Annotated in this window: 103 protein-coding genes and 1 pseudogene (2 of these 104 running past the window's edge); 56 read left to right on the top strand and 48 right to left on the bottom strand. The window is 59.8% G+C overall.

The features are described from left to right. The 3 genes in view from ACSQ8V_RS30330 to ACSQ8V_RS30320 are tightly spaced (at most 20 nt apart) and all read left to right on the top strand, a layout consistent with a single transcriptional unit that may run on beyond the window. On the top strand, positions 1-761 hold the 3' portion of the coding sequence (locus ACSQ8V_RS30330) for an ABC transporter permease (RefSeq protein ID WP_213765146.1). It extends 460 nt beyond the left edge of the window; 761 of the gene's 1,221 nt are visible here — the last part of the coding sequence; its start codon lies off the left edge, out of view; its stop codon occupies positions 759-761. A 20-nt stretch (positions 762-781) separates the two neighbouring features. Further along, positions 782-1,720 (top strand): ABC transporter ATP-binding protein, encoded by a 939-nt coding sequence (locus ACSQ8V_RS30325; RefSeq protein ID WP_436208247.1) that lies wholly within the window; start codon positions 782-784, stop codon positions 1,718-1,720. Further along, positions 1,717-2,466 (top strand): ABC transporter permease, encoded by a 750-nt coding sequence (locus ACSQ8V_RS30320; RefSeq protein ID WP_436208246.1) that lies wholly within the window; start codon positions 1,717-1,719, stop codon positions 2,464-2,466. Before ACSQ8V_RS30325 ends, ACSQ8V_RS30320 begins: the two co-directional genes overlap by 4 nt. Before the next feature lie 1,009 nt (positions 2,467-3,475). Here the strand turns inward: ACSQ8V_RS30320 and ACSQ8V_RS30315 are convergent. Together ACSQ8V_RS30315 and ACSQ8V_RS30310 are read right to left on the bottom strand one after the other, a co-directional pair. Continuing rightward, complete coding sequence (locus ACSQ8V_RS30315) at positions 3,476-4,309, bottom strand: hypothetical protein (RefSeq protein WP_436208245.1); 834 nt, start codon at positions 4,307-4,309, stop codon at positions 3,476-3,478. 172 nt (positions 4,310-4,481) lie between these two features. After that, positions 4,482-5,078: a nitroreductase family protein gene (locus ACSQ8V_RS30310; protein WP_436185431.1), complete on the bottom strand. Its 597-nt coding sequence runs from the start codon at positions 5,076-5,078 to the stop codon at positions 4,482-4,484. 420 nt (positions 5,079-5,498) lie between these two features. Between ACSQ8V_RS30310 and ACSQ8V_RS30305 the strand changes: the two genes are divergently transcribed. The 8 genes from ACSQ8V_RS30305 (at position 5,499) to ACSQ8V_RS30270 (ending at position 16,920) form a co-directional block, all read left to right on the top strand. Then, positions 5,499-7,763 (top strand): TonB-dependent siderophore receptor, encoded by a 2,265-nt coding sequence (locus tag ACSQ8V_RS30305; RefSeq protein WP_436185430.1) that lies wholly within the window; start codon positions 5,499-5,501, stop codon positions 7,761-7,763. Positions 7,764-7,824: 61 nt separating this feature from the next. After that, the gene (locus ACSQ8V_RS30300) at positions 7,825-8,082 is read left to right on the top strand and encodes a condensation domain-containing protein (RefSeq protein WP_436208244.1); all 258 of its coding nucleotides are present in this window, start codon (positions 7,825-7,827) and stop codon (positions 8,080-8,082) included. A 37-nt stretch (positions 8,083-8,119) separates the two neighbouring features. Then, positions 8,120-9,061 (top strand): iron-siderophore ABC transporter substrate-binding protein, encoded by a 942-nt coding sequence (locus tag ACSQ8V_RS30295; protein WP_436208243.1) that lies wholly within the window; start codon positions 8,120-8,122, stop codon positions 9,059-9,061. Then, the gene (fhuB, locus tag ACSQ8V_RS30290) at positions 9,058-11,088 is read left to right on the top strand and encodes a Fe(3+)-hydroxamate ABC transporter permease FhuB (RefSeq protein ID WP_436208242.1); all 2,031 of its coding nucleotides are present in this window, start codon (positions 9,058-9,060) and stop codon (positions 11,086-11,088) included. The genes ACSQ8V_RS30295 and fhuB overlap by 4 nt, the downstream gene beginning before the upstream one ends. Before the next feature lie 204 nt (positions 11,089-11,292). Next, entirely contained in the window at positions 11,293-12,981 is a 1,689-nt protein-coding gene (locus tag ACSQ8V_RS30285) for a cyclic peptide export ABC transporter (RefSeq protein ID WP_436185426.1), read from the top strand. A gap of 5 nt (positions 12,982-12,986) precedes the next feature. Next, a complete protein-coding gene (locus ACSQ8V_RS30280; protein ID WP_436208241.1) occupies positions 12,987-13,826 on the top strand; it encodes an ATP-binding cassette domain-containing protein in 840 nt (279 codons plus the stop codon). A gap of 17 nt (positions 13,827-13,843) precedes the next feature. Further along, the gene (locus tag ACSQ8V_RS30275) at positions 13,844-16,306 is read left to right on the top strand and encodes a penicillin acylase family protein (protein WP_436208240.1); all 2,463 of its coding nucleotides are present in this window, start codon (positions 13,844-13,846) and stop codon (positions 16,304-16,306) included. Between the two features lie 86 nt (positions 16,307-16,392). Continuing rightward, complete coding sequence (locus tag ACSQ8V_RS30270; protein ID WP_436208239.1) at positions 16,393-16,920, top strand: GAF domain-containing protein; 528 nt, start codon at positions 16,393-16,395, stop codon at positions 16,918-16,920. Positions 16,921-16,925: 5 nt separating this feature from the next. On the opposite strand, the gene ACSQ8V_RS30265 is transcribed toward ACSQ8V_RS30270, so the two are convergent. From ACSQ8V_RS30265 to ACSQ8V_RS30255, 3 genes are all read right to left on the bottom strand, one after another. Beyond that, positions 16,926-17,876, bottom strand: coding sequence for an alpha/beta hydrolase family protein (locus ACSQ8V_RS30265; protein ID WP_436208238.1), 951 nt, complete (start codon positions 17,874-17,876; stop codon positions 16,926-16,928). A gap of 73 nt (positions 17,877-17,949) precedes the next feature. After that, on the bottom strand, positions 17,950-18,174 hold the full coding sequence (locus tag ACSQ8V_RS30260; RefSeq protein WP_436208237.1) for a hypothetical protein: 225 nt from the start codon (positions 18,172-18,174) through the stop codon (positions 17,950-17,952). A 21-nt stretch (positions 18,175-18,195) separates the two neighbouring features. Further along, the gene (locus tag ACSQ8V_RS30255) at positions 18,196-19,182 is read right to left on the bottom strand and encodes an NAD(P)-dependent oxidoreductase (protein ID WP_436208236.1); all 987 of its coding nucleotides are present in this window, start codon (positions 19,180-19,182) and stop codon (positions 18,196-18,198) included. Positions 19,183-19,201: 19 nt separating this feature from the next. On the opposite strand from ACSQ8V_RS30255, the gene ACSQ8V_RS30250 reads away from it, so the two are divergent. Next, positions 19,202-20,059, top strand: coding sequence for a LysR family transcriptional regulator (locus ACSQ8V_RS30250; RefSeq protein ID WP_213764836.1), 858 nt, complete (start codon positions 19,202-19,204; stop codon positions 20,057-20,059). A gap of 180 nt (positions 20,060-20,239) precedes the next feature. Here ACSQ8V_RS30250 and ACSQ8V_RS30245 read toward each other — a convergent pair whose 3' ends face one another. The 13 genes from ACSQ8V_RS30245 to ACSQ8V_RS30185 all read right to left on the bottom strand — a co-directional run bounded on the left by ACSQ8V_RS30245 (position 20,240) and on the right by ACSQ8V_RS30185 (position 34,909). Then, positions 20,240-20,854, bottom strand: a complete 615-nt coding sequence (locus tag ACSQ8V_RS30245; protein WP_436208235.1) for an HAD family hydrolase — start codon at positions 20,852-20,854, stop codon at positions 20,240-20,242. 149 nt (positions 20,855-21,003) lie between these two features. Beyond that, entirely contained in the window at positions 21,004-21,915 is a 912-nt protein-coding gene (locus ACSQ8V_RS30240; protein ID WP_436208234.1) for a flagellar brake protein, read from the bottom strand. A 165-nt stretch (positions 21,916-22,080) separates the two neighbouring features. Beyond that, entirely contained in the window at positions 22,081-22,785 is a 705-nt protein-coding gene (tssI, locus tag ACSQ8V_RS30235) for a type VI secretion system tip protein TssI/VgrG (protein WP_436208233.1), read from the bottom strand. A 138-nt stretch (positions 22,786-22,923) separates the two neighbouring features. Beyond that, positions 22,924-23,994: an Imm71 family immunity protein gene (locus tag ACSQ8V_RS30230; protein ID WP_436208232.1), complete on the bottom strand. Its 1,071-nt coding sequence runs from the start codon at positions 23,992-23,994 to the stop codon at positions 22,924-22,926. After that, positions 23,991-24,707 (bottom strand): hypothetical protein, encoded by a 717-nt coding sequence (locus ACSQ8V_RS30225; protein ID WP_436208231.1) that lies wholly within the window; start codon positions 24,705-24,707, stop codon positions 23,991-23,993. The genes ACSQ8V_RS30230 and ACSQ8V_RS30225 overlap by 4 nt, the downstream gene beginning before the upstream one ends. A 53-nt stretch (positions 24,708-24,760) precedes the next feature. Further along, a complete protein-coding gene (locus ACSQ8V_RS30220; protein ID WP_436208230.1) occupies positions 24,761-25,741 on the bottom strand; it encodes a hypothetical protein in 981 nt (326 codons plus the stop codon). Beyond that, entirely contained in the window at positions 25,738-26,154 is a 417-nt protein-coding gene (locus ACSQ8V_RS30215; RefSeq protein WP_436208229.1) for a hypothetical protein, read from the bottom strand. The genes ACSQ8V_RS30220 and ACSQ8V_RS30215 overlap by 4 nt, the downstream gene beginning before the upstream one ends. Continuing rightward, positions 26,147-27,127 (bottom strand): hypothetical protein, encoded by a 981-nt coding sequence (locus ACSQ8V_RS30210; protein WP_436208228.1) that lies wholly within the window; start codon positions 27,125-27,127, stop codon positions 26,147-26,149. Before ACSQ8V_RS30210 ends, ACSQ8V_RS30215 begins: the two co-directional genes overlap by 8 nt. Continuing rightward, positions 27,124-29,973 carry a toxin VasX gene (locus ACSQ8V_RS30205; RefSeq protein ID WP_436208227.1) on the bottom strand — a complete coding sequence of 950 codons (2,850 nt, stop codon included), beginning with the start codon at positions 29,971-29,973 and terminating at the stop codon, positions 27,124-27,126. Before ACSQ8V_RS30205 ends, ACSQ8V_RS30210 begins: the two co-directional genes overlap by 4 nt. A 9-nt stretch (positions 29,974-29,982) precedes the next feature. Further along, positions 29,983-30,915, bottom strand: coding sequence for a hypothetical protein (locus ACSQ8V_RS30200; RefSeq protein ID WP_436208226.1), 933 nt, complete (start codon positions 30,913-30,915; stop codon positions 29,983-29,985). Further along, positions 30,915-33,035 carry a type VI secretion system Vgr family protein gene (locus ACSQ8V_RS30195; RefSeq protein WP_436208225.1) on the bottom strand — a complete coding sequence of 707 codons (2,121 nt, stop codon included), beginning with the start codon at positions 33,033-33,035 and terminating at the stop codon, positions 30,915-30,917. The genes ACSQ8V_RS30200 and ACSQ8V_RS30195 overlap by 1 nt, the downstream gene beginning before the upstream one ends. 74 nt (positions 33,036-33,109) lie before the next feature. Next, positions 33,110-33,628 (bottom strand): Hcp family type VI secretion system effector, encoded by a 519-nt coding sequence (locus tag ACSQ8V_RS30190; RefSeq protein WP_436208224.1) that lies wholly within the window; start codon positions 33,626-33,628, stop codon positions 33,110-33,112. A 327-nt stretch (positions 33,629-33,955) separates the two neighbouring features. Further along, a complete protein-coding gene (locus tag ACSQ8V_RS30185) occupies positions 33,956-34,909 on the bottom strand; it encodes an ISAs1 family transposase (RefSeq protein WP_436208223.1) in 954 nt (317 codons plus the stop codon). A 44-nt stretch (positions 34,910-34,953) separates the two neighbouring features. Between ACSQ8V_RS30185 and ACSQ8V_RS30180 the strand changes: the two genes are divergently transcribed. Continuing rightward, a complete protein-coding gene (locus tag ACSQ8V_RS30180) occupies positions 34,954-35,532 on the top strand; it encodes a phospholipase D-like domain-containing protein (protein WP_436208222.1) in 579 nt (192 codons plus the stop codon). Between the two features lie 46 nt (positions 35,533-35,578). Here ACSQ8V_RS30180 and ACSQ8V_RS30175 read toward each other — a convergent pair whose 3' ends face one another. Next, on the bottom strand, positions 35,579-36,475 hold the full coding sequence (locus tag ACSQ8V_RS30175; protein ID WP_436208221.1) for a LysR family transcriptional regulator: 897 nt from the start codon (positions 36,473-36,475) through the stop codon (positions 35,579-35,581). A gap of 162 nt (positions 36,476-36,637) precedes the next feature. Between ACSQ8V_RS30175 and ACSQ8V_RS30170 the strand changes: the two genes are divergently transcribed. Further along, a complete protein-coding gene (locus tag ACSQ8V_RS30170; RefSeq protein WP_436185415.1) occupies positions 36,638-38,017 on the top strand; it encodes an NAD(P)H-dependent oxidoreductase in 1,380 nt (459 codons plus the stop codon). Between the two features lie 73 nt (positions 38,018-38,090). Beyond that, positions 38,091-39,395, top strand: coding sequence for an MFS transporter (locus tag ACSQ8V_RS30165; RefSeq protein WP_436208220.1), 1,305 nt, complete (start codon positions 38,091-38,093; stop codon positions 39,393-39,395). 238 nt (positions 39,396-39,633) lie between these two features. Here ACSQ8V_RS30165 and ACSQ8V_RS30160 read toward each other — a convergent pair whose 3' ends face one another. Beyond that, positions 39,634-40,209: an NnrU family protein gene (locus ACSQ8V_RS30160; RefSeq protein ID WP_436208219.1), complete on the bottom strand. Its 576-nt coding sequence runs from the start codon at positions 40,207-40,209 to the stop codon at positions 39,634-39,636. A gap of 97 nt (positions 40,210-40,306) precedes the next feature. Between ACSQ8V_RS30160 and ACSQ8V_RS30155 the strand changes: the two genes are divergently transcribed. The 5 genes from ACSQ8V_RS30155 (at position 40,307) to ACSQ8V_RS30135 (ending at position 42,989) form a co-directional block, all read left to right on the top strand. After that, entirely contained in the window at positions 40,307-41,011 is a 705-nt protein-coding gene (locus ACSQ8V_RS30155) for a TetR/AcrR family transcriptional regulator (protein ID WP_436208218.1), read from the top strand. A gap of 212 nt (positions 41,012-41,223) precedes the next feature. After that, positions 41,224-41,463 (top strand): hypothetical protein, encoded by a 240-nt coding sequence (locus ACSQ8V_RS30150; protein ID WP_436208217.1) that lies wholly within the window; start codon positions 41,224-41,226, stop codon positions 41,461-41,463. Then, positions 41,373-41,672, top strand: a complete 300-nt coding sequence (locus tag ACSQ8V_RS30145; RefSeq protein ID WP_436209216.1) for a serine hydrolase — start codon at positions 41,373-41,375, stop codon at positions 41,670-41,672. The genes ACSQ8V_RS30150 and ACSQ8V_RS30145 overlap by 91 nt, the downstream gene beginning before the upstream one ends. A gap of 364 nt (positions 41,673-42,036) precedes the next feature. Then, positions 42,037-42,327: a hypothetical protein gene (locus tag ACSQ8V_RS30140; protein ID WP_436208216.1), complete on the top strand. Its 291-nt coding sequence runs from the start codon at positions 42,037-42,039 to the stop codon at positions 42,325-42,327. Positions 42,328-42,443: 116 nt separating this feature from the next. Beyond that, the gene (locus ACSQ8V_RS30135; protein ID WP_213764846.1) at positions 42,444-42,989 is read left to right on the top strand and encodes a glutathione peroxidase; all 546 of its coding nucleotides are present in this window, start codon (positions 42,444-42,446) and stop codon (positions 42,987-42,989) included. 274 nt (positions 42,990-43,263) lie between these two features. Here the strand turns inward: ACSQ8V_RS30135 and ACSQ8V_RS30130 are convergent, their stop codons facing one another. Both ACSQ8V_RS30130 and ACSQ8V_RS30125 read right to left on the bottom strand, forming a co-directional pair. Then, a complete protein-coding gene (locus tag ACSQ8V_RS30130) occupies positions 43,264-44,478 on the bottom strand; it encodes an MFS transporter (protein WP_436185410.1) in 1,215 nt (404 codons plus the stop codon). 45 nt (positions 44,479-44,523) lie between these two features. After that, positions 44,524-45,177: a DsbA family oxidoreductase gene (locus tag ACSQ8V_RS30125; RefSeq protein WP_436208215.1), complete on the bottom strand. Its 654-nt coding sequence runs from the start codon at positions 45,175-45,177 to the stop codon at positions 44,524-44,526. Between the two features lie 118 nt (positions 45,178-45,295). Between ACSQ8V_RS30125 and ACSQ8V_RS30120 the strand changes: the two genes are divergently transcribed. Beyond that, a complete protein-coding gene (locus ACSQ8V_RS30120) occupies positions 45,296-46,219 on the top strand; it encodes a LysR family transcriptional regulator (RefSeq protein ID WP_213764849.1) in 924 nt (307 codons plus the stop codon). Positions 46,220-46,284: 65 nt separating this feature from the next. On the opposite strand, the gene ACSQ8V_RS30115 is transcribed toward ACSQ8V_RS30120, so the two are convergent. Beyond that, positions 46,285-48,039 (bottom strand): diguanylate cyclase, encoded by a 1,755-nt coding sequence (locus ACSQ8V_RS30115; protein ID WP_436208214.1) that lies wholly within the window; start codon positions 48,037-48,039, stop codon positions 46,285-46,287. 486 nt (positions 48,040-48,525) lie between these two features. Here ACSQ8V_RS30115 and ACSQ8V_RS30110 point away from each other — a divergent pair, with 486 nt between their 5' ends. Next, positions 48,526-49,221 carry a mobilization protein gene (locus tag ACSQ8V_RS30110; RefSeq protein WP_213764851.1) on the top strand — a complete coding sequence of 232 codons (696 nt, stop codon included), beginning with the start codon at positions 48,526-48,528 and terminating at the stop codon, positions 49,219-49,221. Between the two features lie 189 nt (positions 49,222-49,410). On the opposite strand, the gene ACSQ8V_RS30105 is transcribed toward ACSQ8V_RS30110, so the two are convergent. From ACSQ8V_RS30105 to ACSQ8V_RS30080, 6 genes are all read right to left on the bottom strand, one after another. Next, entirely contained in the window at positions 49,411-51,663 is a 2,253-nt protein-coding gene (locus tag ACSQ8V_RS30105; RefSeq protein ID WP_436208213.1) for an NADP-dependent isocitrate dehydrogenase, read from the bottom strand. Between the two features lie 409 nt (positions 51,664-52,072). Further along, positions 52,073-52,369: a 4Fe-4S dicluster domain-containing protein gene (locus ACSQ8V_RS30100; protein WP_436208212.1), complete on the bottom strand. Its 297-nt coding sequence runs from the start codon at positions 52,367-52,369 to the stop codon at positions 52,073-52,075. Continuing rightward, positions 52,366-52,698: a hypothetical protein gene (locus ACSQ8V_RS30095; protein WP_436208211.1), complete on the bottom strand. Its 333-nt coding sequence runs from the start codon at positions 52,696-52,698 to the stop codon at positions 52,366-52,368. Before ACSQ8V_RS30095 ends, ACSQ8V_RS30100 begins: the two co-directional genes overlap by 4 nt. 12 nt (positions 52,699-52,710) lie before the next feature. Further along, positions 52,711-53,319, bottom strand: coding sequence for an RNA polymerase sigma factor (locus ACSQ8V_RS30090; protein ID WP_436208210.1), 609 nt, complete (start codon positions 53,317-53,319; stop codon positions 52,711-52,713). 354 nt (positions 53,320-53,673) lie between these two features. Beyond that, positions 53,674-54,519 carry an oxidoreductase gene (locus ACSQ8V_RS30085; protein WP_436208209.1) on the bottom strand — a complete coding sequence of 282 codons (846 nt, stop codon included), beginning with the start codon at positions 54,517-54,519 and terminating at the stop codon, positions 53,674-53,676. Positions 54,520-54,693: 174 nt separating this feature from the next. After that, a complete protein-coding gene (locus ACSQ8V_RS30080; RefSeq protein ID WP_213764856.1) occupies positions 54,694-54,978 on the bottom strand; it encodes a hypothetical protein in 285 nt (94 codons plus the stop codon). 321 nt (positions 54,979-55,299) lie between these two features. Between ACSQ8V_RS30080 and ACSQ8V_RS30075 the strand changes: the two genes are divergently transcribed. After that, entirely contained in the window at positions 55,300-55,746 is a 447-nt protein-coding gene (locus tag ACSQ8V_RS30075) for a cupin domain-containing protein (RefSeq protein WP_436208208.1), read from the top strand. A gap of 34 nt (positions 55,747-55,780) precedes the next feature. Here the strand turns inward: ACSQ8V_RS30075 and ACSQ8V_RS30070 are convergent, their stop codons facing one another. Continuing rightward, entirely contained in the window at positions 55,781-57,112 is a 1,332-nt protein-coding gene (locus ACSQ8V_RS30070; protein WP_436208207.1) for a polyhydroxyalkanoate depolymerase, read from the bottom strand. Between the two features lie 219 nt (positions 57,113-57,331). Here ACSQ8V_RS30070 and ACSQ8V_RS30065 point away from each other — a divergent pair, with 219 nt between their 5' ends. Then, the gene (locus tag ACSQ8V_RS30065; protein WP_213764859.1) at positions 57,332-57,985 is read left to right on the top strand and encodes a glutathione S-transferase family protein; all 654 of its coding nucleotides are present in this window, start codon (positions 57,332-57,334) and stop codon (positions 57,983-57,985) included. Between the two features lie 20 nt (positions 57,986-58,005). On the opposite strand, the gene ACSQ8V_RS30060 is transcribed toward ACSQ8V_RS30065, so the two are convergent. The 6 genes from ACSQ8V_RS30060 to ACSQ8V_RS30035 form a co-directional block, all read right to left on the bottom strand. Beyond that, a complete protein-coding gene (locus ACSQ8V_RS30060; RefSeq protein ID WP_213764860.1) occupies positions 58,006-58,371 on the bottom strand; it encodes a response regulator in 366 nt (121 codons plus the stop codon). A 16-nt stretch (positions 58,372-58,387) separates the two neighbouring features. Then, positions 58,388-59,347 (bottom strand): chemotaxis protein CheX, encoded by a 960-nt coding sequence (locus tag ACSQ8V_RS30055; protein ID WP_436209215.1) that lies wholly within the window; start codon positions 59,345-59,347, stop codon positions 58,388-58,390. 30 nt (positions 59,348-59,377) lie between these two features. Next, complete coding sequence (locus ACSQ8V_RS30050; RefSeq protein ID WP_436208206.1) at positions 59,378-59,917, bottom strand: hypothetical protein; 540 nt, start codon at positions 59,915-59,917, stop codon at positions 59,378-59,380. Positions 59,918-59,925: 8 nt separating this feature from the next. Further along, complete coding sequence (locus ACSQ8V_RS30045; RefSeq protein WP_436208205.1) at positions 59,926-60,648, bottom strand: methyl-accepting chemotaxis protein; 723 nt, start codon at positions 60,646-60,648, stop codon at positions 59,926-59,928. Between the two features lie 55 nt (positions 60,649-60,703). Next, positions 60,704-63,070: an ATP-binding protein gene (locus ACSQ8V_RS30040; RefSeq protein WP_436208204.1), complete on the bottom strand. Its 2,367-nt coding sequence runs from the start codon at positions 63,068-63,070 to the stop codon at positions 60,704-60,706. A gap of 1,588 nt (positions 63,071-64,658) precedes the next feature. Continuing rightward, positions 64,659-65,618, bottom strand: coding sequence for an SDR family oxidoreductase (locus ACSQ8V_RS30035; protein WP_436208203.1), 960 nt, complete (start codon positions 65,616-65,618; stop codon positions 64,659-64,661). Between the two features lie 90 nt (positions 65,619-65,708). Between ACSQ8V_RS30035 and ACSQ8V_RS30030 the strand changes: the two genes are divergently transcribed. Continuing rightward, positions 65,709-66,605, top strand: coding sequence for a LysR family transcriptional regulator (locus tag ACSQ8V_RS30030; protein ID WP_436208202.1), 897 nt, complete (start codon positions 65,709-65,711; stop codon positions 66,603-66,605). Positions 66,606-66,648: 43 nt separating this feature from the next. Here the strand turns inward: ACSQ8V_RS30030 and ACSQ8V_RS30025 are convergent, their stop codons facing one another. Beyond that, positions 66,649-67,863 carry an O-antigen ligase family protein gene (locus ACSQ8V_RS30025; protein WP_436208201.1) on the bottom strand — a complete coding sequence of 405 codons (1,215 nt, stop codon included), beginning with the start codon at positions 67,861-67,863 and terminating at the stop codon, positions 66,649-66,651. Between the two features lie 571 nt (positions 67,864-68,434). Here ACSQ8V_RS30025 and ACSQ8V_RS30020 point away from each other — a divergent pair. The 3 genes from ACSQ8V_RS30020 to ACSQ8V_RS30010 all read left to right on the top strand — a co-directional run bounded on the left by ACSQ8V_RS30020 (position 68,435) and on the right by ACSQ8V_RS30010 (position 72,221). Next, the gene (locus ACSQ8V_RS30020) at positions 68,435-69,571 is read left to right on the top strand and encodes a flavin-containing monooxygenase (protein ID WP_436208200.1); all 1,137 of its coding nucleotides are present in this window, start codon (positions 68,435-68,437) and stop codon (positions 69,569-69,571) included. 191 nt (positions 69,572-69,762) lie between these two features. Continuing rightward, entirely contained in the window at positions 69,763-71,406 is a 1,644-nt protein-coding gene (locus tag ACSQ8V_RS30015) for an acyl-CoA synthetase (RefSeq protein ID WP_436208199.1), read from the top strand. 11 nt (positions 71,407-71,417) lie between these two features. Beyond that, on the top strand, positions 71,418-72,221 hold the full coding sequence (locus tag ACSQ8V_RS30010; protein ID WP_436208198.1) for an enoyl-CoA hydratase: 804 nt from the start codon (positions 71,418-71,420) through the stop codon (positions 72,219-72,221). A gap of 30 nt (positions 72,222-72,251) precedes the next feature. Here ACSQ8V_RS30010 and ACSQ8V_RS30005 read toward each other — a convergent pair. From ACSQ8V_RS30005 to ACSQ8V_RS29995, 3 genes and pseudogenes are all read right to left on the bottom strand, one after another. Next, positions 72,252-72,362 (bottom strand): annotated as a pseudogene (locus ACSQ8V_RS30005) (IS6 family transposase); the annotation flags it as partial. 332 nt (positions 72,363-72,694) lie between these two features. Beyond that, the gene (locus ACSQ8V_RS30000; RefSeq protein ID WP_436208197.1) at positions 72,695-73,336 is read right to left on the bottom strand and encodes an H-NS family nucleoid-associated regulatory protein; all 642 of its coding nucleotides are present in this window, start codon (positions 73,334-73,336) and stop codon (positions 72,695-72,697) included. Between the two features lie 77 nt (positions 73,337-73,413). After that, complete coding sequence (locus ACSQ8V_RS29995) at positions 73,414-73,644, bottom strand: hypothetical protein (RefSeq protein ID WP_436208196.1); 231 nt, start codon at positions 73,642-73,644, stop codon at positions 73,414-73,416. Between the two features lie 1,201 nt (positions 73,645-74,845). Between ACSQ8V_RS29995 and ACSQ8V_RS29990 the strand changes: the two genes are divergently transcribed. The 18 genes from ACSQ8V_RS29990 to ACSQ8V_RS29905 all read left to right on the top strand — a co-directional run bounded on the left by ACSQ8V_RS29990 (position 74,846) and on the right by ACSQ8V_RS29905 (position 94,649). Beyond that, the gene (locus ACSQ8V_RS29990; protein WP_436208195.1) at positions 74,846-76,228 is read left to right on the top strand and encodes an NAD-dependent succinate-semialdehyde dehydrogenase; all 1,383 of its coding nucleotides are present in this window, start codon (positions 74,846-74,848) and stop codon (positions 76,226-76,228) included. A gap of 29 nt (positions 76,229-76,257) precedes the next feature. Beyond that, on the top strand, positions 76,258-77,439 hold the full coding sequence (locus tag ACSQ8V_RS29985) for an NAD(P) transhydrogenase subunit alpha (RefSeq protein WP_436208194.1): 1,182 nt from the start codon (positions 76,258-76,260) through the stop codon (positions 77,437-77,439). A gap of 28 nt (positions 77,440-77,467) precedes the next feature. Next, the gene (locus ACSQ8V_RS29980; protein ID WP_436208193.1) at positions 77,468-77,830 is read left to right on the top strand and encodes an NAD(P) transhydrogenase subunit alpha; all 363 of its coding nucleotides are present in this window, start codon (positions 77,468-77,470) and stop codon (positions 77,828-77,830) included. Between the two features lie 10 nt (positions 77,831-77,840). Beyond that, positions 77,841-79,292: an NAD(P)(+) transhydrogenase (Re/Si-specific) subunit beta gene (locus tag ACSQ8V_RS29975; RefSeq protein WP_436208192.1), complete on the top strand. Its 1,452-nt coding sequence runs from the start codon at positions 77,841-77,843 to the stop codon at positions 79,290-79,292. 33 nt (positions 79,293-79,325) lie between these two features. Beyond that, complete coding sequence (locus tag ACSQ8V_RS29970; protein WP_436208191.1) at positions 79,326-80,360, top strand: zinc-dependent alcohol dehydrogenase; 1,035 nt, start codon at positions 79,326-79,328, stop codon at positions 80,358-80,360. Between the two features lie 169 nt (positions 80,361-80,529). Next, positions 80,530-82,353 carry an NAD(P)H-dependent oxidoreductase subunit E gene (locus ACSQ8V_RS29965; protein ID WP_436185385.1) on the top strand — a complete coding sequence of 608 codons (1,824 nt, stop codon included), beginning with the start codon at positions 80,530-80,532 and terminating at the stop codon, positions 82,351-82,353. Next, the gene (locus tag ACSQ8V_RS29960) at positions 82,350-83,081 is read left to right on the top strand and encodes a 2Fe-2S iron-sulfur cluster-binding protein (protein WP_436185384.1); all 732 of its coding nucleotides are present in this window, start codon (positions 82,350-82,352) and stop codon (positions 83,079-83,081) included. Before ACSQ8V_RS29965 ends, ACSQ8V_RS29960 begins: the two co-directional genes overlap by 4 nt. Next, positions 83,078-83,665 carry an NADP oxidoreductase gene (locus ACSQ8V_RS29955; protein WP_255631400.1) on the top strand — a complete coding sequence of 196 codons (588 nt, stop codon included), beginning with the start codon at positions 83,078-83,080 and terminating at the stop codon, positions 83,663-83,665. The genes ACSQ8V_RS29960 and ACSQ8V_RS29955 overlap by 4 nt, the downstream gene beginning before the upstream one ends. Before the next feature lie 19 nt (positions 83,666-83,684). Continuing rightward, on the top strand, positions 83,685-85,199 hold the full coding sequence (locus ACSQ8V_RS29950; RefSeq protein ID WP_436208190.1) for a Ni/Fe hydrogenase subunit alpha: 1,515 nt from the start codon (positions 83,685-83,687) through the stop codon (positions 85,197-85,199). Further along, positions 85,196-85,690, top strand: coding sequence for a hydrogenase maturation protease (locus ACSQ8V_RS29945; RefSeq protein WP_213764880.1), 495 nt, complete (start codon positions 85,196-85,198; stop codon positions 85,688-85,690). Before ACSQ8V_RS29950 ends, ACSQ8V_RS29945 begins: the two co-directional genes overlap by 4 nt. Next, positions 85,683-86,030, top strand: a complete 348-nt coding sequence (locus tag ACSQ8V_RS29940) for a hydrogenase maturation nickel metallochaperone HypA (RefSeq protein ID WP_436208189.1) — start codon at positions 85,683-85,685, stop codon at positions 86,028-86,030. Before ACSQ8V_RS29945 ends, ACSQ8V_RS29940 begins: the two co-directional genes overlap by 8 nt. Before the next feature lie 18 nt (positions 86,031-86,048). Next, a complete protein-coding gene (hypB, locus tag ACSQ8V_RS29935; protein ID WP_436208188.1) occupies positions 86,049-86,993 on the top strand; it encodes a hydrogenase nickel incorporation protein HypB in 945 nt (314 codons plus the stop codon). Further along, entirely contained in the window at positions 86,990-88,150 is a 1,161-nt protein-coding gene (locus tag ACSQ8V_RS29930) for a Kae1-like domain-containing protein (protein ID WP_436208187.1), read from the top strand. Before hypB ends, ACSQ8V_RS29930 begins: the two co-directional genes overlap by 4 nt. Continuing rightward, positions 88,141-88,356, top strand: coding sequence for a HypC/HybG/HupF family hydrogenase formation chaperone (locus ACSQ8V_RS29925; protein ID WP_436208186.1), 216 nt, complete (start codon positions 88,141-88,143; stop codon positions 88,354-88,356). Before ACSQ8V_RS29930 ends, ACSQ8V_RS29925 begins: the two co-directional genes overlap by 10 nt. Beyond that, positions 88,353-89,492, top strand: coding sequence for a hydrogenase formation protein HypD (gene hypD, locus ACSQ8V_RS29920; protein ID WP_436208185.1), 1,140 nt, complete (start codon positions 88,353-88,355; stop codon positions 89,490-89,492). The genes ACSQ8V_RS29925 and hypD overlap by 4 nt, the downstream gene beginning before the upstream one ends. A 47-nt stretch (positions 89,493-89,539) precedes the next feature. Further along, entirely contained in the window at positions 89,540-90,598 is a 1,059-nt protein-coding gene (gene hypE, locus ACSQ8V_RS29915; RefSeq protein ID WP_436208184.1) for a hydrogenase expression/formation protein HypE, read from the top strand. 339 nt (positions 90,599-90,937) lie between these two features. Beyond that, positions 90,938-92,338 (top strand): glucose-6-phosphate dehydrogenase, encoded by a 1,401-nt coding sequence (gene zwf / locus ACSQ8V_RS29910; protein ID WP_436208183.1) that lies wholly within the window; start codon positions 90,938-90,940, stop codon positions 92,336-92,338. Between the two features lie 88 nt (positions 92,339-92,426). Further along, positions 92,427-94,649 (top strand): copper-transporting P-type ATPase, encoded by a 2,223-nt coding sequence (locus tag ACSQ8V_RS29905; protein ID WP_436208182.1) that lies wholly within the window; start codon positions 92,427-92,429, stop codon positions 94,647-94,649. 21 nt (positions 94,650-94,670) lie between these two features. On the opposite strand, the gene ACSQ8V_RS29900 is transcribed toward ACSQ8V_RS29905, so the two are convergent. Then, the gene (locus ACSQ8V_RS29900) at positions 94,671-96,053 is read right to left on the bottom strand and encodes an NAD-dependent succinate-semialdehyde dehydrogenase (RefSeq protein ID WP_436208181.1); all 1,383 of its coding nucleotides are present in this window, start codon (positions 96,051-96,053) and stop codon (positions 94,671-94,673) included. 70 nt (positions 96,054-96,123) lie between these two features. Further along, positions 96,124-96,339: a hypothetical protein gene (locus ACSQ8V_RS29895; RefSeq protein WP_213764889.1), complete on the bottom strand. Its 216-nt coding sequence runs from the start codon at positions 96,337-96,339 to the stop codon at positions 96,124-96,126. Positions 96,340-97,231: 892 nt separating this feature from the next. Between ACSQ8V_RS29895 and ACSQ8V_RS29890 the strand changes: the two genes are divergently transcribed. Then, positions 97,232-97,357 (top strand): PEP-utilizing enzyme, encoded by a 126-nt coding sequence (locus tag ACSQ8V_RS29890; protein WP_436208180.1) that lies wholly within the window; start codon positions 97,232-97,234, stop codon positions 97,355-97,357. A gap of 39 nt (positions 97,358-97,396) precedes the next feature. Here ACSQ8V_RS29890 and ACSQ8V_RS29885 read toward each other — a convergent pair whose 3' ends face one another. Continuing rightward, positions 97,397-97,594: a DUF3562 domain-containing protein gene (locus ACSQ8V_RS29885; RefSeq protein WP_436208179.1), complete on the bottom strand. Its 198-nt coding sequence runs from the start codon at positions 97,592-97,594 to the stop codon at positions 97,397-97,399. Positions 97,595-97,919: 325 nt separating this feature from the next. Further along, a complete protein-coding gene (locus ACSQ8V_RS29880; protein ID WP_436208178.1) occupies positions 97,920-98,213 on the bottom strand; it encodes a hypothetical protein in 294 nt (97 codons plus the stop codon). Positions 98,214-98,656: 443 nt separating this feature from the next. Here ACSQ8V_RS29880 and atpG point away from each other — a divergent pair, with 443 nt between their 5' ends. After that, positions 98,657-99,526, top strand: coding sequence for an ATP synthase F1 subunit gamma (atpG, locus tag ACSQ8V_RS29875; RefSeq protein WP_436209214.1), 870 nt, complete (start codon positions 98,657-98,659; stop codon positions 99,524-99,526). 12 nt (positions 99,527-99,538) lie between these two features. Continuing rightward, a complete protein-coding gene (gene atpC, locus ACSQ8V_RS29870; protein WP_436185371.1) occupies positions 99,539-99,973 on the top strand; it encodes an ATP synthase F1 subunit epsilon in 435 nt (144 codons plus the stop codon). A gap of 75 nt (positions 99,974-100,048) precedes the next feature. Here atpC and nifJ read toward each other — a convergent pair whose 3' ends face one another. The 3 genes from nifJ to ACSQ8V_RS29855 are packed head-to-tail and all read right to left on the bottom strand — an operon-like array spanning position 100,049 to position 106,642. Then, positions 100,049-103,639, bottom strand: coding sequence for a pyruvate:ferredoxin (flavodoxin) oxidoreductase (nifJ, locus tag ACSQ8V_RS29865; RefSeq protein WP_436208177.1), 3,591 nt, complete (start codon positions 103,637-103,639; stop codon positions 100,049-100,051). An 11-nt stretch (positions 103,640-103,650) separates the two neighbouring features. Next, positions 103,651-105,321, bottom strand: coding sequence for an NAD(P)-binding protein (locus ACSQ8V_RS29860; RefSeq protein WP_436208176.1), 1,671 nt, complete (start codon positions 105,319-105,321; stop codon positions 103,651-103,653). Position 105,322: 1 nt separating this feature from the next. Continuing rightward, entirely contained in the window at positions 105,323-106,642 is a 1,320-nt protein-coding gene (locus tag ACSQ8V_RS29855) for an MFS transporter (protein WP_436208175.1), read from the bottom strand. A gap of 475 nt (positions 106,643-107,117) precedes the next feature. Between ACSQ8V_RS29855 and ACSQ8V_RS29850 the strand changes: the two genes are divergently transcribed. From ACSQ8V_RS29850 to ACSQ8V_RS29830, 5 genes are all read left to right on the top strand, one after another. Then, entirely contained in the window at positions 107,118-108,911 is a 1,794-nt protein-coding gene (locus ACSQ8V_RS29850) for a PHA/PHB synthase family protein (protein WP_436208174.1), read from the top strand. 9 nt (positions 108,912-108,920) lie between these two features. Then, positions 108,921-110,327 (top strand): bifunctional enoyl-CoA hydratase/phosphate acetyltransferase, encoded by a 1,407-nt coding sequence (locus tag ACSQ8V_RS29845; RefSeq protein ID WP_213764898.1) that lies wholly within the window; start codon positions 108,921-108,923, stop codon positions 110,325-110,327. Then, the gene (locus ACSQ8V_RS29840; protein WP_436208173.1) at positions 110,324-111,517 is read left to right on the top strand and encodes an acetate/propionate family kinase; all 1,194 of its coding nucleotides are present in this window, start codon (positions 110,324-110,326) and stop codon (positions 111,515-111,517) included. Before ACSQ8V_RS29845 ends, ACSQ8V_RS29840 begins: the two co-directional genes overlap by 4 nt. 8 nt (positions 111,518-111,525) lie before the next feature. Next, entirely contained in the window at positions 111,526-112,287 is a 762-nt protein-coding gene (fabI, locus tag ACSQ8V_RS29835) for an enoyl-ACP reductase FabI (protein ID WP_213764987.1), read from the top strand. 86 nt (positions 112,288-112,373) lie between these two features. After that, positions 112,374-113,285: an IclR family transcriptional regulator gene (locus tag ACSQ8V_RS29830; protein ID WP_436208172.1), complete on the top strand. Its 912-nt coding sequence runs from the start codon at positions 112,374-112,376 to the stop codon at positions 113,283-113,285. 57 nt (positions 113,286-113,342) lie between these two features. Here ACSQ8V_RS29830 and ACSQ8V_RS29825 read toward each other — a convergent pair whose 3' ends face one another. Beyond that, complete coding sequence (locus ACSQ8V_RS29825) at positions 113,343-114,476, bottom strand: porin (protein ID WP_436208171.1); 1,134 nt, start codon at positions 114,474-114,476, stop codon at positions 113,343-113,345. A 358-nt stretch (positions 114,477-114,834) separates the two neighbouring features. Here ACSQ8V_RS29825 and ACSQ8V_RS29820 point away from each other — a divergent pair, with 358 nt between their 5' ends. Continuing rightward, positions 114,835-115,152: a non-heme iron oxygenase ferredoxin subunit gene (locus tag ACSQ8V_RS29820; RefSeq protein ID WP_122179916.1), complete on the top strand. Its 318-nt coding sequence runs from the start codon at positions 114,835-114,837 to the stop codon at positions 115,150-115,152. 1 nt (position 115,153) lies between these two features. Beyond that, a protein-coding gene (locus ACSQ8V_RS29815; protein ID WP_436208170.1) for a recombinase-like helix-turn-helix domain-containing protein crosses the window boundary here: on the top strand, positions 115,154-115,343 show its 5' portion. The gene runs 137 nt beyond the window's last position; the window shows 190 of its 327 coding nt (coding positions 1-190); it begins with the start codon at positions 115,154-115,156; the stop codon falls past the right edge of the window.

The following is a 115,343-nucleotide window of genomic DNA, read 5'->3' as shown; positions in this document are numbered from 1 at the left end:
CGTTCGGACCGGTGCAACATCTTCTTGCGCTTGCACTGGCCGCGGCCGTTATTGCAGCCATTCTTGGCAGTGGCTTATGGAGCGGGTTGTCGGTGATGCAGGAGTATGCGAATCACGCCGATACCTTCTGGCTCGAAGCGGCCCGCCATGTTGAACTCGTCACGGGGTCGGTTGCGGCGGCGGTCCTGATCGGTGTGCCACTGGGCGTTGCGTGCGCAAAGTGGTCGGCGCTGCGTGCCGTCGCGTTACCTGTACTCAACATTATTCAAACCATCCCGAGTATCGCGATGTACGGTTTGATGATGGTTCCGCTAGGGCTTCTTGCCACCCGGTTCCCGCTGCTCGATGCGCTTGGCATTCGCGGTATCGGCGTCGCGCCTGCGGGAATTGCGTTGTTTCTCTATTCGCTGCTGCCGGTCGCGGCAAGCGTTGTGGTGGGATTTGCGCAGCTTCCGCACGAGAGCGTTGAAGCGGCAGTGGCGATGGGCATGACCCCGCGCCAGCGGCTCTTTGCGATTGAACTGCCGCTTGCGTTGCCGGTCATCCTGACGGGCGTGCGGATCGTGCTGGTCCAAAACATTGGTCTGGCGACCGTGGCTGCGCTGATCGGCGGAGGTGGCTTCGGTACTTTCGTATTCCAGGGTCTTGGGCAAGCGGCGACTGATCTCGTGCTGCTCGGCGCCGTGCCGACCATCGCGCTCGGTCTCGCTGCGGCAATCGTGTTCAACGCCGTGACCGAACTCGCTAAAGGACGTCACTAAATGACGCAAGGACGCCACGTATGATCGAAATCGAAAAACTCAGCCGGCGTTTCGGCGATATTGTCGCTGTCGATGACGTCTCGCTCACCATCGAACGAGGCACCATCACCGCGTTTGTCGGCACATCCGGCAGCGGCAAGTCCACGCTCCTGCGCATGATCAACCGTCTGATCGCGCCCACGAGCGGCACGATCCGCATTGACGGAAGCGACACCGCAACCGTGCCGGCTGAGGCATTGCGGCGCGGGATTGGTTATGTGATCCAGGGCAACGGCTTGTTTCCGCATTGGACGGTGGCTCGCAATATCGCGACGGTTCCGCGCTTGATGGGGTGGAGCGCGGCGAGGATCGACCTGCGTGTGCGCGAGTTGCTGGCACTCTTCAATCTGGACGCCGATGCCTACCTGGACAAGTATCCCCATCAGCTTTCGGGTGGTCAGCAGCAGCGTGTGGGGGTGGCGCGGGCGCTGGCGGCGGAGCCTGCAATCTTGCTGATGGACGAGCCGTTCGGTGCACTCGATCCCATCATTCGCGCTAAGGCGCAGGAAGACTTGCTTGCGCTTCAGCGGCGTCTGGGGATCACGGTCGTGATTGTTACGCATGATATGGAAGAGGCGTTGCATCTGGGTGACCGCATTGTGGTGATGGACGGTGGCCGCGTGCTTCAGGCGGCTACGCCTGCCGAGATCTTGAGGCGGCCTGCGCCGGGTTTTGTCGAGCGATTGGTAGCGGGCGTCGACCGGCCGTTCCGGCTGCTGTCGCTGATTCCTGTTAGTGAAATCGCCGAAGCGGGCGCCGCCGAGGGCAGTGCGATTGCTGGCACGCAGAGCCTTCGCGATGCCCTGTCCGAGTTGCTTTGGCGTGGCGCGCAGAGCTTGCCGGTTGCATCGGCGGACGGTGCAGTGCAGAGCCGTATTTCGCTTGCATCGATCCTGGCGCGTGCCGAGAGGTCCGCATGAAATCAGCTGCCTGGATAGCGCGTACGTTGGCGCTTGCCGTACTGCTCACGTTGCTGTTCAAGCCGCATGTGTTCCAGCCGCTCCTTGCCCCGCTGGCTGAAAACGGCGCACCGGCGCTTTATGACCGGGCGAGCCTGCTGGACCTCACGCTTGCACATCTCGCGATCGTGGCGGCCGCGAGTCTGGTGGGTGCGGTGATTGCGTTGCTTGCCGGGATTTTCGTCACGCGCGAGGCGGGTGCGGAATTCCTGCCGCTCGCGCGCAGCGTAGTGAATATCGGGCAGACGTTTCCGCCGGTGGTTGTGCTCGCGCTTGCGGTGCCCGTGGTCGGGTTTGGTGTCAAGCCGACCCTGGTCGCGTTGATTCTTTATGGTCTCCTGCCGATCTTCGAGAGTACTATCACGGGGCTGAAGGAGATTCCGTCTGTGACTATCGACGCGGCGCGAGGCATGGGCATGAGCGCGGCGCGGCAGTTGTTCGCGGTTGAACTGCCGCTCGCGCTGCCGGTTATTCTCGCGGGACTGCGCCTTTCCGTTGTGATCAATCTGGGGACTGCGACTATCGGGTCGACCGTGGCGGCGAAGGGGTTGGGCGATGTCATTATTGCGGGTCTGCAGACCTCGAATACTGCTTTTATCCTGCAGGGTGGGGTTATTGTTGGGTTACTTGCCGTGCTGATCTATGACGCGATGGGTGTTGCCGGGAGGTTGGCCTCAAGGCATGTGAGGGCCGTCGGCGGGGTTTAGGGCCTTTGGGTTTGAGGTGGTCGGTTCTGGGGTTAGTGGTTGGGGTCTATGCCGGGGTGGTGGTTTCGGCGTTAGTGGTCGGGGTCTATGCCGGGTTGGTGCTTTCGGAGTTAGCGGTCTGCGGGAGTCGGATTTTCTCTTTATCACTATTAGCCACTGTGCGTGGCGGCACGTCATTTCTTTGTCCAAAGCGACAAAGAAACGAAGCAAAGAAAGCGCTTTTAAACCACGCTACCCTAAGTGTCCACAGCGTGCAGTTTCTATTCATGGGTGCCCCAAAAGCACGGTGCTCGCCAGAGCGGAGGATGTTTGAACCCCTCCTTCTCGCGAACCCTGACACGAACACGCTTCGCCCCGTACGCTCTCGGGCAAGCACAATTGCTAAGGAACCCGCACGGCCTTACAGGTATTTACGGCTGCGATTTTTTGACAGGTTAGCTACCTGGTCTGTGCGACCGTATTCATTCGCCACAGCTTCATGCGTGTTTGTGTTTGCTGCTTCAGTTTTTTGTGAATTGGCTGCGCGTGCTGTACAGCCATTTTCGTCGGTTACGGCCGTCCGCATCTTTGCGGCCGCGTTTCTTGGCGGGTTGGCGGCGTGGTTCGACATGCGTGAAATTCGGTGGTTGGTTGTCCGCGGATAGCGCGGGGTGCTCCTTGGGCAGGTTCAATCACTGGTGGCGAAGCGTGTGGGTATCGGTGTTCGGAGAAGGAGGGTTTCACACATCCTCCGCTCTGGCGAGCACCGTGCTTTTGGGGCACCTATGAATAGAAACTGCACGCTGTGGACACTTAGGGTAGCGTGGTTGAAAGCGCTTTCTTTGCTTCGTTTCTTTGTCGCTTTGGACAAAGAAATGACGTGCCGCCACGCACAGTGGCTAATAGTGATAAAGAGAAAATCCGACTCCCGCAGACCACCACGGCCGAAAGCACCAACCCGGCATAGACCCCGACCACTAACCCCGGAACCGACCAACCCAACCCTTACCCCGCCCCCCGCGAGCAAAAATCAAGCCTCATTACGCTTACTCCACCCAAAAGCGAAAACGGTGCTTAGCGGCGTTGAACTACACACCGACGCGCAAAGCTGCCCAGGCATAGGCAAGTCAAAGACAAACCAAGACCCACCCCCTGACATGCTAGCCAAAGCCGGGGCAGATTCGCTTAACGCAAGGTTCGAATAATCGATAGCCGATCGATGTCCGGCAGCACTAAGCAAACTGTTATCGCGCGCTCGCTGCCTGCTAAAGAGCAAACCATCCGATGGCGGCGAAATCTGGCCCGATACCCGGCCCGGCAGCGATGATTCGTCGTCGGATGCCATCTTGTACGAAGGCAGCGACGTTCCTAAACCCAGATAACTGGCGCTGATGCCAAGCATGATCCAGACACCGGCATAAGCGATATCAGCGCATAAAACGGCATCCCCCGTGGCGTCTTGTGCGAACATTCGACCCTTGGCGTCATCACGCAGATCAACCGCATCGGGCTGGCATCCGAGTATCCGGGCCGCAGCCAGTCGCAACACCGCACGGCTCGATATATACCGGTACCGGAGCGCAGGACTGGGCAATAACGCTGCACGCCGGGTCTCGTCCTGCGTCAGCCACTGCGCCGAATCGTGCGCGCTCACACGTTGCCATTGACTGCGAAACCGGAACATGAAGATCTCGCCCGGTGCCGGCGTGCATTGACTCAGCGAAAGCGTTTCGTTCATGCGAAGCGGTAAGAACTGCGGTTGCGTTTCGCTATCGGCGAGCTGGATCGACGCATCGAGGTTATCGATAAAATCCCGCGTCGATGTCTGCATCAATGAGCGCTCAGTCAATAAACCCGTAGGCATGGTAAGTACCGTTTCAGATCAAGGGGGCATGTACCGAGAGACCGGACACGACCACGCCGGATCGATCCGGCGAACCGCCGGGCGTTCCTCTCAAGCCGATGAGGGATAGGAGCACGAACGAAAATGGCGTTGATGTCGCCGTTCCTTTCGCACCAGTTCTGTCTGCCACCGCTTAAGCGTGGGCTTCGAGCCATTCGGTCACGTAGCGGTCGCTGGAGGGGCGCTTCACCGCGCGCACGCCGTCAGGCGGCGTGCCGACAAACAAAAATCCAAGCAAACGATCACGCTCGGCCAGCCCAAGCGCGCGATGCATTTGCGGCTCGTAACTATCCGGTCCGGTCGCCCAGAAACCACCAAAACCGAGTGCATGAATAGCGTTCAACATGTTCATGGCCGCTGCCCCAACGGACAGTAACTGCTCGACTTCAGGGACCTTCGTCTCGCGTGTCAGGGACGCGACAAGCGCTATCACAACGGGCGCCGCCAGCGCGCGGCGCCCGCGATGTTCATGCGCCGAACGCGGCTCTTCGGGAGCCCGGGTGCAGGCAAGATCGACCAGCAACTCGCCGAGTTTCAGCCGCGCGTTCCCGCGAATCAGCACAAAGCGCCACGGCCGCAACGCGCCGTGATCGGGCGCGCGCAGGGCGGCATCGAAAATCTGTTGAAGCTGGGAATCGTCGGGCGCGGGTTCGGCTAGCGGCCAGTGCGACTGACGCGTCATCAACACGCTCAGGGCGTCGGCACTGACGCCGGGGTTCATCGTTTCCATGGATAGCTCCAAGCTTTCTCAAGGCATCCATGATCGCGAAAAATGCATCGTATTGCAAATGATTCTCAATAACTTGATTTTGTCATGGTAGATGCCTATGCTTCGGTCCTGTTCGCAATTTCTGAGATTGTCCGTCGATGCCCCCCCGCGCCGATCCCGATTCCGACAGCCGGGCGCTGGCCCGCCGATGATGTGACCAACGCGCAGGCCCCGATGGCGTTGCGTTCACGTCTCTTTCACGTCTCTGGACGACTTGGACGGTTACTCGGGCGCGCCGGCATTCGGACTCTGAGCCTGCTGCCGCAACGCTGACGAGCGAGCTTTGAAGCAGTCTTTGCATCAGACAATTTAATATGAAATAATAATCATTCGCATTTGCATTATCGTTCACAAATCCAACCACACCAACCGCAAGAGACCATGGCACGACAACAATCAGAACGACGCGGCGCAGACCGTATCGGCGCGCGCGGGCGCGCAAAGAATCCCTGGCGGCTCGCGCCGATCGCAGCGGGCGTGTTCCTGGCGACGTCTGCGTTTGCGCAAAGTGACGCTGTTGTGCCTACGGACGGATCTGGCCAGCCGGCCGCATCCGCCAGCCCGGGGCAACAGTTGCCGGCTGTGGTGGTGAAGGGTCAACGCGATGCTGAAACGGGCACGGGACCGGTGAAGGGTTACGTGGCGAAGCAGAGCACAGCGGGCACCAAGACCGACACGCCGATCATCAAGACACCGCAGGCGATCTCGGTGGTGACGCGCGACCAGATGGACATCCAGGACGTGCAGAGCGTGGCGCAGGCGCTGCGCTACACGTCCGGCGTCAACCCGGAGCAGCGCGGCACCAATACGGATTCGCTCGAGTACCTGTACGCGCGCGGTTTTCTCGTCGACGAGTTCTGGAACGGTTTGCGCACACCCGGTCCGGCCGGCGGTTTCGGCTTCAACGTGACGAGCTTCGATCCGTATATGTTCGAGCGTATCGAGTTGCTGCACGGACCGGCGTCGGTGTTGTACGGACAAGGTTCGCCGGGTGGCACGGTGAACCTTGTGAGCAAGATGCCGACAGCCGAGCCGCTGCACGAAGTCGGAATCCAGACCGGCAGCTATGGGCGCTTGCAAGGGTTCTTCGACTTCAGTGGTCCTATTGATCAGGATGGCAAAGTGCTTTACCGTTTGACGGCGGACGGTTTCAATACCGGCACGCAAACGGACTACGTGAACCAGCAGCGCTTCGCGATTTCGCCGACCATCACGTGGAAACCGACGAAAGACACCACGTTCACGGTCTTTGCGAACTACCAGGCCGATCCCGAAGCGGGTATCTATAACAGCGTGCCGGTGGTGGGCACGATTCAGACCGGTGTGTCGCAGTTGCCGCGCAGTTTCTATCCGGGCGAGCCGGACTTCGACAGTTTCCGCAAGACGCAGGAGTCAATCGGATACCAGTTGGATCATCGCCTGAACGACATCTGGTCCTTCAAGCAGAGCTATCGTTTCCTGCATAACAGCCAGACCGTTCAATATGTGGCCGACGATCTGGGCTATATAAACAACGGTACGGAGCTGGCGCGCGAGGCGTACCTGAACAGCGGCCGGCTGAACTCGCACACGCTCGACAACCAGGCAACCGCGCGGTTCAACACGGGACCGGTGTCGCATACGGCGACCGTGGGTGTCGACTACCAGAATACCCAGTTCGACCATGTTTTCTTCGCATCGGCGGACAACAATGTGCCGTCGCTCAGCATTACGAATCCGCAATATGGCCAGTACATTCCATATCCGACCTTCGAGTTGGGCACGTCGAACAAGCAGTCGGTCAAGCAGCTTGGCACGTATGCTCAGGACCAGTTCGACATCGACCGGTGGTCGTTCCTGCTGGGTGTGCGCGAAGACTGGACGAACGAAGATAGCCAGTCGTATGTGAACGGTGCGCAGACGAAACAGTTCAACCGCGCGTTCACGTGGCGTGCGGGTGGCGTATACAAGTTTGACAATGGTTTTGCGCCCTACGCCAGCTACACGACGTCGTTCCAGCCGCAAGTCGGCTCGACCTTCTCGGGTACATCGTTCTCACCGACTACCGCCCAGCAGTACGAGGTCGGCGTGAAATACCAGCCGAAGGGTTACAACAGTTTTGTCACTGTGTCGGCGTTTCATTTGACGCAGCAAAACGTGCTGACGACGGACCCGAACAACATCAACTTCCAGGTGCAGACCGGCGAAGTGCGGTCCCAGGGTTTCGAAGTCGAAGCGCATGCGAGCCTGACCAACAACCTCGCGCTGATTTTCAGCTACACGTACACGAACCTGCTCAACACGAAGAGCAATTCGTCGAACCTCGACAAGGCGCCGCTCGGTATTCCGCGTAATACCGCCTCGCTGTGGGCGGACTATACGGTAACCAGCGGGCTGCTCAACGGTGTGCAAGCGGGCGCGGGCCTGCGGTTTATCGGCGGTTCATACGGTGATACGGCGAACACGCTCCTGACCTCGTCGGCAACACTCGTCGACCTCGCGCTGCGTTATGACCTAGGCCGCGCGTTCCCCTCCATGCACGGCTGGACCGGTTCGCTCAATGCAAGCAACCTGCTCAACCGCACTTACATGGCGTCGTGCAGCAACGGTTCCTGCTACTGGGGACAAGGTCGACTCGTACTCGCGGGATTGAAGTATCAGTGGTAATTCATCAGGAGGCAGGGCGCCAATGCGGTCTTTTGCGGCAAGAGCCTTAACGGCGACCTTAATGACGCCCTTAACGACGCCCGGCGAGCAAGCCGGACCACTGCCACTGTCTCCTGCGCAGGAAGGGCTCTGGTTCATGCAGCGGCTCGCGCCGCTGTCCACTGCCTACCATCTGGCGCGCGTTTTTCACTTGCGCGGGCAGGCCGATATCAGCGCGCTTGAGCAGGCGCTGAATGTCGTGCGCGCACGGCAGGCTGTATTGCGTACCCGACTGCGCGAGAGACCGCGGCGGCAGCGGGACAAGGACAAGACCGCTTGACCGACGACATGCAATCCATCCTTTTTGAACTCATGCGATGAACCGACGCGCCATGCTTTCCGCGCTGCTGGGCGCCGGCGCACTTGCTGCAACCGCACTCTCCGATGTTGCACTGGCCGGCGACGTTCCCGCAGCTCCACCGCGCCGTATTGTCGTGCTCGACTGGGGACTGACCGAGATGGTGTTGTCGATCGGCGTGGTGCCGGTCGGGATAGCGAATACCCGGGACTTCCTCAGGAATTTCACGGCCTGCGATGTGCCCGCGTCGGTGGTGAATCTCGGACTGATGTTCCAGCCGAACATGGAATTGCTGTTCGCGCTGAAGCCTGACCTGATCATCATCTCGCCGGCCCATGCGACGTTGCGGGCCGCGCTCGAACGGGTTGCGCCGACCCTCACGCTCGGGCGTTACCGGTCGAGTAAAACGCCTTATTCCGCGGCGTGTGCCGAAACGCTGCAGCTCGCGCGTTTGCTGGGCTGCGAAGCGCGCGCCGAAGCCGTTCTCGCGCAAGCGGACACGGTACTCGGCCACGCGCGCACGGCGCTTGCCGCGCTTCCAGGTGTGAGCGGTGCAGGTGGTGCGAAAGGCAGGCCGCTTTACATGGTGAATTTTATCGATGAAGCGCACGTGCGCGTGTTCGGCCCCAACAGCTTCTATGGCGAACTGATGACAACGCTAGGACTGCAAAACGCGGTCCACTCGGGCGCCTTCTCCACAACTGGTTTCGACGTGCTGGGGGGTGTGCCTGATGCGACCCTGCTCTACATGAAGCCGCTTGCGTCATCCGTTGCGAACATGATGAAAACCAGTCCCGTGTGGCAGGCCATGCCATTCACGAACGAGGGCCGCATGATCGGCCTGCCGCGCGTTCCTCCCGACGGCGGCTGCGTCCTCTCCGCGATGCTCTTCGCCCGCGTGCTCGTCGATGCCTTCCGGCAGGTCAGTAAGCAGGCCAATGCCGCGAAGGAGCATGCATGAAAAGCGTCGCGACCGTGCCCGTGATTTCCTCACGACGCTGGCCACTCCTGCCGGTTTGTCTTGTGATCGTGCTGGCCACGGTGTTGTCGCTGCACAGGCTGGAGGAGCGGTTGCCGGCGTCGTTGTGGTGGCAAGCGCTTGTGGCGCCATCGCCGACGGATCTGCGCCAGCTGCTTGTCCACTACGGCGACCTGCCGCGCATCGCGGTCGCGTGGCTGTGCGGCGCGGTGCTCGGGCTTGCCGGTGCGGCGACCCAGCAAGTGCTGCGCAATCCGCTCGCCGAGCCGATGACGCTCGGCATCTTCTCCGGCTCCTACCTGGGGCTCTCGATTGCAACGGTCTACGCACCCGGCTTGCTCGTATCCGGTCGCGATGGTGTCGCGCTGGCCGGTGGCGCAGCGGCATTGGCGATTGTTTTTGCGCTGGCCGCGCGACGCGGCATCTCGCCGCTCGCGCTGATCCTCGGCGGCATGATCGTCAACCTGTGCTGCGGCGCGCTGAGTTTCGCGCTCGCGATCTCCCACTACGACCTGTTGAGCGCGCTGATGATCTGGGGCGGCGGTTCGCTCGGCCAGCACGACTGGAGCGTGGCGCTGGCACTGCTCGTGCGGCTCGTGCCGTGCGTGGCGTTGCTGCTGCTGTGCATGCGTCCCATGGCCGTATTCGATCTGGGAGACACCGTCGCCAGCAGCCTGGGCGTCTCGTTGCGAATGACGCGCGGCGCCGCGCTCTTCCTGACCCTGCTCGTGACCGCGTTCGTGGTGAGCGCCGTGGGCGTGATCGGCTTCATTGGACTTGCCGCTCCCACGCTTGCGCGTCTCGCCGGCGCGCGTCGCTTACGTGACCGGATGTTGTGGTCGCCGTTGTTCGGCGCGGCGTTGCTGTGGCTGGCCGACCAGATCGCGCAAGAATTCGCGGGACGTTACGGAACCACGATTCCGACGGGCGCGATCACCACGTTGCTGGGCGCACCGCTGCTGCTGGTCATGTTGCGGCGCCTGCGTGGACGGCCCGACCTGACCCACGCGCCCGCGATCCAGTCAGCTCCGCTTTCATCGCGTGCACTGGCTTTGACGACGGGCGTCTGCATACTGTTTTTGCTGGTGGTCATCGGCTTGTCGCTTGGCGTGGGGAGAGGTCTTGCAGGCTGGCATGTCAGCCGCCCGGACGAGATCGCTGCGTTGCTGTTCCTGCGCTTGCCCCATGTAATCGCGGCGATGGGCGTAGGCGTGTTGCTCGCGCTCGCGGGCGGTATCGTCCAGCGCATGACGGGCAATCCGATGGCGAGCCCCGACCTGCTCGGCATCACCGCCGGCGGCGCGATGGGGCTTACCGGCGCACTTTTCCTGACAGCCAGTCCGGGGCTGCCGACGTTTCTTGTCTGGTGTGCATCGGGGTCGGTGATTACGCTGGGCGCGCTGCTGCTCTTTGCACGCAAATCGTCCTATGCCCCCGACACGCTGATACTCGCCGGCGTGACAATCAGCGCCGTGTTCCAGGCAGTGTCGACTATTGCCGTTGCCAGCGACGATCCCCGCGTGATCGTCCTCTACAACCTGCTCGCAGGATCGACTTATCACGTCAGCGCGGGCGCAGCGGGTGTCGTGGCCGTGGTCGCGCTGGCGGCACTGTGCGCGGTGCCGTTTTGCCGGCGCTGGCTTGAGATCCTGCCGTTGGGCGCGGCCGTCTCTCGCGGCCTGGGAGTGAACATTACCGTCGCGCGTTTTGCGCTGCTGCTGCTGAGCGCGCTGCTGACGGCGGCGGCGACACTCGTGATCGGCCCGCTGTCATTTATCGGTCTCATGGCGCCGCACATGACACGCATGCTCGGTATCCGGCGGGCTGTGCCGCTCCTGTTCATTTCGGCGGCTCTGGGCGCGGCGCTGATGGTCGCGTCCGACTGGCTCGGCCGCTGGGTCCTGTTCCCGCAGGAAATGCCGGCGGGCGTGATGGCGACGCTGCTGGGCGGCGTGTACCTGATTGTCACGATGTTCAAGCGCAGCCCACGGGATGCGTCCGGTTCGTGATGCCTGTTCGATCACCCTCTCGAAGCACTCGAACGGCCGCTTTATCAGTGAAACCGCATAATGCAAATGATTCGCATTTAATTGACTTCACTTGTCAAATTAATTATTCTGTGACGCGGCCGGACCGTCCGGGGTCGTCCTTTTTACGTCCTTTCACTGGCGGGATTGAGCCCGGTTTACGGTCGTCGCCCCACAAGGAGTTTCATGTCGCTGTTCCTGTATCTTGTCCGCAACTCACGCTGGGTGCTGGCTGTCGCGGTGGTGGCGAGCCTCGTCAGCGGGTTCGGCAACGCGGCGCTCATCGCGCTGATTAACCAGGCGCTTGGGGCGTCGAATACGAAGCTCGTCGAACTCGGCTGGCAATTCCTGATCGTGGGCGTGGTCGTGCTCGGCACGCGAACCCTTTCACAAACCTTGTTCATGCAGCTCGGCCAGCGCGCCAAGGCGACGCTGCGCATGCGCACCATCCGGCGCATTGCCGAAGCGTCGTATCAGCATCTGGAAAAGCAGGGCGCGTCCAAGGCGCTCACCGTGCTCACGCAAGACCTGGATACGATCGTCATCCTGTTCGTCAGCCTGCCCGCGCTCGCGATGCACGGCGCGGTGATCGCAGGTTGCCTCGCGTATCTCGGTTATCTGTCATGGCAGATCCTGCTCTTCGCTGTCGTGACCATCTTCATCGGCTCGCTCGGGTTTCATATTGCCAACACGAAAGCGCTGTTTCATCTGCGCGGGTCGCGGCGCAAGGAGGACGATCTCGTCAAGCATTTCCGCGCGCTCTTCGACGGCGCCAAGGAGCTCAAGCTGCATCGTGAGCGCAAGAATGCGTTCGTGACGGACACGCTGGAAACCAACGTGGAAGCAGTACGCGTTCAGCGCACGCGTGGTTACATCCTGTACGCTGCGGCCGCGAGCTGGGGCAGCTTCATTCTGTTTGCGTTCATCGGCATTACGCTGTTCGTGCTGGCGCGTACGTTTCCGGTGAGCACGCACGTGATGTCCGGCTACGCGATGATCTTTCTGTACATGATCATGCCAATTGAAGGCCTGCTGTCGGCCATCCCGAACATCAGTTCGGCGAAGGTTGCGATGGAGCGCATTGAACAGGTCAATGCCGAACTGCCGCTCGAAGATACCTTGCGCGAAACCCCGGCCAAGTCCTTCGACAGCATCGTGTTCGACAAGGTCACGCATCGATACTTCCGCGAGAAAGAGAACGAAGTCTTCACGCTGGGCCCCATCGACCTGACGTTCAAGCCGGGTGAACTGATTTATCTGATCGGCGGTAACGGCAGCGGCAAGACGACGCTCGCAAAAATGCTCGTGGGACTTTACGCGCCCGAAGGCGGCCAGATCCTGCTTAACGGCAAACCGGTCGATGAAGCGCACCGCGATATTTATCGCCAGCATTTCTCGGTGGTCTTCAACGACTTCTACCTGTTCGACACGCTGTTCGGCATGAAGGTGGAAGGACTCGACCGTCAGGCGAAGTTGCTGCTTGAACACCTGCAACTCGATCACAAGGTCACGATCAAGGACGGTGCGTTTTCCACGACGGACCTGTCGCAAGGTCAGCGCAAGCGTCTCGCTTTGCTGGTCACGTATCTGGAAGACCGGCCGTTCTACGTCTTCGACGAATGGGCCGCTGACCAGGACCCGACCTTCAAGGAAGTGTTCTACAAGCAGTTGCTGCCGGAGCTTCAGGCCAAGGGCAAGACCATCGTGGTCATCACGCATGACGATCGTTATTACCATCTCGCCGATCGCTATATCAAGCTCGACTACGGTCAGGTCGTTGAACTCGGCCGTGGCGCAGACTTGCGCGTCGATCATCCGAACGCCATTCATCCACAGACGCAAGGGCAGGCACCTGCGCCGGTTGCATCGGCATAACGAATATGAACGCCAACCCCGCATTTCTCGATCGGAACGCAGAGCGCGTGGCCACTCGTGAGTCCGATTCCGAGTCCATGTATTCGCTCGAAGAGGTCTCGTTCAGCATCGGCGAGCGGGTGCTGCTGCATCCGCTGTCGCTCGAATTGCCCAAGCGTCGCGTATGCGGACTCATTGGGCACAATGGTTCTGGCAAATCCACGCTGCTGAAGCTGCTCGCGCGCCAGCAAGCGCCCGGCAGCGGCACGCTGCGCTTCGCGGGCAAGCCGCTCGACGACTGGGAAGGCCGCGCGTTTGCGCGCAAGGTCGCCTATCTGCCGCAACAACCGCCCGCCGCCGACGGCATGACCGTGCGCGAACTCGTCGCGCTGGGGCGTTATCCGTGGCACGGTGCGCTCGGGCGCTTCAGCACACAAGACGGCGCGAAGGTGGAAGAAGCCATGCGGCAGACCGACGTCGAGCGTTTTGCGGACCGCACGGTGGACAGTCTTTCCGGCGGCGAACGCCAGCGCGTGTGGCTCGCCATGCTGGTCGCGCAGGACAGCGAATGCCTGCTGCTTGACGAACCTATTTCGGCGCTGGACATTGCGCATCAGATCGAGGTTTTGCAACTGGTGCGGACCTTGAGTGCCGAGCGCGGGCTCGGTGTGGTGGTGGTGCTGCACGACGTCAACATGGCTGCGCGTTTCTGCGACGATCTCCTGGCGCTCAAGGGCGGCCGCCTGCTGGCATCGGGCACGCCCGCGGAGCTGATGCACGCTGACACACTCGGCGCGATTTATGGTATTCCGATGGGCACGGTCCCGCACCCTCACGGCGGTTCACCCATCAGTTTCGCCCACTGATTCAAGGTTTCGATCTCATGAAGCAAGTTGTCAGGCTCGTGGTGGCGGTGGTGTTCGCCGCAGCCACATTGAGCGGTTGTGTGCAAGTCCCCCGGAACGTGGCGAGTGCCGAGCCGCCTTTTAGCGTCGAGATTCGCCGCACGCAAGATGGTATCCCGCATATCAAGGCAGACGATTGGGCGAGCCTCGGTTATGGCTATGGCTACGTGCAGGCGCAAGACAACCTGTGCACGCTCGCAGACGGCTTCGTCACGTTTCGCGGCGAGCGCTCGGCGAATTTCGGTGCCGATGCGCGGCCGCCGACGGCCGCTTCCTTCGGACAACCGCGCAATCTTGAAGCCGATTTCTTCTTTCGTTTTGTTGACGACGCGAGCGCTGTCGAACGTTATCGATCCGCTCAATCCGCGCCCATTCGCGAGTTGATCGACGGTTTCGTGGCGGGCTATAACCGTTACGTCGACGAGTTGGACGCGGGACGCATGGGCGGGGCGAACGCGGCGTGCAGAGGCAAGCCGTGGGTCGGCAAGATCAGTTCCGACGATATGATCCGCCGGCTCGTGGCAGCCAATCTCGCCGGTGGTGCTGTACGGTTTTTGCCACAGATAGCGAGCGCGCAGCCGCCTGCAAAACCCGCCCCGTTGGGGCCGTCCGTGCAGACCGGCGCCGTCGATATCGCGCCTTCGCAACTCGACATAGGCGGGCAGCGGGGCATTGGCAGCAATGCGCTTGCGTTCGGCGCGCCGGTCACGCAGGAAGGCCGCAGCCTCCTGTTCGGCAACCCGCACTGGTTCTGGCGCGGGCCTGACCGCTTCTATGAAGCACAGCTAACCATCCCGGGACAGTTGAATGTAGCGGGCGTGTCATTTCTTGGCGTGCCGCTCGTGATGATCGGCTTTAACAACGACATCGCGTGGACCCATACCGTGTCGAGCGCGCGGCGCTTCGGCATTTTCCAGTTGTCGCTGGATCCCGCCGATCCCACGCGATATTTCTTCGATGGCGTCAGCGAGCCGATGACACCTGTGCCCGTCACGGTCGAAACGCGTAACGCCGACGGCAGCCTGACACCGATTACGCGCACGCTATATCGCTCGCGGTTTGGTCCGCTCGTGGATTTGTCGTCGATGTCACCGGCACTCGCATGGAATGCGCAACACGCGTTCGCGCTGCGCGACGTGAATACCGATAACACACGCGCCTTCGAGAACTTCCTGGCGTGGGATCAGGCGCGCTCCCTCAACGATTTCATCGCGATCCAGAAGCGCTTCGCAGCCACGCCGTGGGTCAACACCCTGGCGATCGGCCGCGATGACCCGCGTGCATGGTTCGCCGACTTTGGCGCTGTGCCGGACGTGCCCGATTCGCTGGCGGCGGCCTGCACGCCGCCGCTTGGCCGGGCGTTCGATGCGAAAGCGCCCGGCGTGCCGTTTCTCGATGGTTCGAAAAGCGCCTGTGAATGGCGCGTGGAAGCATCGAGTGTGCAAGCAGGAGCATTGCCGGTCTCCGAGATGCCCGGCATGGCGCGCGGCGATTATGTGGGTAACTTCAACGGCAGTTACTGGCTGACCAACGCCAACGCGCCAATGACCGGCTACCCGCATGTGGCCGGCATTACCGGCACGGAGCAGTCGCTGCGCACGCGGTTTGGCCACATGCTCGCGGCCGAGTTACAGGCACAGAAGGGGGGCGCGACGCGGCTTGCACTCGAGACGAAGGTGCTCGATAGCCGGTCGATGTCGGAGCAATTGTTCCGCAAGCCTATCCTCGACGCGGCCTGCAGCGATGTGCCGGATGCACCGGCTTCGGTGGTTTCGGTCACGCAAGGAACGCCCGGCGGCAAGCCGCAAACGGTGGATTTGGCGCAAGCGTGCAAGGTACTGCGTGAGTGGGACGGCACCGCCAACACCCAGGCGCGTGGGGCCAATCTATGGGACGAATTCTGGCGTCGCCTGAACGGGGCAGGGTTGGCGCATTTCTACCGTGTGCCGTTCGATCCAGCCGCGCCGCTTGCGACGCCGCGCGGTCTCGACGCCTCCAATCCCGCGCTTAAACCCGCTCTTCAGCAGGCGCTCGGCGGCGCGGTGCTCGCTATGCAGCGTTACGGTTTTGCGCTCGACTCCACGCGTGGCGAACTGCTGCACGCCGACCGGAACGGTGAGCGCGTGCCGCTCTTTGGCGGTTGCGACGAAGCGGGTTATTTCACGGTAATGTGTGCGCTCCATCCCGTCGATGCAAACGGCTACGCCGTCGATCGCAGCGGCCACGGTGCGAGTTACCTGCAAGTGGTTTCGTTCGACGCGAATGGCGTGCAAGCGGACACGATGCTGGCGCATTCGGAATCCGACGACCCCGCCTCGCCCCATTTCTCCGATGCAACCCGGCGCTTTGCCGGCAAGCAATGGCTGCGCTTTCCGTTCACCGAAGAGGCCATAACCGCCGATCCGGCCATGACGACAGTGATGCTGCAAGCGCCGAGATAGACGTAGAAGGTGCATGTGTGCTCGATTCAGCGCGCTGTGCTATGGTCGAATGACTTCCTTCTCCAACAGCCATGACCTAGCCGGTCATGGCGCACACCATCGCCATCATGTCCTTCACCGTTCAACAATCCACCGGTTCAAAAGCAGCGCAATATGACGAGCTTATTGCGCAGGCGCGCTCGCTTCTCAGCGATGAAACCGATCGCATCGCCAATGCCGCCAACTTTTCGGCGCTGGTGTATCACACGCTGCCCGACCTGAACTGGAGTGGTTTTTATTTCTTCGATGGCGTCGAGCTCGTCGTGGGTCCCTTCCAGGGCAAACCGGCGTGCGTTCGCATCGCGCTGGGAAAAGGCGTATGCGGCACGGCCGCGCAAACCCGGCTCACACAGGTTGTGCAGGACGTTCACGCGTTTCCCGGACACATTGCGTGCGACTCGGCTTCGCAATCGGAGATTGTCGTGCCTCTCGTTGCCAAGGACGGCAGCCTGGCCGGCGTCTGGGATGTCGACAGCCCTTCGGTCGGCCGCTTCGATGCGGACGATGCCAAAGGAATGGAAGCGCTATGCCAGGTATTCATGGAACTGGCGTGGGAGCCGCGGACATCGGCGTAAGGCTCTCATCGAGCGTTAGTCTTGACGACAAACCCTGCAAGGTCGGCACGCACTGAGCGAGCCTTCAGCCATTCGAGCGGGATCTGCCATAGCGACGTTTCGAAGCGGCTATGGAAAAACGAAAAGTGGCCGATCTCGCGATACCCCATCGCTTCGGGCGGAATACGCAGATGGGTGATCGGGCTGTTCCTGAAGTAAGCAAGCAAACGTTCGATGGCCGATACCGTGCCAAATTCGTCATCGGTTACGCTGAATGCGAGTATTGGCGCATGCAATGCGGCGAAACCTTTGACCAGCGTCGCGCGCTGTGCTTCCGTCAGGGCGTGCGGACCGTGCCGGAATGCATCCTCGAACCTGGGTTGCGGCGCGGTCCAGTCGCGCACCACGCCGCGCGGGGTGTCTTCCATCCAGCCTAGCGTGCCACCGGGAAAATAGCCGAGTGCAGCCGTGAGCGCCGGCATGATTACGTGCCATTTGATCAGCATGCCGAATCGTTTATGACTGGCGTAGTCGCGCCAATGGGCGAATTGCGCGCCCATGGTGAAAACGCGGTCAATCAGATGATTCGACGGAGCCAGTCCCACCAGGACGCCGCCTATGCTATGGGCGACGACCTGTACAGGCTGGCGAGCAAACGTGCTGGATGCCATGCGCAATACGGCTTCGAAATCGAGACGTCCCCAGTCCAGCCATCCTGCTTGCAAACTGCGAAGCGACGCCGGGCGAGACCCGCCGATGCCTCGATAATCGTAGGTGATGACATCGAATCCGTGTGTGTGCAGGAACGCGGCGAAGCGCGAGTAGTAGCTGCATCGGACCGATGTGGCCGGGTTGATGATGACCACGGGCCTGGGTCCGCCCGCATCGGGGGCATCGTGATGGCGCCATATCTGGCCCTTCAGCGCGTAGCCGTCACCGGCGTGTATCGTGACCGGCGTAGGCTGGACATCACTCATAGTTGTTTTTCTCGTTTGGGGAGTTCGTCGGTAGCTTGAATATACAGTCGTTCATCGATGGGTCATGGAAGTCTTACCGAAGGACGAGCCATGCGGCGCACGGAAAGGTCATCACGCTGGCGATCGTGGACAAAAGAATGGCCGCTGACACTCGTTGCGGATCGGCGTCATACCGCTGCGCGAGCACGTAGATATTCCCGGCTGAGGGCAAGCACGCAATCAGAACGCCTGCTTGCACCCAGAACGCATCGAGCGCCATCACGTGCCCGAGAACAAACCATGTGAGCAGCGGGTACAAGACCAGTCAGGAAGAAACCAATCATTGTTGCAGGTCGCTGCGTGCTTCGATTGCCTTGAGCACGGCGACCATGTCGGCTTCCCCGAGGCCCAGTCCAAGCGTTTCGCCATAGAGCGCGTGGCAGACGTCCAGCAGCGGGGAAGCGATACCGTTTTCACGCGCCGCCTCGCCGATCAGGCGGTTGTTTTCCAGCACGTTGGAAATCGCGGCCTGCACCGCGAAATCCCGGTCGATGAGTTTCGGCGCCTTCACGCGTGATACATCGCTCGCCATGGGGCCGGCATTCAGCACGGCCAGGAACCGGCTGAGATCGAGTCCATTGCGCTGGGCGAAATGCACAGCTTCGGCCAACCCCGTGACGAGTGCAATCAGGAACAGGTTGACCGATAGCTTCATCAGAAGGGCGTTCGGAACGGGTCCGCACACCATGGTCTCGCGGCACATCGGGGCGAGCTGCGGGCGGACGGCTTCTACGGCATCCGCATCGCCCGCCACCATGGCGACGAGCTGGCCCGCTTCGGCGGGCTTGCGTGATCCCGACACGGGAGCCTCGACGTAATGCCCGCCAGCCGAGTGGATATCGGCTTCCAGACCACGCGAGTAGGCCGGCGAGGTAGTGCCCATGTGGACGATCGTACGGCCCTGTACGCGGGACACGAAGGCGGGGCAGCCACGTTCGAGGACCGCGTCAATGGCGGCGCCATCGACCAGCATCAGGATGACGGTCGGGGCACGCGCGAACACCTCAGCCGCATCTTGTGCGAGCTCTGCGCCGGCAGCGACGAGGGTCCCGGTTTTCGCAGGCGTGCGGTTCCAGACCACGAGCGGCGTGCCGGCTTTCGCGAGGTTCAGCGCCATCGCTTCCCCCATCGCGCCGAGTCCGATGAAACCGACTGTCCGTGTTGTCATGGCGTTGCTCATGATGGGTCCCCTGGCGTGACAAAGCGTGAATCGCACTGTATTCCGCCAGTTCGCATTAGAGAATCGATACTTATTGATGCAACGCATTACGATCCATAATATGTCCATGACCCAGAATCTCGACATCAATCTCGTGCGGACCTTCGTCGCTGTGGCGGACCACGGCAGCATGACCGTGGCCGCGAACAGCCTTCATCTGACGCAAGGGGCGGTGAGCCAGCAGATCAAGCGGCTCGAAGAATCGTTCGATTGCAGTCTGTTCGAACGAGAGGGACGTCGCCTTGAGCTGACCCGGATCGGCGAACGTTTTCTGGGCAAGGCCAAACGCCTGCTTGGAATGAACGACGAAATCTGGGCGGATATGGCAACGCGTCCGCTACAGGGACCGCTGCGGATCGGCGTGCCGTATGACCTCGTCGGAACGTGCTTCCCGCCCATCTTCAAGGCGTTCGCGGAGGCCTGTCCTTACGTGGAGATATCGCTCATGTGCGCAACGTCGCCTGAGCTCTCCAGGGCGCTTGCCAGCGGTTCACTCGACCTGGCTGTCATAGAAGCCGCCACGGACGAAGCGGCGGGCGAATGCCTGCGGGTCGAACGACTTGTGTGGGTGGGTGCAAGAGGGGGAATGGCGCATCTGAAGCGGCCGTTGCCGGTCTCGATCGTGGCGGAGTCCTGCGCGTTCAGGCCGGTGGTTCTACAAGCACTTCGCGAGAAGAATCTCGAATGGCGAAGCGTGTTCGAGAGCGGCAACATCGAGGCGACAACGGCGACGGTGAGAAGCGACCTCGCGATCACGGCATGGTTGGCGTCTACCGTCCCCGCCGACATGGATATCCTCAATACAGATACCGGCATGCCGGCGCTGCCGAACTTTGCGATCAGTCTGCATTTGCCGGCCAACGGCGGGCCGGCGGCGCGAGCATTCGCGCAATATGTTCGCGACGGTGTGTTGCGATGGTCTTGAGCATGTGCAACGGCATTGCAATACACCTATAGACGAAGACCACGAAGGCACGCCGCTATTCCTGCTCGATGTGCGGCATCTACAGCTTCCATCGGCGGCGCGCGGACGATTGATTTGGGAAATAGTGACGCGGGGTTGTCTGCGTTTGAAGCCGATCAGGATCGGCTTCAAACGCACGCGCTAAAGCAACTGCCAACGTTCCAGTTCTTCTGCCAACGCTTCGGCGCTGACGAACTTGTATCCGTGCAGACCGGCATTGATCGCGCCGGCTACGTTGGTGTCCGTGTCATCGATGAAAAGAGTTTGGTCCGCGCCCACGCCGAGTTGCTCGAGGCAACGAAGATAGGCTTGAGCTGCCGGCTTCGCTGCACCGAACGATGCGGATGCGTATACGTGAGGACCGAAGAGTTGCGCAACGGCAGGATTCAGATACCCGATGTAATCAGTGACCAGGCGGCAATTGTTTGTCAGCACCGCAATCCGGCAGCGTTCCGCCACTTTTGCGGCGAGTGCGAGTACTTCCGTATAAGGCGTGATTGACGCATGCCGGGCCGCCAGCCAGTCGTCGCGGCTGATAGGGCCGCCTAGCAGGTCGCCCAATGCGCTCAGATATTCGTCGTCGCTGATCTGTCCGGCATCGGCGCGCGCTTCGAGTCCGGACCCCCAGATGGCGTGACGCACGGCGTCGGGCGGCTGACCTGACACGGCCGACAGATGATCGACTCGTGCGGAGCGGTCGTAGTGAGACAGTACGCCTTCCATGTCGAACAGGACTAGCGCGGGGGATGCTGTCATGTTGTCAGCCTCGCGGAAAAAGGTTCCAGAAGGCGAAGCATTCATCGGGCAATATGCCTTGATGCCGCTGGAGATTCTATTGTGTCTCGACGAAAAACACCGTGGCTAGACAGACATCCGGTTTTTGGACGTCCTTGAACAATGCCGAATCAAACTTGTTCAGCCATGAGCGACTTCAACGCAATGCGCTGGGACGGTTCAATTTTCTCGAACTCCAGGCCATACGCGCCGTTGATACCCTGTGCGTCGACCTCATGGACATGCCGAACTATTGCGTCGCAGTCGATGTTGACGTCGGTGTCGTCCGTGTGGAAACGAAACGACAAGCGGAGCCGGTCGTCGAGACTTGCAGTCGGCTCAGCGACGGCTAACGACATGCCGAAAGGGCTGATGTCGCGAATCAGGCCGAGTTGAGGGGTGCGCTCCTCGCAGCTCGCGTTGAAAAAATGCGCGGGCATTCGCGTGGTCATGCGCACGAATTTGCGGGCACGCAAGCGGCGAATATTTCCCGGTTCCGACAACACGAGGTAGCGAAACGGTTCGTGGCATACGGCGTCGACAGTGCACGCGAATTGGAACACGGACCGCGTTGTCAGCGCGACAAGCTCGACCTGCTCGCCACGTGCGAGGTCCAGCGACTGATGGCCTGAAATGACGGGTTGCGTGATAAATACCGCGCGGGCGCGGCGCGCTCCCGGCGTGGAGAAACCAATGACACGGCTCGAATACATGGCGGACCCCGGGGCCGCACGCAAGCCCAGGCGTGCACCGATCTTCAGGCCGATATTGTCGAGTGTGAGATGCCCGGAGGACTCATCGCCGGGCGACCCTGCGTTTGCGTTTGCGGTCTGCGTCGAATCATTCGCGTTATGTGCGCCTGCCTCTTCAAACTTGTAGGGTTCGAAGTTCTCGAACAGGAAACTTCGCGCGGCCAGGTTCGTTACTGTGGTGCCGGCTTCGAACAAGAGCGCGCCATCGACACCAACGATAGACCACACGAGCGGTTCGCCCACCGGAACTTCGTTGGGCGAGAGACGGCTGGACGCTGAAGGTGATGGCAAAACGGAAACCTCGTTGGTCATGGTCTGGGTGGGGAGGGTCGAAGCAGCGATAATCGTCTTACTGGTGAGGCTATCCAGATATCGAGGGGCGCACGAAACCAGAGTGGTCAGCCGCTTGGTTCCCGGTGGCTGAAATCGATGCAACCCGGCACAGACGCATACATATTAATATATTCTGCGACTTAATAAGCGCTGGGTCTGGCGCGCGGTGCGCACCTGTTCGGTATAGCGGAAGGTGCGTAGACCCGGCTCCGGAGCATCGCCGCCGGGCGTGGGGTTGTAGGTGAGGGGGCCGCCCTCGATCTCGCCGTGCACGTAGATACGGTCGCCGTGGATCAGGTGGTGCCCCTGGGCGCTATGGGCGAAAGCGTAATACAGGCCTTCTTCGGCGGCCAGACGTGCGAGAAAATCCAGATCGGTCTCGCCGGGTTGCACGCAGTACTCGCGGGGCAGGTGCTCGCAGAACAGCAACTGCTCGTAGTCGGTGACGCCCTGGGCCTTGAGCACGGTCTGCAGGATCTGCGGCACGGACTGCTGCTGGAAGATGCGCCAATCCGAACGCAAGCCCGCGTGAGCAAGGGTCGGCTCGACCACCGCGCGGTAGCGGGTACGTCGAAACCCGGTGTCGCCCTGCGCGAAGGTGCTGACGATGCCGTGAACGTAGCGCACGGGCTGTTCGCCCTGATAGAGGGTGAACAGCGCGGGCTGGTCGAGGATCTGGCCGAAGTCGACAGCGGGGTCGCTGCTGGAGAGCTCGAGGGTGAGCGCAAAGGGCGCGGAGAGCGCTTCGTCGAGGTCGAACTCGATCACATCGAAGGTCACGCCGCTGGCGGGCTCAAAGGTAAAGCGCAGATCGGACTGGCGTGGCATGGAAGCCTCTTTGCAGATTCGTTAGTTCAATGTTTGATGTGTATCTGGCAAACGTGGCACGTTCAAACAGACACTTCGTGTCCCGTCTACAGTGCCTTGACCAGTCGCTAAATGACCGAGCGTCCGTCGACTGCCACGTCATATTGCCTTCATCAAGCGCCACATGACGCACTCGCCGCCGACACGTGGCATGGGCACGCCATAAGCGACGGTTTGCGGGCCGAGTGGGCGATCCAGGCATTCCCACACGCCGGGATAGGGGCACGGTGTATCTGACGGCACGCGCAGACCGCCGCGTAGCTCGTCAGGCTCCGGCGCGGCACTGGTGCGATCGGGCGTCTGGAAGACGTAGCCTGCTTCTTCTTCGGGGAGGCTGCCATCAGCGTAGCGGTTGTCTTGCCACAGCAAGCGCCAAGTAACATCCGCGTCTGGGTTGGCATCCGCCGTTTCGAGCGAGGCTTGCGGCGCTTTGGAGCCGCCGTGCAAATAGGCCATGCAGCCGATGATCGGGAGTGGGCCTTCCGGCGGAGGTGCGCCAAACAAATAAAGGCCTTTGGGCTTGGGCACCTCGACCGGCTCCCAGATACCCGTGCATGGAACAGATTTTCCAGTAGCTACCAAGGTGGGCTGGGCTGGAGCATGCACCTCAGGCAATACCTTGGGAAAGGTCATCTTGGGGAGATGTTCTTGTAGATATACACCATAGGCCGTCGAGGACGGTTCACCGAGATACTGAGGCTCAATGATGTCGGGCGAGCACTCTCCCCACGCCTCGTTCAATCGATTCACCGCATACTCGAATTCTGCCCAATGTGGCGTGCGGTCTTTATCGACGTAGGTGTCTCCAATTTCGATGCGCCACAGCAATGAGGACCAGTAAGATGGCGTACGGTCCGCCAGCACGAACTCGCCGTTGGCGTCGTACTTGAATACTCGCTTGTCACCCAAGCGCAGGCGGCGCGCACCTTCCTCGCAGTGGGCTAGGCCTTTCAGGATGCTGATCAGGCGATCTTCCGTGATGGCGGTGTTGTTGACACAGCCACGTTCACTCGCTACCTGCACGCTTCGCTCGGCCACCGTGGCCCAGTGGCGGTAGTAACCCAGGATGCGGTTCCAGGCGGTGTAGGAACTGATGCGCTTGAGCCAATAGAAAATCTGTTTTCGCTCCAGCTCGCTAGGTAGCATGGCGCCTTGCGGTAACTCATTCATGGATGGGTCTCCGTGGTCTTGCTGGTTTGCTCGCGCGCACCCAGCTTCATGGTCTGTACTGTGCCGGGACCTGGCAGATGCAGATACCCGTAGATACCGTTGGCATCTTTCCAGTTAGTAGGGCGGATTTCGAAGGCGATGCCCGCCACCGTGTCGACCCGAGGAAAGGTTTTGCCGGTTTTGATGGCTTGGTCACCGAAGAAATTGAGCTGTTTTACCGATTCGGGCGGAAGAAAGAAAAAGCCTTGTGTTCCGCCACCCGGCAGATATTGGCCCGGAATGTCTTTGCTGACTTGTTCAGAAACCGTGCCGACGGCCGCCTTGGGGCCATGATCCGCGGTCACCTTGCCAGTGACTATGTAACCGTCGCGGTTGAACTCATCCAAGACCGCCGCTTGTTCTCGCCACGTCTTGGCATTAGCTGGTGCTTCACCGATCCACCACCAAGCGCCACCGGCGGATGTGCTGTCTATTGTTTTGCCCAGCGTATTACCACTCGGCCCAAAGAAGCGCGCGACCTGTTCATCCGTGGCCAGGGAGCGATTGACAATGCGCCGGCTATACGCGGCCACCGCAGTGAGCTGCCCCTTTTCCGCCCTCTTGGACAAATCCGGATAACCCTCCTCGGGCGAATAATATTTCTTATAAATATCCGGGCGGTCTGCGGGCGCCGCGTTTTGCGTCCAGCCACCGCGCGCGGAGCGCACCGGCAACGGCCCATCCTCGCAAGGTGCACGCGTGGCCGTCGGCCAATGGCTGGTGCGCTCTACGCATCTCCGTCCACCTGCGGTGATGGCATATCGCACAGATCATCAATCGCTTTAGGAAACCGCGTATATGGAACGTTGTACTGAATCCAATCCGCCAAGCTGTCGGGAAAAACCATGGTGATCAGCCAGAACCCTTTCCAGAACACCAGCCACGGTGAACGCCAACGAGACTTAGCCGTCGGCAAGTCTTCGCGGAATTTGGCCGCCCATTCGTGGAACTGGCGAGTGAACGCTTGCGTGCGTGTACCGCGTTTGGGCACGGGCGGTGGTAACAGCAAACCGTCGGGCCCATCGGCCATAAACTGCTGCAAGTAATCCCATAGCTGTTTGGCCGATTGCCCCTCGTCGCGCCAGCCGAGGTTGCCGCACACAATCAATCGCTCACGCGGTGGTGTGGTGGACGTATCCAGTCCCACCAAGTACAGCGGATGGCGGGTGGTGTACACACCCATGCTGAGCAAGGGCATGAAGCCGGCCAGCGGTACGAGGCGATCCCAATCCAATGTCACCAGATCTTCCTGACCGGGTGCCACGTAATAGAGCTTACGTGTGCCGCGATGCAGGCGGATGAAGGTGCCACGGTTACTTCGTGCGCCACTGCATAGGTAGATAACAAGTGCGAATACGACGATGAGCCATGGAATAAAAATGATCATTAGCCAGTCATGCGCGCCCTGTGGCCCCTGGGGGTTTGCTCTCGAAAAAGTAAACAGAGCCCAAAGGAAACACGAGCCAACGACAGCTATTTCCATTGATCTTCCTATCCACCCTGCCGCCAACTCGCGATTGCCGGTGTTGTCCGCTGTTTGCAACTCCACACATTGGTCATTGATGCGGCGTACGCCGAGGATCTCGCTCACTTCCCACGGCATCGTCTTGCCTGCCTCGCCCGTAAGTACACCACGCTCCAGGCGCGTGGCGCCTACGAACAAGCTCGGCGGCAAGCGTTGAATCGTTTCGTTGGCGGCCGTGCTCATACCGGCACCCTCATCGGGGCCACGCGGTCCGACTCGGTGGCGCCTTCGCGCGTGAACACCAGCGGCTTGGGTGCGTCGGGCTGCTCCAGCGCGATGTCGGGCATGCGACCTGGATCGGGGCGATAAAGGTAAATCACTTCCGCCTGGGCGTCCTCATGCATGGCGATCTCCCAGCCACGTTCCACACCATAGTCGCTACTCAGGCGGCCCACCACGCATTGGCTATCGAGATTGAGGTTGAAGCCGCCCCGCGTGTGCGTGGCAGTAGCGGCGTCCACATTTTGCAGGCGCTGGCCGCGCAAAGTGATGGAAAGCTTGGCGCTGAAATCGCCACCACCATCACCAGGCAGGGTGCAGCGCAGACGCAAGGTGCCCGCATGGCCGTCGGCCAATGGCTGGTGCGCTCTACGCATCTCCGTCCACCTGCGGTGATGGCATATCGCACAGATCATCAATCGCTTTTGGAAACCGCGTATACGGCACGTTGTACTGAATCCAATCCGCCAAGCTGTCGGGAAAGACCATGGTGATGAGCCAGAACCCTTTCCAGAACACCAGCCACGGTGAACGCCAACGAGACTTAGCCGTCGGCAAGTCTTCACGGAATTTGGCCGCCCATTCGTGGAACTGGCGAGTGAACGCTTGCGTGCGTGTGCCGCGTTTAGGCACGGGTGGTGGTAACAGCAGGCCGTCGGGCCCATCGGCCATAAACTGCTGCAAGTAATCCCATAGCTGTTTGGCCGATTGCCCCTCGTCGCGCCAGCCGAGGTTGCCGCACACAATCAACCGCTCGCGCGGTGGTTTGGTGGACGTATCCAATCCCACCAGAAACAGTGGATGCCGGGTGGTATACACACCCATGCTGAGCAGGGGCATGAAGCCGGCCAGCGGCACGAGGGTATTCCAGTCCAATGTCAGCAAGTCTTCTTGTCCGGGTGCGACGTAGTAGAGCTTGCGTGTACCGCGATGTAGGCGGATGAAAGTGCCGCGGTTACTCCGTGCGCCACTGCACAAGTAGATAAGAAGTGCGAATATGACAGTGAGCCACGGAATGAAAATGATCTCTAGCAGAAGTTGAGCACCTATTTCCTTCCCTGGGTTCAGCGCGAACCATTTCACAACGATCCAGATGAAGATTGAGATGACAATCGCTATCTCCATCGATCTTCCTATCCACCCCGCCGCTAACTCGCGATTGCCGGTGTTGTCCGCCGTCTGCAACTCCATGCACTGATCGTTGACCCGCCGCACACCGAGGATTTCTCCCACCTCCCACGACGTCGTCTTTGTTGCCTCGCCGGTGAGCACGCCGCGCTCCAGACGCGTAGCACCCACGAACAAGCTCGGCGGCAAGCGTTGAATCGTTTCGTTGGCGGCCGTGCTCATACCGGCACCCTCACCGGGGCCACGCGGTCCGACTCGGTGGCGCCTTCGCGCGTGAACACCAGCGGCTTGGGTGCGTCGGGCTGCTCCAGCGCGATGTCGGGCATGCGACCCGGATCGGGGCGATAAAGGTAAGTCACTTCCGCCTGGGCATCCTCATGCATGGCGATCTCCCAGCCACGTTCCACGCCGTAGTCGCTACTCAGGCGGCCCACCACGCATTGGCTATCGAGATTGAGGTAGCCGCCCGGTGTGTGCGTGGCGGTGGCAACGTCCACCTCTTGCAGGGGCTGACCGCGCAAAGTGATGGAAAGCACGGGGCAGAAATCGCCACCACCATTACCCGGCAGGGTGCAGCGCAGACGCAAGGTGCCCGCATGGCCATAGGCCGACTCCCACGTGGAAACAAGCTGGGGACGGAATTGCAGGCTATGCCATGCCTCCATCTCCTGACTGAAGTTGTAGCGCTTGGCGGCGATGCCCCAGGCACTGTGGCTGAGCAGCAGCTCAACGGGACTTTGCTGCGCGCCAGACATGGAAAGATTGAAGTAGGCATAAGCACCCACGGCCACCACGGCGATGACAAACCAGCCCACGGGCGTGAGGCCCAGCACGGCCGCGGCAACTTCACCGCCGGCCGCCGCCGTGGCGAGGCTGGCGCTACCACCGGCCACCGTGGCCAATGCCAACACGCCCCCGGAAAGAGCGGAGCCCAGATAGAGATGCGCCAGCTCAGGATTGCCATCGTTGGAGGCGTTGACGGCTTTGATGCCATCGGCCACGGCCATAACAGCCGCCGCTGCGCCACCGGCGTAAGTCGTGCCCCATTTAAAGCCCAGTTTCACGATGGTACTGGCTAGCACCGCGTTACCCCGACGCGCCACGAACATGGAAATGCCTAGTGTGGTGATTTCAATGCTTGAGCCGACAATCCCGAGTGCAGCGCCGGCAATGGCAGCAACCGTCGCCAGATTCTGAGCTTTCCGTATATCTTGAACCGCACCCCGCATAGTCCAAAGCGCCAACACCCCACCAATACCGGTAAACGCCACCCCAGCAGGTGCCCGCAGCGGGTCGGCCTTGACGATGGCCGTATCACGCAAGCGCTTGAGATTGCGCAGCAGCGGATTGCCGGTAAGCTCCATAGGCCTAGACGGTGCGTGTGTCGCGCCGCTGACTGTCGCCGTGGCGATGGTTTCCCATTCAAATACTTCGATGCGCTCGTGGCCTTGTACCTGCGTGGTGCCGGAAAGTGGGCCGGGTGCCTGACTCATGTCCAGATGCCAGCGCGCAAAAGCATCAGGCCCCATGGCCATGTAGCCCTGCATTTCCAGCGTGTAACGCGCAAACTGGTCCGCTGTAACCTCGATAAACCCAAGCGTGACGTTGAAGCGCCGCTCTGCCACATGGCGCAGACGCAGCACTTGCACCCTGGCCTTTTCCATCGGTGCCGTGGCGACATAGTGCTGCACCATGCCTGCCAAAATGTTGGTGGCCGCCGTAGCGGCTCGTGTCTCCACGTACTTGTCCGCCACCGTGAAGGTCGCTTTGGTGATGTTGAGCGTGTGGTACAGGCGATCCATCAAGGGTATGTCACCTGCGCCCATGGCCAGCCAGAATGCACTGTCGCGCGGACGGGCCTCGATCAGTTTGGCCAGTTCCGCGAGGCCGTCGTCGGTGTGCACCGACGCGCCGATGCAGTTGAGCACGGCGATTTCGTAGTCAAACGCGTTGCGTACGCACGACAGATCGAAGGCGCTGAGTGCCTTGCCAAGTAGCTTGGCGCTGTCCAGCCAGCGCATCCAGGCGATGACGTCGAGGCCAGCGTTCTTGATCGGTACTTCGAAGGACTTGATCTGGTTTTCGTAAGCGGGCTTGAATGACTGCGCACCGCGTAGGTTCACCAGCCCCTTCTGTTTGTCGATGGCCTTTTTGCCGTCTGGTGTTTTGGCATCGGATGAGGCCTCGATCTGCTCGAAGTAACCATTGATCAACGCCGCACTTTGCAGCTTGTGCTTGTTATTGGCGGTGTAGATGTCGCGCTTCTTTACCTCAGTGTGGCAAAGGTAGTTGAGCTCGCTGGCGATACCGATGGGGTCTTGCAAGGCCACGGCCAGTGGCACGATGTCTTTGCGGGGCATTATGGCGATGTACATGCCATTGATAATGCGGTTGATGTCGGCGACCGATTCGGCGAAAGTGATTTCGCTCCAAGCGTAACCGTACGATGCACCATAACTGCTGGGCTTGACCAATTCGCTGGTGGCATTGCCCGCCAGTACAGCGTTAAAGGTATGCGGCTGCGCATCGCCGCCGGCCGGTTTTACATGGGTGGCGAGCTTGTCGCGCAGGCCACCCTGGTTGGTCTCGATCTTGTAGAGCGTGCGGTGGGTGAGGATGGTGTCGCTCACCAGCACATAGACCGTGCCTGCGGTTTTTTCCTCGGGTGCCAGCAGGTAGGGCTGTGCGCCAGCTTCATCGGGACGCGCGAAACTGCCGGGTGCATCGCTGTCGCGGTCTTTATCGTTCCACCAAATTTGCGCGAAGCGCACATCAGCGGTCACCTGATAATGCTGGGTCCACATGCGGTCGTCTTTCATGTAGCACAGGTAGACGTAGCAGCCAGGGCGCAGCACCCGCACGCCGTACGCTTTGACGCCCTGCAAGGCGGGGTAGTCCGCAGTGGTGAGCTTGGGAAACACCTTGGCATCGAAGGGTTTGTCGGTGATGCCGTAGCGCACAGGATAGACGGGCACGCCATGCTGGCAAGGCGGCGGTGAGATGGCTTTGCCAACCTGTTTTTCGCTGGGGTGCGGCGGTTGCAGGGCCTTCTTGTAGGCGTCGGTCATGGGGTGTCCTTACGTCACACTGGGCGCGAGACGCCGCAGGTGGTCTTCGAGGTCGAATAAGCGTTGTTGACCAGCGATGTGACGCTGGCCCAGGCGGGTACGCAACACTGTGTCGCGCTCGAACGGTTCTTGCGGGTAGGTCAGCCGCAGCGCCATGTAATGACGGGCATCGCGTTCGAGGTGTAGTCCGAGGTTGTTGGCTTCGCTGGCGAAGGCCGTTAACTGCTGCGCGAATTCGTTCCGGTCCAGCGCGGCGACCAGGGCGGGGTACTGCTGGGTGAGGCGGCGAGTGGTATCGCGCAGGAACCAGGCGAAGCTGGCTCGGTCCAGCTCGGCCTCATCATCCGCGCTCAGCGTGATGCACTGGCCGGACGCGAGCGGTAGCCCACCATTATGCGGCGTGTCGGCGCGCAGCCAGTCCGCGGGTTGCCTATCGCCGGCCCGCCAGATCATGGCGTCGATGGGGCCGAATAGTTCGGCCAGCCGTTGCGACGGCAACCCATCGCAAAGTTCTTCGAGCTGGCGCAGGGCGGCAAGACTGAAGCGCAATGGCAAGCCGTCGGCGGCAATGAATTGATGCAGCTGTTGCAAATGGCCGACCAGCACATCGTCGCCGGCCTGGCTCAGCAGGATGAGGCCTGCACTTTGCGGTGCCCAGGTGGCGAGAAAATGATCCAGTAGCGGCGCATCCAACGGCACCAGCATCGGTCCCTGACGGTAGCCAGGATTCTGGTATTCCCGCTCCGTGCCGCGCCAGATCCAGCGATGGTTGAAGCGATGGGTCACGGCCGTCACCTCGTTTTCCAAGGTGTCGCTGTGTGCGCCGTCGAGCCATAACCAGGCGCGTGCTCCGGTTGACAACTCTGTCCAGACAGGCTCGGTCAGTTCCTGTACGCGATGACGTGACCAGTCCGCAACGGGAGCGTCAGAAATGATCTGCATCAGACTATCCCTTTCCCACAGGGGCAGCGCTTGCGAGGGCAGGTGCCATCCGGCCGCATCGCACAGATGCGATCCATGGCCTGACCGGGTTGTGGTGAGCCGTTGAAAGACAGGCTATTGCCCGTGCCACTGGCCTGGCTGACCGGGCCTTTGAGCTTGATGGCGATGCCTTCCAGGGTGATGCCGCTGCTATCGATGGTGATGGTGCCACCGGGGCCACGCAGTGTCGCCACGTCGCCCGCCTGCAAGACGTAGCGCTGTGTCTTGAGCTCGATACTCTGTCCCGCCGTGAGCTGGTGATGGCCCTGGACGGTGTGCTCGACATGGCCTCCCACGTCGATAAGGTGGTTGGCGGTGGTCTGGTCTTTACGATGATTGCCGACCTGTTCGACCCGATCTTTGCCGATGGTGATGCTGTGGTTACGTTCAATTGTGAGGACTGCATCCTGACCGATGGTGTGGCGGCGATCTTTGCCAATGCTCACCTGCTCGTCGTTGCCTACCGTCTCGGTGCGGTCGTGCCCGATGGCGATGGTTTCATCATGCTCGACGTTCTCTTTGCGGTCGTTGCCGATCTGCGTGGTCTCGTCATGGTTGACGTGAATGTTCTGGTCCTTCTGCGCATGGACGTAGATTTCCTCCTGATCCTTCTCGTCCTCGAAGCGCAGCTCATTAAAGCCCTCGCCCTTGTGGGTCTGGCTCTTGATGGTGGTGCGCGTCTTGTGCAGGGGCAATTCGTAGGGCGGCGGATTGGTGGCCCGGTAGGTGCGCCCGGTGATGATGGGCTGATCGCAATCGCCATCCAGGAAATCGACGATGACCTCCTGACGAATTCGCGGGATAGCCATATGCCCCCAGGCGGTACCGGCCCAGTTCTGCGACACGCGTATCCAGCACGAACTGTGCTCGTCGTTCTTGCCTTCGCGGTCCCAGGGGAACTGGACCTTCACGCGGCCGAATTCATCGCAATAGATTTCCTCGCCGACCGGACCCGTGATGGTGGCGATCTGCGGCCCGTCGATACGCGGCCTGGTGAGCAGCGGCGCCTTCCAGTCCACCTGATCGGGAATCAGCGTGGCGGTATAGCTGTAGTGGGTGCCCTGAGCCGCGTCAGCACTTTCTTCCTGCTGGCTGCTGTGCTGCACCCCGTGGTGGTGGATACGCACAGACCGCCAGCCGCAGTTCCAGTCCTCGCGGGGATGGCCCGTGAGGTCGAAGGCCAGGCCGGGCACGAGACGCGCATCGTCGCCCGTGACCTCGGCGGTCTGCGCGTCACGGCGCAGGGCTGAGAGGCGGGTGGCGGTAAATGGCTGGCCGGCTGCATCGACCTTGTAGCGTCCGGGGTAGTCGTAGCGCTCGTAGTCGCGGCCCTGATGATCGAGGTTCGTGGCGTCGCTGCGGTGTTCCTGGTCGTACTGTGGATGCCTGAATGTGTAATCGCGCTGGGTCTGGCGCGCGGTGCGCACCTGTTCGGTATAGCGGAAGGTGCGTAGACCCGGCTCCGGGGCATCGCCGCCGGGCATGGGGTTGTAGGTGAGGGGGCCGCCCTCGATCTCGCCGTGCACGTAGATACGGTCGCCGTGGATCAGGTGGTGCCCCTGGGCGCTATGGGTGAAGGCGTAATACAGGCCTTCTTCGGCGGCCAGACGTGCGAGAAAATCCAGATCGGTCTCGCCGGGCTGCACGCAGTACTCGCGGGGCAGGTGTTCGCAGAACAGCAACTGCTCGTAGTCGGTGACGCCCTGGGCCTTGAGCACGGTCTGCAGGATCTGCGGCACGGACTGTTGCTGGAAGATGCGCCAATCCGAACGCAAGCCCGCGTGAGCAAGGGTCGGTCCGACCACCGCGCGGTAGCGGGTACGTCGAAACCCGGTGTCGCCCTGCGCGAAGGAGCTGACGATGCCGTGGACGTAGCGCACGGGCTGTTCGCCCTGATAGAGGGTGAACAGCGCGGGCTGGTCGAGGATCTGGCCGAAGTCGACAGCGGGGTCGCTGCTGGAGAGCTCGAGGGTGAGCGCAAAGGGCGCGGAGAGCGCTTCGTCGAGGTCGAACTCCACGACGTCGAAGGCCACGCCGCTGGCGGGCTCAAAGGTAAAGCGCAGATCGGATTGGCGTGGCATGCGGGCCTTCTGGAGAACTATGAAACGGAACCGATACCGCTGTCCTGTGGTGGACAGCGGGACCCTGTTGGGACTCAGGATTCCATCGGTTTGCGCCAGTCGTCGGACGCTTCAGTACCGGCGATGGCATGGGTCCAGGTGATCTTGCGGTAGGCCACGGAGGTCTTGATCAACTGGGTGTAGTCGGACTTCGTGCTGTCCTGGGCATGGGGGAGCACTGTGTTGATATCAACGATGGTGGCGTCTTCGAGCGTCGTGGTGAAGAAGTGCTCCTGCTTGCCATCAATGGAGGTGCGATACCACTTCACTTCCACCTTGGGCAGCATTTCGCCTGAAGCGAGCGACTGGTACATCAGCGGGATGGCCTTGTTCAGCGCGCAGGTGAACACGAACGGCTTATGCACGCGCTGCCCCGACGGCTGACCGCTTTGCGGATCGGTCGGGGTGGTGACGCGGTGCTCGATTTCCTGGACCAGGATCTGGTCTTCGTGACCTTCGACATAGATGTTGCCGACCGAATCCGAGGTGAAGGCGCCCTTGGTGATATTGCCTTGGGTCTTGCCGGTGATGCTGATATACGCGGGTGTTGGCATGGACAGATTTCTTTATTGTTAAGAGATATGGGGCACCCGGCTAGGTGCCGGCATTGATAAGGCAGGCTTTATGCCAGATCGCTATCTCTTTAATAAGGCTAATTAAAAACAATATGTTAGGTCCATGGGTGAAGCAAACTTGCGGACTATCTAGCCTAAAAACCGCTGAAAACCCGCTGTTTGCCGGAGCAATCGGGCAAGTGTTTGCTCGAATATTTTCAACTCATTGATAACAAAGAAAAATGATCGGGCAACTTATTGCCCGGTCGGGCAATAAGTTGCCTGCGGGTTTCGACGCGCAGGGCGATTGCACTAAAAGTTAAATTTCTATTCGCCATGCCAGCCGAGGAGTTGAGCGAGATAGCGGTCGTTCGCACACGCTTTCAGACGGCGAATCTTCAGCCCCACCTTGGATGTCGTATCGTGCTTGAGCAGGTTCATCACGATGCGCCGAAGGACAGCGAAGTTCTGCGCGGCGTTGTCCACCCGTATGCGGCACTGATCTTCGCCAAAGGCCATGTCCAATACCCAATGCATCGAGTTTTCTATGCGCCAGTGGGAACGTACGGCCTGAGCGATCGTGAGTGCGTTAGGCGGGAGGCTGCTGATGTAATAACGGCGCTCGGTTGAAACGGCACCGTTGATCTCACGCGTGGCCTCGACCATCGCCACTGAACGCAGCTTCGGCCAGCGAGACAGGGCGTCCAGTGCGCAGGGCGTGTACGACAGCGCCACGCAGCGGCGTGTTTCGATGCGCCCGTGATCCTTGCCAATCTCCACATGTTCGTCGCACTCGTAGGCACCCGGCCAGCGCTCCAATGCTGCAAAGGCCTCATGGACCCGGTCCTTGAGTTTGCCCTGGTTTCCCTTGACGGCCAGCACGTAGTCAGCCTCGCCGCCCACGATCTTCTGCGCAATGCGCTGCTGACACCCCATCGCGTCGATGGTGACAATTGCACCCTTAAGCAGCAGGGCATCGAGCAGTTCCGGAATCGCCGTGATTTCATTACTTTTGTCGGCCGTACGAACCTGCCCGAGCACCACGCCCAGTCCACAACCGTACGCCGAGACCAGGTGAATCGCACGCTCCCCCGCCCGCTGCGAACCCGGCACGGTCTTGCCGTCGATCGCCACGACCTGATCGACAAGCGCCGGACACAGGTGGCTCATCCAGCGGATAAAACATGCTTCGAACTGCTTGGAATTAAGCGACGCAAACACCCTCCCGAAGGTGTCGTGAGAGGCAATGCCGTGACGTTCGTCAGCGGCGTGCGACTCCACCTCAAGGACGATTCCATGCCACCACGCAAAGGGCGGCCTCAAATGTGAAGTACAACACCTGTCTCGTGGAAAATCAGGCGTTGCCTGTGCCGGAGATTGCGTATGCGCTCGAGGACGCGCTCAAACGAGGCGTGCATGTCGTCCTTCTCGTGCCGGGCGAGCCGGAGGAATATCTGGCCTTGTGGCGACAACGTCCTGAGCGCAAGCCATTTTTCGAGCGGCTGGAAGCACTTGGCAGATACGAGCATTTCACGCTGACGGGCATCGCGGGGCAAACGCAATCCGGTAGCCGGAAATACGTCTACGTTCACGCGAAGATCATGCTGGTCGATGACGCGTGGGCGACGATTGGCTCGTGCAACCTGCATGCGAATTCCCTGTTCGGGCACAGCGAGATGAATGCAGCGGTGTGGGATCGTGACGTGGTGCGAGCGCTGCGCTGTCAGCTTCTACTTGAGCATCTGGGGCAGGATACCGAGCATCTGGACGACCAGATGGCGATGCAGCTTTACCAACGTATCGCCCATGAAAATGCCGCCCGATGGAAGGCCGGCGATGTCGACTGGCAAGGTCTTGCATGCAGCCTGAATCCCGCGATGTATGGTGAATCTCAGGCGCGTTAGATGACACAAGCGCTGTGCATCACGGGGCCCGGCTTGTCGGTCGACGTTATCCCACCCAGAATAATCCGGATGCGCTGCACTCGGCGCGAATGAAATCCGCTATGAGCTTGACTCGCGCTACATCGTGCGAGTCCGCATGCGTGACCAGCCAGTAGGAGCGGCTGAGCGAGATTTCATCGGGAAGAATACGCACGAGGGTGGGATCGATGCGTGCGATAAAGCATGGCAACACACCGATCCCCGCGCCGCCGCTAACGGCCGCCGCCTGACTGATCACGTTCGAAATACGCACGGACGGCGTGAGCGACGTGGAGATCTGCGACAGGTAATCGAGCTCCGCGCTCCACATCAAATCTTCGACGTAGCCGATCCACGGATGATTGAAGATATCCTGAAACGTGGTGATGGGCGCATGGGTATCGAGATACTGAGGCGACGCATAAACCCCAAGGGAATAGTCGTTGAGCGGGTGTGCATAAACTCGCCCCTGACTTGGGCGCGTCATGGTTACTGCAATATCGGCTTCGCGTTTGGACAGGCTGAACATGCGCGGATTGGCAACCAGTTCTATCTCCAGGTCCGGGTGCATGGCCGTGAGCTTTGCAAGCCTCGGCGCAAGAAAGTAGGTCCCGAATCCTTCGGGTGTGCCGATTCTTACCGTTCCCGTTAATCCAACTGACGGATCGCCCAACCGCGCGTTGATGCGCAGGGCCAGGCTCTCCATTGCCTCGGCATCGGTCATCAGCCGTTCTCCTTCGGGCGTCAGCAGAAAGCCGACTGAACGCCGCTCGAACAACTGCACGCCGATGCTTGCCTCAAGCGAAGCAACACGCCGGCTTAGCGTGGAATGGTCTACGCCCATTTGCTGCGCTGCGACAGTGAGACGCCCTGCGCGAGCGACCGCGAGGAAGGCTTGCAGGGAATCCCAATCAAATCTTCGCATGGGGATTTTTGCACAGCGCAGTTGTGGAATTGCCCATTCTATTGCAAAAAGCGGGCTGCTATCTTTGACCTCATGTCCTTCCCCGATGAAGGCGCGCGGCTCGATCCCGGCATCACGAACCATGACGAACCGCGATTCAACCGTATGAATAAAGGAGACAGCATGTCGCTTATCGCGAAGCTTGAAGCCCGCGCCCAGGCAGGGCGTCCCGTCAGAGTAGGATTGATCGGCGCCGGCAAATTTGGTTCTATGTATCTGTCGCAGGCGCCGCGTACGCCGGGCATTCATCTGGTCGGCATCGCCGATCTTTCGCCGGCACGAGCACGCAGCGCGATGCAACGTGTCGGCTGGGAAGAAGCGCGTTATTCGGCGAGTTCGTGGGCAGAGGCTTTGCGCAGCGGCTCCACTTTCATCACCGACGACGCAGATGCAATGATCGCAAGCGATCACGTCGATATTGTCATAGATGCAACCGGCAGCCCCGCGGCGGGTATCCATCATGCGCTGCTGTGCTGCAAGCACAAGAAACACATCGTGATGGTCAATGTTGAAGCTGACGTGCTCGCCGGTCCGCTACTTGCGCGGCGTGCGGCGGAGGCGGGCATCATCTATTCGATGGCCTCGGGCGATCAGCCGGCATTGATTGCGGAACTGGTGGACTGGGCTCGCACGATCGGCTTTGACGTCATCTGCGCGGGCAAGGGCACTAAGTATTTGCCGGTCTATCATCAGTCGACCCCTGACACCGTCTGGAGCTATTACGGCTTCACGGAACAGCAGGTTGCTTCCGGCGACTTCAACGCGCAGATGTTCAACTCCTTCCTCGACGGCACAAAGTCGGCCCTGGAAATGGCGGCGGTATCGAACGCATGTGATCTGCGTCCGCCCCCTGACGGCCTGGCGTTTCCCGCCTGTGGCGTCGACGACCTGCCTGAGTTGCTGCGCCCGGCCTCCGAGGGCGGAATCCTTCCGCATCGCGGCAGCGTGGAAGTGGTGTCGTCGCTTGAACGCGATGGCCGTCCCGTGTTCCGGGACTTGCGCTGGGGCGTCTACGCCATTTTTGAAGCGCCCTCCGATTACGTCCGCGACTGTTTTGCGCAATACGGTCTCAAGACTGACAAGAGCGGGCGTTTCGCCGCCATGTACAAGCCGTATCACCTGATCGGTCTGGAACTCGGGGTATCGATTGCGAGCATTGCGGTGCGCGGTGAGGCAACGGGCGCGACCACGGGCTTCCACGGAGACGTTGCGGCCACCGCGAAGCGTGACCTGCGAGCAGGCGAACGGCTGGACGGCGAAGGTGGTCACACCGTCTACGGCAAGCTGATGCCCGCGGTGGACTCGCTGCTGCAGGGCGCGCTGCCCATTGGTCTCGCGCACAACATGGTGCTGCAGCGCCCGGTCGCGGCAGGGCAAGCAGTTCGCTGGAGCGACGTAGCCTTCGACTCCACCAAGGAAGCCGTGCGCGTGCGTCTGGAGATGGAGGCGCTGTTCCGCAAGGAATTGGGCGTAGAGGTGGCAGCCGAAAAACTCGCATCTTAAGCATCCCTGATCGATGGTCTGGCGTCCGCCCGGCCGCACTCTATAACGTCCGGCAAAGGACGACGGAGGAGACATGAGCCATATCAGCGAAACCCTTTTGGTGGCGCCCGCGGCGCGTACCGACGTGTATCGCAAGATCGGCTGGCGCATCATGCCGTTCATCGTGCTGTGTTATTTGTGCGGTTATCTCGACCGGGTGAACGTCGGTTTTGCCAAGTTGCAGATGCTCAACGCGCTGAACATGAGCGATGCCGTCTATGGCTTGGGCGCGGGCATCTTCTTCATCGGCTATTTTATTTTCGAAGTACCCAGCAACCTGATCCTGCATCGGGTTGGCGCTCGTCTCTGGATCGCGCGCATCATGATTACGTGGGCCATTATTTCCGCGCTCACGCTGCTGGTGAAAACGCCGATGCAGTTTTACACCGCCCGCTTTTTTCTGGGCGTGGCCGAAGCGGGCTTCTCGCCGGGCATCATGTTGTACCTGACGTATTGGTTTCCCGCGAGAAAACGGGGCTTTGCGCTTGGCGTGTATTACATCGCGATTCCGCTGTCGGGAGTGGTCGGCGGTCCGTTGTCGGGTTGGGTACTCAGCAACTTCAGCCATTCAACCGTCATGGCAGGATGGCAGTGGCTGTTCCTGATCGAAGCGATTCCGGCCCTGCTTTGCGGCATTGCGGTGTTAGCCTTGATGGTCGATCGTCCCACGCAGGCGAAGTGGTTGACCGACGATGAGAAAGCGTTGGTTACAGGGGAGATCGACCGGGAGGACTCAGAGAAGACGACGCATCACAATCTTGGCGCCATTCTTTCCGATCGCCACATCTGGAAACTCTGCGCTGTCTACTTCTGCCAGATCATCGGCTTGTACGGCATCAGCTTCTGGTTGCCGTCGATCATCAAGGACTCGGGCTTAAGTGATGTATCGACGATAGGCTGGTTATCGGCCATTCCATACCTTGTCGCCATTCCCGCGATCGTGCTCACTGGAATGAGCTCGGATCGCTTCCGCTCGCGCCGGATGCATTTTTCCGTGCTGGCTGTAATCGGCGCAATCGGATTCGCTGCGAGTGGCTACGTGGGTCACCACCCGACGCTCGCGGTGATCTGGTTGAGCGTGGCGGCTGCGGGCATATTGTCGGCGCTATCGCTGTTCTGGAGCATTCCATCGTCATTCCTTGCCGGCACTTCCGTGGCTGTCGGAATTGCTGGAATCAACTGCGTGGGCAACCTCGCCGGTTTTGTCTCGCCTTATGCGGTGGGATGGCTCAACGTGACGACGCACGACAATCGAATGGGCTTGTATTTTGTGGCCGCGTGTCTTGTGCTGGGCGCATTGCTGGTGCGAACTATCTCGGGGAAACTCGCGGATCGTTGATCGATACACAGGAGTCCGTCAGTTACCGTTGCCAAGGTTGGATGACTCACTTCTACGCGAACCCACCGCGCGCAAGCTTAATAGCGGCTTAGCGGCTTAGCGGCTTAGCGGCTTAGCGGCTTTCGGGGTGGCGGCTTTCCTTCCGCTATGAATCCATCGTGCATCTGAAGCATGAGCCCTCTGAGTGAGGCCAATTGCCGACGCGTTACGCGCAGTGAACGTTGAAACCCCGCCGCATTCAGCCGAGCGGCGACACGCCGATCACACGTGCATGGGCCCACAGCAGCACGAACGCGTACAGCCCCAATCCCACGACGACCACGATCACATCGTTCACCGCCGAAGCTGGCGCGGACGGCACCGGGTGGACGTGGGCGCGCCGGCTGACCGAGATCAGGTCTGCCACCGCCCAGCCGAGGAAACCGCCGAACAGCAGCAGATCGTTCAGCGTACCGTTGGCGAGTAAATGCGACACCGCCCACAAGATCACGGCGAGCAACATCGGATTGCGCGACAGGCGTTTAATGCGGCCCGGCAGATAAGCTGCAATCAGCAGAGGAAACACCGGCACCATGAGTAGCAGCGCGAGGTGCCGCAGCGCCATCGGCGGCATGTAGACCATGACCGGGATCTGTCGCGCGATGCCGTAACCGTAGAGCATCGCAACGAAACTCGCGATCGACGCCAGCGAATACAGTCCTTTCCACCCGTTCTCGCCCATCCGCCTGGCTTGCGCGTCTCGCCAGCGTGGCGCGACGATGGAGACGGAGTGAATACCGAGGAAAACCAGGAGACCTGCAACGAAGAGTGTCATAGGTTCGCTTGAATGTTGACGATGACAACATTTAAAATAAATGCTGTATCCGCATTCGTCAAGTTAAAATTGACGCCGTCAACATCGGTGAAAACGGATGACCATCAAGAAGATCAGCAAACAAGCCAAGCAAGCCAAACGAGCCAAACACGCATTAACCGACGCAGCCAGGCGTCCGTATCACCACGGCGCATTGCGTGAGGCAATGCTGGAGGCAGCCGAGCGCATCCTCGCTCGTGAGGGCATCGGCGGACTCACGCTGCGGGCCGCCGCGCGCGAGGCCGGCGCTTCTCACGCCGCGCCCAAGAACCACTTCGACAACGTGACGGGACTGCTCAGCGAGTTGGCCGCCGTAGGGTTTCGCCGCTTCGAGCGCCGCCTGCTCGAAGCGACCGCCGCGGCTGCCACTCCCGAGGCGCGGCTTGCCGCCCAGGGACGCGCCTACGTTGAGTTCGCGACGCAGTTTCCGGGTCTCTTCATGCTGATGTTTCGCAGCGAACGGCTCGACCTCGGACGGCCGGGTTTGCGCGAAGCGATGAGCGACGCATTGTCGGTGTTACGCGCAACGGTCGGGGCGCCACAAGGGCCCGACGCCGCCCTGCCCACGGACGGCGCCGCGCGGGTAGTCGCGGCCTGGGCACTTGTCCATGGGTTCGCCTTGCTACAGATCGACGGGCGTCTTGACGGCATAGTCCGTAGTTTGCCGGAAGGCATGGACGCAATGGCGCTGCTCGATGTCATTCTTAATGCGGGCGGCGGCCAATTAAGAAGTAGCGACCCTCTCGCGTGCCAGGAAAGATAAAAGGAACCGACGGCATTTCTTCCGGGTCGATTGATCGTTGGCATTGGAACGAAAATCCTGTGTCAGGAAATTCGATCGTACTTCGCTGGCCCGCATCGCGATTCCCTTTAACTTCATTGCGCCAGTGCTTACCGGACTCTTCAAGAAACGCCGCGACCCAATACGTCCCAATACGCTTCTCTGACAGTTAACTCGCCATTAAAGGACCAACGATGCTGAAAGAATTGAGTGATTTTGATGCTTTCATGGAGACGCTGGTCCGTGACTGGAACGTTCCGGGTATTGGCGTAAGTATTCTGAAGGACGAAGAGGTCCTGCTCGCCAAGGGATATGGGTATCGCGACCACGCTCAGAAGCTGCCATTACGCCGGCTACCGGCTTCCCGATTGCGTCGAACACAAAGCTGTTCACCGCCGTGGCGGCGGGCCTGCTGGTCGATCGCGGTCTGCTGAGCTTCGACCGGCCGATCCGCGATTTCGTCCCCAGTTTGAGCTTCTACGATAAATCACTCGATGAAGCGGTCACTCTGCGCGACATGCTGGGTCACCGGACTGGCGTGCCGCGACACGACATGATCTGGTACGAAGCGCACCTGTCGCCGAAGCAATTGTTCGAGCGGATCCGGTTCATGAAGCCGCCTAAGTCCGAAAACCACGTTTGAGTTTGCGATGGATGGAGGCCGCGTGACTGCATTGAGACACTGGAATTCACACGCCGAGATGATTCTGACGCGTATGGAGGATAACGAAATGATCGATGCCATGGAGGATGACGGGTCGATCTACGATTAGAGCGGGTTTCATTCCTCAACTCGGGCTTCTTGCGGCATCTCCCGATGGCGATTACGCTTTCATCGCCGTCGGGCTGTTATCGTTTTGCCGGGCGTCGTTTTTACAGAACGTATACGGTGGGAAGCGTTCTTTCAACACGGCAATTACCGCGTAAGGTCAACAATACAACCATACCAAGCGATCCGAAGACAGTACGGTTTTCGCAAGATCGAAACTATAAAAAGCGGGAGTGCTATGACCGGAGATGTTCAGGCTTTGATCGAAGAAATTCGACGCTACGCGGGAAACCGCGCGCAGGACGTGATGCGTGGCGCAGAAACGCCGGCGCTGGCTGCACTGATGATCGAGAAATTCGGTGAAGGTCTGGTAAAGGCGGGGTACTTGCTGGGAGTCGAACGGGCCGATGAACTCAAGCATGAAATCGACCGTCTGGTACGCGAGGTCGACGTGCAATACCCTACGCATCTTCAATACCGCTTTGAAGCGCGTCCAGCGGGACTGGCCATCAACGGCACGGCGCATTGAAGAGAATGGACGACCTCTGCAGCCACTGACGGTTCCAGAGTAGGATAGATCGCGCTTAACCAAATTCCCGGATGCGCCTGATCCCTGATTGTTCCCTTTCTCCACTGAGTCAAAACATGAGCCAGACAATCTACGATATTCCCGTGAAATCCATCGACGGCGCGGCGCTTACGCTTGAGCCGTTCAAGGGCAAGGTCTTGTTGATCGTAAACGTAGCTTCCAAGTGCGGGCTCACGCCGCAATATGAAGCCCTGGAGAAACTCTATGAGGACAAGCAGGCCGAAGGCCTGGAAGTACTGGGCTTCCCGGCGAACAACTTCAAGGGTCAGGAACCAGGCAGTGACGCCGAGATCAAGGAATTTTGCAGCCTGACCTACGACGTGAAATTCCCGATGTTTTCGAAAGTATCAGTGGTCGGCGCCGACCAGCATCCGCTGTACAAGACGCTGACCAGCACGCAGCCGGACACGACCGGCGACGGCCCGTTTCGCGAGCGGCTCAAAGGCTACGGCATTGAGCCCAACCCGGCGCCTGATGTGTTGTGGAACTTCGAGAAATTCTTGATTGGCAAGGACGGCCATGTAGTGGGCCGTTTCTCTCCGGATGTCACGGCAGATGATCCGCGTCTGCTTGAGGCGATTCAAACCGCATTGTCGAACTAAGCCAAGCGGCGGTTCAGCCGCGCTATTGCGGCTGTGCGGTGAGATCGCCGGCAGGGCCGGCGATCTCACCGCACAGCGACTGACGTTCGAACGGATTGAGAGCACACGCAACAAGCAGGATCTGTAAGCGCGAATAGCGCTTAGCTTTGCTTCATCATGCCAAGCTCGCAGTCCACGAGTTGATTGCCATACAACGCGCGGTCCTGCATCGCTTGTGGCGTGCTTACATTATCACGCCAGCGCCCCCGCCATTGCGAGGAGCGCTCAACTCCGTTCAAGCCGTTGCCACTGCAACCGACCTGCCGACCGTCAGGTAATGGATCAGGGCGATGATCGGGAAAACGCTCGCCACCGTCGCGGTCAACGTCCATCCACCATGGTCATACAAGCTGCTGGCAAGCGCTGATCCAATCGCGCCGCCAATGAAGATGCTGGTCATATAAAGCGCATTCAGACGGTTCCGGCTGGCCGCATGCAACGCATAGATCTCGCGCTGGCCGAGCACCATGTTCATCTGCACGGCGAAGTCCAGCACAACGCCGGTCACAACCAGTCCGCCCACGCCCCACGCAGGATGAATCAGCGACGGCGTGAACGCGAGCGCGCCGACCACAAGGGCAATCAACGTAGCGCGGACCGAGTGCCCGGCGTCGGCAAGCCGTCCTGCCACGGGTGCGGACGTCGCGCCTATCGCGCCGACCAGCGCGAACACGGCGATCGCATTCTGCGACAGGCCGTAATGACGTGTCAGCTCGATCGGGACCGCAGTCCAGAAGAGGCTGAACGTGGCAAACATCAGCCCTTGATACAGCGCGCGATGACGCAGTATGGGTAACGTCACAACCAGTTCGCCAAGTGAATGGATCAACTGAAAATAGGTTGCCTGATGCGAAGGTTGGCGGCGCGGGATTGTCAAAGCCAGGACCGTCGTCACTATCGCCATCAACACCGCCGCCGAGCCGAATACGGCGCGCCAGCCGAAATGACCGGCCACCACGCTTGAGATCGGACGTGACAACAATATGCCGAGCAGAAGCCCGCTCATGATGTTGCCGACCACGCGGCCACGCGATTCGTCGGGCGCAAGATGCGCGGCCAGCGGGATCAGGATCTGCACCGCAACCGAACTGAAACCGACCAGCAACGAGACTGCCAGGAACGCGTTCGGCTGACGCGTGACGGCTGCCAGCGCGAGACTGAAGATCGAGACAATGGCTGTCGTGATCATCAGCTTGCGGTTCTCCAGCAGATCGCCGAGCGGCACCAGGAAGAACAGTCCGAATGCGTAGCCGATCTGCGTGAGGGAGACGATCAGGCTTGCCGCACCGCCCGACAAGTGGATGTCCGGTGCGATAAGCTCGGTGATCGGTTGCGCATAGTAGAGGTTGGCGACAATCGCGCCACAGCAGAACGCGAACAGCGCGATCATGCCCTGGGTTAGCTTGACTGTGCCGCCGTTCTGGTCGGCAGCAGGTGCGTTAGGCGTCATGTGATGGATCCTTCAGTGGCTGAAATTGGTACTGATGTTCGATGTTCATGCGGCGCTCCGTTCGAGCGCCGCCCGCAGCGCGCTGGCGAATACCGCCGGCGGTTGCGCACCGCTTATCGCTTCGCCCGCGATGAACACGGTCGGCACCGAACGAATGCCGTGCTGTTGCGTGAGCCGCTGCGCGTCGCCGACCTTTGCAAGACCTCGACCTTGCGTCAGGTAGTCCTCTGCCGCCTTAGCATCGAAGCCGGTTTTCGCTGCAATCTCAACCAACGTGCCGGGCAGGCCAATATCGCGTCCCTCCGAGAAGTACGCGACGAAAATCGACTGGTAGAGCGCTTCGGTCTTGTGCGCGTCGCCGGTACTCAACGCGTACTGCATCAACTGATGGGCGAGGCGTGTGCTCGGCGTTCTGCTGAGTTTGTCGTAGTTGAACTGCGCGCCGGCAGCCAGGCCCGTCGCCGCAACCTGCGCGTCCATGCCTTGCGAGCGCACCCAACTGCCGAACTTGGCCGTCCGGTATTCGCGCCGGTCCATTCCGTCGGGAGGCATCGCCGGGTTCAGTTCGAACGGCACATATTCGATTGAGACGGGCACCGGCAGGTTGGCGCTGCGAATTCCGGATGCAAGATTCAGGTGGCCGATCCAGCACCACGGACAAATGAAGTCGTAGTAGACAGAGATCTCGATGGCTTGCACGGTGGGCTCCTGAGGAAGATTACGCACAGGATATCGATTGCGATTCGTTAGTAGAATACGTTCGCAGAGCAATCTCGCGTTGCGTGCCACGCAACGCCAAGACAGCGGAGCCATCAAAGTGGACAAACTGGTTGCATTGACTACCTTGCTGGAAGTGGCCGAGGCCGGCGGCTTTTCCAAGGCCGCCCAGCGCCTGGGGGTGGCCACTTCGTCGGTGACGCGCCTGATGGACGCGCTCGAAGCATCGCTTGGGACAGCGTTGCTCACGCGCACCACGCGGCGCGTCAGCCTTACCGACGCCGGCACCGCGTACGTCGAGCAAATCAGCAAGGTGCTGGACGACCTCGCTGAAGCCGACGACAGCATCTTCGACAGCGGCGCGGCGCCCGTTGGCGCGCTGCGCATCTCCGTGCCTACGGCATATAGCCGCCTGTGCCTGGCGCCGCACCTTACTACCTTCCTGAGTGAGTATCCCCGTGTGGTTCTCGACGTGGTGGTCGCTGACCACTATGTAGACCTGGCCGCAGAACGTATCGATGTCGCGATTCGAATCGGCTTGCCCTCACGCGATGAAAACCTGGTCGTCAGGAAGCTGGCCGACAACAAGCGTTTTGTCGTGGCGAGCCATGAGTACCTGGAGCGGCACGGCATACCTGCTGAACCGCAGGCGCTGGCTAACCACGAATGCCTGCGCTTCTCGTATGGCGGACCCCATCGGGCTACAAGGCAGGTGTGGACGTTTCGGCACGGAGCCGAAGAAGAACGGGTCGAAGTGCGGGGAAACCTGATTGCCAATAACCCTGACGTGCTGTTCGAAGCTGTCCTCGCGGGCAGGGGCATTGCACTGCTGCCCGAGTGGCTGGTGGCAGGGGAGATCGGTGCCGGTCACCTGCTGCGCCTCTTTGAAAACACCGAGGTCAATCCGCATGCGGGCGATTCGGTGGTCTACGCCGCTTACCTGCCGAATCGCCGCCATTCGAGCAAGGTGCGCACCTTCGTACAGTTCCTCGCTGTACGCGTGCGAACAACCATGGTGGAATGATCGGCAGCAGGCGCTCTCCCGCTGCATGGGCCGCCCTGACTGCTGCACGCTCCTCGCAGTCGATGCTAGTGGCTTGTCGAGTTTTCGATGTCCGACACAATACAGTTACGGCCGCCCATCTTGGCGCTGTAAAGCAGCTTGTCGGCGCGTAGCAGAAGGGCGTCGAGCGTCTCACGCCCGGATTGCGAAGCCAGCGAGATCCCGAAGCTCAACGTGACTGTAAAGCGGACACCATCCAGTTCCAGCGCCGTGGACGCCAGACGCCGCCGCAGTTCGTTGGCCGCGCCAATGGCTTCGCCGGCATCATCGACCTTTGTCAGCACCGCGAACTCCTCGCCGCCGAGGCGTGCCACGATGTCCGGCTGATGCCATATCTCGCTGCATAGTCTTCCAATCGTCTGCAGCGCGAGATCACCGGCGGCGTGGCCCAGGGTGTCGTTGATCTCCTTGAAGCGGTCCGCGTCGAACGTGATCAGGACCTGCTTGGCTTGCGTTCCCGCGCGCTTGCTTAGCGTTGCGGTCGCCTTGCGTTCGAACGCGCGGCGGTTGAGCAAACGGGTCAGGAAGTCGGTGTCGGCAACGGTCTCGAGTTCGCGCAGCAGGATATTGCGCTCGTGCTCCAGCCGCATTTTTTCGATGCTGTTTTCCTTCAACACCAGGATCGCGTGAAACAGGTTGCGGATCTCAAACGGGTGTTCACCGTGAGGGATGGGCGTCTCGAGCTTTCCATCGGCGATCGCCATGATGATGTCCGCAGCTTCAATGAACGGCTGGACGAACCGCCGCCTGAAGTACACGGACGCAATCAGCAACAGGTAGAGAACGCCCGCAGTGCCCGTTGTGCTCGCAACCAGCAACATCAGCGAATCGTTACGATGTCCTTTGACTTCGTTTCCGGCCAGGTCCAGCACGTAGTCGCGAAACTGCGCGATGGGCTGCATGGTCGGCACATAATCAGCGGCCAGTTCGGCAGCCGTGAGATTGACTCCTTCCGGGCGCGTTGCCATTGCGCGGACGCGCGCAATGTAGCTCAGGCCAGTGTCGTAATAGACGCTGGTGAGTCGCTGATAGGTAGCGGCGCCGATCGGTGTATGTTCTACGCGCGCCGCTATCAGGCCGCGCAATTCATCTATACGTCCTTTAGCCCGTTCTTGCGCGAATAATTCAGTTTCACTCAAGGGCCGGTGAGCGGTCAGCGCCGCAGTGAAGGTCGACCCCAGAAGCCCCGCCTGTTCACGAAGTTGAGCGGACAACCGGGCGATCAATATGCAATTCAGTGCGTTGGGGTCGCCCCGCACAATGCCCGCCGCGCTGGCATTAGCCAGCGGCCCGAAATTGGGAATGACGGCGACCATCTGGTTGACCGCGCTTAGGACGGCATCATGGCCACGTTGTTCGATGGGCTGAGCGATGAGGCCGTCGACTTGCTTGCGGGCGGCAACAAGCTGCGCTTGCACTATATCTACGGACGCGCGTTCAATCTTGCAGCCGGGACACGCCTGACTTGTGATCAGTGAGCGCAACACTGCCAGGCGGTGGTCGCTTTCGGCACGCGCGTTGATTAAGGGAAGTCGCAGAGACGGCGCACTGCGCGCGTCTGCGCCGAGCGCGCCGTTAGTGGGGCCGCGTTCTGCCGATACGCTTTCCATGGCGAGCAACGCGGCGCGAAAGAGGTCTAACGATTGAGCCCCATTCTCCGCCAGTGAATAGGCGCGTAATTGATGCAGGAGCAAAGGCGTCGCAAGGCTCAAGACCAGCACGCACAGGGCGGCTGTTGTCAGCTTGAGTCGCTTGGCAAGCAAGATCCGGGTTGAGGGCATTTTTGTTAATTCGCAGCAGGTCGCTTGCCTGGCACATTCTTAAAACAGGGCGACTTATTGCAGCCGGTGATTCAACATACCGCAGCCCGCCGGAATCGTCTACTCGGACAAAACACGATCATTAGACTGTTTTCTTTCGGAAAAACCGGTGAATTATCTATCGGGAACCGCGGAGCTGTTGTCGGAGGAAATTTGATCGTAGATGCTTTCTCTTGGTTAACGGCACGTTAGCCCCTTTATTTAGCGGTGCGGGCATGGGTCATGTGCGGTCTTGCCAGATCGTCCCGCGGTCGTATCATTCATGCGGGCCGCCCAAAGTCCAGCTTCCGTCTGATTTAACAATTCCATGCGAGAGCACAGCATGCTGCTGTCACGCATTTCTTTTCCGTGTAGCCTGAGTCGCCGTTACCCAAGTCGCTATTACGTCATCGAAACTCGATATTCTTGTTTTCACCCAGCCCGCTCCTCGACAAAGGATTCGCATAAATGAGCTACATCCACTTCATCGGTGGCGAAAAAGGAGGCGTCGGCAAATCGCTCGTCGCCCGCGTATTAGCCCAGTATTTTGTTGATCGGAACATCCCGTTCACGGGTTTCGACACAGACAAATCGCACGGCGCGTTATTGCGCTTCTATGCGGATTTTGCTGCACCGGCCGTGCTTGATCGTCACGATAGCCTGGACCCCATCATTGAACATGCGCTTGAGGATCCTCAGCGGCGCATCCTGGTCGATCTTGCCGCGCAGACGCAGCAGTCTCTCGGGAAATGGCTTGACGACGCGGACGTTATTGATCTCGCGCAAGAGCATGGCCTGACGCTGACCTGGTGGCACGTGATGGACGCCGGGCGCGATTCGGTCGACCTGCTGCGACAGTGGCTCGATCAGTTCGGCGGACGGATCAAGCTGGTCATCGTGCTGAATGAGGTTCGTGGGGACCGGTTCGAGATTCTCGAAGCGTCAGGGGAACTCGCCCGGGCCAAAGCGCTGGGTGCCAGTGTGATCAGCCTGCGGCGCCTGCCCGATACCACCATGCAGAAAATCGATCAGCATGGCGTTAGTTTTTGGGCGGCCGTTAATCATCCGGATCGAGCGGCTTCCGGGCTCGGTTTGCTGGAGCGGCAGCGCGTCAAGGTGTGGTTGAATCGCGCTTACGCGGAAATGGGTAGTCTGGCGTTGTAGTGGAGGAGATCGGCCGGGAACGGAAGCAGCCCGGCCGCCAAACAATAGATAGTTATACGAACTAAACGGGACGAAAACCAGCGCGGAGAATCCTGTTGAACTATCCGCGCCGATGCCCGCAAGAAACCACACCGTTCACGCTTTCTTCCGGTCGATGCCGGAAGAAAGCGATCAACGGCTATACACCAATCAGCCCTTCAACGCTTCAGCCTGAGCTGCCGCCAGTACAGCGTTGAGCGTCTTGCTCGGACGCATGACCGACTCCAGCTTTTCAAAGTCAGGCTTGTAGTAGCCGCCAATGTCCGCCGCTTGACCCTGGACCGCCGACAACTCACTCACGATGGTCTTCTCGTCCGCCGTCAGTTGCTTCGCCAACGGCGCGAACTGAGCCGCCAGGCCAGCATCTTCCGTCTGGGCTGCCAGTTCCTGCGCCCAGTACATCGCGAGATAGAACTGGCTGCCGCGGTTGTCCAGTTGTCCAGTCTTGGGCGACGGGTTCTTGTTGTTCTCCAGCAGTTGCCCCGTGGCGGCATCGAGTGTCTTGGCCAGGACCTTGGCCTGTGCATTGCCGGTCTTCAGCCCCAAGTCTTCCAGCGATACCGCCAGCGCCAGGAATTCACCCAGCGAATCCCAGCGCAAATGGTTTTCTTCCACCAGTTGCTTGACGTGCTTCGGCGCCGAACCGCCTGCGCCGGTTTCATACATGCCGCCACCCGCCATCAACGGGACAATGGAAAGCATCTTGGCGCTGGTGCCTAGTTCCATGATCGGGAACAGGTCGGTCAGGTAGTCACGCAGGATGTTGCCCGTGACCGAGATCGTGTCCAGCCCGCGAATGACGCGCTCCAGCGTGTAACGCATCGCGCGCACTTGCGACATGATCTGGATGTCCAGGCCGCTGGTGTCGTGATCCTTCAAGTAGGTCTCGACCTTCTTGATCACTTCGGCTTCGTGCGGACGGTACGGGTCCAGCCAGAAAATGGCCGGCATGCCGGAGTTGCGGGCACGCGTGACCGCCAGCTTCACCCAGTCGCGGATCGGCGCGTCCTTGGCCTGGCACATGCGCCAGATGTCGCCTTCTTCCACGTTTTGCGTCAGCAGCACTTCACCCGTGGCGATGTCGACAATGCGCGCCTCGCCCGCTTCCGGTATTTCGAAGGTCTTGTCGTGCGAGCCATATTCCTCGGCCTGCTGAGCCATCAGCCCGACGTTGGGCACCGTGCCCATGGTGACCGGGTCGAAGTTGCCGTTGGTCTTGCAGAAGTTGATGATTTCCTGATAGATCCGCGCAAACGTGCTCTCAGGGATCACGGCCTTCGTGTCCTTCGGACGACCGTCGGCGCCCCACATCTTGCCGCCAATACGGATCATGGCCGGCATCGATGCATCCACGATGATGTCGTTGGGCGCATGCAGGTTCGAGATGCCCTTGGCGGAATCCACCATCGCCAGTTCAGGACGATGCTCATGGCACGCATGCATGTCGCGGATGATTTCTTCGTGCTTGGAAGCCGGCAGGCTTTCCAGCTTGTCGTACAGGTTGACGAGGCCGTTGTTGACGTTCACGCCCAGCTCGTCGAACAGCTTGCCGTGTTTCTCAAAGGCTTCCTTGTAGAAGATCTTCACGGCATGACCGAAGACGATGGGGTGCGAGACCTTCATCATCGTGGCCTTCACGTGCAGCGAGAACATCACGCCGGTCTTGCGCGCGTCTTCCATCTGTTCTTCGTAGAAGTCGCACAGCGCCTTCTTGCTCATGAACATGCTGTCGATGATCTCGCCGTCCAGCAACGACACCTTCGGCTTGAGCACAATGGTCTTGCCGCTTTGCGTAACCAGTTCCATCTTCACGTCGCGAGCCTTCGCAACAGTCATGGACTTTTCGCCATGATAGAAGTCGCCATGCTTCATGTGCGCCACGTGGGTGCGCGAAGCCATGCTCCACTCGCCCATGCTATGCGGGTTCTTGCGGGCGTAGTTCTTGACGGCTGCGGGCGCGCGGCGGTCCGAGTTGCCTTCGCGAAGCACCGGGTTCACGGCGCTGCCCAGGCACTTGGAATAACGCAGGCGGATCGCCTTCTCGGCGTCGGTCTTCGGTTCCTCAGGGAAATCCGGGACCTTGTAGCCCTTGCCCTGCAGTTCCTTGATCGCGCTGATCAACTGGTGCTGGGATGCGCTGATGTTGGGCAGCTTGATGATGTTGGTGTCAGGCAGCAGCGTCAGGCGGCCGAGTTCGGCCAGGTTGTCCGGCACCCGTTGCTCTTCGGTCAGGAATTCTGGGAATTCGCCCAGGATACGGCCAGCGACCGAGATGTCGCTGGTGGTGACACGGATTCCGGCCGGCGCGGTGAACGTGCGGATGATCGGCAGGAAGGCGCTCGTCGCCAGCAGCGGGGCCTCGTCGGTGAGGGTGTAGATGATCGTAGGTTGCTCGGTACTCATCGCTAGTCTCAAGAAAAATGGGTTGGGGGCGCCGCCGGCTGCGTCAACGACCGGGGTTAACCATCGAATTTTGCCTGATTTTGCTTTCAAGAGGGCTGAACCGACCCTGCGTTTCGCATTGCAACCCGCAAATTGAGGGTTTTTAATGCTGTCGCGAAGGGTTGTAGAGCGTTCCGGGTCACCCCGCTGACGCGCTTAAGCGTCTAAATTTAAAGACTAAATTGCTAAGCCGATTGCTTGAGCCGCCGTTTGCGGCCGCCTTGGAACGCTAATGACGGCACGCGCAAAAAAATCAGCGAAAAGCTTGGGGCCTGCCATGGCGCCGGGTCCGCAAGACCGGAAAATGCCCGGCGCCGGCGCGATCAGGACAATTGGTTTGTCCGCTTCAGCGCGGCGCTTTTAACCGCTTTTAACTTATCCGGGCCAAGGTAATGGCCCGTTCGGGACACGCGGTCACGCATAGGCCGCATGCCCGGCATGCATCGGCGTTCGGTGTGTAAGCGACCTTCATGCCGTGCACACGCAGCTTGAATTTCTGCAATGGCGCGAGGCGCTGATAGTCGGCGGCATCGATCCGGCGGATGTCGAAGACGTTCTCGGGACACACGACCGCGCAATCGGCCTTGCCCTCGCATCGGTTGAAGTTCACAACAGGCACGATCACGCCCGGCGCCTGTTTGCATGCGGATGCCGGCGTATTGCTCATACCGTATCCCCTTGCGGCTCTTGCGGCTCTTGCGGCTTGCCGCGCCCGCAGCGCATGCCCTTCTGAAACTTCTCGCGCTCCTCCGGTGTCATCTGTTCCCACTTGCGCCAGTGCTGGCGTCCACGCCAGCCGCCATGTCCCCGGAATCCGCCGAACAGGATCCGGCTCAGGATCAACAGCCCCAGCGCATGGGCAAAATCGATTGCGCGAGCCCCGACGAACAGCGCCGGGACAACCCAGTTCCATAGGGTCATCACCATCCATCCCAGCACCGCAATGCCCACGATCACCAGCAATGCCTTGCTTAGGAATCTCAGTCTGAAACTCATCTGCCTTCTCCTTTAAATATCCAGTTCGTCGTAGACGGCTTGCAAGCGGGCGCGCAGATGCAGCACCGCATAACGCTTGCGCGCCAGCAGCGTGTTAAGAGCCACGCCAGTTTCCAAAGCCAGTTCCTTGAAGCTGCGGCCCTCGATCTCGTGGGCGATGAAAATGTCGCGCTGGTTTTCCGGCAATTCGTCGAGCGCGTGTTGCAGGGCCGCCAGGAGCACCGATCGGGCGTAGGCAGCTTCGGGGCCGGCATCGTGTGCGGGGAGCGTCAGATCAAGCCGGTATTCGTCGTCGACGGCATCGGCGTTATCGCTGGCCGCGTTGGCCGCGCTGGCCCCGGCTGTCTCGCTCAGAGGCTGCTCTTTCTTCTTGCGAAAGCGGTCGATGATGCGGTTGCGCGCCACGCGAAACAGCCATGCGCTGACTTGTTCAATCGGTTCGGGAAGCCGGTACGCCTGAACGAACTCGTGAAGCACGTCTTGCAGGATGTCTTCGGCATCGCCTGGATCACGCACGCGACGCCGGATGAAGTTTCCGAGCTTCGTACGCTCACGCAAGACAGTCGCGGTAATGTCGCTGTCTCTATCGATCATCGGGTTCGTGGGCGGCGGCTGTTCCATACAGGTGAAGACGTTTCACGATCGGGAATATTGTGGCCGGCACGAAAAAATCTGGCGTGAGGGTCGATGGACGCATAGGCATGAGCGCCTGCGACCCGAAACGACAGGAGACCACGATTTTGTCCGAGGCGGTGAAACTGATGTTCGGCGGGGGCCAGGGAAGGACGGCAGAAGTATGCGCGAGTGCCGGTTTACCGGCTGGTATTTCCGAATTTACTCGAAGCCGGAACAGGGCGATGTGGACGGTGGCAGGCGAGATGAATCGCCGTGCCGGGGCCAATGGAAACGAGGCCGGCACCGGCCGCTCAGCGCCCGCCCGATGCGGCGCTGACGCGATCCATGCAGATGAACGCGCTAGGCGGCGTAGTCGCCGTCAGTGCCGACGGAGAGCGGGCGCCAGCGGTTGAGTTCGGCTTGCATGCCAGCGAGTTTCGCATCCGCGGCGTTCACCGCAATCGAGCCGGCGATAAAACGCATCGGCGGTTCGGCCTCGTTTGCCAGCTCGATCAGTGCTTGTGCGAGCTTCACAGGATCGCCCGGTTGATGGCCGTTGCGTTGTTCGAAGGACGAGCGCAGTCGATCGCGCCGGTCATCGTAGTCGGCCACCACGGTTTCCCCGAAGCGAAGCGATTCGCTGGTGAGGAAGTCGGTACGGAAAGGACCGGGTTCCACAATTGTCACGAAGAGACCGAACGGTGCAATTTCCTTCGCCAACGACTCGGAGAAACCTTCGAGCGCAAACTTGCTGGCGCAGTAAAGCGAGCCCAGTTCCGCACCAAGGATGCCGGCAAGCGATGAAATGTTGAAGATGTGTCCGTGGCGAGCGGAGCGCATGACAGGCAGCGCGGCCCACGTCACGTTGAAAACACCGAACAGGTTAGTGGCGAACTGAGCCTGCGCGTCCTCGATCGTGTTCTCTTCGAAGAATCCCAGGTGGCCGTATCCCGCGTTGTTCACCAGAACGTCTATCCCGCCGAATCGCGACACAGCGTCCTTGATGGCGGCGTGCGCCTGGGCTGCGTCGGTGACGTCCAGCGCGACACTAAGCAACTGGTCGTTGTCCGGCCCCAGGCTCTTGGCGATATCTTCGCGCTTGCGTCCCGTGGCGACGACCTGATCGCCTGCCTGGATCGCGGCCTTGGCGATAAGCGCGCCAAGGCCGCGGCTTGCGCCCGTGATAAACCATGTTTTCTGCATCATCGGCTCCTTTGCTGATTGAGCCTTCATGGAACCATGATGCGATGCCCGCACGATAGACCGATCCTCGCGCGTTCTTGCCTGAACGTGCAAAACATGAGGCGAAGGTTTGTCAGGTCTTTTGCGGAAGAGATAGTTGAGCACTACAAGCGCTTGCTCTTCGCAAGCGTTACTGGCTTATTCGTCGAGCTCGCTTGTGCAACCAATTAGCCTGGAAGGATTAGCGAGGAAGTCTTCAATGGTGCCCTCGTCCTCGAACAGCATCTTGAGAACGCATGCTTCGTCATCGGTCAGCCCTGCTTCGATCAATTCCCCGTCGCGCCCGATGGTGTCGCAGTCTTCGAGGGTCAACTCCGCTATGACGGCAGAGGAGAGTTTGACGGGCCATTTTTCACTGAACGCGACGGTGACTATTTTTCGCGCTTCATCGTAGGCTCTGATCTCGACGCTGATGTAGGACATGGTGTCGATCTCTCCAGTAAACGTACCCAGGATGGCTCGCGCTGCAACCGCCACGAAACGCGACGGAACCAAGTTTAGCAACACACACCTGTTTATGTGCAATGTCTTTAACGGAGTTTGAGCGCGAATTGCTCGCGAGTGAATGTGCTTTTTAAATGCCACTTTTAATCGAGCGCACGCTTTGGCTTTTGTCCAGGGAAGACCGCAAGAAGTCGCTTGATTGCAGTTTCCTTGAGGCCCTTCAAGTTGGAACGCTTGATGCATAGCAAAGTAGCCAGCCCTTTTCATTCGACAGTTTTGCTGCCTAACCGGAGCGTGCCCATGTCATCTGAAACGTTCGAACTTGCCACTCGCTTTTCGCATATCCGGCCACAAGACACCCCTTATGAGGATCAAGGGTTGCGCGATTTTTTTCTTTATCGTGATTTAGGGATCGCAGACGCGACCGGCGGCAAGGTGATTGCGCAGCTCGTGAAAGCTAACAATGCACCAGAGCAAGGCACAGGTTGGCACCGTCATGAGGCTGAATTCCACATTGTGATCATGCTCAAGGGCTGGGCGCGCTTCATGTACGGCGACAAGGAGACGCTCGTTGCAATCGGCGACTGCGTTCATCAGGCGCCGGGAATCGTGCATTACCTCTTCGATTACTCCGAGGACATGGAGTATCTGGAGATAGTTGGCCCTGCCAACTTCACCACCATCGACGCAAAGGGTCCATGTGACGTTCCCGCTTTCACGCCATGGACGAGCCAGCAACCCGCATGAAACGCGGCTGAGGTGGCGCCCTCAACAAACCTTATCAAGGCCCTTCGGACTGCACATTCACATCCATGCGCGGTGCGACGGGGCGTGCTAGCGGCGCCAATGATTGCAACGGCTGGGCGCGCGCATTGATGACAACCGGGTTTGGCTCGTTGTCGTGGATCATTGCGCGCACGCGCGGATAGATATGGCGTTCCCACCGCTTGCCGTTGAACACGCCATAGTGGCCGACACCCGTTTGCACGTGGTGGGTCTTCATGTACGGGCGCAATTTGCTGCATAGTTCCTGCGCGGCAAGTGTTTGGCCGACCGCGCAGATATCGTCGCGCTCGCCTTCAACGGTGAGCAGCGCGGTTCGCCGGATCAATGACGGATCGACCTTGCGTCCGCGTACTTCGAGTTCCTGGAGCGGCAATGCGTGCCGTTGAAAGATGGTGTCGACGGTCTCGAGATAAAACTCGGCCGTCAAATCCATGGTCGCGAAGTATTCTTCATAGAATACGCGGATGGCCTCGGCCTTCGCAGGGTCGCCCTTGGCGCGCTGATACACCATGTCTTCGAACGCATCGAAATGACGCGCCGGATTCATCGACATGAACGCCATCAGTTGTGTTTGGCCCGGATAAACACGCCGGCCTGCGCCCGCGAAACCCCACGGCACGGCACTGATCAGGTTCCGTTCGAACCATTCGATCGGCTTGCTCTTGGCCAGCACGTTCACCGAAGTCGGATTGATACGCGTGTCGATAGGACCGGCCATCAGCGTCATGCTGGCGGGTTGCAGAGGATGATCGTCTGCGGCCATCAGGGACACTGCAGCGAGGGCGGCAACGGTCGGCTGGCAGACAGCCAGCAAGTGGGTGTTGGGTCCCAGCGCGACGATAAAGTCGATCACATGCTGGACGTATTCATCAAAGCCGAAGCGGCCCTGCGCCAGCGAGACGTCGCGAGGGTTGATCCAGTCGGTGATGTAGACGTCGTGGTCGGGCAGCAGGGTGCGTACCGTGCCCCGCAGGAGCGTGGCGAAGTGGCCGGACATGGGCGCGATCACCAGGACGCGCGGCTGTTTAGGTCCGCCTTCCTTCGCAAAATGCAGCAACGAACAGAACGGCGTGGTGAGCATAATCTCCTCGACCACGGGCAAGCTTTTGCCGTCCATCTGCACTGAGTCGATAGCGAATGGACGCCGGCTATGCGTAAGTGCTGATAGCGCCAGCAGTTCGCATGTGGCTCGCATTGACCGGCCTTGAGGCGTCTCGGCGAGAAACGGCCACGCGTCGAGCGCGTGATTCATCAGTGCTGCGCCGTGGCGTACCGGCAGCGTGAGATCTGCCATGGCCTGATAGCCGGAGTATGCGAATGGGTTCATCGCCTTTCGCTTGAGCGCGTATTGTCGAGTCGTGAAAAAGCACGCAATACATATGCCAACCGAATGCCAACCTGAAGCGTCAACATGAGGGCGGTTGAAAGTGGCACATCCCTTGCAGTATTCCTGAACACGCACTGAATATGCTGTCTTTTGGTGCGTGTGTGCACTGCGCCGCGCATCTGCCGTGCGTGTTTCGTTTGAACCGCCGAGGAGCTTCAAATGACGAATGCTACGCTTACGATCAGCAGCAAGAACTATTCGTCGTGGTCGTTACGAGGCTGGTTGCTCACCAAGTTCAGCGGGCTGCCGTTCGACGAGTTCGTGATGCCCATGGACGACCCCGGCGCGCGCGCCGAACTGCTGCTGCTGTCGCCGTCCATTCTCGTTCCCTGCCTGGTTCACGACGGCACCAAGGTCTGGGACACGCTTGCAATTGCGGAGTATTTGAACGAAGTGCGGCCGAAAGCAGGGCTGTTGCCTGCTGACCGGCGCTTGCGCGCGCACTGCCGTTCAATTTGCGGTGAAATGCATTCGGGCTTCGCTTCCTTGCGCTCGGCATTGCCGATGAACATAAAAGCGCACTTCCCGAACTTCACGATCTGGGCACGCGCGCAGACGGATATCGAGCGAATTACGGCAATCTGGCTCGACTGTCTCAAGCAATACGACGGCCCTTATCTGTTCGGGACGCTTAGCGCTGCCGATGCAATGTTCGCCCCGGTCGTCACCCGCTTTGTGACTTACGACGTCAAGCTCGAACCGGAAATTGTCGCGTATGCACAGCGTATTCTCGCACTGCCCGAGATGCAGCAGTGGATAGCGGATGCACAGCAGGAGGTCGAGGAGATCGACGAACTCGATGCCGAGTTTTAAGGTCGAGTATTGACACTCGCTTAGCTTGCCAGCTTCCTGAAGGTTTCCAGCACGGCGTCGCCTTTGAACGGCTTGACGATCCAGCCCTTGACGCCGGCGGCCTTGCCGCGCTCTTTCATGGCCGGGCTGCTTTCCGTCGTCAGCATGATGATATTGACCGTGGTGTTCACGAGCTCGCCCCGGATTTTTTCGACCATGGTCAGGCCGTCCATGTTGGGCATGTTGACGTCACTGATCACCAGCTTGATCCCGGGATTCGACTTCATTTTGGAGAGGCCATCTTTTCCATCGATAGCAGTCTCCACGTCCAGCCCGTTCTTTCGCAAGAAACCGGCGACCTCGTCGCGCACCGTGCTGGAGTCATCGACAACAAGAATTTTCGACATGATTTTCCCTAAGAAATCAGAACAGATCCAGTTCGCCTGCTTCAACCACCGCGCCGATGTCTTTCGTGACTTCACTGAAGTCCTCGGGCGACCAGCTCAGGTTGAAGATGAAGCGTTGATGAAGTCTTACCGTGTGGCCCGACAGTTCGTCGGTCAGGTGATACATGAAACACAACTGAGGGTTCGCGGTGCCGAACGAGATGTACTTTTGCTTGTGATTGACCAGCAGCGGTACTTGCACCTGACTGCGTGCGAGCGCGTCGGCGTCGCCCATGTAGCGGTTTTTGAATGAACCCCAGATCAGGTTGGTGATCTCGCCCAGCAGGCTGTTGAGGTCGCGGAAGTCAGCGGGACCGTCACACATCCCGTGCCGGTCGATCAGCTCGAGAATGGGTTGCTCTTCGGCCTGCATCATCATGTAACCGCGGCACCAGGTGCTCTCGAGCGGAATCAGGCTGAATACTTCGCCGAAGATAATACGGTCCCGCACGATGCAGGGCGTGTCCCAGGTAATGCTGACGTTCTTGAACAGGCTGCTCAGTATCGACTCCGTGATCTCCAATATGCCGCGTACCAACGCGTTCGGATAATCCAGGCTGAAGATATATTCGTCGATGACCTTGCGCAACGGCGCCATGTCTTCGGCCAGGTAGGCGGCGCACAAGACCCGGCGCAGGCCGTCCGGCAGACCGTCGAACGTGGGGTTCGAGTCGCGGCGGATGATGATCGGCAGTTCGGGACGCACGGTGTTGATCTTGATTGCGATCTCGGTGCTCTCTTCCAGGGAGCCGCCGTAGCTTTCGGAAAAGAGGATGGCGCCCAGGTCTATGTTTGATCGCAGTACGGACAGCAAGCGATTCTTGCGGACCTTCAGGCCGACCAGATTGTGTTCGTCGCAGAAGCGCTTGATCGCATTGGCATGCGCAGGGGAGTCATCGAGGACCAGCACTTTACTGACCGGCTTGTTCTCGTTCATATCGCTTGTCATCATGGTATTAACGCCAAATTAGAACAACTCGAGCTCGCCGCTGGTTTCTTCAACGGCAGTCATGTCGGCCACGAAGTCGATGGGCGCATGGGCGCACACGCAGACCGTTGCGGCCAGTTTGACTGAACCATTGATCGTGATCGCGTATGACGAGAGATAGTCCGGCCTCAAGCCTTCAAGGTAGGGCAGGCAGCGGGCGCTAAGCACATACGGTGTCGACATACCAAGATCCTGGAAATACGGGAGCAGGTCCTGATTCACGGCGCCGCAGCAAAGATTGCAGATTTCAAGAAGCATGTCCTCAAGTGAAACGTCTCCGGTTTCCTTTGCGAAGTAGTCGCGCGTGTTGGCGTCGTCATCGAAATGAAAAACCAGCAGAAGCCGGAACAGAATGGAGGAGATGGTCAGGATGATCACGTTAGCTTCGGAGCGCGCGCGGTCATAGGCTTGGGCCAGCGGGACGATCTCGCACGCATCGTCCGGCTGTTGCGGCAGTCTCGAGCGCACGGCTTTAAGCAGGATGCCTTCAATACTGGCTTGTGCATTGTTACTGATCATTTCGACGCCTAGTGGAGCCTTGCTTGAAATTGATCGGCAAGCACCTCAACGCTGCTAAGCGATGCAGTGATCATCTTCCCGCCCGCCTGGATGTCCTGGAACGTGGCGGTTGTGGTCAGGTCATTGCGATGCAGACTGTCCCGGTAGCTCCGCGAGAGTTCTTCCGAGCGTGCCGCGAGTGCCCGCACTTCTCCCGCGACCACCGCAAATCCGCGGCCGGCGTTTCCTGCACGCGCGGCCTCTATGGACGCGTTCAGCGAGACGATGACTACATGCTTGACGATGGACGACAGCTCGTGATTCTTCGCGTGCATGTCCTGGTTCTGCGTCATCAGCGAGATCATCTGCTCGTGCCACCGTTCGAACGTTGCCGCGAGGCTCTTGAGCCGCGATGCTTCGCCGGCAATCCGTCTGGCCTGATCGAGTAAATTCTCTTTGTCTTCAACCGCCGCTGCCAGTGCCGCGCGATCCTCGCCGGCAAGCTTCAACTGCCTGGCAAGGTCATCGTGCAATTGAGCGATGGAAGATTCCAGTTGCTCGATCTTTTGCTGCCCCTGATCGATCAGGGCGCTTTGCTCTGCGTTGGTTTGCATCAGTGTTTTGATGCGGTTGTTCGTTTCCGATTGAAGCCGGGCCAACGCTTGTGCGCTATGCAACTTGTGTAAAAGCAGGGTCAGCATGGCCGTCGCCACGGCCGCTGCCAATGCTGCCAACAGATACTGTTCAATCACAATCAATCCTTCCGGGTTTCAATCAATGCGGTGCTGCTTATGTTCTTGGTGAGTACTAGGCTGAAACTTCGTCGGCCTCGCGTTGCGGCCGTGCACCGGTACTTTCCACGGCGACGTCTTCCGGCAAACAAACAACCGTTTCGAACTGCCGGAATTCCGCACCTTGACGATCATCGGTAAAACGCAGTCTGATGCTGCCGTTCTCACGCTTGAGGAAGTCGCTCACGGCGTCCATGCCCACGCCACGGCCCGACACGTCCGTGACCTGCTCTGCAGTCGAGAAGCCCGGGCGGAAGATGAGATCGGCGATCTCCTCGTCACTGGTCTTTTCGTCCGTGCCGATCCAACCCCGCTCAACTGCAATATTGCGAATCCGCCCTAAAGCGAGGCCGCGGCCGTCGTCTTTCAGCGTAATGCGAACCGCATCTTCTTCGAGGGCCACGTTGATATCAATGGTGCCGCCCGACGTCTTTCCTTGGGCCGTACGCACCTCGGGTGTCTCGATGCCGTGGTCCATCGAATTTCGCAGCAGGTGCATGAACACGTTTTTCAACGCACCGCTGGCGTGACTGCGCAGGCGGGTGTTGTTGTCACTAATGCGTACTAGAGGCGCGTCCTTGCCGAGTTCCCTTGCGAGCGAGGGGAGCGAGTCGAGCACGCCGGAGAGGGCCTGGCCGATGCTTTCGGTCCCGAGCAGGCGCAAGGTCTGATGCACCGCGTCGCGCATCTCGATCAGGTCGCCGGGGTTCCCTACGTTCATGGCTTCCAGTTGACGCAGGCTTTCCTGGATATGCTCGATATCGATCGTCAGGTACCGTTCCGCGTTCCCGCCTTGGCCCGGTCCCTTGCGTCCCAGGCTGACCTCGTTGATCTCGGCGTAGCTCTCGACCACTTCACGCACGCGAGCGAGTTCCTGTACCAGGCCTTCCTGATCCCAGGTCCGTTGCGGGTCGGGCTTGCGCAGGTCGTCGTAGCTTTGCTCGGTCTCGTGAACGATGTCGGTCAGGTACTGGAGGCTGTAGGTGCGCGCGTTGCCCTTGATCGTGTGCATGTTGCGGAACAGCTCGGCAATGGCCGCACCGTTCGCTTGGCGATGCTCGCGAATGATCCGTTCGTTCTCGCTGATAAAGCGGGTTGAACTCTCGATGAAGTGGTGGAACTTTTCCTGGTTGATCGCGAGGATTTCACCGATCATTTCCAGCCTGCGTTTTTGCTCGCTGGTTTCGGCAGCGAGTGCGCGTAGCTCGGTAACATCGCGCACGCAGAGCATGAGGCGAACGATGGTATCGGTTTCGTCGGTGATGGCGGACCAGCTCAAGTCGAGTATTTTTACGCGACCATCGGGCATGCGCTTCGCGGTTTCGCGGACCAGCAGGTGCTGATTGAATTCGAAGTTGATGCTGTCTTCGCCCAGGCATGCGTGGCTGGCCGCGTCCACTTGCGAGAACGCGTCGGCGCCAAGATCGGTATTGGAGAACACCAGGTCCATGAGACTGCGGCCGGCAATGTCGCGGGTCTCGAAGATCGCTTCAAGATGCGCCGAGTATTCGGCATGGACAACGGCACCCGATACGACCGTCAGGATGCCTTGCTGCATGTTTTGCAGCATGGCCTGGATGTCCGCGGTCTTTTGTTTGAGCAAGGCCGAGTTTTCCTGGATCTTCTCGATCATCCCGTTGAACGCGACGATAGAGTGGCCGATCTCGTCCATCCGTCCCACCGGCACGCGGCGCGTGAAGTCCTGGCTGGAAGCAATCTCGCTCATCATCGCCTGCATGCGGCTTAGCGGTCGCGTGATCTGGCGGTAGAGCAGGGAACCGATCAGGCTCAGGAGCACGATAGCAATACCTGTGACAATGGCGATGGCGGTCGTGGTTGTTGCGAGCGTGTGGTTCAGCGCTGTGATTGCCTCGTCCTTCTCGCGGTTCTTCTCTATACGAAGCGTCTCGACAATCCCTTCAAGTTCGTCACGATACTGGGCCACGTTAGCGAACAAATACGCTTGCGCGAGTTCGTTCTTGCCTGCGGCTTTCATCTTTGCGGTGTCGGTGATGGCCGAGAAATAGTTCTCGAGGCTGTCGTTGGCTTGGCTTACCAGCCCGACTTGCGCGTGGCTGTGTGCATTGCGTGCCTGGAAGGCGAGTGCTTGCTGCAGGGAGGCCTTCTTCGCTTTCAGTGCGTCTTGCGCTTGGGCGAGCACGTTACCGTCGGGCGAATACACGAGGGTCATGGTGGCGAGTTGCACGTCCTTGACCTGGGAAACCAGGTCGGCGGAAGCCAGCGCGCTGGGCACCACGCCTTCCGTGACTTGCCTGACCTCCGATGCGCTGCGCCGCGTCTGGTAGACGGCGTAACCGCCTATCGCCGATAAAGCGACGAACATCAGGATGACCAATAACGTGATGCGATGACGGATAGTCATTTGAGAACTCCCCGGGCTAAACTGGTGTATCGAGCCCTGACTAAGAACAGGTCGGTGTTGCGAAATTGGCGATTCTTTAAGAGACTCGAATAGTGTTGATTTAATGTTACTAATACGTGACCGGTGAAGAGAAATAACGTGGTACGTATGGGTGGGCCTTGCTGGGATTGGGAGGTGGGTTATTCTTCTTTGAGCAATATAATTAATACGAAAATAGCCCTAAAGTTTTCTTAAATATTGCCGTTAATTGTTCGCTCGCGCCGGTGGACGGGGCGGGTGGTTTTATGGTTGGCGGGGGCTATGCTGGGGTGTTTGGTTCTGGGTTAGCGGTCGGGGTCAATGCCGGGGTGGTGCTTTCAGTGTTAGTGGTCTGCGAGAGTTGGATTTTCTCTTTATCACTGTTAGCCACTGTGCGTGGCGGCACGTCATTTCTTTGTCCAAAGCGACAAAGAAACGAAGCAAAGAAAACGCTTTTAAACCACGCTACCCTAAGTGTCCACAGCGTGCAGTTTTCATTCATGGGTGCCCCAAAAGCACGGTGCTCGCCAGAGCGGAGGATGTGTGAACCCCTCCTTCTCCGAACACGGATACCCACACGCTTCGCCACCAGTGATTGAACCTGCCCAAGGGGCACCCCGCGCTATCCGCGGACGACCTCCCTTCAATGTGTACGCGCCTCGACCATGTCGCCAACCCTGCTGGAAACGAGGTCGCGAAGATGCGTAAGGCCGTACCCACGAAATAACTGTGCGGACTACGCGGTCAACCCACCAAGAAGTGAAGCAGTAAATACGCGCGAGGCCGTGACCTATGGACATAACCGTCAGACCACGTAGCTAACACGCGAAGACCGCAACTGCCGGAACGCGTGATACCGTACGGATTCCTTGACAATAGTGCTTGCCCGAGAGCACTGGTGGCGAAGCGTGTTCGTGTCAGGATTCGCGAGAAGGAGGGGTTCAAACATCCTCCGCTCTGGCGAGCACCGTGCTTTTGGGGCACCTATGAATAGAAACTGCACGCTGTGGACACTTAGGGTAGCGGGTTTTAAAAGCGTTTTCTTTGCTTCGTTTCTTTGTCGCTTTGGACAAAGAAATGACGTGCCGCCACGCACAGTGGCTAACAGTGATAAAGAGAAAATCCGACTTAGGCAGACCACTAACCCTGAAAGCACCAACCCGGCATAGACCCCGACCACTAACCCAAGAACCGACCACCCCAACCACTAACCCTGAACCAAACACCCCAGCATAGCCCCCGCCAACCAAAAAACCTCCCGCCCCCGTCCACTAAGAACCGAGCAATACCGCCGAATAAAGGCCCCGCGCCGATAAACGCCGCCACAAACCAAACCCGCGGACCGCCTATACGCACGATCCTGCTCCTTATTGTCTTGCGGGTTTTGTGACGAGTCTTACGGCAAGATTTTCACCGGCTAACAAGCGCCACGTCCAGGCAGCGATTGCAGTTAAACGATTCATACAGCCGAAGCGTTGACGCCAAGCAACGTGACCTGAATTCTTTCAACGCGATTGCCTGGCCGGAAGATACGCCGCACGCTCCACATGCCGTGCGGACAACATGACGCTTAGACGCAACGCAGCGAAGTCAGCGTAGTCTTGACTGCTTCGTCCCACGGCGTGTGCGGTTCCTCACCCAGCGTAGCCAGCAGCGAGGCATTCTCCATGCGGATGGGTTCCTTCCACAAATAGCGCATCTCCCGCATCTCACGGAATAGCTCGGAGAAGGGCGACATGAGTGGAAGCACCCACCAGGGGAACGCACGTACCTTGATGCTGGGCTGGTCGACCGAGCGTTTGATTGCACCGGTCATTTGCGTGCCGTCGGCGTCCCAGTGGCCCCGCATGTGAAACGTCGCGAAGGCGGATAGCTGGCGTTCCTGCTCGATCAGTCGCACCATGGTTTGCGCGACGTCGGGTACATAAGCCCACTGATGTCCGATACCGGCCTTGCCCGGATAAAACATGGCGCGAACGGGTTTTCCCGGTTTGACGAGGCCGCCTGAAAACCAGCTATTACCATTACTGCCGGGACCAAAAAAATCGCCTGCCCGGACGATAAGGCTGCGTACACCCTCCGAGCTTGCCGCTTGCAGGCGACGCTCCAACTCGACGCGGATCGCACCCTTATGCGTGAGCGGTTCTTGAGACGACGATTCGTGTAAAACGGGGAATGCGTTCGGGCCGTAGTTATAAACCGTGCCGGGCAACACGATCCTTGCGCCCGAGGCGCGCGCCGCGGCAATGGTGTTGTCGATCATGGGCAGCACCAGCCGCGCCCAGTTGCGATATCCCGGTGGATTGACCGCGTGAAGAATAAGCTGAACGCCGTCCGCGGCTTTGACAACGTCCTGACGATTCATTGCGTCTCCCTTGATCCATTCGAATCGATCGTCGCGATCGGTCAGCGAAGCGGGGTTGCGATGCAACGCGCGCACCTTCCAGCCACGCGCCGCGAGTTGCCGCGCTACTTCACCACCGATGCTGCCGGTAGCCCCCAGAACCAATGCCGTACGAGTGTCAGTCATCTTTGCCTCCTGAAGTAATGGTGATTATTCTTGCGCAGGCGGCGGTTAAATGAAATTATCGATACCAATAGAGCTGATATACATTTTTGTATGACTGACACTGAACCTGGCTGGGACCTCTACCGGACTTTCCTTGGCGTGTTGCGCGAGGGTTCGCTCTCGGGGGCGGCGCGTGCGCTAGGACTGACGCAGCCTACGGTAGGGCGCCATGTGGATGCACTCGAACTGGCCATGGGTTATGCGCTATTTATCCGTACGCAACAGGGTCTTAGCCCTACGCAGGAAGCGCTGGCACTGAAGCCGTTTGCCGAAGCGCTGGAATCGAATAGTGCGGCGCTGTTGCGGGCTGCGTCGAGTCAGGGCATGGGGGTGCGCGGCACCCTCCGTATTACTGCAAGCGACGTCATTAGCGTGGAGGTGCTGCCGCCTATCATCACTGCGCTGCACGCCGCTTACCCTGAACTGGTCATCGAACTGATGCCGTCCAACCGGATGGAAGACCTGTTGCAGCGCGAAGCGGACATAGCCGTGCGGATGCAGAGGCCAAGCCAGGGCGTGTTGATTGCGCGCCGGATAGGAAATGTCGAGCTTGGCCTTCATGCGCACAAGCGTTACCTGGAACGACGCGGCAAGCCGGCGAATATCGACGAACTGGCTAACCATGCGCTCATAGGCTTCGACAAGGAAACCGCCTTTATTCGTAGCATGAAGACCCAGTTACCCGAATTACGCCGGGAGCTGATGGCGTTACGCACTGACAGTGACCTGGCTTCACTTGCGATGTTGCGGGCGGGTTTTGGTATTGGAATGTGTCAGGTGGGGCTTGCTCGCCGCGACCCCGATCTGATTCGTCTTTTCCCCGAGAAGATATCGCTTCGACTGGATACCTGGCTTGCCATGCATGAAGACCTACGCGACAACCCTAGTTGTAAGGTCGCGTTTGCAGCCCTGGCTGAAGGACTGGATCGATACGTTCAGGGGGCATAGGAGAACGTCACACTCCCTAAGCCGCGAACGTTCCCTAAAACCGTCAGCCGATAGTTTCCAACTCACGCTCTGCTGGCTTGGCGTCGACAGGATGCGGCGCCGCGCGATATCCACTCGCTGGCACGCCCAGCGTATTCGAGCGAATGGTGGACTGACCTAACAACCAGCCGCAATAAGACCAGAACATCAGCATGGTCGATTGCCACATGAAGTCATCGGTCAGGTTCTTGGCGAGCATACCTAGAATCAGCGCAATGCCTGCTCGATACAACTGAGGATAAATCAGGCGTACCTTGAAAAACTGATAAGCGAGGCAACCCAAAGCTGCAAGCTGGAGCACCAGTCCAACAATCCCGACCTGAAGCAGCGTATTGAGAAAGAGGTTGTGCGCATGCGTGCGCACATTACCGTCCAGCTTGAACAGGTCGTCGGGAATAAGGCTTCCGTAAGCCAGCGAGGGTAAGGGTTTGCCAAAGCCAATGCCTATCCAGGGGTGCTTCGCGACCTGGCTTCCATAGAACGCCCAGATTCTTGGCCGCGCATCCGAACTCATTGCCCGGTTCATGCCACTGACAACACGCAGCCGCTCGATCAACGTTGCAGGCCTAAGCTCTGGTGCGCTTTCTATAGCCGTAAGTTGCATATCAGGGGCGCGAGCAACGACACGCAGCATGCCCGGCGTTGCGCCGGACACGTGCACGGCGGGAGCGGCCACGCTGCTGACGGCCGGCCCCATTAGCCGGAGCTTGTTGCTGAACCCTACAGCTACCAGCGTCACTACAAGCAACGCGCCCAGCGCGGTCCACGCCCGTACACGCTCGCGTGACGAACGGGGCCATAACAACACCACGGCAACCACCGCTAGCGCAATCCAGAAGAAGCGGTTCAACGTAGCGCCGCCAATCACCACGCAAAATAGCACGCCCGTCAGGCCGCGTATTTTCGTTTCGGTCTTGGCGGCCATTGTCGCAAAGAGGGGAATGGCCATTAGCGCCAGCGTGCTGGAATGCCCGACCCGCGCGTAGAAATGCATCAGCCCCGGCTTGGGTGCGCCCGGGTCAAGATAGTGGAAGTAGACGACGCTCATCACTGCCAGGATCAGGCATGTGGTCCACGCCACGTTTTGTAATCGGCGCTGCTGCTTGAGCGGTGATTGTCCAACGAGCCAGAAGGCGTAGAACGCCGCTAGCGGATAAGCCACTTCGTCAAGCCATGCATGCAAGGTCGCGCCTGCGTCGACTGACCATGTTGCGGACATCAAGGTCCAAAGCGACCAGACGCCAAGCGCTATTAGCAAGGAAGATGCAGGGAATGCTCCCTCGCGGGAATTTGTTAGCAAAGACTTAATGGCGAGCCACGAGACAATGGCTATGAGGACGCCGATCCCAATGTATTTAATGGCTGTCAGATGGTCGAACATCCCCACGAATAACAGCACCGCGCATACAACGGACAGGGCTTCCCCGGCCCGAGATTGCAATCTCAGGTTAATCATTGCGATTCCGGAGTTTGATAAACGATCTGGTGGCCGCGAATTGTACGATAAGCGCTTATTTGATGGGCTGATTGTGACGCGGTGTAATTGAATAATGTTGCCGTAAAGACCGACCCTGATTGCGGAATGGATTTCCTTTTCCGGGTTTAGATTTGGCCCTAACTTTAGCCTTGGCGCTTGGCGCGGCTGCAACGTCGCAAGGGCGGGTCATGCGCGGGTACTTGACAGCAACGTGCCCCGGCTCGTGCAGCTCATTAGCGCCTGCTCGCTGATGCGCCTGGTTTTGTGAGTCGAATTCAACGCGTTGCGATAACCAGTCCTCGTGGGGGCGCAGATGGAACAGCAAATAGATACGCTCGTGATAGGTGCTGGGCCTGCGGGCCTCGCGGTTGCTGCGTGCCTGAAGAAGCGGGGTGCATCCTGCATCATTGTGGACCGGGCGTCCGAGGTCGGTTCGAGCTGGCGCCGTCACTACGACCGGCTGCACCTTCACTCGGACCGGGATCGTTCGGCGCTGCCTTATCTTTCGTTTCCCGCTGGAACGCCACGTTATCCGTCGCGCGAACAGGTGATTGAGTATCTCGAACTGTATGCGCGGCATTTCAAGCTGGTACCGCACTTCAACGAGGAAGTCAGGACTGTACGGCCACACAACCCCGGATGGAATGTGACCACGACAGCCAGCGTCTATCATTCGCGGCAGGTGGTCGTGGCCACCGGCTACAACGCCGTTCCCTACCTGCCACGATGGCGCGGCCAGGAGCGCTTCGGCGGCCGCATATTGCACAGCAGCGACTACCGCAGCGGCGAGTCATTTCGCGGCCAGAGGGTTCTGGTCGTCGGCTTGGGCAACAGTGGTGGAGAGATTGCGATCGATCTCCACGAACACGGCGCGCGAGTGGCAATGGCGGTGCGCGGGCCGGTGAACATTGTTCCTCGCGAGGTCCTCGGTGTCCCCGTGCTCGCTATCTCTATTGCGTTGAACCGCCTTCCTGCCCGATTCGCTGACGCGCTGGCCGCACCACTCGTGCGGCTTACTATCGGAGACATCACAAAGCTGGGTTTCCGCAAACCCCCAATGGGTCCCTTTACGCAAATCAAGGCGAGGACACGAATCCCGCTCATCGACGTCGGCACAATCAAACTGGTCCGCGAGGGTCACATCGAGGTACTCGGAGACATTCGCGAAATAGGCGAGACTGAAGTGACATTTGATGACGGGCGTTCGCGGAGCTTTGATGCAATCGTTGCCGCGACGGGATTTCGCCCACAGGGCGAGGGTTTTCTGAGGCCACAGAGCGATATCCTCGAGGGGGAGCCGCCGCAGCCGCCGAACGGCGGGGAGGAAAAATCCGGGCTGCATTACTGTGGGTTTATCGTTTCGCCGACCGGTATGTTGCGCGACATCGGAATTGAGGCGCAACGGCTTGCAGACGAAATCACACGCCTTGAGCAGCACCCGGCATCTTGAGGATTCGAGGGTTCGAGGTTCCGGGTGCAAGCTCGCGCGTCTCGCGAAATGCGGTGGTTTCGGCAATCACAAGCGTAATCACCGCTACTACGATCTATCGCGCGTAATATCGAGTGCCAAGGGGCGGGCGAACTTCGCCATCCGAACAGTCCTGCGAAAAACCGAACGCCGAACGGGATAAGGGAGATGCGATGATCAATAACATGTACGAAGAGGGATTGAACAAGACCGCTGCCAACTTCGCGGCGCTGACACCTTTGACCTTCATCGAACGTGCGGCGTTGGTGTATCCAACCATGCCCGCCATTTCGCACGGTGCGGTGCGACGTGACTGGGCGCAGACCTATGCGCGCACGCGGCGTCTAGCCTCGGCGCTGAGTGCCAGAGGCATCGGCGTTGGCGATACGGTCGCCGCGATGCTGCCGAATATTCCCGAAATGATAGAAGCTCATTTCGGTGTCCCGATGATCGGCGCAGTCCTCAATACGCTCAACACCCGACTTGATGCAAACACGCTCGCGTTCATGTTGAATCACGGCGAAGCGAAAGTGGTGCTGGTCGACCGCGAATTCTCTGCCGTGATGCGCGTGGCGATCGCGAATGCAGACCGGCCGATTCTCGTCATCGATGTCGACGATTCCGAATATGCCGGACCTGGCGAGCGTATCGGTGAACTCGATTATGAAGCGCTGCTGGCAAGCGGCGATCCTGCATTCGAGTGGGCGCCTCCATCCGATGAGTGGAATGCGATCTGCCTGAACTACACGTCGGGGACAACAGGACATCCTAAGGGCGTGGTCTATCACCATCGCGGGGCGTACACCAACGCGGTCAGCAACATACTGGAATGGGATATGCCAAAGCACGCGGTGTACCTGTGGACGCTGCCGATGTTCCATTGCAACGGCTGGTGCTTTCCCTGGACCGTGGCCGCGCGGGCGGGCGTCAACGTATGCTTGCGCAAGGTCGATGCGAAAACGATCTTCGATCTGATTCGCCGTGAGCGAGTGACGCACTATTGCGGCGCGCCGATCGTGCAGAACCTGCTGGTCAATGCTCCCGACGAGATGAAAACCGGGATAACGCACCGTGTTCACGCCATGGTCGCCGGTGCGGCGCCGCCTGCGGCAATGATCGAAGGAATGGAGCGGCTCGGCTTCGAGCTGACGCATGTGTACGGCTTGACGGAGGTTTATGGCCCGGCGACGGTCTGTGCGCAGCAAGCTCAATGGAGCACGCTCGACATAAGTGAACGCGCGCGCCTGAATGCGCGGCAGGGCGTGCGCTATCACTTGCAGGATGCCGTGACGGTACGCGATCCTCTGACGATGCAGGAGGTGCCGGCGGATGGAGAGACAATCGGCGAGATCATGTTTCGCGGCAACATCATGATGAAGGGCTACCTGAAGAACCCGGCCGCCACGCAGGAAGCGCTTGGCGGCGGCTGGTTTCATACCGGAGACCTGGCGGTCGCTGATCCGGACGGCTATGTCCGGATCAAGGATCGCAGCAAGGACATCATCATTTCGGGCGGCGAGAATATTTCAAGCATCGAAATTGAAGATGTGCTGTATCGCCATCCAGCGGTACTTGCGGTCGCCGTGGTTGCGAAGCCGGACCTTCGTTGGGGTGAGACGCCTTGCGCTTTCGTCGAGTTAAAGGCGGGCGCAACGGCAAGCGCCGCCGAATTAGTCGCGCATTGCAGGGCCCATCTTGCCAGTTTCAAGGTGCCGCGCGCGGTGGAGTTCTGCGAGTTGCCGAAGACATCGACCGGCAAGATACAGAAGTTCGAGCTGCGTAAGCGCGCCGGATCGGTCGCGGCAATCGACGTATGACGGAGGCGAACATGAACGAAAGCGCCAATCCAGACCCGCAGGTGGTCATCGATCAGGATATCTACGGGGTGCCCGGCGCAGCGCGGATAACGCTGAACCGTCCCGAATCATTTAATGCGTTATCCGAAGCATTGATCGACGCGCTGCAGAGAAGTCTGGATGAAGTGGCTGCATCAGATGCGCGCGTCGTCGTGCTTGCGGGCGCGGGCCGTGCGTTTTGCGCGGGCCACGATCTGAAAGAGATGCGCGCCAAACCGTCGTTCGAGTATTACCAGGCTCTGTTTGCTCGATGCTCGCAGATGATGCTGACCATCCAGCGCATGCCGCAGCCCGTGATCGCACGCGTGCACGGAGTCGCGACCGCGGCGGGCTGCCAACTGGTCGCAATGTGCGATCTGGCGGTAGCCGCAAGCACGGCTCGCTTCGCCGTGTCGGGGGTCAATCTGGGATTGTTCTGCTCGACGCCGAGTGTGCCGCTGTCGCGCAATCTGTCTCGCAAGGCCGCATTCGAAATGCTTGTGACCGGCGACTATATCGATGCACAAACCGCGTGTGAGCGCGGACTTGTGAATCGAGTCGCCACGCCCGAGCGGCTGGACGATGCAGTTCATGCACTCGTGGTAAGTATCAGCGAGAAGCCGCGTGTAGCGATCGCCGCCGGCAAAAGTCTTTTCTACCGGCAACTGGAGGCAAGCATCGATACGGCGTACCAACTGGCCGGAGACACGATGGCGCGCAACATGCTGGACCACGCAGCGCTTGAGGGAACGGAGGCGTTCATTCAGAAACGCACGCCGCGGTGGCGCGAAACGTAAGGTGGCGAACGCAGTTGTTCACGCGTTGGCCTTGATGTCGCGCAAGCTTAACTGAAAGCGGAAGTGCCAACGCACAGCCCAACTGACGACCACTGCTGGGAAATGGTGATCGTCATAGAGCGATTTCGTCAGTGTGCCAATTTACGCCACCGATCCTGCAACTTGACAATGGCAGTTAGCGACATATTTTGCGAATGGCTTTAGCGGGGCGTCGCGTTCAGAATTGCGTAGCCCATGCACCCGCCGAGACCCAAAAATTGCGACGTGTGTCCAGACTGCAGGAGCAGGCCACTATGCCGAATACATATGGTCGTTACGGCGGTTGGAGGCTACGCTGTCGAGCATTAAATGCCACAAGCTCAATAAAACATCGCGTCAATCAGTTACCGGTGGGCCGGGCGCTTCGCTGCCCCACCGGGAAACTGACGGCAGTGCTCAGGTCGTCGACTCAGCGACCGTCGCGGCCTTCTCTGTCACTTCCTTTTTGGCGGGGACTTCGGTCTACCCGCTTTGTTTGCAGTACTCGTCTTCGTCGCGACGGCATCGGCAATCAAAAACTTCGTCCGGTCTTTTGCAGCCGCAAGCCACGCCGGCGCCGGACCACGCCCACTCCATGTCGCGCCGGTCTTGGGGTCAAAATATTTCGCGGGTTGCGGACCTTTGCGTTGTCCCTTATGAGCACGAGCGCCGGCGACATCCGCTGCTTTCCCGGGTGCAGTCTTCGCTTTACCAGCAGTACCGACGCTCGTTGCACGAGCAGCATCAGTACCACTCGTAATCAAAAACCTGGTGCGGTCCTTGACGTTAGCAATCCAGGCCGGAGCGCGGCCATGGCCAGTCCATGTCGCGCCTGTTTTGGCGTGACGATATTTCGGTAGAGCCCCGTTCTTTAGAGTGCCGGCAACCTTCGCCTGGACGTTCGAAGCAATGCCGTTGGCTGCTTTCGTTTCTCGTCTTGCCTTTGCTTTCGCCTCGATGTCCGCCGTAGTCAAGCCGTGAGTCAGCATAATTTTTCGGATTTGGTCGACCGCTGCTTGCGCCTTTTTTGCAATCAATGCATCGGCTTGCGCCTGCAGTTTTTTCATCTTTTCATGAAGTTGTTCGAGCGTTGGCATGTTGGCCTCCGTTAATGGACGTGGCCGCACTATGCCATGAGCGTCACAACTGCGAAAGCGCTGATAGCGTCTTCGTCCTATTCAACGTCCGGGATGAAGAGCATGGAAATATAGAGAATCGTCGAAACGACTATGATTCCAACACCGACAAAGACCTTCGTTCTGTTGAATTCAAGCCCGCCATCTATCGCGACTCCGATGCCGACTACCGAGGATAACGTACCAATGGCAGCGAGAGCGATGTGTACTTTGCTGAGCAATAATTTTCGGCGCGGCGGCTTATCCGGGTTAGAAGACTTCGGTTCCATTTGATATATCCTCATCGTGCGTTTGTGAGCACGGGCGCTCCCCCGGATACTCAGTGAGTCGACCCTCGACGAACATCTCGACCTTACAAACCCCGTAGTCGATTTGCCGCTGGCATACAACCATCGAAGGGCTGCCATACTTTCCCCGCATGCTCAATGCCCAAACTGGCTCAATGCCGATAAACCGTCATGTCTCGTTGAAGCGTGGTTTGTTCGAGTCGTAGAGCCGGACAATCCCGAACCATTTCTTGCTCGCCGCAGTGTACAGTCAGTTTGCATTATGTCCTGTTGGTGTCGTTGGAGTGAAGTACACGATGATCGAACCGTCCGTGTTCTTCACAAAAGTAAGCTCGCGGACCATCCAGGGTACGACTTCGCTTTAGGAGAACGCGGGAATCTCCTGCTCCGCATAGTCAGTCTTATTTTTTGGCAGCGCCATGACCATACTCTTGGCTTCATGACTATAGGGAGACGTATTTTCACTTTGCGGGACAGCACCTCCGGCGATGAAATAGCGAAGCCATCTCGGTCCTAACTGATCAATGTAATTCGCAAAACCTTGGCTGGGTGGGATCGGAAACTACTTAGTTTGCCGAATCCGAGTTGTGACGAAAATCATAATGCCTCGGTCTACTGCCGAATAAATTCGTGAGGAAATGCTTGGACGCTTGATCCAAGTCAAGGTGCTCCCGGGCCTGGGATAGTTCGGAAATTTTCGTCCCGTTGCTAACGACTCATTCGCCCGATGCCAAGGAGAATAGACGAGACTTTTTATTATCCAATTTCGCCGAACCGGACGGAATATCAGGGGACTCCTTCCCTCAAAGCGGGGCTTGCACAGGTGGATGCTCTTTTAAACAGGGTCTGCGGCTTAAGTGGTGTCGTGTCCGATTTGTGTCATGGCGCATCGCCGGTAAGCCGGATAAGCACTGAGTAGTTTCCGAGGCTGGTTTTAGTGTGGACACAGTCTATGATGGGGCATCAACTCAAAGGTCAACGTCAGATACCGTTTTGTTGAAGCGGGTTCTGCGGGCACGCAATGCGCATGCGCGGCTTCAGTATGCGTGGCTTAACTAGGCTGAAATTTAACGTCTCCAAAGTTACTAGTCAGTATAACTAATGCAGTTATAAAAGTTGATTCAACACACTTGAGGTCGTCTCCCTGACCTCCGGAAAACTTCTACCTGAAGAGGGCAAGACAATGGCCTACCAAAGCGTCAACCCTGGCACCGGCGAAATCCTTAAGAGCTTCGATCAACTGAACAACTCACAGCTGGAAAAGTCGCTCGCCGCCGCCGAGTCCTGCTTCCAGACCTGGAAGCACACCACATACGCGGAGCGTGCTGCGATCGTAGGGAAGGCCGCCTCACTGATGCGCGCTCACGTTGATGATTTCGCGAAGCTGGCGACGCTGGAGATGGGCAAGCGGATTGACGAAGCGCGTGGCGAAGTGAAGTTCAGCGCCGACATCCTCACTTACTATGCCGAGCACGCTGAAAAATTCCTGGCGCCGACCAAGCTCCATCCTAAAGTAGGCGCAGCCCACATGGAAAGCAGCCCGTTCGGCGTGCTCTTCTGCGTGGAGCCGTGGAACTTTCCATTCTATCAGCTTGCGCGCGTCGCCGGACCGCAACTGATGGCGGGCAACACGTTGGTGGTCAAGCACGCGGGCTGCGTACCGCAATGCGCGATTGCATTCGAAAAGCTCTGGATTGACGCAGGTGCACCGAAGGGCGCTTACACCAACCTGCTGATCTCGCATGAACAGTCAGAGCAAATTATCGACGACCCGCGAATCAAGGGCGTGGCATTGACGGGCAGCGTCGCGGCCGGCAAAAGTATTGCGGCCCGGGCGGGGCAGAACCTCAAGAAGACGTCGATGGAACTCGGCGGCAGCGACGCGTTTATCGTGCTCGACGACGCGGACCTCGAAAAGACCATTCCATGGGCTGTATGGGGGCGGATGTACAACGCCGGCCAGACCTGCTGCGCCGCGAAGCGATTCATCGTTCTCGATTCCATCGCCGACAAGTTTCTGGAGAAGTTCAAGCTCGCTCTGTCGGCGCTTACGCCTGGCGACCCGATGGACGAGAAGACCACGCATGGTCCCTTGTCCACCGAGGCGGCGCTGGTACAACTGCTCAAGCAGGTCGACGACGCAGTGGCCAAGGGCGCCAAACTGCTCATGGGTGGCAAGCGCATCGACCGGCCTGGTTCGTTCATGGAAACGACGATCCTCACGGACATCAAGCCCGACAACCCGGCGTTCCGTGACGAGTTCTTCGGCCCGGTCGTCTCGTTCTTCCGCGTCAAGGACGAGGCCGCCGCGATTGCTCTCGCGAATGACTCGGACTTCGGACTGGGCGGCTCCGTTTTCACCAGGGACGAGGCGCGTGGCAAGCGCGTGGCCAGCCAGGTCGACACCGGCATGATGTTCATCAATAACATTGACTGGTCCGACGCCGAACTGCCGTTCGGAGGCATCAAGTATTCCGGCTACGGGCGGGAGCTTGGCAACATGGGGATTCAGGAGTTCGTCAATAAAAAGCTGGTCCGCACCGCTGACCTGAACGCTCCGACCTGACTGTCACGACTCGCCACGGAAACTCCGACATGTACATCAACGTTGCCGTGCTAAAGGAAACACAGGCACACGAGCGCCGGGTGGCGCTCGTGCCCGCCGTCATTCCCAAGCTGATCAAGCTGGGTGCGAAACTGCACATGCAAACCGGCGCAGGAGCGGCTATCGATCTGAACGACGCGGCCTTCGAGAACGTGGTCTTCATGGCGGATCGAAGCGAATTGGTTAGGAATGCAGATGTCGTACTTGCCGTTCAACCACCCGCGCTCGATGTAATCAATGCGATGAAGGAGGGTTCGATCCTGGTTTCCTTCATTTATGAGCACAACGAGCCTGCACTGGTGAAGCGTTTGATCGAGAAAAAGATTACCTGCTTCGCGATGGAGCGGGTGCCGCGCATTACCCGCGCGCAAGCAATGGACGCGCTTTCAAGCCAGGCGGCGCTCGCCGGATATTACGCCGTACAGCTTGGCTCGACGCATCTGGCGCGCGTGCTGCCGAAGATCACGAGTGCGGCGGGCTCCCTCGGGCCGGCCCATGTACTCGTGATGGGAATGGGGGTCGCGGGACTTGAAGCTATCGCCACGGCTCACCGGCTTGGCGCGATTGTAGAAGGCTACGACGTGCGTCCCGAAACGGAGGAGCAGGCGTTGTCATTAGGTGCGACCTTCGTGAAGACCGGCGTCGATGCGCGTGGCAAAGGCGGTTATGCCCGCGAGCTAAGCGCAGAGGAAAAGACCAAGGTTGCGGCAGTACTCACACAGCATATTCAGGCAGCCGACCTGATCATCACGACGGCCGCTATCCCAGGCAAGGCATCGCCCAAGCTGATCAGCCACGAGCAGGTTGCGGGCATGAAGGCCGGCGCCGTCATTGTGGATTTGTCAGCCGAGGGGGGCGGTAATTGCGAGGACACGCGCCCCGGCGAGACGGTAAAACTGGGTGGCGTGACGATCGTTGCTCCGCTGAACGTACCTTCAATGCTTGGAGAGGACGCGAGCGAACTGTATGCGAAGAATCAGTACAACCTGCTCGCGTTGATCATGAAAGACAACGTGATCGAGATCGACTGGAGCGATGAAATACTCGCCAACACGGTTCTCACGCATGCGGGTGAGAACAAAGCTGCCAAGAGTGACAAAGGCGACAAAGCAGCAAGATCGGACACGCCCGCCGTGCCGCCTGAGAAAGCGGCACCGGCCACATCCAGTTAGATATCACGAGCCGACAGAGGACACACGCATGGACTTCCAGATCAGCATCTCCGGCTTCGTTGCCCTTTACATCTTCATGCTCGCCGCTTTCGCGGGATGGGTCATCATCGGACACGTGCCGGCGATCCTTCATACGCCCTTGATGTCCGGTTCGAACTTCGTGCACGGTATCGTGGTGGTGGGCGGAATCTATGCGCTTCTGAACGCATCGACGGTGCAGGAGCAGGTGATCGGCTTCTTCGCCGTGCTGCTCGGCGCAGGCAATGCCGCAGGAGGCTATGCCGTTACCGACCGCATGCTGGCGATGTTCAAGACAAGCGGCACTCCCGCGAAGCGGGGCGGCCACGGCAAGACGGCTCGCGTGAAGTCGATCCACGCAAAGAAGCATTGAGGACGCCGCCATGCTGACCCTCATTGAACAACTCGGCATCGGTGCGGCTGATCTGGCTGCTGCCTTTCTTTTCCTGTATGGACTGCACCGCATGTCATCGCCCGTGACGGCGCCTTCGGGCATCTTCGTCGCTGGAATAGGCATGGCGGTGGCCGTGCTCGCGAGCTTTCTCTATGCCTTCGGTGTCGACACTGCTGCGCGTTCTAACCTGCCGGTGAACATCGGCCTGGCTGTCGTCGCCCTCGTGCTTGGGGGAGGCGCGGCCTGGTGGAGCGGCCGTAAGGTGGCAATGACGGCCATGCCGCAAATGGTCGCGATCTACAACGGCATGGGCGGCGGTGCGGCCGGCGCTATCGCCGCCGTGGAGTTGTTCGGCAACAAGGCGCAAGGCGAGACGGAGCTCATCGTGACCTTGCTGGGAGCGTTGATCGGCGCGGTGTCGCTGTCGGGCTCGCTGATCGCCTGGGCCAAGCTCGACGGGGTCATCAACAAGCCGGTCCGGGTGAAGGGCCAGCAAGCCTTCAACGCGCTGGTGATGCTCGTGACCGTCGCGGTCGGCGCATACATTGTCGTGGCGAGCGCGGACAAGGCCGCACTGGTACTGGCCATGCCGACCACGATCTACCTGTTCTTTGGTTGCGCGTTGGCGCTCGGCATCCTGATGACGTTGCCGATCGGCGGCGCCGACATGCCTGTCGTGATCTCCATTTTCAATGCCTTCACGGGCCTGGCGGTGGGGCTTGAGGGCTACGTGCTTCAGAACCCGGCGCTGATGATCGCGGGGATGGTGGTGGGTGCTGCCGGCATGCTGCTGACGTTGCTGATGGCGAAGGCGATGAACCGCTCCGTCAGCAACGTGGTCTTCACGAACTTCGGAGAAGTGGCGAAGCACAAGCAGGGGAAGATAAAAGGCAGCCTGAAGCCCATACAGCCGGGCGACGCAGGTATCGCGATGCGCTATGCGGCGTCGGTCATCATCGTGCCGGGCTACGGCCTCGCCGTGTCGCAAGGCCAGGGCAAGCTCTTCGAGTTCGTCAAACTGCTGCAGGCGGGCGGCGTGTCGGTGAAGTTCGCGATCCATCCGGTTGCAGGCCGGATGCCGGGTCAGATGGACGTGCTGCTGGCCGAGGCGGGTGTGCCCTACGACCTGATTGTTCAACTGGAGGACATCAACGACCAGTTCGCCAGTACCGATGTGGCCCTTGTGATTGGCGCCAACGACGTGGTGAATCCGGCCGCGCGCACTGATAAATCCTCCGCTATCTACGGCATGCCGATCCTCAACGCTGATTACGCCAAGAAAGTATTCGTGATCAAGCGTGGGGAAGGCAAGGGCTACGCCGGTATCGTCAATGCCCTTTTCTACGCCGATAACTGCGACATGGTGTATGGCGATGCGCAGACCGTGCTGGTCAAGATGATCGAGGCAGTCAGAGGCCTGAATTTGCCCGCCGTGGCGTAAAGCGGCTGACATATATTAACCGAGGGAAAGATCATGAAAACGAAGATGCAAGCCGCTATTGTCGAAGCGTTCGGCAAGCCGCTCGTGCTGAAGGAAGTCGACATTCCAGCGCCAGGAACAGGGCAGGTGCTGGTCAAGACCGAGGCCTGTGGCGTCTGTCATACCGACCTGCATGCCGCGAATGGAGACTGGCCCTTGAAGCCTTCATTACCGTTCATCCCGGGTCACGAGGGGATTGGCATTGTCACTGCAATCGGTGCGGGTGTCACGGCCGTGAAAGAGGGCGACCGCGTTGGCGTGCCCTGGCTCTATTCCGCCTGCGGACATTGCGAATATTGTCTCGCGGCGCGCGAGCCCGTGTGTCCGGAAGCTCAGTTCGGCGGCTATACAAAGAACGGCGGCTTCGCCGAGTACATCCTCGCGGACCCCAATTACGTAGCGCACATTCCGGCGCATCTGGCCGCCCGCGATGCAGCCCCGCTTATCTGCGCCGGCATCACGTCTTACAAGGGCATCAAGGAAACGCTGGCCCGTCCGGGCGAATGGGTCGTCATTTCAGGCGTCGGAGGCCTGGGACATCTGGGTATCCAGTACGCCAAGGCCATGGGTCTGCACGTTTGCGCGGTCGACATCGACGACGGCAAGCTCGCCCACGCCAAACGTCTGGGCGCTGACGTGATGGTCAACGCCCGGGACGAAGACCCGATCGCCGCCGTCAAGAAGGCCACCGGTGGCGGCGCCCATGGTGTGCTGATTACCGCGCCATCGCTCGGGGCGTTCAAGCAGGGTGTAGGCATGACCCGCAAGCACGGAACCTGCGTTTTGGTGGGCCTGCCGCCGGGTGAATTCCCGACTCCCTTGTTCGACGTGGTAGCCAACTGCATCACGATCAAGGGCTCGTTCGTCGGCAATCGCCGCGACATGGCCGAAGCGCTTGCCTTTGCCGCGGACGGGAAGGTGAAGGCGGATATCGAGTTGCAGCCGCTATCGGCGATCAACGACGTGTTCCATCGGCTGGCGCACGGCGACGTGCCTTCCCGCGTGGTGCTGGAGTTCACGAGTCATTGAGCGGCGCAATAGACCAGGCCTGAGTATTTTCCGAGGCTATCGCCCAGCGGCGGATGCGGGCTACTCTGTGCATGCAAATCGAGCGATGAAAGAGGGTGCTTTATCGTTGGCTTGAACTTCACCGCCCGACGCAATCAGCGCATCGGTCCAGACATGGGGGCGATCTGTCGTGACTAGTGCACACGGTTTTCTGTCGAAGCCCGCCAGCTTCCAAAACGAGGCCATCGAGTCGCTCGTCTCGCGCCACGCGTGCGATCCGCACGCGCTGGTGCAGATCCTCCGTGAGGCACAGGCGCTGCATACCTGGCTGCCGCGCGACATGCTGCGTTATGTGGCGGACACGCTTGGGCTGACACTTGCCCATGTTGAGGGCGTCGCGACGTTCTACCGTTTCTTTCACACCGAACCGGTGGGCGAGTACCGCATACTCTTCAGCGACAACATTACCGACCGTATGCAAGGTAACGCTGCATTGCTGGCCGACTTGTGCCAGCGCCTGGCGGTTGAGCCGGGTCACATGCGCGCCGACGGCCGGGTCAGTGTGGATTTCTGTTCCTGCACCGGCCTTTGCGATCAGGGACCGTCGTTACTGATCAACCACCATCAGGTTGTCACCCGGCTCGACGCCGAGCGCGTTGCTGCGATCGCTGTCCTGATCGAAGCAAGGGTGGCGGTCTCTGACTGGCCGGCGCATTGGTCTCGCGTGGATGACCACATCCGACGCGCCGATGTCCTGCTAGGCACTCCGTTACCGCCCGGCGCAGCCATTGCTGCCGCGTTGGCGCGCGGAGCACGCGCTTTGGTAGACGAGATGACGATCTCGAACCTGCGCGGACGCGGTGGCGCAGGTTTTGTCACCGGCAAGAAATGGGAACTCTGCCGCGATGCGGCGGGCAGCGACCACTACATGGTGTGTAACGCCGACGAAGGCGAGCCCGGAACCTTCAAGGACCGCGTGCTGCTGACCAGTCACCCCGACATGGTGTTTGAAGGCATGACGATTGGTGCGCTCGCGATCGGAGCCCGGCACGGATTGATGTATTTGCGTGGTGAATATCGCTACCTGCTGGAGCCATTGCGCGATGTGCTGCAGCGCCGCCGCGATGCGCATTTGCTGGGGACCGCCATTCAGGGACACGCTGGATTTGATTTTGACATTGAGATTCATGTCGGCGCCGGCGCGTATGTATGCGGCGAGGAGTCGTCGCTGATCGAGTCCCTTGAGGGCAAGCGTGGTACGCCTCGTATCCGTCCGCCGTTTCCCGCAGAGCACGGTTATCTCGGGCAACCTACTGCAGTGGACAACGTTGAAACCTTGTGCGCCGCGACGCACATTGCATTGCAAGGCAGCGCCTGGTGGGCGGCTATCGGCACGCCCAAGTCAACTGGCACCAACATCCATTCCGTATCGGGCGATTGCGATCGGCCGGGTATTTATGAGTATCCGATGGGCACGAGCATCGATCGCATCCTCGAAGATTGCGGCGCGCATGACACCCAGGCGGTGCAGGTCGGCGGCCCGTCGGGGAAGTGCCTCCCGGCGACAGAGTTTGGTCGTCGCATAGGGTTCGAAGACGTACCTACGGCGGGTGCATTCATGGTGTTCGACCGGTCGCGAGACATGTTCGAAGTGGCACGCAACTATGCGGGATTTTTCGCCGAGGAGAGTTGCGGTTTTTGCACGCCGTGCCGGGTGGGCACGGCGCTGGTCGTCAAGAGCATGGACAAACTCGCCGCCGGCCGAGGCTCGCGTCATGACGTCGATTTACTCTGCAGCATTGACAAGCTGATGCACGGCACCACGCATTGCGGCCTGGGCGGCTCGGCCTGCAACGCCCTTCACGACACCATCGTCAAGTTTCGGCCTGCCTACGAGCGACGGCTGAAGTCGCTGCACTTCGAGCCAGCATTCGATCTCGACGCCGAGCTTGCGGACGCACGCCGCGTAACCGGCCGAGATGACGCGGCGGCGCACCTGGAGAGCGCCTCATGACTACGCTCGCCGAGACCGGCAATACAGGCGCCACGTTCTCGCTCGACGGTGACGACGTGCCCTTTGAGCCGGGCGACACCATTCTGCAGGCAGCACGGCGGGCGGGGCGTTACATCCCGCACTTATGCTGGCATCCGGACTTTCCTGCGCAGGGCTCATGCCGCGTTTGCACCGTGAAGGTCAAGGGCCGCGCCGGCTCGGCATGTACCTTGCACGCCGCCGCAGGCGAGGTCGTCGAAAGCAATACAGACGAGCTGAACGCCGATCGCAAGATGCTCATTCAGATGTTGTTCATTGAAGGCAATCACTTTTGCCCCTCTTGCGAAAAGAGCGGCAATTGCCTGCTGCAGGCGACGGCCTACGAGATGAACATGGAGGGCGTACTGTTCGATGAGTTCTACCCGCGACGCCCGATCGACGCAAGCCACGCAGACGTCATGATTGACTTCAACCGCTGCATCCTGTGCGAGCTGTGCGTGCGCGCGAGTCATGATGTCGATGGCAAAGACGTTTTCGCCATCGCGGGTCACGGGATCAGAACGCATCTGGTGGTCAACAGCATGAGCGGAAAGCTGGTCGATACCGATATGGCGCTCACCGACCGGGCTGCGAGCGTTTGCCCTGTCGGTGCGATCCTGCCCAAGCGGCGCGGCTTCGTGATCCCGATCGGCGAGCGCCGGTACGACCCGCACACGGCGGCCGATGCGGACACGCAGGAGGCGTCATGAGCCCTGTCATGAATCCGGCCATGAACGTCGACGTAGCCCCCCGGCCCGCCAAGTTGAAGGTCGCCACCGTTTCGCTTGCGGGTTGCTTCGGCTGCCACACCTCCTTCCTCGACATCGACGAGCGTCTGCTGGAGCTGATCCAGCATATTGAGTTTGACCGCTCGCCGCTAACCGACATCAAGGAAGTCGGCCAGTGCGACATCGGACTGATTGAAGGGGGAGTGTGCAATTCCGAGAACGTGCTCGTGCTGCGCGCGTTTCGTGCCCACTGCAAGACGCTGGTGGCCATGGGTGCTTGTGCCATTAATGGCGGCTTGCCGGCCGAGCGCAATCGCTTCGAGCTGGGCGTCTTGCTCAGCGAGGTTTATCACGACCGCCCGGGCCTGAGCGAAGGCAGCGAGATTCCAAACGACCCCGAACTGCCGCTGTTGCTTCGGCAGGTGCGTCCGATCCATGCAGTCGTGCATGTCGACTACTTCTTGCCCGGTTGCCCGCCGTCGGCGGATGCATTCTGGAGTTTCCTGAACGACCTGATGGCCGGACGCACACCGCAACTCGGTCACGCGTTGATGCACTACGACTGAGAGCGAGGACCAAAACGCAATGAGCTTCGACCTCGAAACCGCCGCAGAACCGAAAGGCCTGCGCCGCGTGGCTATCGACCCGGTGTCGCGCGTCGAAGGGCACGGCAAGGTGACGATCCTGCTCGACGAGCAGAATCGCGTGAAGCAGGTGCGCCTGCATATCGTCGAGTTCCGCGGCTTCGAGAAATTTATCGAAGGGCGTCCCTATTGGGAAGTCCCGGTGATGGTGCAGCGTTTGTGCGGCATCTGTCCGGTCTCGCATCAACTCGCGGCGGCCAAGGCGATGGATCTCGTGGTCGGCGCACAGCCGATTACGCGCAGTGCGGAGAAGATCCGTCGGCTGATGCACTACGGCCAGGTCATGCAATCGCATGCGCTGCACTTCTTTTATCTCGCGTCGCCCGACCTGCTGTTTGGCTTTGACTCGGAAGCCGACCTGCGCAACATCGTTGGCGTAGCGCAGGCACACCCGGACATCGCGAAGAAGGGCATCCTCTTGCGCAAATTCGGGCAGGAGCTGATCCGCGTCACGTCGGGCAAGCGCATCCACGGCACTGGCGCGATACCCGGCGGAGTGAACAAGCACGTGAGCCAGGCCGAACGCGATCTGCTCTATCGCGATGTGGACCAGATGATCGCCTGGGCGGCCGATGCCGTGGACATCGCCAAACAGTTGCACGCGCAAAACCCCATCCTGTATGACGGTTTCGGGAGCTTTCGCTCCAACATGCTGTCACTCGTTCGAGCCGATGGCGCGATGGATCTCTACGATGGCGTGCTGCGTGCGCGCGACGCCGATGGCAAGATCATTCTCGATGGCGCGAGCGACCAGTGCTACATGGACCTGATAGAAGAAGAGGCCAGGCCCTGGACGTACATGAAGTTTCCCCACCTGCGAAGCCTCGGCCGTGATGCCGGATGGTACCGGGTCGGACCTTTGGCGAGAGTTCAAAATTGCGACTTCATTCCTAGCCCGCTTGCGGAAGTGCAGCGCCAGGAGTTCGTCGCCTGGGGCAAAGGCGCGCCGGTTCACGCCACGCTTGCCTACCACTGGGCGCGGATGATCGAGGTGCTGCATACGGTGGAGGTCATCAAGGATCTGCTCAACGACCCGGACATCCTGCAAGGGGAATTGATGGCCAGCGGCGAGCGCCGGGGAGGGGGCGTGGGTATCATCGAAGCGCCACGCGGGACCCTCATTCACGACTATCAAGTAGGTTCCGACGACCTGGTGAGCATGTGCAACCTGATCGTCTCGACCACGCACAACAACCAGGCGATGAACGAGGCGGTGCGCTCGGTCGCACGTCAGTATCTGGATGGCCGCGAGCTGACCGAAGGGCTCCTCAATCGTATTGAAGTGGCTATCCGTGCTTTTGACCCCTGCCTGTCGTGCGCCACGCATGCGCTGGGTCAGATGCCGCTAGATGTTGTACTGCTTGGGGCTGACGGTGAACTAGTCGATCACGTCGTGAAGTCGCCGCATGGCGAGATGGTGCGCAACGCCCAGGCGTTCGTGGAGCCGCTCCCATGATTGCTCCCATGCTGGTGTGCGGGTGGGGCAATCTGAGCCGTGGCGATGACGCGCTAGGCCCGTTGTTCGTGCAGCAATTGTGCACGTGGGCCGGGTCAGCGAACGACAGCCGTGTGGAGTTTCTCGAAGACTATCAGCTTCAAATCGAGCACGCACTGGACCTCGTGTGTCGTGAGCGCGTGCTGTTCGTCGATGCCAGCCTGACTTGCACAGCCCCGTTCGAGGTTACATCGCTGAGTCCGGCGCGTGACGCGACCTTCACCACGCACGCCATGTCTGCGCCGTCAGTGATGCAGGTGTACCGCGACCTGTACCGCGTCAATCCGCCGCCATGCACGCTGCTGGCAATTCGAGGCATGCGTTTCGAACTAGGGGAGCCGCCCGGACCGCTCGCGCTCGAACACCTGGCGCTAGCGCTGGCCTGGGGGCAAGCCTGGTTAGGAAATAGCGTACCGCCGCCCGCCATCGCGCCTGAGGCCATGCATGCATGAAATCAGCCTGGCTGGCGGCATCCTGCGCATGGTCGAAGAAGCTGCCGCGCGCGAGCACTTCTGGCGGGTTTCGCAACTGCGTCTTGAGATCGGCGCGTTGGCCGGTGTCGAAGCGCAGGCCCTGCGTTTCGCGCTCACTGCCATGATGCCCGGCACCTGTCTGGAAGGGGGGAAGATCACCATCGACGAGATTCCCGGCACGGCCCGGTGCCTGCACTGCGCCGCCAGCGTGGAGATTGAAAGCTATCTTGAACCCTGCCCGCGATGCGGCAGCTTCACCTTGCAGACCACCGGGGGCTCCGAGCTACGCGTGGTCGACCTCGTGGTGTTCGACGGTTGAATTTTGAAGGAGAGGGTCATGTGTGTCGTCTGCGGCTGTAACGCCGAATCAAGCTCCGAGTCAAACTCCCAGCGCACCGATGCGGGGGAAACAACTTCCAGCGCTTTCCATGCACCTATGGAGACGGGTGACGGCGATCTTCACTATGGCGTTGGCGCCGCCCGATTGTCGGTGCCCGGTATCAGCCAGGCGCGCACCATCCACATGGAAGCCGATGTGCTGGGCGAGAACAAGCGCCTGGCAAACCGCAATCGAGCGCATTTCGCGGCGCATGGCGTGAGCGCGTTCAACCTCGTCTCCAGCCCCGGCTCGGGCAAGACAACGCTGCTTTGCGCGAGCATCAACGCGCTCAAGATCCGCAGGCCGGGCTTGAGCGTGGCGGTGATCGAGGGCGACCAGCAAACTAGCGTCGATGCGGACCGCATTCGCGCCACCGGCGTATCGGCGATCCAGGTCAACACCGGCCGCGGCTGCCATCTGGATGCGCAAATGGTGGGCGACGCTTTCGCGCGTCTCGATCTGCACGCAAGCGCGCATCACGGCCACGGTGCTCACGGTGCCGATGCGCTGCTGTTCATCGAAAACGTCGGCAACCTGGTTTGCCCGGCGCTATGGGATCTGGGCGAGGCCGCCAAGGTCGTGGTGTTGTCGGTGACTGAAGGCGAGGACAAGCCTCTCAAGTATCCGGACATGTTCGCCGCTGCAACACTGATGGTGATCAACAAGATCGACCTCATGCCTTACGTCAGTTTCGATGTGTCCAGATGCATCGGGTACGCCCGACAAGTCAACCCCGGCATCGAGGTGCTGCTCGTGTCGGCCACGACCGGCGATGGCATGGACCGCTGGCTGGACTGGCTGTTGCCCCAGTGCGGTGACCCGGATCATCGTCCGGTGGCCGAACCGTTCGGGCACGACACTGCTGCGCAACGGATCACGGCGTCAACCGGCGTGACGCCATGATCCATTCAGCCCGCTTGCCAAAAGCGGCACCCGCGCGCGTGCTGGCCTGCGGTGCATACCTGAAGAACACCGCCTGCCTGATCGATGGCCAGCGAGTGCTGTGGTCCGCCCCGCACGGAGATCTCGTCGGCGCAGCCAACCGCGAGGCGCTGGACGACTCGGTCGAGGAACTGCTGCGTGCCGCATCGGGGCCGGTGCAGGCTGTGGCACATGACCTGCATCCGGATATTTACAGTACTCACGTTGCACAGGCGCTGGCGGGCCGTCTGGGCGTTCCGGCGATCGCTGTCCAGCACCATCATGCGCACATTGCGGTGGTCCAGGCCGAGCAAGGAGTAGCCGGTCCTGTCATCGGCCTCGCGCTGGATGGTGTGGGCTTGGGCGACGACGGCAGCGCATGGGGTGGCGAAGTACTTTGGGTGGATTCGGCCGCCCATCGGTGGCGTCGACTGGATCATTTGGCGCCCTTGTTATTGCCCGGCGGCGACGTGGCTGCGCGCGAACCCTGGCGCATGGCCGCTGCCCTACTGCACCGCCTGGGCCGTACCGACGAAATCGAAGCAAGGTTCGCTCCGGTGGTTGGCGTGGTTGCGGCGCGCGTCGTGCGCAGCCTGCTGGAGCGTCAGGTCAACAGTCCCTCCACGACAAGTGCCGGCCGCTGGTTCGACGCTGCCGCTGGCGCGTTGGGACTGTGCGTTCACCAAACAGTCGAAGCAGAAGCGGCCATTGCACTGGAGCAGCAGGCCAGAATGTGGCTGGAGGCCCACCCCGAATTCAGCGTGCAATGGACCTCGCTCGATCTGGCGCCGCTCGTAGCCGAATTGTTCGCGATGGCCGGCCAGGGCGTCGCGTCGAGCGCGCACGGTGCGGCGATTTTTCACCTGGGTCTGGCCGCTGGTCTGGCACACACGGCCACCGAGGCTGCGCGCGCACATGGCACCCGAACCGTCATTCTGGGGGGCGGCTGTTTCCTCAACCAGGTCCTTAGCGAACGTCTGAGCGCAGCGCTGCAAGGCGCGAGCCTGGTGGTGTTGCGACCACAAAGCGTGAGTTGTGGCGATGCGGGCCTCGCGCTAGGTCAGGCGTGGGTGGCGGGCTGCACCATCAATGCCGGTCAAGGAATGCTATCTGCTGAGGAAACCTTATCATGTGCCTAGCGTTGCCTGCTCGTGTTATAGCGCTCGACGGCATGGACATGGCCGTCGTCGACCTTGGTGGCGTGCGGAAACGAATTTCGATTGCGCTGGTGCCCGAGGTTCAGGTCGGCGACTATGTGATCGTTCATGTGGGTTATGCCATCGGCATGCTCGACATAGAGGAAGCGGAAGCAACGCTTAAACTGTTCGCGGAGCTGGCCACGTGAAATACGTCGATGAATTCCGTGATGGCGCGCTCGCCCGCAACATTGCCGCCAACATCGCGGGAGAAGCTGAAGCGTCCCGGCGATACAGTTTCATGGAGTTTTGCGGCGGCCACACACATGCTCTAGCCCGCTATGGCGTCGTGGATCTGCTGCCTCCAAATGTACGCATGATCCACGGCCCCGGTTGCCCTGTGTGCGTGCTTCCCATTGGGCGTGTGGACATGGCCTTACGTCTCGCACTCGATGCCGGCGTGATGCTGTGTACCTACGGCGATGTGATGCGGGTACCGGCATCGGACGGCTTGTCCCTGATGCGTGCCAAGGCCCGCGGCGCCGACATCCGCATGGTGTATTCCCCGCTCGATGCATTGAAGCTCGCCGTCGACAACCCACGACGCGAAGTGGTATTCCTTGCCATCGGTTTCGAGACCACCACGCCGCCGACCGCGCTGGCTATCCAGCAAGCAGCGTGTGAAGGGCTGAAAAACTTCAGCGTGCTGTGCTGCCACGTGCTGACGCCGGCCGCCATTACCCACATCCTTGAATCCCCGGAAGTGCGTCAATACGGCACGGTCGAGATCGACGGTTTTGTCGGGCCGGCCCACGTGAGTATCGTGATTGGATCGGGTCCCTACGAGGGGTTTGCCAAGACCCATCGCAAGCCGGTGGTAATCGCCGGGTTCGAGCCCCTGGACGTGATGCAGGCCATCCTGATGCTGGTGCGCCAGGTCAATGATGGCCGCGCCGAGATCGAGAATGAATTTACGCGTGCGGTGAATCGCGAAGGCAATGCTCGCGCCCAGGCTGTGACGGCGCAGGTGCTCGAAGTGCGCGCTACGTTCGAGTGGCGCGGACTGGGTGAGGTGCCGATGAGTGCACTCAGGATTCGCCCGGAATATGCGCTCTTCGACGCCGAGCGTCGCTTCGATCTGAACTACCGTGCGGTGCCCGACCATAAGCAATGCGAATGCGGTGCAATCCTGCGCGGGGTCAAGAAGCCCATCGACTGCAAGCTCTTTGGCACCGTCTGCACACCGGACAATCCGATGGGATCCTGCATGGTGTCGAGTGAAGGCTCGTGTGCGGCGCACTACTCATACGGAAGGTTCCGGGACATCCCGGTGGTGGCCGCATGAAGTTGCAGTACTCAGCGTGACGCACTTTTGATCGAGATCGCCGATCCATGGATACACCGAAAAGACATTACACACGTCCTCTGGATATGAAGCATGGCCGCATCGACATGAACCACGGCGCGGGCGGCCGTCTGTCGGCACAGTTGATCGAGGAGATATTCACTCGCGCTTTCGACAATGAATTCCTGCGGCAGGGCAATGACGGGGCGCTCTTGCCGGTGCCTGCCGGCCAACGGTTGGTCATGGCTACCGACGCGCATGTCATTTCACCTCTGTTCTTTCCCGGCGGCGACATCGGCTGCCTTGCGGTGCACGGCACGCTCAATGATGTAGCGATGCTGGGAGCGACGCCGCTCTACCTGAGCGCGTGCTTCATCCTCGAAGAAGGCTTGCCGTTGGCGGAGCTTAAACGCATCGTGCAGTCGATGGCCAGTGCCGCGCTTGATGCAGGCGTGCCTATTGTCACCGGGGACACGAAGGTAGTCGAGCGGGGTAAGGGTGACGGCGTTTTCATCAGCACAACGGGGATCGGCACAGTGCCTGAGGGACGCGTCATCGGCGGGGCTTGTGCGCGGCCCGGCGATGCGGTGTTGCTGTCGGGAACGATCGGCGAGCACGGCGTCGCGGTGTTGTCTCAACGCGCTTCGCTGGAGTTTGAGACCACGATCAAATCCGACACAGCTGCATTACACACGCTGGTCGCGGCGATGTTGGCGGCTGCCCCCGTTGGCGCGATACATGTGCTTCGTGACCCCACTCGCGGCGGGCTCGCGACCACGCTCAATGAGATCGCGGGGCAGTCCAACGTGGGCATGATGCTGGAGGAATCTGCTATTCCCATACTGCCTCAGGTCGATGCTGCCTGCGAATTGCTCGGCCTGGATCCGCTGTATATCGCCAACGAAGGCAAGCTGGTGGCGATCGTCGCGCCGGAGGCTGCAGCGGCGGTGCTGGCGGCAATGCATGCACACTCTTTGGGCCACGCAGCCGCGTGTATAGGCAGCGTCACAGAAGACGAGAATTGTTTTATCCAGATGAACACATGTGTTGGTGGACGGCGCGTTGTCGACTGGCTGAGCGGCGAGCCGCTGCCGCGCATCTGTTGATCTCGTGTGTATTACCACCAGAAAGTGAGTAGTTTCCGAGCCTGCACAGTCGACCAGGTGACGACTATCATCAAAGTCGATGATGATGCGATTGCGTTCCAAGTCGGCGTCCATCGAAACAAACAACGCGAGATGCAGAGATGAAAAACGCTCTCGTTTGTTTCAACTGACCTCCACGGAGATTCACGATGCAAGCAGGAATGACTGGATTGAACGCTGCGCTCTTCGAGCGGTTTACCTCGCGCGGTGAAGCATTGTTTTCTGACAAAATATTATCAGTCATGCGAAACGAATTCGAAGGCCATCCGGAAAGATCGACCCCGAAAGCAGGGGCTTGAGATGGTCGCACCCCGGTCGGACGCATTTGTTTTTTTCGGCGCTACCGGCGATCTGGCATACAAGCAGATCTTCCCGGCGTTACAAGCCATGATTCGACATGGTCGCCTCGACATGCCGATAATTGGCGTAGGCAGATCGCCATGGGACAACGATCGTTTCATCGCGCGGGCGCGAGACAGCATCGAAAAGCACGCCACGCTGGACGCTGCGGCTTTCGAAAAACTCGCTTCCCGACTGCAATACGTCGTAGGCGACTGCCGCGACGAGCTGACTTACCGGCACTTGCGCGAGGCCCTCGGCAACTCCGGACAGCCCTTGTACTATCTTGCCCTTCCCCCGGAAATATTCGGGGTCGTGGTAGATGGCCTGTCCCGGTCGGGCTGCGCCAAAAATGCCCGCGTGATGGTTGAAAAACCGTTTGGGAGCGATCTCGCTTCGGCACAGGCCCTGAACGCATTGCTCATGAAATCCTTCGCGCCATCGGCCGTGTTCCGCGTCGATCATTACCTGGGCAAGGAACCGATCCAGAACTTGTTGTACTTCCGCTTTGCGAATGCGCTCGTTGAACCGGTATGGAATCGTCGCTATGTAGCGAGCGTTCAGGTCACCATGGCTGAATCATTCGGGGTGCAGGGCCGTGGGAGTATGTACGAAGGCGTCGGGGCTATCCGGGATGTCGTGCAGAATCATTTGCTGCAAGTGGTTTCATTGCTGGCGGCCGAGCCCCCGGTCGCCGATCATCCCGATGCAATGCGCGATGCGAAACTGAGCGTATTCGAGGCGATGCAGCCAATCTCTGCGGACGAGACAGTGCGAGGACAGTTCCGTGGATACCGGGATGAGCCCGGCGTCGCCCCTGATTCCCAGGTTGAGACCTTCGTTGCGTTGCGTCTGCATATCGAGAACGAACGGTGGGCCGGCGTGCCGTTCTATATCCGGGCCGGCAAACAGATGCCCGTGACCGGTACCGAGATCATGGTGAAACTTAAATCGCCGTCGCACGCAGTCTTCGATACCGCAGCATCGGGCCAATCAAACTACTTCCGCTTCCGGATCAGCCCCGACGTGCTGATCTCGGTGGGCGCGCGCGTCAAGGTCCCTGGCGAGGTCATGGCAGGCGAAACGGTGGAACTCCTCGCACATCGTCATCCTGGCGATGAAATGGCGCCATACGAACGCCTGTTCGGCGACGCGATTCTGGGGGACGCGTCGCTATTCGCGCGCTATGACAGCATTGAGGCTGCCTGGCGCACCGTTGCACCCATTCTTGGGAACACCGTTCCAATCAGGTACTACGAATCGCCGAGCTGGGGACCGGCAGAAAGCGAACAGCTTATCGCGCGTGATGGCGGCTGGCATAGCCCGGTTGCAAACGCCACGAACGAGGGCGATGCCGGATGATGTGGCTTTCACACCGGCAACGGCGATTCCACGGTGATACGCTAGGCAGCGTGTACACGAATCGCAGGTTTAGCTATCGGAGTGAGCCATGAAGTCTGTCACCCCAGCAGTATCCGCCGCGCCCGCCTATGCGCCAAAGCCTGCAGCGGTCTACACCTGCGCCATGCATCCCCAGATAAGGTTGCCGAACCCCGGCGCGTGCCCGATCTGCGGCATGACGCTGGAGTTGGTTGCCCCCGTCTTGACGGAGCAGTCTTCTATTGAGCTTAGGGATATGACTCGCCGCTTCTGGATGGCGGTGGTCTTCTCGGTGCCCCTGCTGTGGCTGACCATGGGACATGACGTCGGGCTTCCGGATCCGAACGACGCGATCAATCGCATGGCGCAAGCGTTCAAGCTTCCGCATCTCCTGTCCGTCTCGTGGTCGCAATGCTTGCAGGGCTTGCTGGCGACACCGGTCGTTCTATGGGCTGGATGGCCGTTTCTCGCACGGGGATGGAGATCCTTCGCCACGTGGCAGTTGAACATGTTCAGCCTTATTGCCATAGGGGTTGGGGCAGCGTATTTCTTCAGTCTTTTCGTCTTGTTCTTTCCTGCCAGTGTTCCCGATGCGTTTCGACGCGGGGGTGAACTGCCTTCGTATTTCGAAGCTTCTTCCGTAATCGTGGCGCTTATTTTGCTAGGGCAGGTGCTTGAACTGCGTGCGCGCTCGCGGACCACCGGCGCGATACAGGACTTGTTGAAGCTGGCGCCACAAACGGCGGATAGAGTGCGCGTCGACGGTACGGAAGAAACCGTTGCGCTCGAGATGGTTGTCGTGGGTGACACTCTGCGCGTCAAACCCGGCTCAAAAATTCCTGTCGATGGCGTGGTCTTGGAAGGGCGATCGAGCGTCGATGAATCCATGATTTCCGGGGAACCGATCCCGGTAGAGAAGGTAACCGGCAGCAACGTCACAGGGGCGACCGTGAATCAGACCGGATCCTTTCTGATGAAGGCCGAGAAGGTCGGGAGCGAGACCCTGCTCGCGAGAATCGTTCAATTGGTCTCCGAGGCCGGGCGCTCTCGCGCGCCCATTCAGAAGATTGCCGACGAGGTTTCGGGATGGTTCGTCACGGCGGTGCTGGTGGTCGCGGCCGTTTCGTTCGCGGTCTGGATGCTCTTCGGACCGCAGCCGGTGCTCGGAAACGCTCTTGTCGTGGCTATCAGCGTACTCATTATCGCGTGTCCGTGCGCGCTCGGCCTGGCTACGCCAGTTTCGATCATCGTGGGTGTCGGACGAGGGGCGAAACAAGGTGTCCTTATCAAAGATGCGCAAGCGCTGGAGCTGATGGAAAAAGTGGATACCTTGCTGGTCGATAAAACCGGGACGTTGACGGAGGGTAGGCCACGGGTGCGTGCAGTCATCGCGCTTGACGGATTCACCGAAACTTTGCTGCTCGCTTATTCAGGCGGCCTCGAGGGGCAGAGCGAACATCCGCTGGCGCAAGCTATTGTCAGTGAGGCACGCGAACGCAATGTCACGCTTTCATCCGTGTCTGCCTTCAATTCAGTGACCGGTAAAGGTATAAGCGGGACGATCGATGGCCATAGCGTCCTGCTCGGTAACGCACGGCTGATGGATGACGCGAAAGTCGATTACTTAGCCGCGAGAGTGGGCGTGGAACGACTGCTGACAGACGCGCAAACGGTTATGTATCTTTCGGTCGACGGCAAGCTGGCCGGCTACCTTGGTGTGTCCGATCCAGTCAAAGCCACGACGCCCGAGGCAGTCAAGCAGCTTAGAGCGTCCGGAATCAAGATCATCATGCTAACGGGCGACAATGCGGTAACCGCTAACGCCGTTGCGAAGGTTCTGGCTCTGGACGGCGTGAAAGCCGAGGTGCTTCCGCAAGACAAACATAAGTATGTGCAAGAGTTGCAGGAGCAAGGACATGTTGTCGCGATGGCTGGAGACGGTGTGAACGATGCGCCGGCCCTGGCGCAAGCCAATGTTGGCATAGCAATGGGGACAGGAACGGATGTGGCGATGAATAGTGCGCGCATCGTCCTTGTCAAAGGCGACCTGCGGGGTATCGCAACCGCAAGGCAGTTGAGCGTCGCCACGATGAAGAACATCCGGCAAAACCTGTTCTTTGCCTTCGCCTACAACTTGATCGGGATACCGATCGCGGCGGGCGTTCTTTATCCGTGGTCAGGCATCCTGCTAAGCCCTGTCATTGCAAGCGCCGCCATGGCATTCAGTTCCGTGTCGGTAATCGGAAATGCCCTACGCCTCAAGGCGGTCAGGTTCCACGGCGCGCCAACCTGACTTCACTTCACATATTGACGCCTACACCGGTGCATTGATGTCGGCGACCCTGACCAGTTTCTTGTTCACGAACTCCTGAATGCCCATCTCGGACAGTTCTCGGCCGTAACCTGAGTGCTTGACGCCACCGAACGGCAACTCCGGTGTCGTCCAGGTCGGCTGGTTGACAAACACCATTCCGGTGTCGATGCGGCTCGCCACGCGCTTGCCCCGTGCGATATCCCTTGTGAAGACCGAACCGCCAAGACCGAAGTCTGAATCGTTAGCGAGCGCCACCGCTTCGTCTTCGTTTTTTACGGTGAAAAGCAGGGCGACCGGTCCGAAAAACTCATCGCGGAATGCGGGATTGTCTGGCCGGATATGGGTGAGAATCGTGGGCTGCATGAACGCGCCTGGACGATCAAGACGCTTGCCGCCCATAACGAGCTTCGCACCGTGAGCAACCGCTTGTTCTACCTGATCAAGGAGCTTGACGAGAGCCGATTCGGTTGACAGCGGACCCAGGGTCGTCACGGGATCCATCGGATCGCCCGGCGTGAGCGCCTCAAGCGCCGTTTGAAACCTGTGCAGAAAGTGGCCCGCTACTTCCTCGACAACGATAAAGCGCTTCGCAGCTACGCAGCACTGGCCCATGTTGTTCATCTTGCCCCACACAGCCCATTTGACCGTCTTTTCCAGGTCCGCATCTTCGAGCACGATGAATGCGTCGCTGCCGCCCAGTTCCATTGTCGACTTCTTGAGGTTCATCCCAGCCCGGGCGGCCACCACTCTTCCGGCGTCCACACTCCCAGTCAACGCTACGCCCTTGATCCGCGGATCATCGATTACCTGATTGACCTGGTCATAGGAAATCAGAAGGTTGGTATAGGCGCCTGCCGGTGCACCTGCGTCAAGCCATAGCTGCTCGAAAGCGATGGCGCACTGGGGCACGCAGCCGGCGTGCTTTACCATCACCACATTACCGGCCATCAGATTCGGTGCGGCAAAGCGTGCGAGTTGATAGTACGGAAAATTCCACGGTTGTACGCCGAAGAGCACGCCTAATGGGCTGCTTTCGACTTGCGCTTCCCCTGTGAGCGGTTGCAGGACCCGGGGTGCCAGGAACGACTCCGCGTTCCTCGCGTAGTAGTCGAGGATATCTGCACTCAGCTCCACCTCACCTCGAGCCTGCGCGACCAGCTTACCCATCTCGAGGGTTACCGGCCGGGCAAACTCATAGACCCGCGCGCGCATCAGTGCCGCGGCTCTTGCGACAATTGCCGCTCGTTCGTAGAAACTGGTATGCCGCCAGGTTTCAAAGCAAGCTTGTGCGTGCTCGATTGCTATTTCAAGCCGCTTATCGTCAAACTCTTCGAATGTTTTCAGAATCGTGCCGTCATACGGGTTCACGCTTTGATAGGACATGATCGGCTCTCATTGGTAAGGATAGCTATCGAAGCGAAACAACGTTTCGCTCGACTTGGAAAATTGAATTTCAGTCCGCCGTATCGGGCGGAGCGGATGAACGTGCCTCTAGCCGTCTGTTCCTGCGGCGACGCGCCATTTCGCCCGCTCTCATCGTGTCTTGAGCCGGCACGCTCGAAGAAAGACGTGCGAATTCCTGGTCCACCATGCTGGCGAGATCGCCTTCGCTTACCTCCGCTCCGGGCGGAAGCGAAAGCAATGACTCGAGAAATGTTTGCGTTGTCATGGAAAACTCCGTTGCTGGCTACGGCCAATTGGGAACGACGTTAAGAAAATACAATTTTTATCACTGGGCGATAGTTGATGGCTCTTACTGCGACGGAGAATGGAATAGCCGGCGCGAACATCGTGCACAGTCAATCGGCGCCATGAAACGAGAGACGGGCTTCGATGCTGACTTCGGGCCGTCACAGGCTTGAGTCGGTAGTCGCTCGACGGGTTTTAGCGCAGAGCTGAGAAGCAACCGCTATAAAAACGCCTAATTTTCCAGCGAGTTCTATAGCCGAGAGAAAAGCAAGGGAACGTGAGTGAGCGTATTCGGATGACACTGCAACCGCGATCACGGCTACGCTAACCAGACACAGAAATGCAAGAGCATATCTCGCCAGGGTAATTCCCTTAAAGGAAAGAACAGCGAGCGCAACAAACAGGAGCTTCGAGGTCAATAGCGCGGAAGACTGTTCAACGCTCGTTCCGCTATCTATTTCCCATGGAAGTTCGACTAAAGACCACAGCACGACAAAGCAGGTTGAAATTGTGGCCCACCTATCCATGCCCGCGGCTAGGTATCGCGTGGCTCGACCGCCCGATTCGACCGGGAGCAGCCCGGGTTTCGGCAACACGCGCCCGCTGCTGTCCGGGTTCATATGGATCGGCTGTACATGAGTTTTGCCTTTAATAAGGGCTTCACCGAGCCTGGCACCTAAGTCGTTAGCAGCTTAAGCATTTGCAGGGCACGTTCGTGGATGATGCTGCCACGCCACCAGTAACGTTCTGATCGAAGATGCGATTGCGCCTAAAAGGTAACGCCTGAAAATTCACTACAGGATAGCTTTCGACGTGGTAAAGCGAAAGACTCGGAATCTACTCAGATCAACGTGATTGGGCGATAAAGCCGCGTGGGAATTAGCCAGTGGCTTGCTACGCAACGCGGTTCGCGAACGGCGCACGCTGCGGTTGTTGCACGGCAGCTTGGCAAGGACTGCCTCGTCGGCTACCGCGCTGGAACTTCAGCCACGTCTTAAGCATCTGCGCTTGGGTTTATCGACCGACAATCCCTTCTATCAAAGGCGCTTCGCGGGTAGCGACTTCAGGTTTGCGCGAACCCTTTTTTCTGCCAAAAGCGACATATAGTCAAGGACGCGTGCTCCATCTCGATAGGCGGCCATCGTGTCCTCATACATCTTCGAGACGGCTAGCACCGATGTATGCGTTTCTTCGGCTATCTGCTCAACAACTCTCTCATCGCTGGGTCTATTCACTTTGATTTCCTCGTTCGGAAGCAGTAGGGGAAAAGCTGAATTTTCCAAAAACGAATGACGAGGTGATCGCAAAAGCAAAGAGTTCTTCGTCTGGATCGGCGCTTCGCGAAGTGTCGCGTGCACAATTCAAACTAGCATTTTTGTACGAGCCGCCGTTGACTCAGATCAAGGCAGATCTGTTCGAGAAATAGCGCGGGCATGAATGCCAATGAACAATGGCGTTCACCCGGAATTTTGCTCCGCCACTAGAGAGATAGCGTCGTTCGGAGCAGGGGGAAGGGAGAAGGGCCGGCGGGTTGCAAACCGAATGCGTTAGCCCCGCGACTTACCCTGGCTCGCCTTTAGTTTTGGTTATGGCCGAAGCCGGCGCGAAAGGCGGCCCCAGCTTTTTCGCAATGAGGTCCATGAGATAGGCGGAAAAGTACACCACCGCAGCGCCCAGGGCCAGTCCACGCAGATCGTCAAAGCCCACGGAATGGTGCGTTAAATATTGGACCGCACAGTAGACCACTGCGAAATAGATCCAGATGTAGAAGGCATCGACGGGACGGTCATGCCGCCGACGCGGTGCATGATGGTGAGCACCCGTCTTTAGGTCCGGAGAGGATTGTATTTGCATGTTCTATCGTGGCGGTGCCGTTGGGTTATTCGGTTGGGGGACCCTGCTGACCAAACCTCATTAAGGCGCTTGGTTTAAAGCGTACTTAACGCATCGCTTAGCACGATGTATGAATGCATCGTAATGGGGAAAACATTAGTCCAGTAGTTGCCATCCATGTCTGTTTGATATGGATCAAATAGTGCGCAAGACTGGCCGGCCTATGCTGTCAGCACTCTTTCGGTGGGAGTAACGCGAAACACGGGCGGAACACGGCCACTCAGCTTCACTCCTTGCTTCCCCGACGATTGCCTTACCGCTGTTCTGGATATTACCGGCCGGCAAGATAGCGAGGAGCATGTTACCTACCGGCGAACCAGCAGCTCGAATTCGTGACCGGTGCTTGGTTAAGCCTGGCGCTCGCGAGTCGAATGCAAATCACGACATCGCAAAAGGACGGGCTTATGCAAATTCGAGAAATTCGATCAAAGATCAAGAGCGTTACCAACACGCGCAAGATTACCCGCGCGATGGAAATGATGGCGCGTACGAAAATGGCTAAAGCACAGCGACGCGCGCGCGTGTTCCGGCCGTACGCGGAGCGTATTCGCGCCATAGCAATACGTCTTCACGAAGACAAACCGGACTACATGTCGGCTTTCCTCACCCGACGCATGCCGGTTGCCCGGGTCGGCCTGATTGTTGTCAGTACCGACCGGGGTTTATGCGGGCCGCTAAATAATCGCTTGCTGCTCAAGTGCTCGGAGGCGTTGGACGAGTGGCAAAAAGCGGGAGTGAAGGTCGAAGTGAGCGTGATCGGTTCCCGGGGTATCGGCCCATTGCATCGTCATGGCGCCAACGTTGTAGCGCGTACCGGCGTATTGACCGCGGAGCTGCACTTTGATGCGTTCTTCGGCACGATTACCGTGCCGCTCAGCGGATTTCTCAACGCACAGCTGGACGAAGTCTACATTGCGTATAACCACCTTTCCAGCGCCCTGTCTTATGAGCCTAAGCTTGAGAAGGTTCTGCCGCTAGACGAGCTCCTGGCGAATCGTGACGGGCCGCCGGAGCCCTTGCCCGAGTATATCTACGAGCCGGACCCCAAGCCTGTGGTCGACACCTTGCTGCTGCGCTACGTCGAGTCATTCATCTACCAGGCGGTTGCCGAGAATAATGCCTGCGAGCAGTGCGCCCGAATGCTGGCGATGCAAGCGGCGACCGACAATGCCGACCGCATGCTCAAGAACCTGGTTCGCGTTTATAACAGGACCCGCCAGGCGGCGATCACCACCGAGCTATGTGACATCGTCAATGGCGCATCGGCCGTTTAAGCCAAGGTAAATATGGACCATCTCTTGCGGGTCGACATTCTTAGTGTCGAAGAATTGCTTTTTACAGGCGACTCTACTTTCGTTGTATTGCCGGGCGAGGTAGGTGAATTGGGCATTTATCCCGGCCACGCGTCCCTGATGACGCGCATTCGACCAGGGGTTATAAAGATCCGTCAGCCTGGGGCGGCTGAAGATCAGCATGTCTTTGTCGCAGGAGGCGTGCTGGAAGTGTTGCGGGACTCGGTCATCGTGCTGGCTGACCATGCAATTCGCACGCCGGAGCTTGATTCTGCACAGGCAGATGAAGCGAGAGCCAAAGCAAGCGAACTTCGCGACCAGTTCGCCAACGAGAGCCGAGGAGAATTCGATTTCGCCGCGGCTAAATCGGAACTGATGGACGAACTGAGGAGGTTCTTTCTGTTGGCTCTGCACGAGAATACTCGTTGAGTGTGGTGACGGCTGCACTGTTGGCGAATAGGTGCACCACGCTATTCGCCAACACGAAACAGGGTACATCCCCCCTCATGGAATACGTTTGCTCTGAGCGCTCTGAGCCTTTGGATAGAACCGCGCACCGTCGAGTTCGGACAACAACTCGTACTCACGATACTTCGCCGTCACGTCACGCTGGGCAGCATCGAGCAGCACGCGCGCTTCATCCGGGTCCGACTTCGACAGGCCGCTATAGCGGATTTCGTTGTAAGCATAGTCCCGCAGCGGAATAGCCGGACGGGGTGAATCAAGGCAGAAAGGATTTTGCCCAACGGCACGTAGCGCGGGGTTAAAGCGCAACAGAGGCCAGAAGCCGCTCGCGACGGCAAGCTCCTGCTGTTTCATACCATGGCGCATGTCAATGCCATGCGCGATGCAATGGCTGTAAGCGAGAATCATGGACGGGCCATCGTAGGCTTCCGCCTCGCGAAAGGCGAGCAGCGTTTGCTGAGGATTCGCACCCATGGCGACCTGCGCGACGTAGATATTGCCGTAGGCGATCGCTTGCAGCGCCAGATCCTTGCGTGCCACGCGCTTGCCTGCGGCAGCGAACTTGGCGACCGCGCCGAGCGGTGTTGCTTTGGATGCCTGACCACCTGTATTCGAATAGACCTCTGTGTCGAGCACGAGCACATTCACATTGCGTCCCGTCGCGAGCACGTGATCGAGACCGCCGTAGTCGATATCGTAGGCCCAGCCGTCACCCCCGACGATCCAGATACTACGGCGAACCAGGTGATCGATCAGCGACAGCAGATCGCGCGCGGAGTCGGTTTTCAGCGCGAGCAACTTCGACCTCAATTCAGCGACGCGCTGGCGCTGGGCGCGGATATCTGATTCCTCCGTCTGCGGCGCATCGATAATCGCTTGTGCGAGCGCCTGACCTACTTGCGGCGCGAGAGAGCGCAGCAGCGTGAGTGCCATGTCGAGGTGTTTGTCGGCGGCGAGGCGAAAGCCAAGGCCGAACTCGGCGTTGTCTTCGAACAGCGAGTTCGACCACGCCGGGCCCCGGCCTTCGTGGTTCAGCGTCCAGGGTGTCACGGGCAGATTGCCGCCGTAAATCGATGAGCATCCGGTCGCATTGGCGATCTGCGCCCGGTCGCCGAACAACTGCGACAGCAGCTTGAGATACGGCGTTTCACCGCATCCGGCGCACGCACCGGGGAATTCGAATAGCGGCTGCAAAAACTGGACGCCGCGCACGTTCTTGAAGTCGACGCGTGAGCGATCGTTGACCGCAAGGGTCTCGAAGAACGCAATGTTCGCGAGAGACTCGGCGAGCAAGGGTGCTTTCGCGGTGAGGTTGATCGCCTTGACATCGGCTTGCGTGGAACTTTGAACCGGGCACGCTTCGACGCATAGGCCGCAACCGGTACAGTCTTCCGCATACACCTCAAGGGTGAAACGTTCTTCGGGGTAACCTCGCGCATTGACGGGCGCCGACTTGAATGACGACGGCGCGCCGTTGAGCTGGTCCTCGTTGTAGTAGCGCGAGCGGATCACGCTGTGAGGGCACACGAATGCGCATTGCCCGCACTGAATGCACGATTGCGCATCCCAGCTTGCGACGATATCGGAGACGTTGCGTTTCTCGAATGCGGCCGTCCCCGATGGAAACGTGCCATCGGCAGGCATCGCGCTGACGGGGATCATGTCGCCCATGCCCGCGAACATCTTTGCGGTCACACGCCGAACGAATTCAGGGGCGGTTGCCGGCACCTGCGCTGCAAGGTCGTGCGCATTGGTGGCGCGGGCGGGCAGGGGTACCTCATGAAGATGGCTTAGGGCGGCGTCGACCGCCGCATTGTTCTTTTCGACAGTCTCCTCGCCCTTGCGGCTGTAGGTCTTGGTGATTGATTCTTTGATGTGGCGCAGGGCCTCGTCTCGCGGAAGCACGCCTGAAATCGCAAAGAAACAGGTCTGCAGGATCGTGTTGGTGAGGTTCCCAAGGCCCGCGTCGCGCGCCACGCTGGTCGCATCGATGACAAAAAAACGCAGCTGTTTGTCGATGAGCGTTTGCTGTACCGAGTGGGGCAACTGGTCCCACACTTGCTCGGGCCCGAACGGGCTGTTGAGCAGAAACACGGCGCCTGGCGCGGCCAGTCGCAACATGTCCTGTCGCTCCAGAAAGCCGAACTGGTGGCAGGCGACAAACGACGCCGATGCAATGAGATACGGCGCCCGGATCGGCTCGTTCCCAAAGCGAAGATGTGATGCCGTTTGAGCGCCTGACTTGTGCGAATCGTAGACGAAATAGCCCTGTGCATAGAGCCCCGCGTCCTCGGCGATGATCTTCACGGTGTTCTTGTTGGCGCCGACCGTGCCGTCGGCGCCCAGTCCGTAGAAGACCGCGGTCTTGACGCTCGGCGGTTCGATGGAGAAGGCCGGATCGTAAGTGAGGCTGGTGTGAGACAGGTCGTCATCGATACCGACCGTGAAGCTGTTTTTCGGATTCGGCTTGCTCAGTTCATCGAAGACTGCGCGTGCCATTGCCGGCGAGAAATTTTTCGATGAAATGCCATAGCGCCCACCGATCACGCGCGGCATCGCGCTGCGCTCGCTGCTCGTGAATGCTTGAGCAAGCGTACTGACGACATCGAGATAGAGCGGTTCGCCCGGAGCGCCCGATTCCTTTGTCTGTTCGATTACGCCAATGGAGCGCACCGTCGCGGGCAGTTGCGCGAGAAAGTGCGCGGCGGAAAACGGCCGGTACAGACGTACCTGGAGCGCGCCGACTTTCTCGCCCTTCGCGCAAAGCGCCTTGACTGTCTCACGAACCGTTTCCGCACCTGACCCCATGGCGATGACCACGCGTGTGGCGTCTTGCGCGCCTTCGTATTCGAACAGGCGGTACTGGCGTCCGGTCAATGCGGCAAAGCGAGCCATGACAGCGTCGACAACGGCGGGTACTTTCTCGTAGAAAGGATTGGATGCCTCGCGCGCCTGAAAGTAGGTGTCCGGATTGTGGGCCGTGCCGCGAATGAAAGGGTGCTCGGGACTGAGCGCGCGTTCACGATGCTCGCGGACCAGGCGGTCGTCGATCATCGCGCGGATGTGTTCGTCAGGCAGAAGCTCGAGTGTGTTCAGTTCGTGCGAGGTGCGAAAGCCGTCGAAGAAATGCAGGAAGGGCACCCGCGACTCAAGCGTTGCCGCCTGGGATATCAAGGCGAAGTCATGCGCTTCCTGCACCGACGCGGACGATAGCAAGGCGAAGCCGGTGGTACGCACGGTCATCACGTCAGAGTGGTCACCGAAGATCGATAGTGCGGAGGTTGCCAGCGAACGCGCAGCGACATGGAACACGGTCGCCGTCAATTCACCCGCGATTTTCAGCATGTTCGGCAGCATCAGCATGAGACCCTGCGACGCGGTAAACGTGGTCGTCAACGCGCCGGATTGCAGCGCGCCATGGACCGCGCCGGCTGCACCACCTTCGCTTTGCATTTCCTGCACGACCGGAACGTTGCCCCAGATGTTCTTGACACCTTTGGCGGCCCATTCGTCGGCGAGTTCCGCCATGGTCGAAGAGGGCGTGATCGGAAATATCGCGCAGATCTCGTTGACGCGGTAGGCGACGTGGGCGGCTGCCGTGTTGCCATCCATCGTGGTTCTGTTGCCCATTATCGTTTCCTCTAACGTGGAACTTCAGCCATGTCAGGCAAGACCGCGCCCGATGGTTCTGCAAACATGTCGATCGCGTGACTAGGGCACTGATCGAAGCAGACCGCACAGCCGGTGCAGCGCTCGAAGTCGACGCGGTACCCTTGGTTCGGCCCGAGCTTGACGATCGCGTCTTCAGGACACGCGGCGAGACAGTTGTCGCATTCGAAACAGTTGCCGCATGAAAGGCAGCGCTTGGCCTCGTGTACCGCTTCGCGTTCGCTGAGACCGCTGACCACCTCATCGAACGACTGGATCCGATCCGCGGCGCTGCGCTCGTTTTGCCGCGATGGTTCGGCGTCGCTGTAGATCAACAGGTTGAGCAGGGCGAAATCGGCTATGGGATGCTTCGGTACGGATTCGCGCACGAGGCCGTTGAGCCAGGCGTCGATATGCGCGGCCGCCTTTTTGCCATGGCCCGTCGCAACGGTCACGCTGCGCTCGCCCGGTACGAGGTCGCCGCCCCCGAAGATGCCCGCTTCGCCCGTCATCATGTTGGGACCGACGATCATCGTGCCGTCGGCTTGAAACTCGATGCCGGGTATCTGCCTGAGAAATTGGCTGTCCGCGTCCTGCCCGAGCGCCAGGACGACGGCGTCGGCATGAAGCGTTTCGAATTGTCCTGTCGGCTGTGGATGCCCGTGTTCGTCAATGCGCATCCTTTCGACCGTCAGGGCGCTTGCGTCGATCGCCGTGATCGTAGTCAGCCATTTGATCTTGATGCCTTCGGCGAGCGCTTCGTCCGCTTCGAATCCATGGGCGCTCATATGCTCGCGATCGCGCCGGTAGACGATCAATGCGTCGTTCGCGCCTAGTCGCTTGGCGGTGCGCGCCGCGTCCATCGCCGTATTGCCGCCGCCATAGATGATCACGCGTCGGCCGAGCAACGGCGTGGTTCCCTGCTCGACGTCACTTAGCAATGACACAGCGTCGAATACCCTGGCTGCATCGCGCGCGGGAATGTCAACGTGCCGGGAAAGGTGGGCGCCGATCGCCACGAAGACGGCGTCGAAGTTGCCTGCCTGTTTCTCCGCGAGCAGATCCTCGACCTTGTGGTTCAGCACGAGCTTTACGCCAAGCGCTTCAATACCCGCGATTTCACGCATCAGGATGTCGCGCGGCAGGCGATACGCGGGGATCCCGAAGTGGAGCATCCCGCCGGGAAGCGGACCGGCGTCATGGATCTCGACGGCATGGCCGCGTCGTGCCAGGTGATAAGCGGCCGACAGGCCGCTCGGGCCGGCGCCGACGATCAATACGCGCTTGCCGGAAGGCGGCATGTCGACCGGCAAGGTCCAGCCGCCTTCGATCGCCTTGTCGCCCAGAAAGCGCTCGACAGCATGAATGCCGACCGTACTGTCCAACTCCGCGCGGTTGCAATGCGACTCGCAGGGGTGGTAGCAGACGCGCCCGTGTATGGCGGGCATCGGATTGTCGCGCACCAAGGTTTCCCAGGCCGCCCGGAAGTTGCCCGCCTGCGCATGAGCCATCCATGCCTGAATGTCTTCGCCTGCAGGACACGCGGCATTGCACGGCGGCAACAAGTCCACGTAGACGGGGCGTTTGGAACGCTTGGGCCCCGCGCCCGTGACGCTTGTCAACTCGACCCTTGGCGTCATGTCGGTGTGCTTAGGATAGGTCATTTCAATGCTCCGTGATCGCAGACGGATTTGGCACCGGCGGCGTAGATTCGCCGGTCGTGCCAGACCGGGTCTTCACTGCGCTGCCTGTCTCTTTCAAGAACAACGACAAGACGATTGCAAGCACGATGGCGGCGATGCCCACGGTTCCCGCCTTTTGAAAGACCGGCAGCGACAGTTCCGCGCCACCTGAAATTCTTGTCAAAAGCCAGCCGTATAGCGGCGCCATCACCGCGCTGAACGTGAACACGAGAAAGTTGATGGCCCCCGTCGCACTGCCTTTCACATGATCCGGATTGACTTCCTTGATGATGGTGTAGGGAATCATCGCGGCGCCAGACCCAAATCCAAGAATGAAGCCAGCCAGGTAGGGCGGCAGGGTGTTCTGCGGCAGGTAGAGTATGGAGAGTGCGGCTGCCAGCATCACGAGAGCGCCAGCGATCAACATGGGCTTGCGGCGGCCGATCCGGTCGGCAATGTACCCGAGCACGGGACAGCCGATTACCCAGCCAAGCGGCACCATTGACGCGCGATTGACAGCTTGCGCATAGTCGATATGCCAGCCGTCGCGCAAAAAGGCGACACCCCAGATCATGTCGCCGATAGTCGTGGGCAGGAACAGCAAGCCTGCGGCGAACCCGCACAGATACGATTGCGGATTTGTCAGTACGGTCTTGTACGGTGTGAACATCGACCAGATTGACGACTGTTCCGCTGTCCGGGCATCGTGATCCGCAGGGGTCAGGATCAGGATGAGGGCCGCGACAATCACGCCTGCTAAGCCCGCATACAGCCAGAACTGCTGCCAGACAATTCCACCATGAATCAACGGCGCGACGACGAACTGACCCGCCGATCCGCCCAACATGCCGAAGCATTGGGTGAAGCCGACGGCTGTAGCCAGATAGCGTGGCGGAAAGCCGTGGGTGGCGAGGTACACCGCGCCGGTGAAGGCGAATGCACCACCGGCGCCCTGGAGCAAGCGGCCGAACTCCGCAGAAGCGACCCATCCGGCTCCGAACAGCGCGGCCCCGCCCGCGAGCATGGCGACGCCTAGCGGGATGACGTATTTCGCACCGTACCGATCCAGCGAGGCGCCGGCAACGAGAGAGAATAATGAATACGTGTAGTAGTAGAGCCCGACGAGCGAACTTACGCCGAGCGCGGAAAGCGCGAAGGCATGGGTCAACTCTGGAACCATGACGCCCGGAGCCGAGCGCAATGCGTACTGCCCGAAATAGAAGATCAGGCAGAACACCCAGGCGACAATGAACGCGGGGTGAAAACAGTCGGTACGAGATGATGCGGGAGAGTTGGATGGCACGACGCACTCCAAGACGGTGTGTCCAGATACTGTGCCTTTAGCGGTTTCCAGGAGTGATGTAGATCAAAGATATCGCCACCGCCGCGGGCGGTCATGGTGCAATTCCCAGATCTTCTATTTCCAGTCGTTCTACAACGTTAGTCGAGCGAAAGCATCTTGATCCCACTGACATCTCGCTGACATCTAAACGCAGCATGGGCCTGACGAAAACCTCGACACCTTCGACTTGACGCAGATCAACCGCGCCGAAAAAGATACCGCTACAGTCGCTTTGAATCGCTGTTCCCGACGCAAGTCACAACGGCCGCGATGGGTGGGCCTTGTCCTTAAAGGTCTCACCGGGCTTCATCGGGCCTCATCGGGTCTCACGGAAAACATCACCCTCTGCGCCTAGTCATTCACGTTTTGAAGAAGACTCTCGCATGGGTTCGTACACGTCGCTGCAAGGTAAGCAAGACTGACCTGAAGGATCTTCATGGACACTCGCTCCAGGATTGTTTCCACCGGTAACCCCGCACTCCCGCAGCAACCGGTTTCCCCTGCTGCCACCAACGCCTTTCGCGCGCTCGATCACACGAAGGAGGCAACGATCGCTCGTTTCACAGGCGGTCTGTCCCCTGCAGCGCAATCGCTGGCTTTTGCTGACTGGTTCATCCATCTCGCGTCGGCGCCGGGAAAACGGGCGGAGCTGGCGTCGCTAGCCGCCGCGAATGCAGGCCAGATCGGTGACTACATGCTGCGCAGCCTGACGGGTAACGCGGCCGTGCCACTTGCGCAGCCAGCACCCGGAGATCACCGTTTTCGCGCGGAGGTCTGGCAGACCGAGCCTTATCGACTTTTGCAGCAGATGTTCCTGCTGACCGAACAATGGTGGCAAGCCGCAACCCGTGACGTACCGGGCGCGACGAAACATCACGAAAACGTCGTGAGTTTTGGCGCGCGCCAGTTGCTCGATATGTCCTCGCCGACGAATTCGCCGTTCACCAACCCCGAGGTCATACAGCGAACCCAGGCCACGCTGGGCGCCAATCTTCTGCAGGGCGCGTGCAACTTGCTCGAAGACGCGCGACGCCAGGCGAACGGCCAGCCCCTCGCCGGCGTCGATCAGTTCAAGGTCGGCGTTGCTCTCGCGGTGACGCCCGGCAAGGTGGTCTTTCGCAATCATCTGATTGAGCTTATTCAGTACAGTCCCACGACCGAAAAGGTCGTCGCCGAGCCGATCCTGATCGTGCCAGCCTGGATCATGAAGTACTACATACTAGATCTCTCGCCACACAACTCGCTGATCCGCTTCCTGGTCGGCCAGGGCTACACGGTGTTCTGCATTTCGTGGCGCAACGTCGGCGCAGAAGACCGGGACCTGAGTCTCGATGATTACCGGACGCTCGGCGTCATGGCCGCGCTCGATACCATCGGCGAAATCGTGCCGGACCAACGGATCCATGCGACGGGCTATTGCCTCGGCGGCACATTGTTGTCGATAGCCGCAGCGGCAATGGCGGGCGTCGGCGACGAGCGGCTCGCCTCCGTATCGCTCCTTGCCGCACAAACGGATTTCACGGAACCCGGCGAGCTGCAATTGTTCATCGACGACAGCGAGGTCTACTTCATCGAAAGCATGATGTGGTCGAAGGGTTATCTCGACGCCAGCCAGATGTCAGGCGCATTCCAGATGCTGGAGTCGAACGACCTGATCTGGTCCCATGTCATTCACGACTACATGCTGGGCGATCGCACGCCCATGTTCGACCTGATGGCCTGGGACGCCGATTCGACCCGCATGCCCTATCGGATGCACTCGGAGTATCTGCGCAAGTTGTTTCTCGACAACGACCTCGCGTCGAGCCGGTATCAAGTCGATGGACGGCCCATCTCGCTGCGCAACATCCGTGCGCCGATGTTCGTGGTCGGCACTGACCGCGACCATATCGCGCCGTGGCGTTCGGTCTACAAGATCCACTACCTGTCCAGCACGGAGATCACGTTCGTGCTGACGAGCGGCGGCCACAATGCCGGCATCGTCAGCGAACCGGGGCACGCGAACCGGCAGTTCAGGATCGAATACGCAGCGGGAGGGGATCTTCGCGTCGGCCCGGACGAATGGATCGCCGCCGCCGAACCGCGCGACGGTTCATGGTGGACCGAATGGACCGCCTGGCTCGCCAGCCGTTCAGCAAAGGATCTTGTCGCACCACCGCACATGGGGCTCGCTGCTGAAGAGCGCGTGACCCTTGTCGATGCACCCGGCACCTACGTACTTCAGGACTGAGAGCGACCCATGGACGACAACCTCCTTCACAACCGTACCTTCGATGAACTCGCGATCGGTGAGTCGGCATCGCTCGTACGCACCGCCGGGCTCGACGATATCCAGTTGTTTGCCGCCATGTCGGGCGACGTCAATCCCGCCCACGTCGATGCGGCTTTCGCCGCGCATGACATGTTCGGTCATGTTGTCGTGCAGGGCATGTGGACGGCCGGGCTCATCTCTGCGTTGCTGGGTACGAGACTGCCCGGACCGGGCACGATCTATCTCGACCAGGACCTGCAGTTCCGTCATCCGGTCGTACCGGGCGACGTGGTGACAGCAACGGTGATCGTCAAGGAAAAACGCGCGGACAAACGGATTGTGCTGCTCGATACGCGTTGCACCAACCAGCGGGGCGAGGTGGTCCTGATCGGCCTGGCGACGGTGATTGCGCCGGCCGAGACTATCGTATGGCCGCGGCTTGCCCGTCCGGATGTTTCGGTGCGAAGCCACGGTCGTTATGACGCTTTTATCCGCGAAGCCCAGAGCATGCCATCCTTGCGCACGGCGATCGTGCACCCGTGCTCCGCGGAGGCGATCAAGGCGGCGATCGAGGCCCGCAACGAAGGGATGATCGATCCCGTGCTGATCGGCCCGGAAGCGAAGATTCGTGCCGCCGCCGAATTGGCGGAGGTCAGCCTCGCCGGGGTGACGATCGAAGCGGTCGAACACAGCCATGCGGCCGCCGCGCGCGCCGTCGAAATGGGTGCGGCAGGCAAGGTCGCCGCCCTCATGAAGGGCAGCCTGGAAACGGACGAGTTGCTCGCGGCGATCGTCGGCTCGGCGTCCGGCCTGCGGACCGAACGGCGTATCAGCCATGTCTATGCGATGGACGTGCCCGCCTATCCCAAGCCCTTGTTCATCACTGACGCCGCCGTCAACATCGCGCCCTCGCTCGAACAGAAACGCGATATCTGCCAGAACACGATCGACCTGCTGCATCTGCTCGGCATCGCGCAACCCCGGGTAGCCGTGCTCGCCGCGGTGGAACTCGTCAACCCGCACATGCAGACCACGCTCGACGCAGCCGCGCTCACCGTGATGGCTGCGCGCGGCCAGATTCGTGGTGCGATTGTCGACGGCCCGCTCGCCTTCGACAACGCCATCAGCATGGCGGCGGCCAAGACGAAAGGGATCGTCTCGCCGGTCGCGGGGCAGGCGGACATCCTGCTCGTGCCCGACCTGGAAGCGGGCAACATGCTGGCCAAGCAATTGATGTACTTCAGCGGCGCCGATGCCGCCGGGCTGGTACTCGGCGCACGCCTGCCGATCATCCTGACCAGCCGCGCCGACAGCCTGCGGGTGCGGCTCGCGTCGGTGGCGCTGGCCAGGATAGTCGCGCAACGCACGCTGCTCAGCAAGGCGTTGCCATCATGAGCGCGCCGCTATTGCTTACCTTCAATCCCGGCTCATCGACGATCAAGATCGGCCTGTTCAGCGTCTCGTCCAGTGGCGCGACGAGGATTGGCCAGGGCATGATCGATTTCCGGCGCGTGCCGCTCTCGCTGCATCTGGTGAATGAGGGCGCCGTTCACGATATCCCTCTGAAGGCCGTTGTCACAGAGAACCTGCACGAGGTGCTGGACGAAACGCTCAATTGGTTTGCGACGCATTTTTCGCTGACGGATCTGGTCTCGGTCGGGCATCGGGTCGTGCATGGCGGCGACACCTTTTCCGGACCGGTCGCCATCACCGATGAAGCGCTTGCCGCGATCGTCCAGCTCACGCCCCTCGCCCCGTTGCATCAGCCGCAAAGTGTCCGGCTGATTCGTGCTATTCGACACCTGCGGCCTCACCTTGTGCAGTCGGCCTCATTCGACACCGCCTTTCATCGCACGCAAACGGACCTTGTGCGCCGCTTCGCGCTGCCACGCCGTTTCTTCGATAATGGCGTCAAACGCTACGGCTTTCACGGTCTCTCGTATAGCTTTATTGCCCGCGCTTTTGCGCATCAGTTTCCTCAACTCACCAATAGTAAGTTGATCGCGGCACACCTTGGCAGCGGCGCAAGCCTGTGCGCGATGAACGCAGGCGCGAGCCGCGACACCAGCATGGGCTTCTCGACTCTTGACGGCATTCCGATGGCCACGCGCTGCGGCGCGCTCGATGCGGGCGTCGTCCTTCATTTCATGCAGCAGGAAGGCTTGAGCGCTGCAGCGATTGAAAAGATCCTGTACGAACAATCCGGCTTGCTCGGCGTTTCGGGGATCAGCGCGGACAGTCGCGAACTCGCGGCCAGCACACGGCCGGAAGCGCGCGAAGCGCTCGATCTCTTCGCATTTCGAATCGCGGGAGAAGCAGCTCGGCTCGCGACCACGCTCGGTGGCCTGGACTGCCTCCTGTTCACCGCCGGGATCGGCGAACACCAGCCTCAGGTCCGTGCAGCGGTATGCGCGCGTCTCGCGTGGATCGGCGTTGAACTGGACGACCAGGCGAACGCCGCCAATGCGACCATTATCAGCGCCGCCAGCAGTCGCGTCACCGTGTTAGTGCTCGCGACCGATGAAGAGCAGATCATCGCGGACGAAGCTGTTTCCATTCTTCATGGCCAAGGAGTCACTGCATGAATGCGCTCATCGATCTATCCGGAAAACGTGGTCTGGTCATTGGCATTGCTAATGAACATAGCATCGCCGCAGGATGTGCTCACATGTTCCGCGCGGCCGGTGCCGAACTCGCGATTACCTACCTTAACGAAAAAGCCGAACCGTATGTGCGCGCTGTCGCCGAGACCCTGCCGGCAGCCCTCATCATGGCTTGCGACGTCAGCGTGCCGGGTCAGCTCGAAGCCGTCTTCGCGCGGATCAAGCGGGAATGGGGAAAGCTCGACTTCGTGCTTCACTCGATCGCCTTCGCGCCCGCTGCCGATCTTCACGCGAGCCTTGTCGATTGCTCCGCCGAGGGCTTCGCGCTTGCGATGGACGTGTCCTGCCATTCATTCATCCGCACGGCGAAGCTGGCGTTGCCGCTGATGACTGACGGCGGCAGCCTGATGACGGTGAGTTTCTACGGCGCCGAACGGGCGGTCGACCATTACAACCTGATGGGTCCGGTCAAGGCTGCGCTCGAATCAAGCGTGCGTTATCTGGCGGCCGATCTCGCGACTCACCGGGTTCATGTTCACGCCATCTCCGCCGGCGCGGTGATGACACGTGCGGCGTCCGGCATTGACCACTTCGATGCGCTTCTCGACGAGGTCCGCGCACGCACGCCGGCGCAGCATCTTGTCACGATCGAGGAAATCGGGCGTATCGCGGCCGTGCTCGCCAGCGACGCCGGCATGACGCTGACAGGTTCAACCATCTACGCCGACGCCGGTTTTCACGTGGTGGCCTGACGGGCATGGAAGCGCTTCAACGATCCGTCTAAACTGCCGATCGCGTCGGTTATGATAGTTGCCGACGAGATTCCGAGTAAGACGGTATGCCCAAACAACCCACCACTGAAAAAACGTCCGCGCTTGACGGACAGAACGACGCTGCCGAGAGCGCCGAAGACACCACCGCCGGCGCGTCCTATCTGGTCCCGGGCCTCGAACGCGGCTTGCGGATCCTCGCGGAGTTTTCCGCTCGCGAACCGATCCTGGGTGCGCCGGAATTATCGAAGCGTATCGGCATCCCGCGCACGACAACATTCCGGTTGCTGCAGACGCTCGAATCGCTGGGTTTCCTGGAGCGAGTCAATGACGATCGCAATTTCAGGCTGGGCGTCGCGGTATTGCGGCTTGGATTCGAATACCTGAGTTCGCTCGAGTTGACTGACTTCGCGGCGCCGATCCTCGAACGTCTTCGGGACGCGACCGGCCTGAATGCCCATTTGCTTATCCGCGATCAGCGCGATGTGGTGTTCGTCGCCAAGGCCCAGAGTCACGACGCCATGTTCAGTTCGGTGAGGGTGCATGTCGGCACGCGTTTTCCCGCGCATGCAACCACGCACGGTCACGTGCTGATGAGCGATCTGGGTTTGGCGCAGCTGCGCGCGCTTTATCCGGAAAAACGTCTTGAGCAGTTCACGGACCGGACGCCGGGCACGGTAAGCGAACTGGAAGCGCGGGTGCGGGTGTGTGCATCGCAGGGATATGGGTCGAGCGAAGGTGCGTTTGAGCGGGGAATCTCGGTGGTGACGGCGCCGGTGCGTGAACGCTCGGGAGGCATAGTCGCCGCGGTCACGGTCACGGTGCCGCGTTCGGAATTCGGGACCGCGCGTGAGAAGGACGACCTCGTTACCGCGGTGTGCGGCGCGGCGATCGAATTGTCGATGCGAATGGGATACCGGCCCGCTGACGGGGACCCCACCGCGAAGCTGGCCACGCGCCGCACCGAAAAATTGGATTGAAAGGGCAAGCGTCGCGTAGATGCGCGACGCTGTTTGGCGGCTCTGCCTGGAGCTTGCCTAGAACGAGTGATGGATGCCGGCGAGCAATGCCACCTGATTGCGATTGCTCGATACGCCCGCCGTGTACAGCGCCGCATTCGCCCCCGAGCTGGCGCGCTCGAACAACGCATTCACATACACCTGCGTCATCTTCGACAGCAGATAGATGTCGCCAATCTCGAACTGCGTATAACGCTCGCCGGCGAATGTCGTTGTGGCTGCGCCGCCCGCGATCCAGTTATCCGGAACCACCTTCCAGGTCGCGCCCGCATCGTAGCTCTGGAACACGTCGGACACGCTACCCGATTCCAGTTTCACGCGTGTGTACAACGCATGCATGAGCACGTTGCCGAGCGTATAGGAAACGCCTGCGCCCATGTTCTCGACTTTATCGGCGGTATAAGTCGCGGCCGGCTGGTTCTGAAAAGTCACATAGCCGAGTGTCGAGACGGAGACCGAGCGGTTATGTTCATTCGAGTAAGTCGCGGCCGCGGTAAAGGGACCGTTCACGTAATTCACGCCGAATCCCTCTGACTTGCCCGTGGAGAAGTTGGTCGTGTTGCCCAACCCCATCATCGTGCCGACGGTGAGCCCGTGATAACTCGCCGAGGTGAACTTCACCGAGTTGTCGTAGGGAACCACGCCGGTATCCGCGAGCTCGTCAATATTTCCCGGATGGAACGCATACCAGCTTGCCGCTTGATACCCCGTGGACAGCGGCCCGAGGTAGTCAAACGAAAATGGCGTTTGATGCCCCAAGGTGACCTTGCCGAACTGGTCTGAACTGAGACCCACGAAAGCCTGCCGGTTCCACTCGACACCGCTCTTCGCAAACGCACCAGTGGTTGTGTAGAAGCCATTCTCCAACTGCACGATTGACTTCAGCCCGCCGCCCAGATCCTCGACCGCGCGAATGCCCCAGCGGTCCGGCTGCATGTTGCCTTGCTCTTCCATCCACTTGGCATGGCCGCCGCTGTTACTGACGTATGCAACGCCGGCATCCAGGCTGCCGTACAGCGTCACAGTGCTTTGCGCCCACGCGCCCGATGCGGCGCCCGCTCCGATCAACCCCGCCGCGATGATGTGTTTCACCTTACGTTCTCCTAATCGTCCGATTGATTCGCGGGCGCTGATAACCAGCCCCCAACGCATTCCCTTTCCCTCAAGTCGAATGATCAATTGGTGTGTTCCACCTATGGATCAACGTCTTGCCTATGGAAAGTATATTGAGTTTTCAAGCTGGGAAAAAATAAATTCGTGCGATCGGAAATTGTGACCCGGCGAACTTGGCAGGCACCAAAAACGGGCCGTAACTGACTGTTTTGAAAGAAAAAGCGGGATAGACGCGCACATCGCACAAGAGAGGGGAATTGTCTGCTTCGAGCTCGTCTCAGTGTTTTCACTAAGAGCCGCATTTTTATTTTTGACCAGCGAGAAACCGCTTCTATAATAACCACATGTAAATCAATGTTCCGTATGTGGAACAAAACAAACCCGGAGGAAGTGAGCAATGGCTGAGCAATGGCGTTGCGCCGGACATGCCGGTGATCTGTCGGAGGACTCTCCGATCGAATACAAGATCGAGGGCGGCGCGGAGGTCGGTATCTATCGCGTGGGCGACGAGTTGTATGCGCTTGAGAACGTGTGTCCGCACGCTTACGCGCTGCTGACGCAAGGTTTTGTCGATGGCGACACGGTCGAATGTCCGCTGCACGAAGCCGTTTTTCATATTCCGACGGGCAAGTGCCTGAAAGAGCCCGGTGGCCGCGACTTGAAGACCTACGCGGTCCGGCTCGCCGGTGAAGAAATCCAGATCAAGGTGGAATGACATGGCAACGAATGATGCGCGCGAAGTAACCATCAACTTCAATCCCTCGCTCAAGCCGTGGCTTGCGCCGCAACCGAACAACGTGGCCGGCAAGGGCGTGATCGAAAAGCCGGGCGAGACTGAAAACTTTATCTGGCAAACGCGCAAGGCCGAGCCCACGCAATACGAAAACGACTTCGGCGACGCACTCG

Origin of the sequence: Caballeronia sp. LjRoot31, from assembly GCF_964253885.1 — a bacterium.
In the GTDB taxonomy this organism is placed as follows: Bacteria; Pseudomonadota; Gammaproteobacteria; order Burkholderiales; family Burkholderiaceae; genus Caballeronia.
Note: the sequence above shows the minus strand (reverse complement) of the source record. Positions and strands in the feature narration are given on the sequence as shown.

Coding starts and splice junctions, on each gene's coding strand:
- ACSQ8V_RS30325 (WP_436208247.1), top strand. CDS start 782: ATGATCGAAATCGAAAAACTCAGCCGGCGTTTCGGCGATATTGTCGCT.
- ACSQ8V_RS30320 (WP_436208246.1), top strand. CDS start 1,717: ATGAAATCAGCTGCCTGGATAGCGCGTACGTTGGCGCTTGCCGTACTG.
- ACSQ8V_RS30315 (WP_436208245.1), bottom strand. CDS start 4,309: ATGCCTACGGGTTTATTGACTGAGCGCTCATTGATGCAGACATCGACG.
- ACSQ8V_RS30310 (WP_436185431.1), bottom strand. CDS start 5,078: ATGGAAACGATGAACCCCGGCGTCAGTGCCGACGCCCTGAGCGTGTTG.
- ACSQ8V_RS30305 (WP_436185430.1), top strand. CDS start 5,499: ATGGCACGACAACAATCAGAACGACGCGGCGCAGACCGTATCGGCGCG.
- ACSQ8V_RS30300 (WP_436208244.1), top strand. CDS start 7,825: ATGACGCCCTTAACGACGCCCGGCGAGCAAGCCGGACCACTGCCACTG.
- ACSQ8V_RS30295 (WP_436208243.1), top strand. CDS start 8,120: ATGAACCGACGCGCCATGCTTTCCGCGCTGCTGGGCGCCGGCGCACTT.
- fhuB (WP_436208242.1), top strand. CDS start 9,058: ATGAAAAGCGTCGCGACCGTGCCCGTGATTTCCTCACGACGCTGGCCA.
- ACSQ8V_RS30285 (WP_436185426.1), top strand. CDS start 11,293: ATGTCGCTGTTCCTGTATCTTGTCCGCAACTCACGCTGGGTGCTGGCT.
- ACSQ8V_RS30280 (WP_436208241.1), top strand. CDS start 12,987: ATGAACGCCAACCCCGCATTTCTCGATCGGAACGCAGAGCGCGTGGCC.
- ACSQ8V_RS30275 (WP_436208240.1), top strand. CDS start 13,844: ATGAAGCAAGTTGTCAGGCTCGTGGTGGCGGTGGTGTTCGCCGCAGCC.
- ACSQ8V_RS30270 (WP_436208239.1), top strand. CDS start 16,393: ATGGCGCACACCATCGCCATCATGTCCTTCACCGTTCAACAATCCACC.
- ACSQ8V_RS30265 (WP_436208238.1), bottom strand. CDS start 17,876: ATGAGTGATGTCCAGCCTACGCCGGTCACGATACACGCCGGTGACGGC.
- ACSQ8V_RS30255 (WP_436208236.1), bottom strand. CDS start 19,182: ATGCGTTGCATCAATAAGTATCGATTCTCTAATGCGAACTGGCGGAAT.
- ACSQ8V_RS30250 (WP_213764836.1), top strand. CDS start 19,202: ATGACCCAGAATCTCGACATCAATCTCGTGCGGACCTTCGTCGCTGTG.
- ACSQ8V_RS30245 (WP_436208235.1), bottom strand. CDS start 20,854: ATGACAGCATCCCCCGCGCTAGTCCTGTTCGACATGGAAGGCGTACTG.
- tssI (WP_436208233.1), bottom strand. CDS start 22,785: ATGCCACGCCAGTCCGATCTGCGCTTTACCTTTGAGCCCGCCAGCGGC.
- ACSQ8V_RS30230 (WP_436208232.1), bottom strand. CDS start 23,994: ATGAATGAGTTACCGCAAGGCGCCATGCTACCTAGCGAGCTGGAGCGA.
- ACSQ8V_RS30220 (WP_436208230.1), bottom strand. CDS start 25,741: ATGAGCACGGCCGCCAACGAAACGATTCAACGCTTGCCGCCGAGCTTG.
- ACSQ8V_RS30215 (WP_436208229.1), bottom strand. CDS start 26,154: ATGCGTAGAGCGCACCAGCCATTGGCCGACGGCCATGCGGGCACCTTG.
- ACSQ8V_RS30210 (WP_436208228.1), bottom strand. CDS start 27,127: ATGAGCACGGCCGCCAACGAAACGATTCAACGCTTGCCGCCGAGCTTG.
- ACSQ8V_RS30205 (WP_436208227.1), bottom strand. CDS start 29,973: ATGACCGACGCCTACAAGAAGGCCCTGCAACCGCCGCACCCCAGCGAA.
- ACSQ8V_RS30200 (WP_436208226.1), bottom strand. CDS start 30,915: ATGCAGATCATTTCTGACGCTCCCGTTGCGGACTGGTCACGTCATCGC.
- ACSQ8V_RS30195 (WP_436208225.1), bottom strand. CDS start 33,035: ATGCCACGCCAATCCGATCTGCGCTTTACCTTTGAGCCCGCCAGCGGC.
- ACSQ8V_RS30190 (WP_436208224.1), bottom strand. CDS start 33,628: ATGCCAACACCCGCGTATATCAGCATCACCGGCAAGACCCAAGGCAAT.
- ACSQ8V_RS30175 (WP_436208221.1), bottom strand. CDS start 36,475: ATGCGAAGATTTGATTGGGATTCCCTGCAAGCCTTCCTCGCGGTCGCT.
- ACSQ8V_RS30170 (WP_436185415.1), top strand. CDS start 36,638: ATGTCGCTTATCGCGAAGCTTGAAGCCCGCGCCCAGGCAGGGCGTCCC.
- ACSQ8V_RS30165 (WP_436208220.1), top strand. CDS start 38,091: ATGAGCCATATCAGCGAAACCCTTTTGGTGGCGCCCGCGGCGCGTACC.
- ACSQ8V_RS30160 (WP_436208219.1), bottom strand. CDS start 40,209: ATGACACTCTTCGTTGCAGGTCTCCTGGTTTTCCTCGGTATTCACTCC.
- ACSQ8V_RS30155 (WP_436208218.1), top strand. CDS start 40,307: ATGACCATCAAGAAGATCAGCAAACAAGCCAAGCAAGCCAAACGAGCC.
- ACSQ8V_RS30150 (WP_436208217.1), top strand. CDS start 41,224: ATGCTGAAAGAATTGAGTGATTTTGATGCTTTCATGGAGACGCTGGTC.
- ACSQ8V_RS30140 (WP_436208216.1), top strand. CDS start 42,037: ATGACCGGAGATGTTCAGGCTTTGATCGAAGAAATTCGACGCTACGCG.
- ACSQ8V_RS30135 (WP_213764846.1), top strand. CDS start 42,444: ATGAGCCAGACAATCTACGATATTCCCGTGAAATCCATCGACGGCGCG.
- ACSQ8V_RS30130 (WP_436185410.1), bottom strand. CDS start 44,478: ATGACGCCTAACGCACCTGCTGCCGACCAGAACGGCGGCACAGTCAAG.
- ACSQ8V_RS30115 (WP_436208214.1), bottom strand. CDS start 48,039: ATGCCCTCAACCCGGATCTTGCTTGCCAAGCGACTCAAGCTGACAACA.
- ACSQ8V_RS30110 (WP_213764851.1), top strand. CDS start 48,526: ATGAGCTACATCCACTTCATCGGTGGCGAAAAAGGAGGCGTCGGCAAA.
- ACSQ8V_RS30105 (WP_436208213.1), bottom strand. CDS start 51,663: ATGAGTACCGAGCAACCTACGATCATCTACACCCTCACCGACGAGGCC.
- ACSQ8V_RS30100 (WP_436208212.1), bottom strand. CDS start 52,369: ATGAGCAATACGCCGGCATCCGCATGCAAACAGGCGCCGGGCGTGATC.
- ACSQ8V_RS30095 (WP_436208211.1), bottom strand. CDS start 52,698: ATGAGTTTCAGACTGAGATTCCTAAGCAAGGCATTGCTGGTGATCGTG.
- ACSQ8V_RS30090 (WP_436208210.1), bottom strand. CDS start 53,319: ATGGAACAGCCGCCGCCCACGAACCCGATGATCGATAGAGACAGCGAC.
- ACSQ8V_RS30085 (WP_436208209.1), bottom strand. CDS start 54,519: ATGATGCAGAAAACATGGTTTATCACGGGCGCAAGCCGCGGCCTTGGC.
- ACSQ8V_RS30080 (WP_213764856.1), bottom strand. CDS start 54,978: ATGTCCTACATCAGCGTCGAGATCAGAGCCTACGATGAAGCGCGAAAA.
- ACSQ8V_RS30075 (WP_436208208.1), top strand. CDS start 55,300: ATGTCATCTGAAACGTTCGAACTTGCCACTCGCTTTTCGCATATCCGG.
- ACSQ8V_RS30070 (WP_436208207.1), bottom strand. CDS start 57,112: ATGAACCCATTCGCATACTCCGGCTATCAGGCCATGGCAGATCTCACG.
- ACSQ8V_RS30065 (WP_213764859.1), top strand. CDS start 57,332: ATGACGAATGCTACGCTTACGATCAGCAGCAAGAACTATTCGTCGTGG.
- ACSQ8V_RS30060 (WP_213764860.1), bottom strand. CDS start 58,371: ATGTCGAAAATTCTTGTTGTCGATGACTCCAGCACGGTGCGCGACGAG.
- ACSQ8V_RS30055 (WP_436209215.1), bottom strand. CDS start 59,347: ATGAACGAGAACAAGCCGGTCAGTAAAGTGCTGGTCCTCGATGACTCC.
- ACSQ8V_RS30050 (WP_436208206.1), bottom strand. CDS start 59,917: ATGATCAGTAACAATGCACAAGCCAGTATTGAAGGCATCCTGCTTAAA.
- ACSQ8V_RS30040 (WP_436208204.1), bottom strand. CDS start 63,070: ATGACTATCCGTCATCGCATCACGTTATTGGTCATCCTGATGTTCGTC.
- ACSQ8V_RS30035 (WP_436208203.1), bottom strand. CDS start 65,618: ATGACTGACACTCGTACGGCATTGGTTCTGGGGGCTACCGGCAGCATC.
- ACSQ8V_RS30030 (WP_436208202.1), top strand. CDS start 65,709: ATGACTGACACTGAACCTGGCTGGGACCTCTACCGGACTTTCCTTGGC.
- ACSQ8V_RS30025 (WP_436208201.1), bottom strand. CDS start 67,863: ATGTCCGCAACATGGTCAGTCGACGCAGGCGCGACCTTGCATGCATGG.
- ACSQ8V_RS30020 (WP_436208200.1), top strand. CDS start 68,435: ATGGAACAGCAAATAGATACGCTCGTGATAGGTGCTGGGCCTGCGGGC.
- ACSQ8V_RS30015 (WP_436208199.1), top strand. CDS start 69,763: ATGATCAATAACATGTACGAAGAGGGATTGAACAAGACCGCTGCCAAC.
- ACSQ8V_RS30010 (WP_436208198.1), top strand. CDS start 71,418: ATGAACGAAAGCGCCAATCCAGACCCGCAGGTGGTCATCGATCAGGAT.
- ACSQ8V_RS30000 (WP_436208197.1), bottom strand. CDS start 73,336: ATGCCAACGCTCGAACAACTTCATGAAAAGATGAAAAAACTGCAGGCG.
- ACSQ8V_RS29995 (WP_436208196.1), bottom strand. CDS start 73,644: ATGGAACCGAAGTCTTCTAACCCGGATAAGCCGCCGCGCCGAAAATTA.
- ACSQ8V_RS29990 (WP_436208195.1), top strand. CDS start 74,846: ATGGCCTACCAAAGCGTCAACCCTGGCACCGGCGAAATCCTTAAGAGC.
- ACSQ8V_RS29985 (WP_436208194.1), top strand. CDS start 76,258: ATGTACATCAACGTTGCCGTGCTAAAGGAAACACAGGCACACGAGCGC.
- ACSQ8V_RS29980 (WP_436208193.1), top strand. CDS start 77,468: ATGGACTTCCAGATCAGCATCTCCGGCTTCGTTGCCCTTTACATCTTC.
- ACSQ8V_RS29975 (WP_436208192.1), top strand. CDS start 77,841: ATGCTGACCCTCATTGAACAACTCGGCATCGGTGCGGCTGATCTGGCT.
- ACSQ8V_RS29970 (WP_436208191.1), top strand. CDS start 79,326: ATGAAAACGAAGATGCAAGCCGCTATTGTCGAAGCGTTCGGCAAGCCG.
- ACSQ8V_RS29960 (WP_436185384.1), top strand. CDS start 82,350: ATGACTACGCTCGCCGAGACCGGCAATACAGGCGCCACGTTCTCGCTC.
- ACSQ8V_RS29955 (WP_255631400.1), top strand. CDS start 83,078: ATGAGCCCTGTCATGAATCCGGCCATGAACGTCGACGTAGCCCCCCGG.
- ACSQ8V_RS29950 (WP_436208190.1), top strand. CDS start 83,685: ATGAGCTTCGACCTCGAAACCGCCGCAGAACCGAAAGGCCTGCGCCGC.
- ACSQ8V_RS29945 (WP_213764880.1), top strand. CDS start 85,196: ATGATTGCTCCCATGCTGGTGTGCGGGTGGGGCAATCTGAGCCGTGGC.
- ACSQ8V_RS29940 (WP_436208189.1), top strand. CDS start 85,683: ATGCATGAAATCAGCCTGGCTGGCGGCATCCTGCGCATGGTCGAAGAA.
- hypB (WP_436208188.1), top strand. CDS start 86,049: ATGTGTGTCGTCTGCGGCTGTAACGCCGAATCAAGCTCCGAGTCAAAC.
- ACSQ8V_RS29930 (WP_436208187.1), top strand. CDS start 86,990: ATGATCCATTCAGCCCGCTTGCCAAAAGCGGCACCCGCGCGCGTGCTG.
- ACSQ8V_RS29925 (WP_436208186.1), top strand. CDS start 88,141: ATGTGCCTAGCGTTGCCTGCTCGTGTTATAGCGCTCGACGGCATGGAC.
- hypE (WP_436208184.1), top strand. CDS start 89,540: ATGGATACACCGAAAAGACATTACACACGTCCTCTGGATATGAAGCAT.
- zwf (WP_436208183.1), top strand. CDS start 90,938: ATGGTCGCACCCCGGTCGGACGCATTTGTTTTTTTCGGCGCTACCGGC.
- ACSQ8V_RS29905 (WP_436208182.1), top strand. CDS start 92,427: ATGAAGTCTGTCACCCCAGCAGTATCCGCCGCGCCCGCCTATGCGCCA.
- ACSQ8V_RS29900 (WP_436208181.1), bottom strand. CDS start 96,053: ATGTCCTATCAAAGCGTGAACCCGTATGACGGCACGATTCTGAAAACA.
- ACSQ8V_RS29895 (WP_213764889.1), bottom strand. CDS start 96,339: ATGACAACGCAAACATTTCTCGAGTCATTGCTTTCGCTTCCGCCCGGA.
- ACSQ8V_RS29880 (WP_436208178.1), bottom strand. CDS start 98,213: ATGCAAATACAATCCTCTCCGGACCTAAAGACGGGTGCTCACCATCAT.
- atpG (WP_436209214.1), top strand. CDS start 98,657: ATGCAAATTCGAGAAATTCGATCAAAGATCAAGAGCGTTACCAACACG.
- atpC (WP_436185371.1), top strand. CDS start 99,539: ATGGACCATCTCTTGCGGGTCGACATTCTTAGTGTCGAAGAATTGCTT.
- nifJ (WP_436208177.1), bottom strand. CDS start 103,639: ATGGGCAACAGAACCACGATGGATGGCAACACGGCAGCCGCCCACGTC.
- ACSQ8V_RS29860 (WP_436208176.1), bottom strand. CDS start 105,321: ATGACCTATCCTAAGCACACCGACATGACGCCAAGGGTCGAGTTGACA.
- ACSQ8V_RS29850 (WP_436208174.1), top strand. CDS start 107,118: ATGGACACTCGCTCCAGGATTGTTTCCACCGGTAACCCCGCACTCCCG.
- ACSQ8V_RS29845 (WP_213764898.1), top strand. CDS start 108,921: ATGGACGACAACCTCCTTCACAACCGTACCTTCGATGAACTCGCGATC.
- ACSQ8V_RS29840 (WP_436208173.1), top strand. CDS start 110,324: ATGAGCGCGCCGCTATTGCTTACCTTCAATCCCGGCTCATCGACGATC.
- ACSQ8V_RS29830 (WP_436208172.1), top strand. CDS start 112,374: ATGCCCAAACAACCCACCACTGAAAAAACGTCCGCGCTTGACGGACAG.
- ACSQ8V_RS29825 (WP_436208171.1), bottom strand. CDS start 114,476: ATGCGTTGGGGGCTGGTTATCAGCGCCCGCGAATCAATCGGACGATTA.
- ACSQ8V_RS29820 (WP_122179916.1), top strand. CDS start 114,835: ATGGCTGAGCAATGGCGTTGCGCCGGACATGCCGGTGATCTGTCGGAG.